The sequence below is a fragment of the Pseudoxanthomonas sp. 22568 genome, from assembly GCF_052044485.1.
Lineage (GTDB): Bacteria > Pseudomonadota > Gammaproteobacteria > Xanthomonadales > Xanthomonadaceae > Pseudoxanthomonas_A > Pseudoxanthomonas_A beigongshangi.
In genome coordinates, this window is record NZ_JBQENC010000005.1 from 54,527 (window position 1) to 167,409 (window position 112,883).

Annotated in this window: 104 protein-coding genes, 1 tRNA gene and 2 pseudogenes (2 of these 107 running past the window's edge); 50 read left to right on the forward strand and 57 right to left on the reverse strand. The window is 67.0% G+C overall.

Annotated elements, in window-relative coordinates:
* On the forward strand, positions 1-128 hold the 3' end of the coding sequence (locus ACTJI2_RS07790; protein ID WP_249889482.1) for a VOC family protein. The gene continues 223 nt to the left of window position 1, outside the view; the window shows 128 of its 351 coding nt (coding positions 224-351); the start codon falls outside the window, past its left edge; it ends in the stop codon at positions 126-128.
* Positions 129-220: 92 nt separating this feature from the next.
* On the opposite strand, the gene ACTJI2_RS07795 is transcribed toward ACTJI2_RS07790, so the two are convergent.
* Positions 221-517 carry a hypothetical protein gene (locus ACTJI2_RS07795; protein ID WP_440841645.1) on the reverse strand — a complete coding sequence of 99 codons (297 nt, stop codon included), beginning with the start codon at positions 515-517 and terminating at the stop codon, positions 221-223.
* Between the two features lie 96 nt (positions 518-613).
* A complete protein-coding gene (glmS, locus tag ACTJI2_RS07800) occupies positions 614-2,440 on the reverse strand; it encodes a glutamine--fructose-6-phosphate transaminase (isomerizing) (RefSeq protein WP_183640774.1) in 1,827 nt (608 codons plus the stop codon).
* A 192-nt stretch (positions 2,441-2,632) separates the two neighbouring features.
* Between glmS and ACTJI2_RS07805 the strand changes: the two genes are divergently transcribed.
* The 7 genes from ACTJI2_RS07805 to ACTJI2_RS07835 all read left to right on the forward strand — a co-directional run bounded on the left by ACTJI2_RS07805 (position 2,633) and on the right by ACTJI2_RS07835 (position 11,327).
* On the forward strand, positions 2,633-3,910 hold the full coding sequence (locus tag ACTJI2_RS07805; protein WP_183641403.1) for an efflux RND transporter periplasmic adaptor subunit: 1,278 nt from the start codon (positions 2,633-2,635) through the stop codon (positions 3,908-3,910).
* 97 nt (positions 3,911-4,007) lie between these two features.
* The gene (locus ACTJI2_RS07810; protein ID WP_225562498.1) at positions 4,008-4,736 is read left to right on the forward strand and encodes an ABC transporter ATP-binding protein; all 729 of its coding nucleotides are present in this window, start codon (positions 4,008-4,010) and stop codon (positions 4,734-4,736) included.
* A gap of 10 nt (positions 4,737-4,746) precedes the next feature.
* The gene (locus tag ACTJI2_RS07815; protein WP_183640773.1) at positions 4,747-6,048 is read left to right on the forward strand and encodes an ABC transporter permease; all 1,302 of its coding nucleotides are present in this window, start codon (positions 4,747-4,749) and stop codon (positions 6,046-6,048) included.
* 88 nt (positions 6,049-6,136) lie between these two features.
* Positions 6,137-7,363, forward strand: a complete 1,227-nt coding sequence (locus ACTJI2_RS07820) for an ABC transporter permease (RefSeq protein ID WP_440841647.1) — start codon at positions 6,137-6,139, stop codon at positions 7,361-7,363.
* Positions 7,364-7,429: 66 nt separating this feature from the next.
* Complete coding sequence (locus tag ACTJI2_RS07825; RefSeq protein ID WP_440841648.1) at positions 7,430-8,653, forward strand: ABC transporter permease; 1,224 nt, start codon at positions 7,430-7,432, stop codon at positions 8,651-8,653.
* Between the two features lie 2 nt (positions 8,654-8,655).
* Positions 8,656-9,993, forward strand: coding sequence for a sigma-54-dependent transcriptional regulator (locus ACTJI2_RS07830; protein WP_440841649.1), 1,338 nt, complete (start codon positions 8,656-8,658; stop codon positions 9,991-9,993).
* Positions 9,990-11,327, forward strand: coding sequence for a sensor histidine kinase (locus tag ACTJI2_RS07835; RefSeq protein ID WP_440841650.1), 1,338 nt, complete (start codon positions 9,990-9,992; stop codon positions 11,325-11,327). Before ACTJI2_RS07830 ends, ACTJI2_RS07835 begins: the two co-directional genes overlap by 4 nt.
* 180 nt (positions 11,328-11,507) lie before the next feature.
* Here ACTJI2_RS07835 and glmU read toward each other — a convergent pair whose 3' ends face one another.
* Positions 11,508-12,875, reverse strand: coding sequence for a bifunctional UDP-N-acetylglucosamine diphosphorylase/glucosamine-1-phosphate N-acetyltransferase GlmU (glmU, locus tag ACTJI2_RS07840; protein WP_440841652.1), 1,368 nt, complete (start codon positions 12,873-12,875; stop codon positions 11,508-11,510).
* Between the two features lie 84 nt (positions 12,876-12,959).
* On the opposite strand from glmU, the gene ACTJI2_RS07845 reads away from it, so the two are divergent.
* Genes ACTJI2_RS07845 through ACTJI2_RS07855 form a run of 3 tightly spaced genes read left to right on the forward strand, consistent with a single transcriptional unit; the run spans position 12,960 to position 16,348 of the window.
* Complete coding sequence (locus tag ACTJI2_RS07845; RefSeq protein WP_440841654.1) at positions 12,960-14,954, forward strand: hypothetical protein; 1,995 nt, start codon at positions 12,960-12,962, stop codon at positions 14,952-14,954.
* Complete coding sequence (locus ACTJI2_RS07850; protein WP_440841656.1) at positions 14,951-15,328, forward strand: GtrA family protein; 378 nt, start codon at positions 14,951-14,953, stop codon at positions 15,326-15,328. Before ACTJI2_RS07845 ends, ACTJI2_RS07850 begins: the two co-directional genes overlap by 4 nt.
* Positions 15,329-15,331: 3 nt before the next feature.
* Entirely contained in the window at positions 15,332-16,348 is a 1,017-nt protein-coding gene (locus tag ACTJI2_RS07855; protein WP_440841657.1) for a glycosyltransferase family 2 protein, read from the forward strand.
* Positions 16,349-16,390: 42 nt separating this feature from the next.
* Here ACTJI2_RS07855 and ACTJI2_RS07860 read toward each other — a convergent pair whose 3' ends face one another.
* The 9 genes from ACTJI2_RS07860 to ACTJI2_RS07900 all read right to left on the reverse strand — a co-directional run bounded on the left by ACTJI2_RS07860 (position 16,391) and on the right by ACTJI2_RS07900 (position 23,788).
* On the reverse strand, positions 16,391-16,813 hold the full coding sequence (locus ACTJI2_RS07860; protein WP_183640762.1) for a F0F1 ATP synthase subunit epsilon: 423 nt from the start codon (positions 16,811-16,813) through the stop codon (positions 16,391-16,393).
* A gap of 144 nt (positions 16,814-16,957) precedes the next feature.
* Positions 16,958-18,358 (reverse strand): F0F1 ATP synthase subunit beta, encoded by a 1,401-nt coding sequence (gene atpD / locus ACTJI2_RS07865; RefSeq protein ID WP_141454321.1) that lies wholly within the window; start codon positions 18,356-18,358, stop codon positions 16,958-16,960.
* A 151-nt stretch (positions 18,359-18,509) separates the two neighbouring features.
* Positions 18,510-19,373 (reverse strand): F0F1 ATP synthase subunit gamma, encoded by an 864-nt coding sequence (gene atpG / locus ACTJI2_RS07870; protein ID WP_141454322.1) that lies wholly within the window; start codon positions 19,371-19,373, stop codon positions 18,510-18,512.
* A gap of 109 nt (positions 19,374-19,482) precedes the next feature.
* A complete protein-coding gene (atpA, locus tag ACTJI2_RS07875; protein WP_141454323.1) occupies positions 19,483-21,030 on the reverse strand; it encodes a F0F1 ATP synthase subunit alpha in 1,548 nt (515 codons plus the stop codon).
* Positions 21,031-21,102: 72 nt separating this feature from the next.
* Positions 21,103-21,630, reverse strand: a complete 528-nt coding sequence (locus ACTJI2_RS07880; protein WP_183640760.1) for a F0F1 ATP synthase subunit delta — start codon at positions 21,628-21,630, stop codon at positions 21,103-21,105.
* Between the two features lie 15 nt (positions 21,631-21,645).
* Complete coding sequence (locus ACTJI2_RS07885; RefSeq protein WP_141454325.1) at positions 21,646-22,116, reverse strand: F0F1 ATP synthase subunit B; 471 nt, start codon at positions 22,114-22,116, stop codon at positions 21,646-21,648.
* Between the two features lie 110 nt (positions 22,117-22,226).
* Positions 22,227-22,529, reverse strand: coding sequence for a F0F1 ATP synthase subunit C (gene atpE / locus ACTJI2_RS07890; protein ID WP_141454326.1), 303 nt, complete (start codon positions 22,527-22,529; stop codon positions 22,227-22,229).
* 63 nt (positions 22,530-22,592) lie between these two features.
* Positions 22,593-23,390, reverse strand: a complete 798-nt coding sequence (gene atpB / locus ACTJI2_RS07895) for a F0F1 ATP synthase subunit A (RefSeq protein WP_440841660.1) — start codon at positions 23,388-23,390, stop codon at positions 22,593-22,595.
* Between the two features lie 29 nt (positions 23,391-23,419).
* Positions 23,420-23,788, reverse strand: a complete 369-nt coding sequence (locus ACTJI2_RS07900) for an ATP synthase subunit I (RefSeq protein ID WP_141454328.1) — start codon at positions 23,786-23,788, stop codon at positions 23,420-23,422.
* Between the two features lie 455 nt (positions 23,789-24,243).
* Between ACTJI2_RS07900 and ACTJI2_RS07905 the strand changes: the two genes are divergently transcribed.
* Both ACTJI2_RS07905 and ACTJI2_RS07910 read left to right on the forward strand, forming a co-directional pair.
* Entirely contained in the window at positions 24,244-25,047 is an 804-nt protein-coding gene (locus ACTJI2_RS07905; protein ID WP_440841662.1) for a hypothetical protein, read from the forward strand.
* Between the two features lie 103 nt (positions 25,048-25,150).
* On the forward strand, positions 25,151-25,354 hold the full coding sequence (locus tag ACTJI2_RS07910; RefSeq protein ID WP_440841664.1) for a DUF2061 domain-containing protein: 204 nt from the start codon (positions 25,151-25,153) through the stop codon (positions 25,352-25,354).
* Between the two features lie 72 nt (positions 25,355-25,426).
* Here the strand turns inward: ACTJI2_RS07910 and ACTJI2_RS07915 are convergent, their stop codons facing one another.
* The 13 genes from ACTJI2_RS07915 to ACTJI2_RS07975 form a co-directional block, all read right to left on the reverse strand.
* The gene (locus ACTJI2_RS07915) at positions 25,427-26,101 is read right to left on the reverse strand and encodes a DUF6624 domain-containing protein (protein WP_440841665.1); all 675 of its coding nucleotides are present in this window, start codon (positions 26,099-26,101) and stop codon (positions 25,427-25,429) included.
* A 179-nt stretch (positions 26,102-26,280) separates the two neighbouring features.
* Complete coding sequence (gene lpdA / locus ACTJI2_RS07920; RefSeq protein ID WP_440841666.1) at positions 26,281-28,419, reverse strand: dihydrolipoyl dehydrogenase; 2,139 nt, start codon at positions 28,417-28,419, stop codon at positions 26,281-26,283.
* 15 nt (positions 28,420-28,434) lie between these two features.
* Complete coding sequence (locus tag ACTJI2_RS07925; RefSeq protein WP_440841667.1) at positions 28,435-29,868, reverse strand: dihydrolipoyllysine-residue acetyltransferase; 1,434 nt, start codon at positions 29,866-29,868, stop codon at positions 28,435-28,437.
* A gap of 147 nt (positions 29,869-30,015) precedes the next feature.
* Positions 30,016-30,783, reverse strand: a complete 768-nt coding sequence (locus ACTJI2_RS07930; protein WP_440841668.1) for a DUF2884 family protein — start codon at positions 30,781-30,783, stop codon at positions 30,016-30,018.
* Positions 30,784-30,866: 83 nt separating this feature from the next.
* On the reverse strand, positions 30,867-31,439 hold the full coding sequence (locus ACTJI2_RS07935) for a DNA-deoxyinosine glycosylase (RefSeq protein ID WP_440841669.1): 573 nt from the start codon (positions 31,437-31,439) through the stop codon (positions 30,867-30,869).
* Positions 31,436-31,891 carry a DMT family transporter gene (locus ACTJI2_RS07940; protein WP_440841670.1) on the reverse strand — a complete coding sequence of 152 codons (456 nt, stop codon included), beginning with the start codon at positions 31,889-31,891 and terminating at the stop codon, positions 31,436-31,438. Before ACTJI2_RS07940 ends, ACTJI2_RS07935 begins: the two co-directional genes overlap by 4 nt.
* 91 nt (positions 31,892-31,982) lie before the next feature.
* Positions 31,983-33,080, reverse strand: coding sequence for an alpha/beta hydrolase (locus ACTJI2_RS07945; RefSeq protein WP_440841672.1), 1,098 nt, complete (start codon positions 33,078-33,080; stop codon positions 31,983-31,985).
* A complete protein-coding gene (locus tag ACTJI2_RS07950; RefSeq protein ID WP_440841673.1) occupies positions 33,080-35,191 on the reverse strand; it encodes a hypothetical protein in 2,112 nt (703 codons plus the stop codon). Before ACTJI2_RS07950 ends, ACTJI2_RS07945 begins: the two co-directional genes overlap by 1 nt.
* A gap of 4 nt (positions 35,192-35,195) precedes the next feature.
* The gene (locus tag ACTJI2_RS07955; RefSeq protein ID WP_440841674.1) at positions 35,196-36,449 is read right to left on the reverse strand and encodes an MFS transporter; all 1,254 of its coding nucleotides are present in this window, start codon (positions 36,447-36,449) and stop codon (positions 35,196-35,198) included.
* 161 nt (positions 36,450-36,610) lie between these two features.
* The gene (locus ACTJI2_RS07960) at positions 36,611-39,160 is read right to left on the reverse strand and encodes a TonB-dependent receptor (RefSeq protein WP_192199081.1); all 2,550 of its coding nucleotides are present in this window, start codon (positions 39,158-39,160) and stop codon (positions 36,611-36,613) included.
* A gap of 64 nt (positions 39,161-39,224) precedes the next feature.
* Entirely contained in the window at positions 39,225-42,239 is a 3,015-nt protein-coding gene (pgmB, locus tag ACTJI2_RS07965) for a beta-phosphoglucomutase (RefSeq protein ID WP_440841675.1), read from the reverse strand.
* Between the two features lie 253 nt (positions 42,240-42,492).
* Positions 42,493-43,452: a LacI family DNA-binding transcriptional regulator gene (locus ACTJI2_RS07970; protein ID WP_183640736.1), complete on the reverse strand. Its 960-nt coding sequence runs from the start codon at positions 43,450-43,452 to the stop codon at positions 42,493-42,495.
* 98 nt (positions 43,453-43,550) lie between these two features.
* Positions 43,551-44,000 carry a DUF1801 domain-containing protein gene (locus tag ACTJI2_RS07975; RefSeq protein ID WP_183640734.1) on the reverse strand — a complete coding sequence of 150 codons (450 nt, stop codon included), beginning with the start codon at positions 43,998-44,000 and terminating at the stop codon, positions 43,551-43,553.
* Between ACTJI2_RS07975 and ACTJI2_RS07980 the strand changes: the two genes are divergently transcribed.
* Complete coding sequence (locus ACTJI2_RS07980) at positions 43,999-44,271, forward strand: hypothetical protein (protein WP_440841677.1); 273 nt, start codon at positions 43,999-44,001, stop codon at positions 44,269-44,271. The genes ACTJI2_RS07975 and ACTJI2_RS07980 overlap by 2 nt on opposite strands.
* Entirely contained in the window at positions 44,268-44,900 is a 633-nt protein-coding gene (locus tag ACTJI2_RS07985; RefSeq protein ID WP_141454340.1) for an OmpW/AlkL family protein, read from the forward strand. The genes ACTJI2_RS07980 and ACTJI2_RS07985 overlap by 4 nt, the downstream gene beginning before the upstream one ends.
* 79 nt (positions 44,901-44,979) lie before the next feature.
* On the opposite strand, the gene ACTJI2_RS07990 is transcribed toward ACTJI2_RS07985, so the two are convergent.
* Positions 44,980-45,516 carry a DUF1453 domain-containing protein gene (locus ACTJI2_RS07990; RefSeq protein WP_440841678.1) on the reverse strand — a complete coding sequence of 179 codons (537 nt, stop codon included), beginning with the start codon at positions 45,514-45,516 and terminating at the stop codon, positions 44,980-44,982.
* Position 45,517: 1 nt separating this feature from the next.
* Positions 45,518-46,396: a DMT family transporter gene (locus tag ACTJI2_RS07995; protein ID WP_440841679.1), complete on the reverse strand. Its 879-nt coding sequence runs from the start codon at positions 46,394-46,396 to the stop codon at positions 45,518-45,520.
* A gap of 78 nt (positions 46,397-46,474) precedes the next feature.
* Between ACTJI2_RS07995 and ACTJI2_RS08000 the strand changes: the two genes are divergently transcribed.
* Positions 46,475-46,957, forward strand: a complete 483-nt coding sequence (locus tag ACTJI2_RS08000) for a YajQ family cyclic di-GMP-binding protein (protein WP_141454342.1) — start codon at positions 46,475-46,477, stop codon at positions 46,955-46,957.
* Positions 46,950-47,519, forward strand: a complete 570-nt coding sequence (locus tag ACTJI2_RS08005; RefSeq protein ID WP_440841680.1) for a DUF1415 domain-containing protein — start codon at positions 46,950-46,952, stop codon at positions 47,517-47,519. Before ACTJI2_RS08000 ends, ACTJI2_RS08005 begins: the two co-directional genes overlap by 8 nt.
* Positions 47,520-47,568: 49 nt before the next feature.
* Here the strand turns inward: ACTJI2_RS08005 and ACTJI2_RS08010 are convergent, their stop codons facing one another.
* From ACTJI2_RS08010 to ACTJI2_RS08020, 3 genes are all read right to left on the reverse strand, one after another.
* Positions 47,569-48,198: an REP-associated tyrosine transposase gene (locus ACTJI2_RS08010; protein ID WP_440841681.1), complete on the reverse strand. Its 630-nt coding sequence runs from the start codon at positions 48,196-48,198 to the stop codon at positions 47,569-47,571.
* Between the two features lie 110 nt (positions 48,199-48,308).
* On the reverse strand, positions 48,309-49,016 hold the full coding sequence (locus ACTJI2_RS08015; protein ID WP_440841682.1) for a pseudouridine synthase: 708 nt from the start codon (positions 49,014-49,016) through the stop codon (positions 48,309-48,311).
* The gene (locus ACTJI2_RS08020) at positions 49,013-50,062 is read right to left on the reverse strand and encodes a class I SAM-dependent methyltransferase (RefSeq protein WP_440841683.1); all 1,050 of its coding nucleotides are present in this window, start codon (positions 50,060-50,062) and stop codon (positions 49,013-49,015) included. The genes ACTJI2_RS08015 and ACTJI2_RS08020 overlap by 4 nt, the downstream gene beginning before the upstream one ends.
* Positions 50,063-50,877: 815 nt before the next feature.
* Between ACTJI2_RS08020 and ACTJI2_RS08025 the strand changes: the two genes are divergently transcribed.
* From ACTJI2_RS08025 to ACTJI2_RS08040, 4 genes are all read left to right on the forward strand, one after another.
* Positions 50,878-50,942: transfer RNA gene (locus tag ACTJI2_RS08025), tRNA-Ser, on the forward strand.
* Between the two features lie 376 nt (positions 50,943-51,318).
* On the forward strand, positions 51,319-52,440 hold the full coding sequence (locus ACTJI2_RS08030; protein ID WP_440841684.1) for a slipin family protein: 1,122 nt from the start codon (positions 51,319-51,321) through the stop codon (positions 52,438-52,440).
* A gap of 563 nt (positions 52,441-53,003) precedes the next feature.
* Positions 53,004-54,224 carry an RtcB family protein gene (locus ACTJI2_RS08035; RefSeq protein WP_440841685.1) on the forward strand — a complete coding sequence of 407 codons (1,221 nt, stop codon included), beginning with the start codon at positions 53,004-53,006 and terminating at the stop codon, positions 54,222-54,224.
* Positions 54,225-54,364: 140 nt separating this feature from the next.
* The gene (locus ACTJI2_RS08040; RefSeq protein WP_203321904.1) at positions 54,365-54,664 is read left to right on the forward strand and encodes a hypothetical protein; all 300 of its coding nucleotides are present in this window, start codon (positions 54,365-54,367) and stop codon (positions 54,662-54,664) included.
* A gap of 15 nt (positions 54,665-54,679) precedes the next feature.
* On the opposite strand, the gene ACTJI2_RS08045 is transcribed toward ACTJI2_RS08040, so the two are convergent.
* Positions 54,680-57,172, reverse strand: a complete 2,493-nt coding sequence (locus tag ACTJI2_RS08045) for an ABC transporter permease (RefSeq protein ID WP_440841686.1) — start codon at positions 57,170-57,172, stop codon at positions 54,680-54,682.
* The gene (locus tag ACTJI2_RS08050; RefSeq protein ID WP_440841687.1) at positions 57,169-57,849 is read right to left on the reverse strand and encodes an ABC transporter ATP-binding protein; all 681 of its coding nucleotides are present in this window, start codon (positions 57,847-57,849) and stop codon (positions 57,169-57,171) included. The genes ACTJI2_RS08045 and ACTJI2_RS08050 overlap by 4 nt, the downstream gene beginning before the upstream one ends.
* A 131-nt stretch (positions 57,850-57,980) precedes the next feature.
* Between ACTJI2_RS08050 and ACTJI2_RS08055 the strand changes: the two genes are divergently transcribed.
* Positions 57,981-58,604, forward strand: a complete 624-nt coding sequence (locus ACTJI2_RS08055; protein ID WP_440841688.1) for an arylesterase — start codon at positions 57,981-57,983, stop codon at positions 58,602-58,604.
* Between the two features lie 140 nt (positions 58,605-58,744).
* Positions 58,745-58,957, forward strand: a complete 213-nt coding sequence (locus tag ACTJI2_RS08060; RefSeq protein WP_183640708.1) for a hypothetical protein — start codon at positions 58,745-58,747, stop codon at positions 58,955-58,957.
* A gap of 71 nt (positions 58,958-59,028) precedes the next feature.
* On the opposite strand, the gene ACTJI2_RS08065 is transcribed toward ACTJI2_RS08060, so the two are convergent.
* From ACTJI2_RS08065 to ACTJI2_RS08075, 3 genes are all read right to left on the reverse strand, one after another.
* On the reverse strand, positions 59,029-59,685 hold the full coding sequence (locus ACTJI2_RS08065; protein ID WP_440841689.1) for a DsbA family oxidoreductase: 657 nt from the start codon (positions 59,683-59,685) through the stop codon (positions 59,029-59,031).
* A 72-nt stretch (positions 59,686-59,757) separates the two neighbouring features.
* The gene (locus ACTJI2_RS08070) at positions 59,758-60,792 is read right to left on the reverse strand and encodes an aldo/keto reductase (protein ID WP_192199072.1); all 1,035 of its coding nucleotides are present in this window, start codon (positions 60,790-60,792) and stop codon (positions 59,758-59,760) included.
* 117 nt (positions 60,793-60,909) lie between these two features.
* Complete coding sequence (locus ACTJI2_RS08075; protein ID WP_440841690.1) at positions 60,910-61,644, reverse strand: SDR family oxidoreductase; 735 nt, start codon at positions 61,642-61,644, stop codon at positions 60,910-60,912.
* Between the two features lie 171 nt (positions 61,645-61,815).
* On the opposite strand from ACTJI2_RS08075, the gene ACTJI2_RS08080 reads away from it, so the two are divergent.
* From ACTJI2_RS08080 to ACTJI2_RS08120, 9 genes are all read left to right on the forward strand, one after another.
* Positions 61,816-62,775: an AraC family transcriptional regulator gene (locus tag ACTJI2_RS08080; protein ID WP_218533357.1), complete on the forward strand. Its 960-nt coding sequence runs from the start codon at positions 61,816-61,818 to the stop codon at positions 62,773-62,775.
* Positions 62,776-62,911: 136 nt separating this feature from the next.
* Positions 62,912-63,469, forward strand: coding sequence for a DUF3016 domain-containing protein (locus ACTJI2_RS08085; RefSeq protein WP_183640696.1), 558 nt, complete (start codon positions 62,912-62,914; stop codon positions 63,467-63,469).
* A 175-nt stretch (positions 63,470-63,644) separates the two neighbouring features.
* Positions 63,645-64,112, forward strand: coding sequence for a peptide-methionine (R)-S-oxide reductase MsrB (gene msrB / locus ACTJI2_RS08090; RefSeq protein WP_183640694.1), 468 nt, complete (start codon positions 63,645-63,647; stop codon positions 64,110-64,112).
* Between the two features lie 89 nt (positions 64,113-64,201).
* Positions 64,202-65,245 (forward strand): CorA family divalent cation transporter, encoded by a 1,044-nt coding sequence (locus tag ACTJI2_RS08095; protein ID WP_183640692.1) that lies wholly within the window; start codon positions 64,202-64,204, stop codon positions 65,243-65,245.
* 86 nt (positions 65,246-65,331) lie between these two features.
* Positions 65,332-66,186, forward strand: coding sequence for a flagellar motor stator protein MotA (gene motA / locus ACTJI2_RS08100; protein WP_183640689.1), 855 nt, complete (start codon positions 65,332-65,334; stop codon positions 66,184-66,186).
* Between the two features lie 9 nt (positions 66,187-66,195).
* Complete coding sequence (motB, locus tag ACTJI2_RS08105; RefSeq protein WP_183640686.1) at positions 66,196-67,185, forward strand: flagellar motor protein MotB; 990 nt, start codon at positions 66,196-66,198, stop codon at positions 67,183-67,185.
* Between the two features lie 46 nt (positions 67,186-67,231).
* Positions 67,232-67,999 (forward strand): HipA family kinase, encoded by a 768-nt coding sequence (locus ACTJI2_RS08110; RefSeq protein WP_440841873.1) that lies wholly within the window; start codon positions 67,232-67,234, stop codon positions 67,997-67,999.
* Positions 67,986-68,375, forward strand: coding sequence for a DUF3037 domain-containing protein (locus ACTJI2_RS08115; RefSeq protein WP_440841692.1), 390 nt, complete (start codon positions 67,986-67,988; stop codon positions 68,373-68,375). Before ACTJI2_RS08110 ends, ACTJI2_RS08115 begins: the two co-directional genes overlap by 14 nt.
* A gap of 42 nt (positions 68,376-68,417) precedes the next feature.
* Positions 68,418-68,699, forward strand: a complete 282-nt coding sequence (locus ACTJI2_RS08120; protein WP_192199067.1) for a DUF4031 domain-containing protein — start codon at positions 68,418-68,420, stop codon at positions 68,697-68,699.
* Between the two features lie 17 nt (positions 68,700-68,716).
* Here ACTJI2_RS08120 and ACTJI2_RS08125 read toward each other — a convergent pair whose 3' ends face one another.
* Complete coding sequence (locus ACTJI2_RS08125) at positions 68,717-69,703, reverse strand: winged helix-turn-helix domain-containing protein (RefSeq protein WP_440841693.1); 987 nt, start codon at positions 69,701-69,703, stop codon at positions 68,717-68,719.
* 232 nt (positions 69,704-69,935) lie between these two features.
* Between ACTJI2_RS08125 and ACTJI2_RS08130 the strand changes: the two genes are divergently transcribed.
* Positions 69,936-71,111: an SGNH/GDSL hydrolase family protein gene (locus ACTJI2_RS08130; RefSeq protein WP_440841694.1), complete on the forward strand. Its 1,176-nt coding sequence runs from the start codon at positions 69,936-69,938 to the stop codon at positions 71,109-71,111.
* A gap of 27 nt (positions 71,112-71,138) precedes the next feature.
* On the opposite strand, the gene ACTJI2_RS08135 is transcribed toward ACTJI2_RS08130, so the two are convergent.
* Positions 71,139-71,603, reverse strand: a complete 465-nt coding sequence (locus ACTJI2_RS08135; RefSeq protein WP_440841695.1) for an Lrp/AsnC family transcriptional regulator — start codon at positions 71,601-71,603, stop codon at positions 71,139-71,141.
* 106 nt (positions 71,604-71,709) lie between these two features.
* On the opposite strand from ACTJI2_RS08135, the gene ACTJI2_RS08140 reads away from it, so the two are divergent.
* Both ACTJI2_RS08140 and ACTJI2_RS08145 read left to right on the forward strand, forming a co-directional pair.
* Entirely contained in the window at positions 71,710-72,321 is a 612-nt protein-coding gene (locus tag ACTJI2_RS08140) for a LysE family translocator (protein WP_440841697.1), read from the forward strand.
* A gap of 80 nt (positions 72,322-72,401) precedes the next feature.
* Positions 72,402-73,088 carry a hypothetical protein gene (locus ACTJI2_RS08145; protein ID WP_440841699.1) on the forward strand — a complete coding sequence of 229 codons (687 nt, stop codon included), beginning with the start codon at positions 72,402-72,404 and terminating at the stop codon, positions 73,086-73,088.
* A 17-nt stretch (positions 73,089-73,105) separates the two neighbouring features.
* Here ACTJI2_RS08145 and ACTJI2_RS08150 read toward each other — a convergent pair whose 3' ends face one another.
* The gene (locus ACTJI2_RS08150; protein WP_440841700.1) at positions 73,106-73,669 is read right to left on the reverse strand and encodes a DUF6630 family protein; all 564 of its coding nucleotides are present in this window, start codon (positions 73,667-73,669) and stop codon (positions 73,106-73,108) included.
* A 145-nt stretch (positions 73,670-73,814) separates the two neighbouring features.
* On the opposite strand from ACTJI2_RS08150, the gene ACTJI2_RS08155 reads away from it, so the two are divergent.
* A complete protein-coding gene (locus ACTJI2_RS08155; protein ID WP_183640663.1) occupies positions 73,815-74,060 on the forward strand; it encodes a DUF3297 family protein in 246 nt (81 codons plus the stop codon).
* A 90-nt stretch (positions 74,061-74,150) separates the two neighbouring features.
* Here ACTJI2_RS08155 and ACTJI2_RS08160 read toward each other — a convergent pair whose 3' ends face one another.
* The gene (locus ACTJI2_RS08160) at positions 74,151-74,588 is read right to left on the reverse strand and encodes a transposase (RefSeq protein WP_192199063.1); all 438 of its coding nucleotides are present in this window, start codon (positions 74,586-74,588) and stop codon (positions 74,151-74,153) included.
* A 342-nt stretch (positions 74,589-74,930) separates the two neighbouring features.
* Between ACTJI2_RS08160 and ACTJI2_RS08165 the strand changes: the two genes are divergently transcribed.
* From ACTJI2_RS08165 to ACTJI2_RS08185, 5 genes and pseudogenes are all read left to right on the forward strand, one after another.
* Entirely contained in the window at positions 74,931-75,566 is a 636-nt protein-coding gene (locus ACTJI2_RS08165; protein WP_183640658.1) for a response regulator transcription factor, read from the forward strand.
* A gap of 350 nt (positions 75,567-75,916) precedes the next feature.
* Positions 75,917-78,904 (forward strand): annotated as a pseudogene (locus tag ACTJI2_RS08170) (ATP-binding protein); the annotation flags it as partial.
* A 429-nt stretch (positions 78,905-79,333) separates the two neighbouring features.
* Positions 79,334-80,023 (forward strand): annotated as a pseudogene (locus tag ACTJI2_RS08175) (response regulator); the annotation flags it as partial.
* 258 nt (positions 80,024-80,281) lie between these two features.
* Positions 80,282-81,175, forward strand: a complete 894-nt coding sequence (locus ACTJI2_RS08180; protein ID WP_192199060.1) for an AraC family transcriptional regulator — start codon at positions 80,282-80,284, stop codon at positions 81,173-81,175.
* A gap of 88 nt (positions 81,176-81,263) precedes the next feature.
* The gene (locus tag ACTJI2_RS08185; RefSeq protein ID WP_440841701.1) at positions 81,264-84,113 is read left to right on the forward strand and encodes a TonB-dependent receptor plug domain-containing protein; all 2,850 of its coding nucleotides are present in this window, start codon (positions 81,264-81,266) and stop codon (positions 84,111-84,113) included.
* 54 nt (positions 84,114-84,167) lie between these two features.
* Here ACTJI2_RS08185 and ACTJI2_RS08190 read toward each other — a convergent pair whose 3' ends face one another.
* From ACTJI2_RS08190 to ACTJI2_RS08220, 7 genes are all read right to left on the reverse strand, one after another.
* The gene (locus ACTJI2_RS08190) at positions 84,168-85,430 is read right to left on the reverse strand and encodes an RNA polymerase sigma factor (RefSeq protein ID WP_192199058.1); all 1,263 of its coding nucleotides are present in this window, start codon (positions 85,428-85,430) and stop codon (positions 84,168-84,170) included.
* A 152-nt stretch (positions 85,431-85,582) separates the two neighbouring features.
* On the reverse strand, positions 85,583-85,960 hold the full coding sequence (locus tag ACTJI2_RS08195; RefSeq protein ID WP_183640644.1) for a YciI family protein: 378 nt from the start codon (positions 85,958-85,960) through the stop codon (positions 85,583-85,585).
* A 16-nt stretch (positions 85,961-85,976) separates the two neighbouring features.
* Complete coding sequence (locus tag ACTJI2_RS08200; protein ID WP_440841704.1) at positions 85,977-86,642, reverse strand: dihydrofolate reductase family protein; 666 nt, start codon at positions 86,640-86,642, stop codon at positions 85,977-85,979.
* 40 nt (positions 86,643-86,682) lie between these two features.
* Entirely contained in the window at positions 86,683-87,348 is a 666-nt protein-coding gene (locus ACTJI2_RS08205; RefSeq protein WP_183640638.1) for a dihydrofolate reductase family protein, read from the reverse strand.
* Entirely contained in the window at positions 87,345-87,776 is a 432-nt protein-coding gene (locus tag ACTJI2_RS08210; RefSeq protein WP_440841706.1) for a VOC family protein, read from the reverse strand. The genes ACTJI2_RS08205 and ACTJI2_RS08210 overlap by 4 nt, the downstream gene beginning before the upstream one ends.
* 53 nt (positions 87,777-87,829) lie before the next feature.
* On the reverse strand, positions 87,830-88,237 hold the full coding sequence (locus ACTJI2_RS08215; protein ID WP_440841708.1) for a VOC family protein: 408 nt from the start codon (positions 88,235-88,237) through the stop codon (positions 87,830-87,832).
* A gap of 51 nt (positions 88,238-88,288) precedes the next feature.
* A complete protein-coding gene (locus ACTJI2_RS08220; RefSeq protein WP_183640629.1) occupies positions 88,289-88,708 on the reverse strand; it encodes a YciI family protein in 420 nt (139 codons plus the stop codon).
* A gap of 247 nt (positions 88,709-88,955) precedes the next feature.
* On the opposite strand from ACTJI2_RS08220, the gene ACTJI2_RS08225 reads away from it, so the two are divergent.
* Complete coding sequence (locus ACTJI2_RS08225) at positions 88,956-89,333, forward strand: YciI family protein (RefSeq protein WP_440841710.1); 378 nt, start codon at positions 88,956-88,958, stop codon at positions 89,331-89,333.
* Positions 89,334-89,351: 18 nt separating this feature from the next.
* Here the strand turns inward: ACTJI2_RS08225 and ACTJI2_RS08230 are convergent, their stop codons facing one another.
* The gene (locus ACTJI2_RS08230) at positions 89,352-89,729 is read right to left on the reverse strand and encodes a hypothetical protein (protein ID WP_183640625.1); all 378 of its coding nucleotides are present in this window, start codon (positions 89,727-89,729) and stop codon (positions 89,352-89,354) included.
* A gap of 234 nt (positions 89,730-89,963) precedes the next feature.
* Here ACTJI2_RS08230 and ACTJI2_RS08235 point away from each other — a divergent pair, with 234 nt between their 5' ends.
* Positions 89,964-90,152: a helix-turn-helix domain-containing protein gene (locus ACTJI2_RS08235; protein ID WP_440841711.1), complete on the forward strand. Its 189-nt coding sequence runs from the start codon at positions 89,964-89,966 to the stop codon at positions 90,150-90,152.
* Positions 90,153-90,195: 43 nt separating this feature from the next.
* Here the strand turns inward: ACTJI2_RS08235 and ACTJI2_RS08240 are convergent, their stop codons facing one another.
* A complete protein-coding gene (locus tag ACTJI2_RS08240; protein ID WP_440841712.1) occupies positions 90,196-90,705 on the reverse strand; it encodes a DUF1697 domain-containing protein in 510 nt (169 codons plus the stop codon).
* 194 nt (positions 90,706-90,899) lie between these two features.
* On the opposite strand from ACTJI2_RS08240, the gene ACTJI2_RS08245 reads away from it, so the two are divergent.
* Positions 90,900-91,688, forward strand: coding sequence for a DUF2884 family protein (locus ACTJI2_RS08245; RefSeq protein ID WP_440841713.1), 789 nt, complete (start codon positions 90,900-90,902; stop codon positions 91,686-91,688).
* 58 nt (positions 91,689-91,746) lie between these two features.
* Here ACTJI2_RS08245 and ACTJI2_RS08250 read toward each other — a convergent pair whose 3' ends face one another.
* Positions 91,747-92,361, reverse strand: coding sequence for a DNA N-6-adenine-methyltransferase (locus ACTJI2_RS08250; RefSeq protein ID WP_440841715.1), 615 nt, complete (start codon positions 92,359-92,361; stop codon positions 91,747-91,749).
* 48 nt (positions 92,362-92,409) lie between these two features.
* Complete coding sequence (locus ACTJI2_RS08255) at positions 92,410-94,500, reverse strand: gluconolaconase (RefSeq protein ID WP_440841717.1); 2,091 nt, start codon at positions 94,498-94,500, stop codon at positions 92,410-92,412.
* Positions 94,501-94,619: 119 nt separating this feature from the next.
* Here ACTJI2_RS08255 and ACTJI2_RS08260 point away from each other — a divergent pair, with 119 nt between their 5' ends.
* Positions 94,620-95,267, forward strand: coding sequence for a DUF998 domain-containing protein (locus ACTJI2_RS08260; protein WP_440841719.1), 648 nt, complete (start codon positions 94,620-94,622; stop codon positions 95,265-95,267).
* 1 nt (position 95,268) lies between these two features.
* Here ACTJI2_RS08260 and ACTJI2_RS08265 read toward each other — a convergent pair whose 3' ends face one another.
* The 4 genes from ACTJI2_RS08265 to ACTJI2_RS08280 form a co-directional block, all read right to left on the reverse strand.
* A complete protein-coding gene (locus ACTJI2_RS08265; RefSeq protein ID WP_440841720.1) occupies positions 95,269-97,230 on the reverse strand; it encodes an alpha/beta hydrolase family protein in 1,962 nt (653 codons plus the stop codon).
* Between the two features lie 387 nt (positions 97,231-97,617).
* On the reverse strand, positions 97,618-98,547 hold the full coding sequence (locus tag ACTJI2_RS08270; RefSeq protein ID WP_440841874.1) for a polysaccharide deacetylase family protein: 930 nt from the start codon (positions 98,545-98,547) through the stop codon (positions 97,618-97,620).
* A 164-nt stretch (positions 98,548-98,711) separates the two neighbouring features.
* On the reverse strand, positions 98,712-99,554 hold the full coding sequence (locus ACTJI2_RS08275; RefSeq protein ID WP_440841721.1) for an arylamine N-acetyltransferase family protein: 843 nt from the start codon (positions 99,552-99,554) through the stop codon (positions 98,712-98,714).
* 136 nt (positions 99,555-99,690) lie between these two features.
* Positions 99,691-99,882 carry a hypothetical protein gene (locus ACTJI2_RS08280; protein ID WP_183640605.1) on the reverse strand — a complete coding sequence of 64 codons (192 nt, stop codon included), beginning with the start codon at positions 99,880-99,882 and terminating at the stop codon, positions 99,691-99,693.
* 226 nt (positions 99,883-100,108) lie between these two features.
* Between ACTJI2_RS08280 and ACTJI2_RS08285 the strand changes: the two genes are divergently transcribed.
* Positions 100,109-103,210, forward strand: a complete 3,102-nt coding sequence (locus tag ACTJI2_RS08285; RefSeq protein ID WP_440841723.1) for a discoidin domain-containing protein — start codon at positions 100,109-100,111, stop codon at positions 103,208-103,210.
* 147 nt (positions 103,211-103,357) lie between these two features.
* On the opposite strand, the gene ACTJI2_RS08290 is transcribed toward ACTJI2_RS08285, so the two are convergent.
* Entirely contained in the window at positions 103,358-104,554 is a 1,197-nt protein-coding gene (locus tag ACTJI2_RS08290; RefSeq protein ID WP_440841724.1) for a serine hydrolase domain-containing protein, read from the reverse strand.
* 232 nt (positions 104,555-104,786) lie between these two features.
* On the opposite strand from ACTJI2_RS08290, the gene ACTJI2_RS08295 reads away from it, so the two are divergent.
* Positions 104,787-105,893, forward strand: coding sequence for a DNA glycosylase AlkZ-like family protein (locus ACTJI2_RS08295; protein ID WP_440841726.1), 1,107 nt, complete (start codon positions 104,787-104,789; stop codon positions 105,891-105,893).
* A 102-nt stretch (positions 105,894-105,995) separates the two neighbouring features.
* Here the strand turns inward: ACTJI2_RS08295 and ACTJI2_RS08300 are convergent, their stop codons facing one another.
* A complete protein-coding gene (locus tag ACTJI2_RS08300; RefSeq protein WP_440841728.1) occupies positions 105,996-107,015 on the reverse strand; it encodes a hypothetical protein in 1,020 nt (339 codons plus the stop codon).
* A 350-nt stretch (positions 107,016-107,365) separates the two neighbouring features.
* Entirely contained in the window at positions 107,366-110,059 is a 2,694-nt protein-coding gene (gene aceE, locus ACTJI2_RS08305) for a pyruvate dehydrogenase (acetyl-transferring), homodimeric type (RefSeq protein ID WP_440841730.1), read from the reverse strand.
* A 234-nt stretch (positions 110,060-110,293) separates the two neighbouring features.
* Between aceE and ACTJI2_RS08310 the strand changes: the two genes are divergently transcribed.
* The 3 genes in view from ACTJI2_RS08310 to ACTJI2_RS08320 are tightly spaced (each overlapping or abutting the next) and all read left to right on the forward strand, a layout consistent with a single transcriptional unit that may run on beyond the window.
* Complete coding sequence (locus ACTJI2_RS08310) at positions 110,294-112,288, forward strand: SpoIIE family protein phosphatase (protein WP_440841731.1); 1,995 nt, start codon at positions 110,294-110,296, stop codon at positions 112,286-112,288.
* Positions 112,282-112,719 carry an ATP-binding protein gene (locus tag ACTJI2_RS08315; protein WP_440841732.1) on the forward strand — a complete coding sequence of 146 codons (438 nt, stop codon included), beginning with the start codon at positions 112,282-112,284 and terminating at the stop codon, positions 112,717-112,719. The genes ACTJI2_RS08310 and ACTJI2_RS08315 overlap by 7 nt, the downstream gene beginning before the upstream one ends.
* Positions 112,716-112,883: the 5' portion of an STAS domain-containing protein gene (locus ACTJI2_RS08320; RefSeq protein ID WP_192199044.1), read on the forward strand. Its footprint extends 216 nt past the window's final position; the window shows 168 of its 384 coding nt (coding positions 1-168); it begins with the start codon at positions 112,716-112,718; its stop codon lies beyond the right edge, outside the window. The genes ACTJI2_RS08315 and ACTJI2_RS08320 overlap by 4 nt, the downstream gene beginning before the upstream one ends.

Below are 112,883 nucleotides of genomic sequence, written 5' to 3' on the forward strand. Positions count from 1 at the left end.
CTTACCACCGCGAAGTGCGCCGGCGCGGCGTGGTGGTGCCTTCGATCAGCCATCCGTTCTACGGCATGAGCGAGTTCCGGATTGAGGATCCGGATGGCAACCGGTTGTGGATTGGGCAGAAGGGGTAAGAGCAGGAGAAGTCCTGGACCTGGGTACGCCGGTATAAAACGATTGCCAACGCGATCCCCCACCAATCCCAGTCAACGCTGACATAAGAGCGCTATTGGAAAGCCAGTAATCCTGACAGAATCAGTCCAGCGGCTAGCGAAGACCAGGCAACGATCTGCAGCCAATCCCCTCCACGCAAGATCGCCAGATCGTCGAATGTCAGTGTCAGCGCCCAAGGTTTGCCGGATCGTGCTCTGGCGCGGTCGATAATCCTGCCAGGGATCACAACGAATATCGTCATGCCCGCGAGACATAAGCCAACCCGCTCTGGTTGCCCCACGATCCATAAGACGACTCCGGCACCAAGCCAGAGTATGAGAAGAGGAAAAATCCTGAGCATCTTGGTCATAGCTTGCCCCCTCAACTGATATCTGTGAACGGCACAAAGATCGCGTTTTCTTCGTGACCAGTAAAACAAGGGCCGCTTTCGCGGCCCTTGTTTCAATCACTCCACCGTCACCGATTTCGCCAGGTTTCTCGGCTTGTCCACGTCCGTTCCTCGCGCCAGCGCGGTGTGGTATGCCAGCAACTGGACAGGGATGGTGTGCACCACCGGACTGAGCACGCCGGTGTGGCGCGGGGTGCGGATGACGTGCACGCCTTCGGATTCGGTGAAGTTGCTGTCCTGGTCGGCGAACACGAACAGTTCGCCGCCGCGCGCGCGGACTTCCTGCATGTTGGATTTGACCTTCTCCAGCAGGGTGTCGTTGGGGGCGATGACGACGACCGGCATGTCGGCGTCGACCAGCGCCAGCGGGCCGTGCTTGAGTTCGCCGGCCGGATACGCCTCGGCGTGGATGTAGGAGATTTCCTTGAGCTTGAGCGCGCCTTCCAGGGCGATGGGGTAATGCAGGCCGCGGCCGAGGAACAGCGCGTCGGACTTGGGCGCGAAGCGTTCGGCCCAGGCGGCGATCTGCGGTTCCAGGTTGAGCGCGTGCTGCACGCTGCCGGGCAGGTGGCGCAGCTGCTCCAGGTAGTCGGCTTCCTGTTCCGGAGTGACCTTGCCGTGCAGTTTGCCCAGCACCACGGTGAGCTGGAACAGCGCGGCCAGCTGGGTGGTGAAGGCCTTGGTGGAGGCCACGCCGATTTCCGCGCCGGCGCGGGTGTAGCAGACCAGTTCGCTGGCGCGCGGGATGGCGCTCTCGGGCACGTTGCAGATGGACAGGCTGTGCTGGTGGCCCAGCGACTTGGCGTACTTCAGCGCTTCCATCGTGTCCAGCGTTTCGCCGGACTGGGAGATGGTGACGATGAGGTGCTTCGGATTGGCGTAGGCGGCGCGGTAGCGGTACTCGCTGGCGATTTCCACGCTGCACGGCAGGCCGGCGATGGATTCGATCCAGTAGCGCGCGGTCATGCCGGCGTAGTAGCTGGTGCCGCAGGCGAGGATCTGCACGCCCTCGATGTCCTTGAGCACGGCCTCGGCGTTGGCGCCGAAGAGCGTGGGCAGGAAGCCGCCGTCGATGACCGCCTCGATGGTGTCGGCGATGGCGCGCGGCTGCTCGTGGATTTCCTTCTGCATGAAGTGGCGGTACGGGCCCAGTTCCAGCGAGGCCAGCGACACGTCGGAGACGTGCACGTCGCGCTCGATGGGCTGGTCGTTGCCGTCGAACACGCGCACGGCCTGGCGGGTGACTTCGGCGGTGTCGCCTTCTTCCAGGAAGATCACCCGGCGGGTGGCCTGGATGATCGCCGACACGTCCGAGGCGATGAAGTTCTCGCCCTCGCCCAGGCCGATCAGCAGCGGGCAGCCCATGCGGGCGCAGACCATGCGCTCGGGTTCCTTGCGGCTGACCACGGCCAGCGCATAGGCGCCGGTGAGTTCCTTGACCGTGCGCTGCAACGCGGTGAGCAGGTCATCGCCACCCTTGAGGTGGTGGTGCATCAGGTGGGCGATGACTTCGGTATCGGTCTGCGACTCGAATTCGTAGCCCAGCGCGCGCAGCTTCTCGCGCTGTTCCTCGTGGTTCTCGATGATGCCGTTGTGCACCAGCGCCACGCCGTGACTGATGTGCGGATGGGCGTTGGCCTCGGTGACCCCGCCGTGGGTGGCCCAGCGGGTATGGCCGATGCCCAGGCTGGCGTTGAAGCCCTCGGCGGCGGCGGCGTTCTCCATCTCCGACACCCGGCCGGTGCGGCGGACGCGGCGCACATCCTTCTGCTCGACCACGGCGATGCCGGCGGAGTCGTAGCCGCGGTATTCCAGCCGCTTCAGTCCTTCGATGAGTACCGGTACCACGTCGCGATCGGCGATCGCTCCCACAATCCCGCACATAGCGTTTTGTCCACCTGAGTCAAAGCGAGTCCCGATTGTAATGGGGGTGGACAGAACGGACAGTGTCCGCGCCGGTGTCCGCGGACACCCGGACACCGCTCCGACGCCCCTCCCCCCCTTTCAAATCAAACAGTTGCGATTGGCACGCATCCTGCTTTGACGGGGCGTCTTCCCAATAAACGCATGCCATCGATGATTCGGGACACCTCCGCGCAAGATCGCCCCCTGAGTGCCGGCCCCACCGCCACCGCCGCCGCGCCCTGGAAGCGCTGGCTGCTGCCGGCCGCCGGCGGCCTGGCCCTGCTGCTGGTCATCGGCTTCGCCGTGCGCGGCTGGGTGGGCGGCAGCCGGTCGTTCGATGGCGCGCGGGTGCGTATCGCCGAGGTCAAGCGCGGCGATCTGGTGCGCGACATCTCCGCCGACGGCCGCCTCATCGCCTCCAACAGTCCCACCCTGTACGCCATTGCCGGCGGCGTGGTGACCCTGAAGGTGGTGGCCGGCGACAAGGTCACCAAGGGCCAGGTGCTGGCCGAAATCGACAGCCCGGAACTGCGCAGCAAGCTGGCGCAGGAACAGGCGGCCCTGGCCGGCCTGGAAGCCGAAGCCAGCCGCGCCACCCTGGACGCGGCGGTGACCCGCGCCAACGCGCAGAAGGCGCTGGACCAGGCCGACATCGATCGCCAGGCCGCCCAGCGCGATCTGGAGCGCTACGAGCGCGGCTTCAACGGCGGCGCCGTACCGCAGATCGACGTGGCCAAGGCCAAGGACGATCTACGCAAGACCGAGATCGCCATGGATCACGCGCGCAAGGATGTGAACCTGCAGGGCCAGGGCGCCAGCCTGGATGCGCGCAACAAGCAGTTGATGGCCGAGCGCCAGCGTTCCATCGTGGCCGAGGTGCAGCGCCAGGTCGATGCGCTGACCCTGCGCTCGCCGTTCGATGGCCAGGTCGGTCAGGTGCAGGCGGTGCAGCGTTCCAACGTGGCGATCAACGCGCCGGTGATGAGCGTGGTGGACCTGTCCAAGTTCGAAGTGGAGATCAAGGTACCGGAAAGCTTCGCCCGCGATCTGGCGATCGGCATGCCGGCCCAGCTGACCAGCAACGGCCAGCCGTATCCGGGCGAGATCTCGGCGGTGTCGCCGGAAGTGGTGAACGGCGAAGTCAATGCGCGCATCCGCTTCAGCGACAAGCAGCCGCCGGGCCTGCGCCAGAGCCAGCGCCTGAGCGCGCGCATCCTGATGGACACCCGCCGCAACGTGCTGATGGTCGAGCGCGGTCCGTTCGTCGAACAGTCCGGCGGCCGCTACGCCTACGTGATGGACGGCAACTCGGCGGTGCGCCGCCCGGTGCAGATCGGCGTGAGCAGCCTGAGCGCGGTGGAGATCGTCAGCGGCCTGCAGCCGGGCGACAAGGTCGTGGTGTCCGGCAGCGACCAGTTCGGCGATGCCGAGCGGGTCTCGATCAACTGATTCATCGACTCACCGTCTTCCCGTTTTCGTACCCGCCATTCCGTATTTCCCGTATTCCCAGACTTCCATGCTACGCACACACCAGAAGGACTTCGCCATGCTCGAGATGCGTTCGGTTTCCAAGGTCTACCGCACTTCCCAGGTGGAGACGCACGCGCTGCGCTCCCTCGACCTGCATGTCCGCGAGGGCGAGTTCGTTGCGGTGACCGGGCCGTCGGGCTCGGGCAAGACCACCTTCCTCAACATCGCCGGTCTGCTGGAAACCTTCACCGGTGGCCAGTACACCCTGGACGGCCAGGACGTGAGCGGGTTGTCGGATGACGCGCGCAGCAAGCTGCGCAACCAGAAGATCGGCTTCATCTTCCAGAGCTTCAACCTGATTCCGGATCTGAACCTGTTCGACAACGTCGACGTGCCGCTGCGCTACCGCGGCATGAGCGCTTCCGAGCGCAAGCAGCGCATCGAGGACGCGCTGACCCGCGTCGGCCTGGGCTCGCGCATGAAGCACTACCCGTCCGAACTGTCCGGCGGCCAGCAGCAGCGCGCGGCGATCGCGCGTGCCCTGGCCGGCACGCCCAAGCTGCTGCTGGCGGACGAACCGACCGGCAACCTGGACTCGCAGATGGCCCGTGGGGTGATGGAGCTGCTGGAGGAGATCAACAGCCAGGGCACCACCATCATCATGGTGACCCACGATCCGGAGCTGGCCGCGCGCGCGCAGCGCAACGTGCACATCGTCGACGGCGCCGCCACCGACCTGACCACCGAGCCGCGCCTGATTTCCACGGTGGGCCTGGATGTCAATCTCGCTCCCGCCCAGGCCTGAGGAACTGACCATGTTCGGTTACTACTTCCAGCTTGCCCTGCGCAGCTTCAGGCGCAACAAGGTGCTGACCGCGCTGATGGTGCTGGCCATCGCGCTGGGCATCGGCGCCAGCATGACTACCCTGACCGTGTTCTACATCCTGTCCGGCGATCCGATGCCGGGCCGCAGCCACACCCTGTTCTACCCGCAGATGGATCCGCAAAGCATGGACGGCTACACCGCTGGCGAAGAGCCGGAGGAGCAGGTGACGCGTTTCGACGCCGAGGCGCTGCTGCGCGAGAAGAAGGGCGATCGCCAGGCGCTGATGACCGGCGGCGGCGTCAGCATCGAGCCGGAGAAACAGGGCCTGTCCCCGTTCGTGGTGGACGCGCGCTACACCTCGGCCGATTTCTTCCCGATGTTCGACGCACCGTTCGCGCAGGGAACGCCCTGGAGCGCACGCGAGGACGATACCCAGGCGCGCGTGGCGGTGATCTCCCAGAAACTCAACGAAAAGCTGTTCGACGGCGGCAACAGCGTGGGCAAGTCGATCCGCATCGACCAGAACGAGTTCCGCGTGATCGGCGTGCTGGAGGACTGGCGCCCCACCCCGCGCTTCTATGATCTGAACAGCGATCGCTACGGCGAGGTGGAGCAGGTGTTCCTGCCGTTCTCCACCGCGGTGAACATGAAGTTCGGCCGCAACGGCTCGATGAACTGCTGGGGCGACAGCCAGGGCGACGAGACCGGCGTCAATGCGCCCTGCACGTGGATGCAGTACTGGGTGCAGTTGGATACGCCGGAAAAGGTGGAAGCCTACCGCCAGTACCTGGTGAACTACTCCGACCAGCAGCGCCGCGCCGGCCGTTTCGAGCGGCCAACCAACGTGCGCCTGCGCAACGTGATGGAGTGGCTGGACTACAAGAAAGTCGTGCCCAGCGACGTGCGCCTGCAGACCTGGCTGGCATTCGGCTTCCTGCTGGTCTGCCTGATCAACACGGTGGGCCTGCTGCTGGCCAAGTTCATGCGCCGCTCCAGCGAAATCGGCGTGCGCCGCGCCCTGGGCGCCTCCAAGGGGGCGATCTTCACCCAGGCGCTGGTGGAGGCCGGCACCATCGGCCTGGCCGGCGGCGTGCTCGGACTGGGACTTGCCCTGCTGGGCCTGTGGGCGGTGCGCCAGCAGCCGGCCAGCTACGCCGAACTGGCGCACCTGGACCCGGTGATGCTGCTGACCACGTTCGGCCTGGCGATCCTGGCCAGCGTGCTGGCGGGCTTGCTGCCCGCCTGGCGTGCCTGCCAGGTGACCCCGGCCATCCAGCTCAAAACCCAATGATCCAGTCGCCGCTCCGGCCGATGGACGCGCGGTAGCTCTCTCTCCCGCACGCCTCGGCCGGAACGGCAACTCTCCCGGAGCACACCTCATGGATATCCGCCCCATCTTCACCGCGCTGCGCCGGCACAAGACCGCCGCCGCACTGATCGTCATCGAGGTCGCGCTGAGCTGCGCGATCATCTGCAACGCCCTGTTCCTGATCAACGGACGACTGGAGCGCATGGACCGCATCAGCGGCCTGGCCGAGAAGGAAATCGTGCGCGTCCAGCTGGCCGGCATCGGCCGCGACGAGAATGCCGAAGCACTCACCAAGGCCGATCTGGCGGCATTGCGCGCCCTGCCCGGCGTGAAGGCCGCTTCGGTGACCAACCAGGTGGCGTTCAACAACAGTTCCTGGAACAGCGGCGTCCGCCTGAACCAGCAGCAGACCCATCAGAATCTGAACGCCACCGTCTACATGGCGGACGATCAGTTCCTCGATACCCTCGGCCTGAACCTGGTGGCCGGGCGCAAGTTCAACAGCGATGAATTCCTCGAATGGGAAACGTTGAACAAGCCCGACACCCCCGGCACCATCCCGGCGGCGATCATCACCCGCAGCATGGCCAACGCGCTCTATCCGGATGGCAGCGCACTGGGCAAGACGTTCTACAGCTGGGGCGATGAACCCATCAAGATCATCGGTATCGTCGAACACCTGGTGCGGCCAAGCGAACAGGGCGGACCGACCGCGTACGAGTACTCGATGATGTTTCCGATCCGGGTGCCCTTCAACATGGGCGGCCATTTCCTGATCCGCACCGATCCCGAGCGCCGCGCCGAGGTGCTGAAGGCTGCGGTGGACGTGCTGCAGAAGAACAGCCCCAACCGGATCATCCTGGAGCAGGACACCATCGAGGAGATGCGGAACGACTTCTACCGGCAGGACCGCTCGATGGCCTGGCTGCTGGTGGCGGTGTGCGTGGCGCTGCTGATCGTGACCGCGCTGGGCATCGTCGGCCTGGCCAGCTTCTGGGTGCAGCAGCGTTCCAAGCAGATCGGCGTGCGCCGGGCGCTGGGCGCGACCCGCCGGCAGATCCTGCGCTACTTCCAGACCGAGAACTTCCTGCTGGCTTCACTGGGCATCGTCATCGGCATGGCGCTGGCCTACGGCATCAACCAGGTGCTGATGGGCAAGTACGAGCTGGCGCGTTTGCCGCTGTACTACCTGCCGGTGGGCGCGGTGCTGCTGTGGCTGCTGGGCCAGATTTCGGTGCTTGGCCCGGCCATGCGCGCGGCATCGGTGCCGCCGGCGGTGGCGACCCGCAGCGCTTGATCGGCCCGCCTGCCGCCCTCCGACTCCCCGCCCGATGGCGGGGAGTCTTCTTCCGCCGGGTGAACCATGGACCTTCGTTCCCTGTTTCGGATCCCGATCCTGCTGTGCCGGCACCGCGGCCTGGCCACGCTGCTGGTGCTGGAGGTCGCGGTTGGTTTCTTGCTGCTGTACCTCGCCTGGCAGGCACACTCGGCCTGGCAGCATGCGCGGACCGCACCCAGCGGAGTTTCCGAAGCCTCGTTGCTGGTCGTTCCGCCAATGGGCCGCGCGGCCACCGTCGTGGACGTGCCCGCGCTGATGCAGGCGCTGCGCGCCCTGCCCGGCGTCGAGGCCGCGGTCGCGACCAACCAGGTTCCGTACGCGCGCAACTCGTGGAACGCCGCCGTGGGCGACCGCCCGCCGGTCGGCCGTGATCGGATCGCCAGCATCTACATGGGCGGCGCGGACATGCCCCGCGCGCTTGGCCTGGACATCGCCGCCGGCCGCGACTTGCTCGCTTCGGAAGATCAGGTCATGACGCCAGACGCCGGCGACGGCAGCGCGCTGCCCGCGCTGGTCACCCGTTCGCTGGCCGAGGATCTGTATCCGGGCGGACCGGTGCTGGGCCGGCCGGTGAGTGGCCTGCAGCGACCGGCGCGGATTGTCGGCGTCGTCGACCGCGCGCCGCTGCCGCTGGGCAGTCGCGGTCACGCTTCGCCGGGCGCGGCGCTCTTCCTGCCGTTGCGTCCAGGCGATGCATCGTGGGCGCATCTGCTGATCCGCACCGCACCGGAACAACGCGACGCGGTGGCGCAGCGGGTCCATGCCTTGCTCGTCGCGAGCTTCCCCGAACGACCGGTCGCCATGCCGTTGCGGATGGACGAGATGCGCCTGGATACCCTGCACGCGGAGCGTCGCTGGATGTGGACGACACTCGCCTGCGCGGCCGGCTGGTGGCTGCTGACGCTGCTGAGCCTGGGCGTGGCCGGACAGTTGTGGGTGCAGCAGAGCACCCTGCGGATCAGCCTGCATCGGGCGGTCGGCGCGACCGCGCGGCAGATCCGGCTGGCCGTGCGCTGGGAGCATTTCCTGATCACCCTGGCGGGTATCGGCCTGGGCGCCATCGCCGCGCGCGCACTGTTCCACCGCCTGCCCGCGCCGTGGACGCTGGAGCCGGCCTCGCCACTGTGGCTGGCCGGTGCGGCACTGGTGATCGTGGCGGTGGCGCAACTCGCCGCGACCTGGCCCGCGCGCCGCGCCGCCGACGTCGCGCCGGAGCGCGTGACGCGCAAGCCCTGGGTTAGGCTATAGGCATGCCCATCATCCTCGTCATCGACGACAACCGCGCCGTCAGCACCGCGCTGGAAGTCCTGTTTTCCCTGCACGACATCACCACCCTGCACGCCGAATCGCCGGAGGCCGGCCTGGCCACGCTGCGACAGGAGCCGGTAGACCTGGTCATCCAGGACATGAATTTCTCCGCCGACACCACTTCCGGCGCGGAAGGCGAAGCGCTGTTCGCCGAAATCCGCGCGCAGCATCCGGATCTGCCGGTGATCCTGCTGACCGCATGGACCCACCTGGAAGCGGCGGTGAACCTGATCCGCGCCGGTGCGGTGGACTACATCGCCAAGCCCTGGGATGACCGCAAGCTGCTGGCGACGGTCAACAACCTGGTCGAGCTGTCCGAGGCGCGCAGCGAACTGGATCGCCGGCGCAGCCGCGAGCGCCAGAGCCGCGGGCAACTGGCCGCCCGCTACGATCTGCGCGGACTGGTGTTCGAGGATCCCGCCAGCGAGCGCATGATCGCGCTGGCCTGCCAGGTGGCGCGTTCGGATCTGCCGGTGCTGATCACCGGGCCCAACGGCAGCGGCAAGGAAAAGATCGCCGAGATCATCCAGGCCAATTCCAGCGTGAAGGCCGGACCGTTCGTGACCCTCAACTGCGGCGCGCTGCCTTCCGAATTGATCGAAGCCGAGCTGTTCGGTGCCGAGGCCGGTGCCTACACTGGCGCCAACAAGGCGCGCGAAGGCAAGTTCGAGGCCGCCGATGGCGGCACCCTGTTCCTCGATGAAATCGGCAACCTGCCGCTGGCCGGGCAGATGAAGCTGTTGCGGGTACTGGAGACCGGCCGCTTCGAGCGCCTGGGTTCCAACCGCGAGCGACGAGTGACGGTGCGGGTGATCAGCGCGACCAACGCCGACCTGCCGGCGATGATTCGCGAGGGCACGTTCCGCGAGGATCTGTACTACCGGCTCAACGCGATCGAACTGAACCTGCCGCCGCTGGCCGAACGGCCCGGCGACATCCTGCCGTTGGCCGAACACTTCCGCCCGGCCGACAAGCCGATCGGCGAATCGGCCCGCGCGGCACTGGTGCGACACGGCTGGCCGGGCAACGTGCGCGAACTGCGCAACGTGATGCAGCGCGCCGGCCTGCTGGCCCAGGGCGCGCGCATCGAAGCGGCGGATCTCAACCTGCCCCGTTCGGCGCCGGTGCGCAGCGTTCCGTCCGACGAACCGGACAAGGCGGCGCTTGAAAACGCGCTGTCGCGTGCCGGCGGTGTGATCGCGCAGGCCGCCGCCGAACTGGGCCTGAGCCGGCAGGCGCTGTACCGGCGCATGGACCGCTACGGCATCCCGCGCGAATGACCCGTCGCTCGCTCGCCGGTCGCCTGTTGCTGTGGCTGCTGCCTTCGATGGCGGTGGCGATCGGGCTGCCGCTGCTGCTGCACCGCTGGCTGGACGACGACCGGCTGGCGTTCCTGTTGTCGGCGCTGATCGTGCTGCCGCTGGTCATGCTGGCCGTGCGGCGAGCGCTGGCGCCGATGAATTCGCTGTTCCGTGCCTTGTCCGGCAGCGTGAACAGTTATCGCGACGGCGAGTACAACTTCGGCATCCATTGGGACAGCCCGGACGAACTCGGCGCGCTGGTGGCCTCCCACAGCGAACTGGGCGACGTGCTGCGCGAACAGCGCCAGAGCCTGGTGCAGCGCGAACTGCTGCTGGACACCATGGTGCAGAACACACCGGTGGCGATGCTGCTGCTGGCCACGGGCGGCGATGGCGTGCGCCGGGTCGTGTTCGCCAACGTCGCCGCGCGCAAGCTGTTGCATGGCGGCTGGAAACTGGAGGGGCAGAATTTCGACCTGCTGCTGGAAAGCGCGCCGGTGGAAATGCGCGAGGCATTGTCGCGCGGCGGCGACAGCCTGTTCGCGGTGGCCCAGGCCGACAGCGAGGAAGAGGAACAGGTCTACCACCTGGCGCGCCGCTACTTCCGCCTCAATGGCCGTCGCCACGAACTGCTGCTGCTGCGCCTGCTGACCAGCGAACTGCGCCGGCAGGAAGTGATGACCTGGAAGAAGGTCATCCGCGTGATCAGTCACGAACTCAACAATTCGCTGGCGCCCATCGCCTCGCTGGCCCACTCGGGCAGCGAGCTGATCCGACGCGGCCGCCATGACCGGCTGGAGGAGATCTTCGCGACCATCGAGGATCGCGCCCGCCATCTGGAAGGCTTCATCCGCGGCTACGCGCGTTTCGCCAAACTGCCGCAACCACAACTGCAGACAATCCATTGGAACACCTGGCTGGAAGGCCTGCGTCGGCAGATCACCTTCCAGCTGGAAATGCCCGCGGACGATCTGAGCAGCCGCATCGATCCGGCCCAGTTGGAACAGGCCCTGCTCAACCTGCTGAAAAATGCCCACGAATCGGGTTCCAGCGTGGACGGCGTTGCGATGAAGGTCACCCGCCTGCCGGACTGGATCCGCCTGGAAGTGATGGATCGCGGCAGCGGCATGAATGATGCCGTGCTGCAGAACGCGCTGGTGCCGTTCTACTCGACCAAGCGCAACGGCACCGGCCTGGGCCTGGCGCTGACCCGCGAAATCGTCGAGGCCCACGGCGGCCGCCTGTCCCTGCACAATCGCGAAGGCGGCGGCCTGTGCGTGGCGATCCAGCTGCCGGAAAATCCGAGTGCCTGACAACAGATTTGCCTTGTAGGAGCGACGTAAGTCGCGACCGCTTCGGCGCAGATCACCGCATGCCCACTGAGTGCCGTTTCCTGTCCCAGAGCCTGTTGCAGGTGTCTTTCGTTTCAAGAGGTCGCGACTTACGTCGCTCCTACAAGAAGGAATCGCATGCCGGGCATGCCCGGCTCCACCTCAGGATTTCTTCTTGGGGCGCTGCCAGCCGTCGATGCTGGCCTGACGACCTCGGGCCACGGTGAGCTGATCTGCCGGCGCGTTCTTGGTGATCACCGATCCCGCGCCGATGGTCGCATTGCGACCCAACGTCACCGGCGCCACCAGCGAGGAATTGGAACCGACGAACACGCCGTCCTCGATGGTGGTGGTGAACTTGTTGACGCCGTCATAATTGCAGGTGATGGTGCCCGCGCCGATGTTGACGCCGGCGCCGATGACGGCATCGCCGAGATAGGTGAGGTGGTTGGCCTTGCTGCCCAGGCCCAGGGTGATCTTCTTGGTCTCGACGAAGTTGCCGATGTGCACGCTGTCGGCCAGCACGGTGCCGGGACGCAGGCGCGCATACGGGCCAATCTGGGCCTTGTCGCCGCAGACCACGCCTTCCAGGTCGCAGTGGGCACGCACCACGGTGCCGGCGCCCAGCTTGACGTCCTTCAGGCGTGTGAACGCGCCGATGCGCACGCCATCACCCAGTTCGACTTCGCCTTCCAGGATCACGTCCACGTCGATTTCGACATCACGCCCCACCTTCACGGTACCTCGCTGATCGAAGCGCGACGGATCCAGCATGCGCGCACCCTGCGTGCACAGCGCGCGCGCGGCGCGCAACTGGTACGCGCGTTCCAACTGCGACAACTGCCAGGGATCGTTGGCGCCCTCGGCTTCGATCGGATCTGCCACCAGCACCATCTCGGCCGGGCTGAACTCGCCCGCGGCCGAAGCGAAGATGTCGGTCAGGTAGTACTCGCCCTGGACGTTGTGGTTGGACAGCGCCGACAGCCAGCGCCGCAGCGCGGTGGATTCGGCGGCGATGATGCCGGTGTTGATGGTGCGGATGCGCCGCTGTTCGTCGCTGGCGTCCTTGTGCTCGACGATGGCGGCGACCCGGCCCTCGGCATCGCGCACGATACGCCCGTAGCCGCTCGGATCCTCCGGTTCGGCCACCAGCACGGCGACCCGGCCGGGCGCGGCCAGCAGGCGTTGCAGGGTCTCGGCCTGGGTCAGCGGCACGTCGCCGTACAGCACCAGCACGCTGGCGGCATCCGGCACCTGCGGCATGGCCTGGGCCACCGCATGGCCGGTCCCCAATTGCTGGGCCTGGTGCGCCCATTGCAGATCCGGCTGATCGGCGAACGCCGCCTGCACCTGATCGCCGCCATGTCCATACACCACGTGGATGCCGGCCGGCGCCAGCGCCCGCGCCGCCTCAATGACATGGGCAAGCATCGGCCGCCCGGCAATCGGCTGCAGCACCTTCGGCAGCGCCGACTTCATGCGCTTGCCTTCGCCGGCGGCCAGGATGATGACGTGCAGAGGGTGACTCATCTAACTCTCCTTGCGGACACGCCGGGGTTTTCCGGACGTGCTGATAGCATAGGCGAACTATCGCCTTGTTCTGTATAGGGATGTATGCAAGCTGTCGTTCAACGGATGGAGCGCGTCCTGCTCTGGCTGGGTCCCGCGGTCGTGCTGGCGGGTCTGGTATTGCATCGTCTGTGGGAGCAATGGCCGTCCGGCCGGTTGGGTGACCTGCTGGTACTCGGGCTGGCGGCATGGGGATTCGCCTGGCTGATCGCACGTATCTGGCGTCGGCCACAGGCCACGGGCGCCGCCCTGTTCTGGTTGCTCCTGCTGCTGGTCTTCGCCGGCCCCATCCCGGTACTGGCAACCTGCCTTCTGGCGCTGGCGGCCATCGCGCTTGGCGGCTTCCTGTTTGCTCAGGGGCCACTGGCGTTGCAGGGTCTGCTGGGTGTTCTGTTGCTGGCGGGCGCGGCGGGCTGGCTGCTGCCTTGGCCGGTGCATCGGGGCTGGGTCTATCTGTTGCTGTGTGCCGTCCTGGTCGGATGGCGCTGGCGTTCACTGACACAAGCGCTAAGGGCGGCCGCGGCAAGTTGGAATGACTCGGTCGTGGCGACCCCGCGCCTCGCTGCGTTCTGTGTCATCGTGATCGGACTGGCCGCGGTCAGTTGCTGGCTGCCGAGCATGCAGTACGACGACCTGGCCTATCACCTGCGCTTGCCTTGGCAGTTGCAGGAACAGGGCTTCTACTCGCCGGCGCCGCAGTATCAGGTCTGGGCACTGGCGCCCTGGCTGTCCGACGTGGTGCAGTCGATGGCGCAATTGATGGCGCACGCCGAAGCGCGCGGCGCGGTCAATGCAGGGTGGTTGCTGGCGCTCGGATGCGGGTTGTGGCGACTGAGCCAGCATCTCGGCGGATCCGTGACCGCTCGCTGGCTGGCCGTCGCCACCGCCATGTGCCTGCCGCTGACGACGGCACTGGCCGGCGGCATGCAGACCGAACTGCCGTCCGCCGCCGCGCTGGTCTGGCTGTTTGCACTGGTAGCCGGGCCCCGCGACGGCAGTTTCCGCTTCTGGTTGACGCTTGCGGTGCTGGCGGGCGGACTGATGGCAATCAAGACGACCTCCGGCGCGATGGCGGCCATCCCCGTGTTGTGGGCACTGTTCCGCCATCCCTGGCCCTCCATACCGCGGATCCTCTTGGTCCTGCTCGTCGGTACGGCGATTGCCGGATCCAGCTATGCCTACGCTCAGATACAGGCCGGCAACCCGGTACTTCCGCTGTTCAATGCCTGGTTCAAGTCGCCGTACTACGCCCCCACGAACTTCTTCGATGCCCGCTGGCAGACCGGTTTTGGAGCAGATCTGTTCTGGAACATGAGCTTCGATACGGACCGATACGTCGAGGCCTATGACGGTGGCGGCGGTTTCCTGCTCATTGCACTCGCCGGCCCCTGGCTGCTCGCGCTGTTGCATCGGAATACCCGAATCGCCACGCTCGCCGCGACCGCGGTGCTGCTGTTGCCTTTGATTCCGCTTCAGTATCTTCGGTATGCCTATCCTGGCCTGGTCCTGTTATCCGCAATCCTTGCCACCACTGCCTTTCCGGTCGACGCACGCCGTGCGGCGTGGCTGCTGATAGGCCTTTGCGTGCTCCACCTGGCCTTCCAGGCAAACAGCCACTGGATGCTGCGCTACGGGGCGATCAAGCAGACCGTGAAGGCCGGTGGACGCGATACGGCATTGCTCGAGCGATATGCACCCGAACGGTTGTTGGCTGAGCGAATCCGGCACGTTGGCGGTCCAACCGGCAACGTGCTGGTACTCGATACATCGCAGGCATTCTTTGCCGAATTCGGCACCCGCGGACGCACGGTCAGCTGGTATTCGCCACCGCTGTCTGCCGCCGCCGCAAATGCCGCGCAGGATCCGACCGGCCGGGCCTGGGTGGAACTGCTGCGACGCGAGAACATCAGCGACGTGATCCTGAACGACGAGACGGTGACGCCCGCCCAAAGAGCTGCACTGCAAATCAGCGGTGCCACCCGGCGCGCCGTCTTCGAGAAACGTGAATGGTGGACGCTCCCGCCCGGGACCCGGCCATGACCCTGGCGCGGCAGACCCGGCTGTTCCTGCTGATGGGGTTCCTCCAATGGATCCTGGACTGGTTGGTCACGGTCGGGCTGAGCCATGCCGGCGTTACCCTGGAGATCGCCAACGTTTGCGGGCGAATCGCCGGCGCATTGTTCGGCTTCTGGTTGAACGGCACCATCACTTTCTCCGCGGAGCGCCCGCTGGGCCGCAGGCACCTGCTGCGATTCCTGATCGTGTGGGTCGCGCTGACCTTCGTCAGTACCTGGGCCGTCGGGCACGTTGGTCGCACCATCGGCCTGGAGATGGCCTGGCTGGCGAAGCCCGTCGTGGAAGCCACCCTGGCCGTCGCCAGCTTCTTCATCTCACGCTACTGGATCTATCGCTGAGCCATGACTCCTGACTGCCGCATCGCCGTCGTCATCCCCAGTTTCCTCGTCCGCGATCAGATATTGCAGGTCATCGCCGGAATCGGCCAGGAGGTCGGCTGGATCTACGTCGTGGATGACGCCTGTCCGGAACAGACCGGTGCCTGGGTGCGCGAGCGCTGCAGGGATCCGCGAGTCGTCGTCGTCACCCATGCGCACAACCAGGGCGTTGGCGGCGCCACCCTGACCGGCTATCGCCATGCCATCGCCAGCGGTGCCGACGCGGTGGTCAAGCTCGACGGGGACGGACAGATGGATCCCGCGCTGATCCTGCGCATCGCCGGCCCGCTGCTGGCGGGACAGGCCGACTATGCCAAGGGCAACCGCTTCCATCGGCTCGCCTTCACTCGCGGAATGCCATGGTTGCGCCTGGCGGGCAATGCGTTGCTTTCCTTCATGACCAAGCTTTCCAGTGGCTATTGGCAAATCACCGATCCCACCAACGGGTTCACCGCCATCCGCCGCGAACTCCTCGCGGAGCTTGAACTGGAACGCATTACCCGCCGCTATTTCTTCGAATCAGACCTGCTTTACCACCTCAACCAGCTCCGTGCGGTCGTGGTCGATGTGCCGATGCAGGCGCGCTACGAAGGCGAACCCAGCAGCCTGCGTCCATTGGGTGTGATCGGTCCGTTCTTGCGCGGCCATCTGCACAACACGATGCGGCGCGTCGGATACAGCTATCTGCTGCGGGGATTTTCGGTCGCGAGCATCGAGCTTGGCCTGGGGGCCCTGCTGTTGCTGGCAGGCACCGTGTTCGGCCTGTGGCAATGGATGGCATCCAGCGACAGTGGCGTGCCTGCCACCGCCGGTACCGTGATGCTGGCGGCGCTGCCGGTCATCGTCGGCGTGCAGATGCTGTTGTCGTGGCTCAATTTCGACGTCGCGGCCGAGCCGCGGCTGCCGGTGCACGCCTTGCTGGGCGACCGCCAGTCATCGCAAAGCGACAACGGGTCGACGGAAAAGAAAAACGCCGGCTGAGGCCGGCGTTCTCCAGTCACCGCAGGAAGCGGGTTCCGCGGTTCAGTGCTTCAGGTTCTTGCGCAGGCGCTCCAGCGCGCTCAGCTGGGCGATGCTCATGGCCAGCTGGGCCTGGGCTTCCTCGGCGCTCATCTTCGGATCCTTGTTGGCCAGGACGCGCTCGGCTTCTTCCTTGACCTTGCGGACCGAGGCTTCGTCGATGTCCTGCGCGCGGATCGCGGTGTCGGCCAGCACGGTGACGACCTGCGGCTGCACTTCCAGGATGCCGCCGGAGATGGCGAAGTCCAGATGCTCGCCGTTCGGCAGGGTCACCACCACCTTGCCCGGCTTCAGGCGGGTGATCAGCGGCGCGTGCTTGGGCGCGATGCCCAGTTCGCCGAGCTCGCCGGTGGCGACGACCAGGGTGGCTTCACCGTGGAAGATTTCCTGCTCGGCGCTGACGATGTCGCAACGGATGGTGCTCATGATTCCTCGCTGTCGCGGGGCGGGAATGGGGAATGGGGAATCGGGAATGGACAAGCCGATGGGCTCTCCTTCCTCTTTCTCATTCCGCGTATCACGCCTCTACGATTCTCGATTCCCTATTCTCGATTCCCGGAAGATGAGCGCTTACGCGCCCATCTTCTTGGCCTTCTCGACCGCTTCCTCGATGCTGCCGACCATGTAGAACGCCTGCTCCGGCAGGTGGTCGTACTCGCCGTCGACAATCGCCTTGAAGCCGCGGATGGTGTCCTTCAGGGCGACGTACTTGCCCGGCGAGCCGGTGAACACTTCGGCCACGTGGAACGGCTGGCTGAAGAAGCGCTCGATCTTGCGGGCGCGCGACACGGCCTGCTTGTCCTCTTCGGACAGTTCGTCCATGCCCAGGATCGCGATGATGTCCTTCAGTTCCTTGTACTTCTGCAAGGTGGCCTGGACGCGACGGGCGGTGTCGTAATGCTCGTGGCCGATCACGTTCGGGTCGAGCTGGCGGCTGGTGGAATCCAGCGGGTCCACGGCCGGGTAGATACCCAGCGAGGCGATGTTGCGCGACAGCACGACGGTGGCGTCCAGGTGGGCGAAGGTGGTCGCCGGCGACGGGTCGGTCAGGTCATCCGCGGGCACGTACACGGCCTGGATCGAGGTGATCGAACCGGTCTTGGTCGAGGTGATGCGTTCCTGCAGGACACCCATTTCCTCGGCCAGGGTCGGCTGGTAACCCACCGCCGACGGCATGCGGCCCAGCAGCGCCGACACTTCGGTGCCGGCCAGGGTGTAGCGGTAGATGTTGTCGACGAACAGCAGCACGTCCTTGCCCTTGCCCGAAGCGTCCTTCTCGTCGCGGAAGTACTCGGCCATGGTCAGGCCGGTCAGGGCGACGCGCAGGCGGTTGCCCGGCGGCTCGTTCATCTGGCCGTACACCATCGCCACCTTGTCGAGGACGTTGGAGTCCTTCATTTCGTGGTAGAAGTCGTTGCCCTCGCGGGTACGCTCGCCCACGCCGGCGAACACGGACAGACCGCTGTGCGCCTTGGCGATGTTGTTGATCAGTTCCATCATGTTGACGGTCTTGCCGACGCCGGCGCCGCCGAACAGGCCGACCTTGCCGCCCTTGGCGAACGGGCACATCAGGTCGATGACCTTGATGCCGGTTTCCAGCAGGTCGTTGGCCGAGGACTGGTCTTCGTACGACGGGGCCGCACGGTGGATTTCCCAGTGGTCGCTGGCCTGCACCGGACCGGCTTCGTCGATGGGCGTGCCGAGCACGTCCATGATGCGGCCCAGGGTGCCGTTGCCCACCGGCACCGAGATGGCGCGGCCGGTATTGACGGCGACCAGGTTGCGCTTCAGGCCGTCGGTCGAGCCGAGGGCGATGGTGCGCACGACGCCGTCGCCGAGCTGCTGCTGCACTTCCAGCGTGATGGCGGTGTTGTCGACCTTCAGCGCGTCGTACACCTTCGGCACTTCATTGCGCGGGAATTCGACGTCAACCACCGCACCGATGATCTGAACGATCTTGCCCTGACTCATTTTCGTTGCTCCGATTATTTAATTCGCTCGACCAGCCAAGCCGGTCTCTTCAGTGATTCGGGATTGGAGATTCGTGATTCGTGATTCGTGAAAGGCGCGCTGCGCTGCTCTTTCGAATCCCGATTCCCGATTCCCGAATCCCCGTTCCTACTTACACCGCCGCCGCGCCGCCGACGATTTCCGAGATTTCCTGGGTGATCGCCGCCTGGCGGGCCTTGTTGTAGACAAGGTTCAGGGTGCCGATCAGCTTGGTCGCGTTGTCGCTGGCGGCCTTCATGGCCACCATGCGCGCGGCGTGCTCGGATGCCAGGTTCTCCAGCACCGACTGGTACACCAGCGCCTCGATGTAGCGGGTGATCACGTGGTCCAGCACGGTCGCCGCATCGGGTTCGTAGATGTAGTCCCAATCGTGGTGGGCCACCTGCGTCTCCGCCGCCGGCAGCGGCAGCAGCTGATCGAACGAAGCGCGCTGCGTCATGGTGTTGACGAAGCCGTTGTACACCACGAACACGCGATCCAGCTTGCCTTCGGTGTAGGCATCCAGCATGACCTTGATGACGCCGATCAGCTGGTCCAGCTTGGGGCTGTCGCCGAGGTGGGACACGCTGCCGACCAGATTGACCTTGATCCGGCGGAAGAACACCGAGGCCTTCTGGCCGATGGTGACCACGTCAACTTCGGCACCCTTGTCCTGCCAGCCGCGCACTTCGCCCAGCATCTTGCGGAACAGGTTGTTGTTGAGGCCGCCGGCCAGGCCTCGATCCGACGAGATGACGATGTAGCCGACCCGCTTCACTTCCGGCCGCTCGACCATGAAGGGATGCTGGTAATCGGTGTTGGCCTGGGCCAGGTGGCCGATGACCTGCTTCATCGCCCGCGCGTACGGGCGCGAGGTCTTCATGCGGTCCTGCGCCTTCCGGATCTTGGAAGCCGAGACCATCTCGAGCGCGCGCGTCACCTTGCGGGTGTTCTGCACGCTCTTGATCTTGGTTTTGATTTCGCGTCCGCCTGCCATCTCTGCTCGCTCTGCTCGCGGGAATCGGGAATGGAGAATCGGGAATCGGCCAGGCCGCCCGCTTCTGCGCTCTTACGATTCCCTAATCCCGATTCCCGAATCCCGGCTCTTACCAGGTCCCGGTCTGCTTGAACTCGGAGATGCCCTTCTTGAAGGCGCCTTCGATATCGTCGTTCCAGTTGCCGGTCTTGTTGATGGTGTCGACCAGTTCGCCCTGGGTGTTGGTGAAGTGCGCATGCAGCGCCTCTTCGAACGCCAGGATCTTGTTGACCGGCACGTCGTCGATGTAACCCTCGTTGACGGCGTAGATCGACAGCGCCTGCAGCGCGATCGACATCGGCGCGTACTGCTTCTGCTTCATCAACTCGGTGACGCGCTGGCCGCGCTCCAGCTGCTTGCGGGTGGCTTCGTCCAGGTCCGAGGCGAACTGGGCGAACGCCGCCAGCTCGCGGTACTGCGCCAGCGAGATGCGGATGCCGCCGGACAGCTTCTTGATGATCTTGGTCTGGGCGGCACCACCGACGCGCGACACCGAGATACCGGCGTTGACGGCGGGACGGATACCGGCGTTGAACAGGTCGGTTTCCAGGAAGATCTGGCCGTCGGTGATCGAGATGACGTTGGTCGGCACGAACGCGGACACGTCGCCGGCCTGGGTCTCGATGATCGGCAGCGCGGTCAGCGAACCGGTCTTGCCCTTCACTTCACCGTTGGTGAACTTCTCGACGTACTCCTCGGACACGCGCGCGGCGCGCTCCAGCAGGCGGCTGTGCAGGTAGAACACGTCGCCCGGGTAGGCTTCGCGGCCCGGCGGGCGCTTCAGCAGCAGCGAGATCTGGCGGTAGGCCACGGCCTGCTTGGACAGATCGTCGTACACGATCAGGGCATCTTCGCCACGGTCCAGGAAGTACTCGCCCATGGTGCAGCCGGAGTAGGCGCTGATGTACTGCATCGCGGCCGACTCGGAAGCGGTGGCGGCGACGACGATGGTGTGCTCCAGCGCGCCGTTCTCTTCCAGCTTGCGCACGACGTTGGCGACGGACGAGGCCTTCTGGCCGATCGCCACGTACACGCACTTAATGCCGGTGCCCTTCTGGTTGATGATGGCGTCGATGGCCATCGCGGTCTTGCCGGTCTGGCGGTCGCCGATGATCAGCTCGCGCTGGCCGCGGCCGATCGGGATCATCGCGTCGACCGACTTGTAACCGGTCTGCACCGGCTGGTCGACCGACTTGCGCCAGATCACGCCCGGGGCGACGCGCTCCACCGGCGCGGTCAGCTTGGCGTCGATCGGGCCCTTGCCGTCGATCGGCTCGCCCAGCGCGTTGACCACGCGGCCGAGCAGTTCGCGGCCGACCGGCACTTCCAGGATGCGGCCGGTGGTCTTGGCGACGTCGCCTTCGCGCAGGTGTTCGTAGTCACCCAGCACCACGGCGCCCACGGAGTCGCGCTCCAGGTTCAGCGCCAGCGCGAAGGTGTTGTTCGGCAGTTCGATCATTTCGCCCTGCATCACGTCCGCCAGGCCGAAGATGCGCACGATGCCGTCGGACACGCTGGTGACGGTGCCTTCGTTGCGCGATTCCGCGGCCAGCTTGACCTTCTCGATGCGGTTCTTGATCAGATCGCTGATTTCAGAGGGGTTGAGCGTGGTAGCCATTTTGGTTTCCTGTAGGGTGGGCCTCGGCCCACCATCATGTTCGGTGGGCCGAGGCCCACCCTACGTTTCTTGTCAGTGCGTGAGCGCGGTCTGCAGGCGCGACAGCTTGCCCTTGAGCGAGCCGTCGATGACCACTTCGCCCGCGTCGATCACCGCGCCGCCGATCAGCGACTCATCGATGGCGGTTTCCACCACGACGTCGCGACCCAGGCGCTTCTTCAGCGCGACCTTGATCGCGTCCAGCTCGCCGGCCGGCAATGCCACCGCCGAGGTGACCTTGGCGCGGACGATGTGCTCGGCCTCGGCGCGCAGTTCCTCGAACAGCGCGGCGACTTCCGGCAGCTGCGGCAGGCGACGGGCTTCGGCCAGCAGCGACAGGAAGCGGGTGAACGACTCGCTGGCGCCTTCCGGAGCCAGCAGCGCGACCGCCTGGGCCTGCGGCAGTTCCGGGTTGGGCAGCAGCGCGGCGACCTGCGGATCGGCGGCGACGCGCGCGGCAAAGCCGAGCGCGTCGGACCACGCGACGAGGGCGCTTTCGTCACGCGCGGCCGCGAAGGCGGCACGGGCGTAGGGACGGGCGACGGTTAGGGCCTGGCTCATCGTTCAGCGATCCCGTCAGATTTCCGCGGCCAGTTCATCGAGCAGCGCCTTGTGGGCGTTGGCATCGATTTCGCGGCGCAGCAGCTTCTCGGCACCGGTCACGGCCAGCGTGGAGACCTGCTTGCGCAGTTCCTCGCGGGCGCGGGTCGCGGCGGCCTCGATCTCGGCTTCGGCCAGCGCCTTCTGGCGGTTGGCTTCGGCGATCGCCTCGTTCTTGGCGGCATCGACGATCTGGTTGGCACGGGCGTGCGCCTGATCGATGATTTCGTTCGCCTTGACGCGGGCTTCCTTCAGGGCCTCGTTGACCTTCTCTTCGGCCACCGCGAGTTCGCGCTGGCTGCGATCAGCGGCAGCCAGGCCTTCGGCGATCTTCTTTTGACGCTCTTCGATCGCGTTCAGCAGCGGCGGCCAGATCTTGGTCGCGATGATCCAGATCAAACCGGCAAACGCCAGCGCCTGGGCAAATAGGGTCAGACCGATGTTCATGGGTTTAGCTCTGCCAGTGGTGATGGGCGGGAAACACGCGGCCTCCCGGCCCTTCTATCTGCGTTGCGGGCGTCCGGGATGGCCGTCGCCCGCACTTCAGAAACCGCTGATCAGCCGCCGGCCAGCTTGGCCAGCTGCTCGGTGAACGCGGTGGCCAGCGGGTTGGCGAAGGCGAACAGCAGGCCCACGGCGACGCTGATGATGAACGCGGCGTCGATCAGGCCGGCGGTGATGAACATGCGGACCTGCAGGACCGGGATCAGTTCCGGCTGGCGCGCGGCCGATTCCAGGAACTTGCCGGCCATGATGGCCAGGCCCAGACCCGCGCCCAGAGCGGCCAGGCCGATCATGATGCCGATGGCGAGGACGGTGGAGGCCTGAACTTGAGCGAGGGTGGTCAGAACGGTTTCCATGGTTTTCTCCGGAACTAAATTGCTAAAGGGTGGAATGTTTAAGGTGCAAAGGGTGAAGCGAAATCAGTGGCTGTCTTCCGACAGGCTCAGGTACACGATCGACAGCATCATGAAAATGAAGGCCTGCAGCGGGATGACCAGCAGGTGGAACAGCATCCAGCCGAGGCCGAAGGCGCCGCCCGCGAGCGCGCCGACGATGCCGGCGCCGCCGAGCACCCAGATCAGCAGGAACACGATCTCGCCGCCGAACATGTTGCCGAACAGTCGCATGGCCAGCGAGATCGGCTTGCTCAGCCACTCGACGATGTTGAGGATGAGGTTGAACGGCATCATCCACTTGCCGAACGGCGCGGTCAGGAACTCCTTGGTGAACCCGATCGGGCCCTTGGAGCGCAGCGCGAAGAACAGCATCAGGAAGAACACGCTGATCGACATGCCGAGGGTCGCGTTGACGTCGGCGGTCGGGACCGGCTTCCAGTAGTGGACGCCCAGCTTTTCCAGCGGGAGCGCGATGAAGTCTGCCGGAATCATCTTCAGCAGGTTCATCATCAGGATCCAGAAGAACAGGGTGATCGCGATCGGGGTCACCAGCTTGCTGGTGCCGTGATAGGTGTCGCGCGCCTGCTTGTCGACGAACTCAAGCATGATTTCGACGAAGGCCTGCCACTTGCCCGGGACGCCCGGGGTCGCCTTGCGGGTGGCCAGCCAGAACATGAACACCATCAGCAGACCCATCAGCACCGAAGTGATGATGGTGTCCAGATGGATGGCCCAGAACCCGCCCTCCTGAACCTGGAACGTCAGGTTGTGGAGGTGGTGCTGGATGTAACCGGTGGGTGTCAGTGTTTCCTCGCCCGCCATGTGTCCTAGATCCTGCTAATAAGAATTTTTTATCGGAGCCTGGCCATCGCCAGCGCCTGTGCCGCCATCCCGGTCAGCGTGCCGGCCAGCAGGGCCAGAGGCGGAAGTTTCCACACCCCGATTCCCAGCAGCAGCACCACAACAACCGTGATCCACTTGATAACCATCCCGGCCAGCAACCGCACCATCGCGGTCCCCGCACCGGTCACCCCGGCGCCGAAGGCCAGCCGGGCGGCGAACCATCCCCCCGCCACCATCGCCAGTCCCCCGACCGCGGCCGCCAGCGCCTGGGATTTTCCCCAGAGCAGGAAGGCCATCGCGACCAGCAGCACGGCACCCAGCTGGAAAGCCGTTGCGCGCAATACCAGCCGCCGGCCCGCAGCGACGGAGTTCAGCACAGTAGGTCCTACGGGGTTTCGTGGCGGGGAACAAGGCCTGATAGCGCCTCGCCGAGCCGCAAAAGTATAGCAGGGGGCTATTTTCCGGGACAACCGCCGAAGGTCGTAAAGTTGCGTTCGCGGGCTGTCATGGGTGGCTTTCGTGACGGGAACCTGCCGGTAACCGTTTCCAGCCCGGATGAACGGCAGCCGCCTCGCCTCCCTGTTCATATTTTTATCGCATTTTTTGCGGAACTTTGACGAACTCCCTTGGTCAGTCCTGCTTGCAAGGTCTGCGAACCAACTTCCTCGTCCGATGCTCCGAGCAGACCTTTAGAAGCCCCGAGGCTCCTGGCCCGGGGCTTCGCTCTTTCCGGGACTGGCGTTTTCACGCGACGAGAACCGCGGTTTCACTTCATGTCCACGGTATGACGCCGAGGGTGGAAAGCCTGTTCATTGTTCCAGGAGAGACAGGCATGAGATTTCGGGCTTCCCTTCCCCTGATGCTGGTTTTCGGCGCCGCCGGCATTTCGGCGGCAAATGCGCAGGAACCGGACCGCTTCACCCTCCGGCTGGGCGCCATGGACGTCGACGCCGACGGCGTGCTCAGCGGACGAACCAATTTCCAGGGCCAGGATCTGCGCTTTTCCCAGGACTTCGACTTCGGCGGCAAGGAACTGGTCCCGCGCATCGACGGCGTGTTCCGGATGGGCCAGCGGCACCGGCTGATCTTCGACTACTTCGAGTACGACAAGGACCGCCGGGCGACGCTGGGAGAGGATCTGTCGTACGACGACGTCACCCTTCCCGCCAGCAGCTTCGCCAAGGGCAAGGCCAAGTTCCAGCTGGCCAGCCTGATGTACGACTACGCCGTGGTCGATACGCCGACCTTCAACCTCGGCCTGCAGATCGGTGCCGAATGGGCCAAGCTGGAAGGCCGCCTGTATGCCGAAGCCGGTGAAAACAGCTACGAAACCCGCAGTAGTGACGACGGCTACGCGCCGGTGGTCGGCCTGCGCCTGACCGCCACGCCCAACGAAAAGTGGCTGTTCAACCTGCAGGGCCAATATCTGGACGCGGGCTGGGGCGATTTCGGCGACTACGACGGCAGCATCACCCGCGCCAACGCGCTGGTCGAATACCGCTTCACGCCGCATTTCGGACTGTTCGCGGGCTATGACTGGTTCAAGCTGGACGTCGAACGCGCGGGCAGCGACGGGCTGCTGGGACTGGATCAGCGCTTCAAGGGTCCGATAGCCGGCGTGACCCTGGCGTTCTGAATTTATAGAGAATGTCTATCGAAAATGCTGAAAGGACTCATTGGACTTTGGCTGGCCCGACCTCATAATGAGAATCAATCTCATTTGAGCATCGAGGTCGACCATGACCAAGACATTCACCTTCGCCGCCCTGCATTTCTCGGTTGCCTTCCTGCTGGGCTGGGCATTCACCGGCAGTTGGCTGGTCGGCGGTGCGCTGGCCCTGGTCGAGCCGGCCTGCAATACGGTGGTATTCCATTTCCACGAGAAAGTGTGGAAGCGGATCGAGCGTCGCCGCGCGGAGCGCGCAGCGATCGTTCCCGCATGACCCCGTAGAGCGGAGCTTGCTCCGCTGCGGGATGTCTCGTCCCCGTGACGCTTCAGCCGAGCAAGCTCGGCTCTACGGCGGGGGCGGGAACATCTGGGTCGCCATGCAGATGTAGTCGGCCAGCGGCATGTCGCCCATCGCCGCGCGCCGCTGATCGACTTCCGACTCCGGCGCCTCGATCGGCTTGGGCACCCAGCGTCCGTCTTGCGCCAATAGCTGGCTACCATAGCGCTGCGGCTTGCCCTGCCCCGCCAGCACGCGGTCGGTCAGCAGGATGAACTGGTGGCGGGAGATTTCTCCGCTCTGCACGCGTGGCGTGATCGCCGACAGCATCTGCTCCTGGAACGCCGGATCGGCGTCGGCGTGCTGCACCAGCAGCCAGGCCGCATCGACGCCATCGCGCCCGACCAGTTCGGCGGTGGGGAATCCATGTTCGGCGACAATCTGTTTGAGCCGTGGCAGGTGCTCGGCGTCGACCTGCATCATCTGCCGGATATCCTCCTGCGACCAGTCGCCATTGCGGACGTCCTGATCGCGGGCCTGCATCCGCAGCAGTTCGATCCGCAGATCCGACAGGCGTGCCGCGGCGTCGGCGATATCCGGCGGCGACGGCTTGGGGTGCAGGCGGGCGAACGCCGCCGCGCCTGGGCATTTCGCGTAGGCGGCGGCTTCCCGCGGGTCGTCATCGGCCCTGGCGGGCAGCATCAGTGCCAGCAATACGGCTGCGGCCATCCCGTGGTACGTCATCGAATCATCCCTGTCCGTGCATGCGTGTTGTCGGCGATTCTAGCGGGAAGCACCTCTTCACCGGGAACGCTCAAGCCGAGCAAGCCCGGCTCTGCGGGCTGGTGTTCGGACTGTGCGGTGTTCAAAAAGAAACCGCCCAGGCAGGCGGTTTCCTTATCTGCATTGCGGAGACAGACCGCCTACTTCTTCTTCGGAATGTACAGGTCGGTGATGGTGCCTTCGTAGACTTCGGCCGCCATCGCCGCCGTCTCGCTGAGGGTCGGGTGCGGATGGATGGTACTGCCGATGTCGCCGGCTTCGGCGCCCATCTCGATCGCCAGCGCGATCTCGCTGATCAGATCGCCGGCATGCACGCCGACGATGCCGCCGCCGATGATGCGGTGGGTTTCCTCGTCGAAGATCAGCTTGGTGGAACCCTCGCCGCGGCCGATGCCGACCGCGCGCGCCGACGCCACCCACGGGAACTTGCCGATGCCGACCTTCAGGCCCTTGGCCTTGGCTTCGGTCTCGGTGACGCCGACCCAGGCGATTTCCGGATCGGTGTAGGCCACCGACGGAATCACCCGCGCCACCCACTCCTTCTTTTCGCCCGCGGCCACTTCCGCCGCCAGCTTGCCCTCATGGGTGGCCTTGTGCGCGAGCATGGGCTGGCCGACCAGATCGCCGATGGCGAAGATGTGCGGCACGTTGGTGCGCATCTGCGGGTCCACCGGGATGAAGCCGCGCTCGGTGACGGTCACGCCGGCCTTGTCGGCATCCAGCTTGCCACCGTTGGGCGAACGGCCCACCGCGACCAGCACGCGGTCCCAGCTCCCGGATTCCAGTTCCGGCTTCTGGCCTTCGGTGGCGCTCTCGAACGACACCGTGATGCCCTTCTTGGAGGCTTCCACCTTGGCGGCCTTGGTCTTCAGGTGCACGGCCACACCCTGCTTCTTCAGGCGATCGGCCAGCGGCTTGACCAGATCCTTGTCGGCGCCGGGCATCAGCTGGTCCATGAACTCGACCACGGTCACTTCGCTGCCCAGCGCGCGGTACACCGTCGCCATTTCCAGGCCGATGATGCCGCCGCCGACCACCAGCAGCTTCTTCGGCACTTCCTGCAGCGCCAGCGCGTCGGTGGAATCCATCACCCGCGGATCGTCCCACGGGAAGTTGGGCAGCTTCACCGCCTGCGAACCGGCGGCGATGATGCAGTTCTCGAAACGCAGCAGCTGGGTCTTGCCATCGCTGCCGGTGATTTCCAGTTCGTGCGGCGAGACGAACTTCGCCACGCCCTGCACGGTGCGCACCTTGCGCTGCTTGGCCATGCCGGCCAGGCCTTTGGTGAACTGGCCGACCACGCGGTTCTGCTTGAAGTCGCGCAGCTTGTCGAGATCGATCTTCGGCTTGGCGAACTCGATGCCGATATCGGCCGAATGCGCGGTCTCGTCGATCAATGCAGCGGCATGCAGCAGTGCCTTGGACGGGATGCAGCCGACGTTGAGGCAGACGCCGCCCAGCGAGTCGTAGCGCTCCACCAGCACGGTGTCGAGACCGACGTCGGCGGCGCGGAACGCGGCGGTGTAACCACCGGGACCGGAACCGATCACCACCATCCGGCATTCGATGTCCGCGGGCTTGCCGGTGCCCAGCGCCGGCTTCGGCGCGGCGGGTTCGGCCGGCGCGCGGTGCGAGGGCGTGACCGGCGGCTTGCTGGCCGGCGCGGCGGCCGCGCCGCTTTCCAGCACGGCCACCACGCTGCCTTCGGACAGGGTGTCGCCCAGCTTGACCTTCAGTTCCTTGATCACGCCGGCGGCCGGCGACGGCACTTCCATCGTCGCCTTGTCCGATTCCAGGGTGACCAGGCCCTGATCCTTCTTCACCGTGTCGCCCACGGCGACCAGGATTTCGATGACCGGCACGTCGTTGTAGCCGCCGATGTCCGGCACCTTGGCTTCCAGGGTGCCGCCCGCCGATGCCGCAGGCGCGGATGGCGCGGCAGGCGCCGGCGCGGACGCGGCCGGAACAGCGGGTGCGACCGCCTTGGCCGGCGCAGCCGGAGCGGCGGCGGGCGCGGACGGCGCCGCGGCGGCACCTTCGACTTCCAGCACCGCCACCACGCTGCCTTCGGACAGGGTGTCGCCCAGCTTGACCTTCAATTCCTTGATCACGCCGGCGGCCGAGGACGGCACTTCCATCGTGGCCTTGTCCGATTCCAGGGTGACCAGGCCCTGATCCTTCTTCACCGTGTCGCCCACGGCGACCAGGATCTCGATGACCGGCACATCGTCGTAACCGCCGATGTCGGGGACTTTTACTTCAACAGTCGTGTTTGCCATGGTTCCAGCCCCCGCTTACAGCAGCACGCGACGCAGGTCGCCCATCAGTTGCGCCAGGTACGCGGTGAAGCGCGCGGCGGAGGCACCGTCGATGACGCGGTGGTCGTAGCTCAGCGAAAGCGGCAGCAGCATGCGCGGCGCGAACTGCTTGCCATCCCACACCGGCTGGATGGAGGACTTGGACACGCCGAGGATGGCGACTTCCGGCGCGTTGACGATCGGAGTGAACGCGGTGCCACCGATGCCGCCCAGCGAGGAAATCGAGAAGCAGCCGCCGGACATGTCGGCCGGGCCGAGCTTGCCGTCGCGGGCCTTCTTGGCCAGTTCGCTGGTTTCGGCGGCCAGCTCGTTGACGCCCTTCTTGTCGACGTCGCGGATGACCGGCACGACCAGGCCGTTCGGGGTATCGGCGGCGAAGCCGATATGGAAGTACTTCTTCAGGGTGAGGTTCTCGCCGCTGGCGTCCAGCGAGGCGTTGAACTCGGGATACTTCTTCAGCGCGGCGACACTGGCCTTCATCAGGAACGCGAGCATGGTCAGCTTGATGCCGGCCTTCTCGTTTTCCTTGTTCAGCGCCACCCGCAGCGCTTCCAGCTCGGTGATGTCGGCGTGATCGTGTTGGGTGACGTGCGGAATCATCGCCCAGTTGCGCGCCAGGTTGGCGCCGGAAATCTTCTTGATGCGCGACAGCGGCTGGACTTCGACTTCGCCGAACTTGCTGAAGTCCACCTTCGGCCACGGCAGCAGATTGAGTCCGCCACCGGCCGCCGCGGGTGCGGCACCGGCCGCGGCCGGCACGCCGCCGGACAGGGCGGCCTTCACGTAGCGCTGCACGTCTTCCTTGCTGATGCGGCCGCCGCGTTCGCTGCCCTTGACCTGATCCAGGTCGACGCCGAGTTCGCGGGCGAACAGGCGCACCGTCGGGCTGGCATAGGCCACCTTGGACGGCAGCACGCGGTCGGCGTTGAACTCCACCGGCGGGGTGCGCGGCGGCACGGCTTCCGGATCGATGCCGGGCTTGTCTTCCAGCGCGCGCGGCGCGGCGGGCGCGGTCGGCGCGGCGGCTTCCTGCGCGATCTCGCGCTGGGTGAGCTTGTCCGGGGTCGGGGCGACCGCGACCGGCTCGACCCTCGCGCCGGTCTCGGCGGTCTTGACCGGCTCGGCCTTGGCCGGTTCGGCCTTCGGCGCGGCGGGAGCGGCGGCGCCCTCGGCCACCTCGATCAGGGCGACCACCGAGCCTTCGGCCAGTTCGTCGCCCAGCTTGACCTTCAGTTCCTTGACCACGCCGGCGAAGGCCGAGGGCACTTCCATGGTGGCCTTGTCGGACTCCAGGGTGACCAGGCCTTGATCCTTGGCGACGGTATCGCCAACGGCGACCAGCACTTCAATGACGGGAACGTCACTGTAGCCACCGATGTCGGGAACACGCGCTTCCTTGATTTCGGCCATGGGGGAACTCCAGCGATCACTTGCCAATAGGGGAACCCCTATTGTGGCCATCCCCGCCCGGTGCGCCAACCTCTGAGGGCAATTATTTTTGGGCCGGGACCGCTGGAATCGGCCGTCGCGGCTCGCGCGACGGCATGCACGCCTTGCTCAGTCGCCGGTGGTATGCCTTTGGTCGGGCTTTTCTTCCAATAGGTTCAGCGCCTGCCCGCCGGGGAGACGATACGCCAGCGCATTGTCGATGCGCTCCATGTCGCGCATCTGCGAGCACAGTTTCTCCGCGCGCACTTCCAGCGCCTTGGCGCGTGGCGCCACCCGCGCTTCCACTTCCTTGTCCAGTCCGTCCATGCGCTCCAGGCGATCGGCGTCGCCGGTCAGCGCGGCGGTGAGCGCGCCGCCGACGATGTCGCCGATCACGCTGGGCATGACCTCGCCAACCGCGCGTTCGATGCCCTTGTCCAGATCCTGGCTGTTGAAGCGGTTGGCGCTGATCGAACGGGCGATGCCCTGGTCGATGGCCTTGCGCGCCTTGTCCAGCGACTTGCGGGTGCGATCCGGATGATTGCTGATGCTGGCGGCGACTTCGCCCAGCGCAGTGAAGGCGATGTCGGCGGCGTCGCGGCCGATTTCGTGCGCCAGCGGCATGGCGGTGCGCGCGCCGCGCTCGAAGTCGATCAGGCGCTGGCGATCGTCGTCGTTGATCTGGACCCAGCGGTCATCGACGAACAGGCGCCCCTGGCGCATCACGATCGCCTTGGGCGTGCCGCTTTCGCGGGTGAAGATCACGCTGCGCTCGTTGACCGTCATGTCGTAGTCGCTTTCGATCTCGCAGCGGACATCCTTGGCCTGCGCGGACACGGCCAGCCCGGACAGCGCGGCCAGGCACAGCAGGGAAAGGCGCGGGGCGGAACGGATCATGGGCGGCCTCCGGAAGTTCGGTTTCCAACAGGATGCCAGCGCAACGGGCCACCCGCACATGCCGGACGGGGGCATGACCTTCGTCAGGGCCGCTCCGGAACAGGAGGGTCCGGGACGGAAGTGTCCGGAGCGGGAACGCGCAGGCAGGGCTTCAGGATTCCCCAGGATTTGGCCAGGCGTTCCACGCCGAAGGCCGCGTTGGCCGGACTGGTGGACGGTAGCGCGTGGAACACGAGCCGCGCGGCCAGCCCCGCCGGCAGGGTCGGCGCGACGTGGCGCTGGAACGCCTGCGCCGCCTTGCCGCCGTTGAAGGCCACCGCGCGCAGGGAGGGCCGTGCCTCCAGCCAGTCCGTCAGCGGGTTGGCGACCTCGCTGCCGCGGACGATGTCCGCGTCCAGGCTGCCACGGCGCTCGCAGGTTCCAATCACGTCCCACAGGCCGACGCCGGCGGCCTGCAGCGCGGCCAGCCGGAGCGGGTAGTCGAGCGCGGGATCGAAACCGCACAGCGCACCCATCAGCGGCCAGAACCGGTTGCGCGGATGGGCGTAGTAGCGCGCCGCCGCCAGCGATGCCGCACCCGGCATCGAACCCAGCACCAGTACCCGGCAATCCGGAGCCGCCTGCGGCGGCAGGCCGCGCAGGAGCGTCGCGCTCATCCGGCCGGCGTCTGCCAGGGCCGCACCACCAGCAGCGCGCCGGCGACGACCAGCAGCGCACCGATCACGCGGGTGCCGTCGATGGGCTGTCGCGCATGCAGCACGCCGAAATGATCCAGCACCAGCGAGCCCACCAGTTGTCCGAACACCACCAGACAAATCAGCGGCGCGGCGCCCATGCGCGGAATCAGCAGGGTCGCGGCGGCGACGTAGATCGCGCCGATGGCGCCGCCGGTCCACGCCCACCATGGCACCCGCGCCAGCGCCGCCGGGTCGAAGGTGGGCCGCGTGGCCAGCCACCACAGCGCCAGCACGCCGGTGCCAACCGCGAACGACATCAGCGCGGCGAACAGCGGGCCGAAGGTCTGCCGTCCCAGCGATGCGTTGATCAACGCCTGCAACGGCAACAGCATGCCGATGAACACCGCCAGGCCCATTCCGATTGCTTTCATGTCCATCTTCCCGGATTCGAAGGCGGACACGATACGGCAGGCGATGTGTTCAGGCGCACGACGCTGCGTGGCGCCGCTGGAACGATCGCCCTCAGCGCGGCTGGCGGCCCAGGCGGCGATCGAAGAAGCGCGCGATCAGGCCATAGGCTTCCTGCGACTCCGGCAGATCCGGATACACGAAGAAGGCATGCCACAGGCCATCGAACAGCACCAGTTCCGCATCCACGCCCGCGCCCAGCAGCCGGCGCTGCATCGTGCTCACCGCGCTGACCGCGAAGTCGCGCCCGCCGGCCAGGAACAGGGTGGGCGGAAACTTCGCGAGCAGCTCCGGCGACTGGCCGGGATAGGCGACCGGGTCGTCGGCCTGCGCGGTACGCAGGTACGGCAGGCTCGCGCCACCGTCCGATTGCAGTGGCGGCACGCCGACCGCCAGTTGCCCCAGGGTCGCCGAATCCCCGGCGAATAGCAGGCCGGTGCCGCAGAAGTTGCCGATCGCGCCGGGACGTGGCAGATCCCGCTTCAGGATCCGCGCGGTGGCCTGCGCGGTCAGCATGCCGCCGGCCGAACAGCCGTAGATGCCGATGTTCTCCGCGCGGTACTGCTTGAGCAGCTCGCGGTAGACGGCTTCCACGTCGTCCACCGCGGCCGGGTAGGGATGCTCGGGCGCCAGCCGATAATCCACCGTCACCACCCGGATGCCGGCGACCGCGGCAATCGGCACCGCTTCCACCAGCGCACCGCTGCCCGAGCCCCACATGAAGGCGCCGCCGTGCAGGTTGATCAGAACCCGCTGCGCGTTGTCGCCCTGCGCGCCTGCCTGCGGATCCACCACGTGCACCGGCACGCCGCCGATGCGGGTGGCTTCCACCTTGGCCGGATAGCGGCGCTCGGCTTCGGCCAGGCGGTCGTCGTTGTAGCGCTGGTAGAAGCGCCGCTGATCGGCGATGTCGGCCGGATTCGGCCCCTTGCCTTCGCGGGTTTCGGCCAGCATCCGCTCGAACTGCGCACGCGCCTCGGCGCTGGCGAACCGGCTGTAGGGCAGCGACGTGGCCGGCATCGCCACGGTTTCCGGCGCGGCCGGCTTGTCCTGTGCGATCGCCGCCAACGGCGCCGACAGCGCCGACAAGCCCAGGGCGAGACGCAACATCGCGTGGCGCCGGTGCGCGGTGAAAAGCAGGTTCTTCGTCATCATTTTTCCTTTCCGGATTCGGCCGCGGGCGCCGCGTCAGGCGGCGGCAGGGCAAGGAACACCGTGCTCCAAAGTTGCGCGGCGTTGGATTCGTCCTCGTGCGCGCCCTGCGCGCCAAACGGCTCGACCTGATAGCGGCCGTCGCGGTACGACCACGACCACAGCTCGGAGGTGCGCACCGCATCGGCGGCGCGGATCGCCCGCCACAGCCGGGCCTGCGCATCGCCCAGTACGGCGCGTGCCTCGGCCGGCAAATCGTCCCGCGCCAGTTGCCGTCGCAGGCCGGCCGCCAGCACCGCCTGCTGCCAGGCCCACACCACCGTGCCGTGGTAGGCGGCGCTGCCCAGGTGTGGCCAGACCTCGCGTTCGGCATAGGCGGGGTTGGCGACCAGCAGGCCCACGTCGGTCATCAGGCCGGCCGGGAAAGGGCGCATCAGGTTGCCGACATCGCGCGCCAGGGATTGCGCATCGGGTTGCCCGAACAGCAGGCGGAAGCCTTCATCCGAATGCAGCACCGGCACCGGCCTGCCCTGCGCATCCAGCGCGAGCGCCGCGAACGCCAGCTCGCCGTCACCCAGCGCATCGAGCGCCGCGCGACCCGGCACGCCGGCCTCGGTGGCGTAGGCACGGATCTGTTCCGCCGCGCGCGCGTTCGGCAACCGCACCGTGAACAGTTCCGCCGCGCGTCGTTCCCAGATATCGGCGCGTCCCGCGGCGGCGCGCAGCTGCGTGCGCTGTTCCGCACTGGTGTAGCCGTCCAGCAGGCCGCTGTCGAGGAATCCGCTCATCGCGCGCAATGCCGCCGGCATCCATACCGCGTTGACGTCGTAGGGATAGCGGCCGCGTCCCAGCCCCTCATTGCTGTCGCGCCACTGTCCCACCGGCTTGTCCGGCTTGAGCGCGATCAGGTTTCGATACGCGGGCTCCTCCGCGAACGCGCGGCTCTGCTCCGCCACGAACAACAGGTTGCGCACCAGCGTTTCGCCGTTGCGACCCTGTTCGCCCCGGCGGGCGAGGAAATCACGGGCGCGCGCCTGGCCGCGCGCATCCTCCAGCAGCCAAGCCGCGGCCACCGGCGGCAGCATATAGTCGTCGTCGATCATCGTGTAGTCGTAGATCGGCGCGGCGGACGGCGTGCCCTGTTCCTTGCGATGGCGCAGCACCGCGAACTCGCCGATGTCCTCCTCGTGGGCGACTTCGCCATTGGGCGCCAGGCGCGCCAGCACCGCGCCGATGCCGGCCTCCACCGCCTCCGGTTGCAGCACCGGCATCAGCAGGCGCACCGACATCAGGGTGTCGCGGCCGAAATAGGTGTCGAAGCGCCAGGAGCCGGCCAGGAATTTCTCGTGGTAGCTCAGGAATCGCAGCGCCTGGCGGCTGCGCAGGTCGGCCGTCGCGCGTTCGTTGAGCAGGCCGGCGGCGCTGAACGGAACCAGCGGGGTTTCCCCGGTCGAGGCGTGGATGCGCAGCCGCAGCGGTTCACCGGCGCGGTTCGCGCGCAATACGATTTTCCCGTCCTCGCGCTCGAAGCGGCCGTTCCCGGCCTCCAACGCGATGGCGTAGCCCGGCGCGCCATCCAGGCGATTGCGTTTCCAGCGGACCGCATCGGCGGAGACTTCGGGCTGCGCGGCGGTCTCCGCCGGATAGGCCTGGCCCAGCTGGTAGTCGCGCAGCACGCGCACGCTGCCGAGCACCGCATCCTTCACCACCAGCCGGGGCGCATCGACGCTGGCCTCGGCCACGATGCCGTTCCAGGCGTGCCCATTGTCGCGGTGGCGCTCGCCCTTGACCTGCCCCAGTGTCCACCGCACCGGCGTGGCCGCCTCCTCGAACCAGACGCCCACGCCGCTGTTGCCCGCCGGAAACGCCACCAGCACGCGCGGCCGGTTGCCGGAGCTGAGCAGCAGGTGCGCGGCGATGTCGCCCTCCTGGTGGAACGCGTTTTCGATCCGTCCTTCGGTGATGCGGAACTGCAGCGGCGCGTCGACCGGCGCGCGATCGTAGGCCAGCGCCTGGCCCATCGCCGGCAGCGCCAGCAGGCCGGCAAGAAGCAGCCGGGCACAGGCATTTTTCAGGAGCAAGGGCATCTTGCGGGAAGCGGCGAGGGACATCGGTTCAAGATCCTCCCGCCGGCACGGCCGGCGTGCCGGCGGGCGCGTGCGCGGCGCGGTTGAGCAGGGTCAGCGACAGCAGCAGCACCGCCATCGGCAGCAGCAGCAGGTAGAAGGCGCGCGAGCCGTCGAAATGGGCGAACAGCTGCCCGGTGATGAAGGATCCGGTGGTGCCGCCCAACGCGGAGAACACCACGATCAGGCCGGTCATCGCCGCATGCCGCGCTTTCGGCAGCGCGCTCAGCACGACCGAATTGATGGTCGGATAGATCGGCGCCATGAACAGGCCGATCAGCGGGAACACATAGGCGGCCACTGGCGCGTCCCACCAGCTCGCATCGGTGCGCGGCTGCACGTTGGCCGCCAGCGGCAGCGCCAGCAGCACCAGCGCCGCCATCGCCAGCACGCAGGTGGCCAGCAACCAGAACCAGGGCAACCGCCGCAGCAGGATGCCGCCGCCCAGACGGCCCAGCGCCAGCGAGCCGGCGAAGATACCGGCCGCCTGTACGCTGAGGGCGGTGGGCAGGTGCAGGATTTCGCGGTTGAAGGTCGGCAGCCAGGTGTTGATGGCCTGTTCCATCAGCACGTACAGGAAAGCCGAGACCAGGAACACGATCACCAGCGGGCGCGCCAGCAGACGGAACATGTCGGCGAAGGATTCGCCGACCGCATGGCCGTCGCGCGCCTGCGATTCATCCATCGACGAACCGGCCAGCAACAGGATCACCGCCACGCACAGCCCGGCGATCACCCAGTAGACGTCGAGCCATACCGGATCGCCCGGCGTGTCGGGATTGATGAAGGCGGCGAACAGCCAGGCGCTGCCGAGGATGCCGACCATGAACCAGCCTTCCACGGTGCTGGTCAGTCCGGCATGCGCGCGCTCGCTGTCGGTCAGCAGGCCGATGCTGGAGTAGACCGAAACCTTCACCAGCGCGAACGACACGCCGACCGTCACGTACAGCAGCTTGGTGGCCCAGAACGACTGCAACAGCGGCATGCCGGCGCAGGCCAGCGCCACCAGCCCCAGGCCGAGCATCATCGCCCGCCGGTAACCCAGCCGCGGCAAGGTCGAGGCGACCAGGAACGAGGCGATCGCGATCGGCAGATCCTTGAACGCTTCCAGCGTGCTCGCCGACGCCTTGCTTACCCCGAATCCCTGGATGACCTGCAGGATCACCGCGCCGACCGAGTTCAGCAGCATCGCGAAGATCATGTAGGTCAGGATCAACCCGAGGACCATGCGGGTTCGATTCATTGCTTGCTCCGGGCCATGCCGCCAGGCGGCCGCCGCACTGTGTCATCGCCGGGGCGACAAGGGAACCCGCCGCGCGCGATCGTGCGGCCGCGCGCGACGGGTGAAAGAAATCCGGGGACGCCTCCCGGGAGAGGAGGTTCAGGCGGCGTCCCCGGCGTGGCTCACCAGCTGTACTTGGCCTGGAAGTTGACCTCGCGGCCCTCCAGCGGACGCGCCAGCAACACGCCACCGGCGGTGGTCGCCGAACCGAAGATGCGCGAATTGCTTTCGGTCAGTCCCAACTCGTTGGTCATGTTGGTGCCGCGCAGATTGAACTGCCAGTTCTCGCCCACGTTGGAAGTGACGCCGAAATCCAGCGTGTGGTACGAGCCCAGTTCCTGCAGGCCCGACTGGTCCTGGGTGTGATCACCCACGTAGGTGTAGGTCACGTACGGGGTGATGTCGCCCCAGCCCAGCTCGAAGCGGTAGCTCGGGGTGAACATGGCGCGGAACTTCGGCTGGCGCTGCAGTTGCTGCCCTTCGATCGGCGCGCAGTTGTCCTCGCCGTTGATGTCGGTATACGGCAGGCACGCGTCATAGTCGGTGTACTCGCCGTCCAGGTAGTTCGCCACCAACTGCAAGCGCAGGTTCTCGATCGGGGTCAGCGCGCCGATGAAGTTGACACCGTGCGACTCGGAGCCATAGATGCGCGGGCTGCCGACCGGCGTGCCCAGGCCATCGGTGGGCTGGTACTGCAGGCCGCTGAACACGCGCCGATAGGCGCTGATATCCGCATACAGCAACGGCGACTGGTACTTGAAGCCGATTTCGTAGTTGCGGATCTTCTGCATCGGCGGGTAGTTGTCGTTGGTGGTGCCGCGGATGCCGTTGTCGAAGTCCAGGAAGTGGCCACCGGTGTTGACGCGGCCATACATGGACATGTTGTTGGTGAACGAATAGTTGGCACCCGCCGTCCACGACGGATGGGTCTTCTCGTAACGGTTGCGGGCATAGGTGCCGTTGCACAGCTCGACGTTGTTGTCGTAGATGGTGTTCGGATCGCCGTCCAGGCCACCGGTTCCCGCATTCACCGGACTGCGATTGCAGACATTGCTCTTGGCATCCTGGTTCTCGAGGCGGCCGGACAGATCGAACAGCCACTTGCCGACCCGCCAGGAATCAGACAGGTACAGCGCCACGTTGGTGGCCTTGCCGTTCTGGGCGATGTGGAAGCCGCTGAAGTCGGCGAAGCCCTGCGGATTGGTGCGGTAGAAGGTCTCGCCGCCATCCACGTAGCTCACCACGATCGGGCGCGCATTCGGCTCGTTGGCCATCAGCATCTGGTTGCCCAGCGACCACTTGTCATCCATGGTGTAGTGGTTGACGTACAGGCCCACCGTCAGGGTATTGCCCTCGAACAGCTCCTTGCTCAGGCGGAAGTCGTTGCTGAAGCTCTTCAGGTGCTTGTGGATATGCCACCAGCCCTGCTGGATCACGCTCTGGGTGAGCGGCACCGCGCCGCCGTTGATGTAGTTCGCGGTGGCCACCGATCCGGCCGGAAGCTCAAAGCCGCCCGGCGTGCCGTCGGTGAACAGCATGTCCTGCAACGAAACCGGATTGTTGCCCGAGAACAGCGCATTGGTATCCATGTCGCCTTCGTTGAACAGAAAGCGATCGCTGATCGACCAGCCGTTGTCGAAGGAGTAGTCGAAGTTGCCGCCGAACATGAACAGCTTGGCGCCGCGGCCGTCGGCCAGATCGGCGTTCTTGCCGCCACCGGGATAGGTCGGCAGCCACACGTGCTGCATGTACTTGCTGTAGTAGGTGTCCTTCAGCGGATCGAAACCCGGATAGGCGCTGAAGTTGTCGGTACCGCGCTGGATCAGCGGAATCGGGGTGATGAACTGGTTCTTGTCGTTGAGGTAGCGGGTGTACAGGGTCAGCCGGCCGGCATCGAAGTCGTGCGAGAGGGTGGCGGTCAGCTGGCCGCCCTTGTCCGCCTTGAACTGCGGATCGCGCACGCCGTCGGATTCGCGCCAGAAACCGCCGATGCTGCCGTACCAGCCTTCAGCCACCTTGAAGCCATAGAAGCCGTCGAGCCGCCACAGGCCTTCGTTGCCGTAGGTGAGGCCGACGCTGCCGGATGGTTCCTCGGTGCCGGTCTTCAGGAAGAAGTTGGCGCTGGCGCCCATCTGGCCGTCGGCGAACACCACCGACGGGCCGCCCTGCAGGATTTCCACCGATTCGATGGTGTCGTCCAGGCGGAACATCGACGTGGTCTCGAAGAACGACAGGGTCGGCATGCCGTACAGCGGCGAACCCATCAACAGCGTGGAGAAATACGGCGCGTCGCCGCCGCCGGGAAAGCCGGCGATCTCGATGTTGGCACCGGTCTGGCCGCCGGTGGATTCGGGCCACATGCCGGGCGAAATCTTCAGCAGGTCAGCGGTGCTCTTGGGATTGGCCTGTTTGATCTGCTCCGCGTTGGCGGTGACGATGTTGAAGCTGGCTTCCAGCTTCCTCACGCCGCCAGCGGTGGCCGTACCGGAGACCACCACCGTGTCCAGCGTGGTGGCCTGGCTTTGGCCCTGCTCGGCAGGTGCCTGTTGCGGTTGTTGTTGCGGCGTCTGCTGCGCGGGCGTGCCGGCATCCTGTGCCAGCACGGCGGATGGAGCCAGTGCGGCGGCGATCGCTACGGACAGGGCGTAGCGGATCAGGTTGGTCTGTTGCATGTGTTCCCTCCACTTTTTCAACAGGTTGAGATAATCCGCCGCGGCTTCTGACGGCCGCGTGCGGTCACGAAGAAACGAAGTCCCTCACACGGAACGCGGCGATGTCCGGCAATACCGCGTCGGCCTGCGGCAGGCTGTCCGCGCTGCCGATGCCGATGGCGGCCATGCCGGCGGCGTGGATGGCCTCGATACCGGCCACCGCGTCCTCCACGCCGATGCACTGGGCTGGCGGGACGCCGAGCGCGGCGGCCACGTCCAGGAAAATTTCCGGATCCGGTTTGGCGCGACGGATGCGCCCGGAGTCGGCGATGTAGTCGAAGCGATCCGCGATGCCCAGCTTGTCCAGCAGCAGCGGCGCGTTGCGGCTGGCCGAGGCCAGTCCGATCTTCAGTCCCGCCGCGCGCGCTTCATCCAGCACCCGGATCACGCCGTCGAACAGATCGCTCGGGCCGAACCGCTGGATGGCCTGCACGTAGTAGCCATTCTTGCGGTCGGCCAGCGCGCGCCGCTCCCCGTCGTCGTAGGTCCGCGATGCGCGTTCCAGGATGATCGCCAGCGATGCCATCCGATCCACGCCCTTCAGGCGCTCGTTGACCTGGCGGTCGAACGGCACGCCGATTTCGTCGGCCAGCCGCTGCCAGGCTTCGTAGTGGGTGTGCGCGGTATCGGTCAGCACGCCGTCCAGATCGAAGATCAGCGCGCGCGCCTGGCGCGGGAAGGTCGCCCGCACCGCTTCCAGCGGTCGCGCCAGCGGCTGCAGCTCGGCGGTACCCGGCGACAGCAGCAGCGGCTCGCCCGCGTGGAGGATGGCCAGCTCATCGCCCTCTTCCAGGCGGTAGCGCACGCCGTCGGCGGCCACGTCCACCCGCAGCACGCAGCCACGCCAGCGCAGGTTGAAGCCGTAGCCCTGCCACGCTTCCGGCAGGGTCGGCGCGAATGACAGCCGGCCGTCCTCCACCCTCATCCCGGCGAAGCCTTCGGTCAGGCCCAGCCAGCTGCCCGCCAGCGCCGCCATGTGAACGCCGTGATCGGTGTTGCGATGCAGGTCGTCCAGATCCACGCGCAGGCTGGCGTCGAAATAGCGCCAGGCCTTGTCCGCGTGGCCGACTTCGTTTGCGAGGACGCCGAACACCGGCGCCGACAGGGTCGAGTCATGGGTGGTAACCGCTTCGTAGTAATCGAAGCTGCGGCGCTTGCGACGCGGATCGAGTCCCTGGCCCGCCAGCACCAGCCCCATCACCACGTCGGCCTGCTTGCAGATCTGGTGGCGGTACAGGGTGAGCGGGTGGTAGTCCAGCAACAGCGGGCGGTGTTCGCCGCTCGCCGGCGGGAACGGCCAGCGCGGCTTGTCGAGGAACTCGTCGTCCTGCGCGTAGACGCCCTGCGCCTCGTCATAGGGCAGGTACATCGCGTCGGCGGCGCGGGCCCACGACTCGACTTCGATTGCTTCCAGCGCGAGCCGGGCGGCGAGTTCCGCCAGCACTTCAGGCCGTTCCTGGCGCAGGCGGTGCCACGCGGCCACCGCGCGGCGCAGGTGCTGCTGGGCCATGCGGTTGGTGTAGAAATTGTTGTTGACCAAGGTGGTGTATTCGTCCGGCCCGGTCACTTCGTGGATGCAGAACGCGCCGCCCTGGCGTGGATTGAAATGCCCGACCTGCGGCCAGATCCGCGCGGTCTCGAACAGCATCTCCGCGCCCGCTTCGGCAAGGAAGTCCACATCGTCGCTGGCGTCCAGGTACAGGCCGATGCCGTAGGCCACCGCCGCGTTGATGTGGTATGCGGCCGAACCGCTGGGATAGTGCGCCGAGCATTCGCCGCCATCGATGGTGCGCCAGGGATACAGCGCGCCCGTCGGGTGGTTCATCTCGCGGGCATGCGCCCGCGCCGCGTCCAGGGTGCGGAACCGGTAGCGCAGCATCGCGCGAGCGACGTCCGGCGCGGTGAACGCCATCACCGGCAGCACGAAGGCCTCGGTATCCCAGAAGCAATGGCCTTCGTAGCCCTCGCCGGTCAGTCCCTTGGCGGCGGTGCCATCCACGCCGTTGCGGCCGGCCGATTGCAGCAGGTGGAACAGGTTGAAGCGCAGCGCCTGCTCGGCGCCGGCATCGCCGTTCACCGACAGCCCCGCCCGCTGCCAGAAGCCGGCCAGCGTGGCCGCCTGCGGCGCGGCAAACCCATCGAATCCGGTATCGACCGCGCGTTGAAGCAGTCGCGCCAGTTCGTTCGCACGCTGCGCCATGTCGCCGTCGTGGACGTAGGCGACGAACTTCTCCACGCCGACCTCGTCGCCGGGCACCAGTCGGCCGTCGAAGCGCTGTTCGACCCGTCCGGCCGTCGCCTGCGGCGGCTGCGCGAGCAGGCCCGCGCCGACGCGATGATGCTGTCCGCAGCTGAGTTCGAACCCGCGATGCGGCGCGCGTTGCGCGATCCAGGCCATCCCGTCCGCGCTGCCGCCGCCGATCGCCAGCAGCCCTTCGCCGCCGCCGGCGCCGATGCGTGGATCATCTCCTTGGGCGACCGCCTGCCGACCGCTTTCGATCGAGGACACCAGCGCGATTGGTCCGCCGTAGTCGACCGAACGCACCCGGAAACGGATCGCCAGCAGCGCATGCTCGGCGAACGGAACCACCCGTTCGGCATGGATTTCCAGCGTGTGCCCCCCTGCCGTGCGGATGCGCAGGCGACGGCGCAATTGTCCCTGGCGCAGGTCCAGTTCGCGTTCGAACGCCAGCCATTCGGCCTGCGCGAGGTCGACGACTTCCTCGCCCAGCAGGATCCGGATGCGCTTGCCCTCGGCGACCGGAACCCGGGTATCGGTGTTGCGGGCGAATCCGGCCAGGCGCTCGTGGTAGTGGATGGCGTTCTGTTCGAACGCCGCCGCCAGGAAACTGCCGTCACTGGCGCTCTCCTGTTCCTCGAAACCACCGCGCACGCCCAGGCCGCCATTGGCCAGCGCGAACAGGGTTTCGTCGCGGGCGCGGCGGCGCGGATCGAACGCCGTCTGGCGCAGACGCCAGGGATCGTCCGCCATGGCCATGCCGGCGGTGTCCACCGGCGCCCTGTCCTGCCACTCGCCCACGTGCGCTTCCTCCATTCGCCCTGCCGTCCAGGGACCGTGCGGAGGCACGCTAGGGATTCGTTGTTATCGATGTCAAGTTATCGATAACAAATGCAGGGAGCGGCGGGCCCATGGCGGCCGCGCAGCCGTCCAGGCCACATGAAAATTCCGTTTCAGGACAGTGGCTTAGCCTTCCGCCAGATGACGTCGGCACGGGCGGAGCCGCACCATCGCGCCTCCCCTGTACACGTTGCGCCGCAGCAGATTTTTGCGCTCAGGTGGCGCGGACCACCAGATGGGTGGGCAGCGTCTCCGAGCTGGCCGGGTCGCCGTCGATCAGCCCACGAATCTTGCGGGCGAGCAGGACGCCGGCGTCGACGAAGTTCTGGTGCACCGAACTCAGCGGCGGGACGTAGGTGGCCCCCAGGGGAGTGTCGTCGTAGCCGATGACCGAAACGTCCTCGGGTACCCGCCGGCCGCGCTCGATCAACGCGCGGATGGCGCCGATCGCGAGCAGGTCGCTGGCGGCGAACAGCGCATCGATCTGCGGATGCTTCTCCAGCAGCGCATGCACCGCCTCCGCACCGGCATTGACGGTGAAGCTGGCGACCGATGGGGTCAGCGGCACGATGCCGTACTTGCCCAGGGTGCCGGCAAAGCCTTCCAGGCGCTCGGCGAACTCACCGTGCGCGGGGTCGCCCAGGAACACCGGCCGGCTGCGGCCCAGCGCGATGAACCGCTCCGCCGCCAACGCGCCGCCACGCCGGTTGTCGCTGCCGACCACCACCTGCGATTCGTGCCGGCTGACGGCGCCCCACACCACCATCGGCCTGCCCCAGCGCTGCACTTCGTGCATGGCGTCCTCGTTGGCGCCCTGGCCAAGCAGGATCACGCCATCGGCGGCCTGCACGTTGGGCAGCGCGCCGCCCTGCAGCGAGGTCAACAGTACGCTGTAGCCGGTGGTGGTCAGCTCCTGGGTGATGCCGCCCAGCAGGTCCAGCGGATACGGCCCGGACATCTGCCGCTCCAGGGTCGGCTTCATTTCCACCACCACCGCCACCGTCATGCTGCGGCGCAGGCGCAGGTTGCGCGCGCTGACATTGAAGGAATAACCGTACTGGCGGGCGATCTCGCGGATGCGCTCGCGGGTTTCCGCGTTCACCAGCGGACTCTCGCGCAGCGCGCGCGACACCGTGATGGCGGAAACCCCCGCGACCTTCGCCAAATCCGCCATGGTCGGATTTTCACCGGAGGCCGGCGACAGGGGCGCGGCCCCGCGCGACGCGACGCGGGAGCGTGGGGAGGACTTGGACGGACGCCGGCTCATGCGGATCAGTGTCGCATGCGCCCGGCCTCGTGGCGCGCGATATGGGTCTCGACCGGCGTGGCCGCGACAATCCGGACCACTTCCGGCAACAGCAGATCTTCCAGCCGCTTGAATCGCAGGCAGCTCTTGCCCATGTCCAGCCTCTTGCCGGCATTCGCGTAGGCCTGCCGCAATTCCGCTTCCACCGGCGAATCGGCATAGACGCACATCAGGTACAGCGCGTAGTGGTTTTTCTGCGCGGCCAGCGCCACGAAAGAAAGCGGCTGGCGATTGTAGGTCTCCGGATAGCGGGAAAGCGGAACCTCCCAGCTGATCATTCCCCAGTTCATCCGCTCCTCGTAGCCCGGCGGCAGATGAAGATTGATCGCATCGCGCACGCTCGCGATTACGTCACGTCGCTCCGCCGGCAGTCCGGCCAGGTACGCCTCGACGGTGGCGGCATCGCTGCGGGGCATGACGCATCTCCTGATGGCGCGAGCGACCTTAACCCAATCCGTGTGTCGCGCCAACGCGTCCGTCCTCGACCTTGAAAACGAATTTGCGCCGAACAGTCTGCTGAACAGTTCCGCGTCGTGTCGACAAACGAAAAATGAACGTTCGCTGGATATCGCTGTTGTTGTAAAAGATTCATTTCGCGGACTTGTCTCCATTCATGCGTGGGTCGTTACGGTGCGCACGCCCCAAAAGCATCGGGCCAGAAAAACAGAAAAAGGAGATCCCCCATGAACAAGTTCCGCACCCTCACCCTCGCCGCTTCGCTGCTGGCGTTCGCCCCGGCCGTCTTCGCGCAGGACAGCACCGCGTCCTCCGATCACAAGCGCTTCGCCGTCGTCGGCGGCTACGCCGTGCAGAAGGTCGATTCCAAGCCGGTGGACAACTCCAGCCTGGATCTGGACGGCGGTTCCGCCGCCACCCTGAGCGCCAGCTGGTACGTCACCCCGGCGATCGCTGTCGAACTGTGGGGCGCCGCCGACAAGTTCGAGCAGCGCGTGCGCGGTGACCAGGGCAAGCTGGGCAACATCGATTCGCAGCCCTACGCCCTGAGCGCCCAGTACCACTTCCGCAACAGCGATGCGCCGATCCGTCCGTTCGTGGGTCTGGGTTACTACCAGGCCAACTACAGCGGCGGCTACAACATCACCGACGGCGCGGGCCAGCACTTCGGCCTGGAAGACACCAAGGGCGCCATCGGCACCGTGGGCGTCGACTTCAACATCAGCCCGTCGTGGTTCGCCCGTGCGGATGCCCGCTACATGCATGGCGACAGCGAGATCACCGGCAACGGCGAGCGCATCGGCCAGAAGGCGGATCTGAATCCGTGGACCGTCGGCATCGGCATCGGCGCGCGTTTCTAAGCGCCAGCCCCGGTCACCGACCGGCATTGCACCTGGAACAGCGAAGGGCCCCGTCATCGGGGCCCTTCGTTTTTATGACTCAACGGCGCAAGCGCCGCAGTCGCCGATGCAGGCCCCAGGTGCTCGCAAGCGCATAGCCCAACAGCAAACCCGCCAATCCGGTCAGGCCCGCATGCAGATCACCGGCCAGCACCTGATCACGCGACCATGCCAGGCCCTGCTGGAAGATCTGGACCAGCCCCAGCAGGATCCGTCCGGCCACCAGCAGGGTCAACAGCAAGACCAGCCAGGGATTGGGCGTATGAAACAGGCCCGCCTCGCGCCATTCGAAGCGACTCGTGGCGACGCCCAGCGTACCCAGCCCGATGCCAGCCCCCAACCCCAGCGCGGCCTGCGACAACTGATGCGGCCACCAGATCTGGAAGACGGCGCTGAGCAGCAGGAACACGACAAGCCCCACCCACAACAGCCCCAGATTCAAACGCACCTGCCACGGCCAGACGCGCCGGGTTGCTTTGCCGCGGTGGTAGCGCTGCCACAACGACCAGGGAAACAGGATCAGCCACAGTGCGAGCAGCAGCATCAGTCCCAGCGGCAGGAGCAGCAGCCAGGGCACCTCAGGGATGCTCCGCCTCGGCATGCGCGGGCTCGCGGCGCAGCAGATAGAAACCGCTGGCGACGATGATCCCGGCGCCGATCCAGGTGACGCCGTCCGGCAACACGCCCCACAGCGCCACGTCCAGCACCACGCCCCAGATCAGCGCGGTGTACTCCAGCGGCGCGATCAGCGAGGCTTCGCCGCGCCGAAATGCCTCGGTCAACGCGACCTGCGCCAGCGAACCGGCGACTCCGATGCCGGCGATGATCCACCCGTCCGCCGCCTGCAGTGGCTTCCATCCGGGCCAGGCCAGCGCGAGCGCCGCGACCGACAGCAGGGCCATGAACCAGACCACCATCGACTGGGTGCTGTCCCGCTGCGCCAACAGGCGCACGGTGATCGCGCCGGCGGCGTAGCAGATCGCCGCCACCAGCACGGCCAGCCCGCCGGCGGTCATCATGCCTTCGCCGGTGGGACGCAGGATGACCAGCACGCCCAGCAGGCCGACCGCGATCGCAAGCCAGCGCCCCAGGCCAACCCGCTCCCTCAGCAGCGGCCCGGCCATCGCGGTCACCAGCAGCGGCGCGACGAACGTGATGGCATAGGCCGTGGACAGCGGCATGCCGCGCAGGCCATAGACGAAACCGGCCATCATCGCCACGCCGAGCGCACCGCGCAGCAGGTGCAGCGGCCAGTGGATGCGCAGCAGGCTGCCGGGCGGGACGGTCAACAGCGCCCACGCCAGCACGAACGGCAGCGACGACAACCCGCGCAACGCGGCCACCTGCAGCGGCGGATAGTTCGCCGACAGCAGCTTCAGCCCGGCATCCATCAGGGCGAACAGGAGCACGGCCAGCAGCATCAGGACGATGGCGGCGGAATGGGGATGTCGGCGCATGCCGCATTATGGCGTCACGGGAGCGCGCCCGCCCATGGATTAGAATGGCCAACCCCCGAATCCATGTTTCCGCCCGCCATGCCCTCCTTCGACGTCGTTTCCGAAGTCAACCAGCACGAACTCACCAACGCGGTCGACCAGGCCAACCGCGAGCTTTCCAACCGCTTCGACTTCAAGGGCGTGGATGCGAAGTTCCTGCTGGAAGAGAACACCATCACCCAGACCGCGCCCAGCGATTTCCAAGTCAAGCAGATGACCGACATCCTGCGCGCGCGCCTGATCGCCCGCAGCATCGACACCCGCTGCCTGGAGTTCGGCGACGTCGAGACCAACCTGGCGCAGGCCAAGCAGAAGGTCACCGTCAAGCAGGGAATCGAACAGAAGCTGGCCAAGAAGATCGCCGCGACCATCAAGGAAGCCAAGATCAAGGTCGAAACCCAGATCAACGGCGACAAGCTGCGGGTCACCGGCAAGAAGCGCGACGATCTGCAGGACGTCATTGCCCTGCTCAAGAAGACCGAACTCGAGCTGCCGTTGCAGTTCGAGAACTTCCGTGACTGATTCCGTGCTGCCCGGCGCCGGCGACGCCGCGCCGGATCCCGTCGCTGCGACCCGCCGCTGGATCGAGCGCGCGGTCATCGGCCTGAACCTGTGCCCGTTCGCCAAGGCGGTCTACGTCAAGGAACAGGTACGTTTCGTGCTGAGCGACGCCACCACGCCGGAAGCCCTGCTGGAACAACTGGCCGAGGAACTGGTGCTGCTTCGCGACACCGATCCCGCGCAGATCGACACTACCCTGATCATCCATCCGGAAGTCCTGACCGACTTCCTGGACTACAACGACTTCCTCGACAACGCCGACGCGGCGGTCGAGGCTTTGGACCTGCAAGGCGTCCTGCAGGTTGCCAGCTTCCATCCCGACTACCAGTTCGCCGGCGCCGCGCCCGACGACATCAGCCACTACACCAACCGCTCGCCCTATCCCACCCTGCACCTGCTGCGCGAGGACAGCGTGGAGCGCGCGGTCGCCGCCTTCCCCGATCCCGACGTGATCGTCGAACGCAACATCCAGACCCTGGACCGCCTGGGTCACGAAGGCTGGCGCAAGCTGCTCGCGGATTGACCAACTCGTCGCTCCATTTGTAGGAGCGACGTGAGTCGCGACCAAGATCTCAAAGCCAGATCGCGTTCCAGTAAGGATAGTCACCAATCCGCGTCACCAGGCCAGCCCTGAGCGGATTGGCGATTAGATAGCGTGCCGCAGCGCGCAGGTTCTCGTCCGCACGGAGGGCGCGGTCATGGAAACCCTTTGCCCACACGGGAACGCCATCGGACCGATAACGACGCAGTGCCTTGGCCGTGTTGGTCTTCAGACGCTGAACGACAATGGAGATATCGTCCAGATCACCCAGTTCCACCAACCCGTGCCAGTGATCGGGCATCAGTACCCAGGCCAGCAGTCTGGAACGGTACCAGAGCCGACCGTCTTCCGAAGCCCGTGCAACAATGGCCGCATTGCCTGCATCGTCGAACAGCCGTTCGCGGTTGGAGGTGACGAAGGTGATCAGGTAGATCTGGCCGGCCAGTGAGTGCCTGCCTCTGCGCAGTGCACGATGTCCGGCTGGATGGGTGAATCCGGTTGCTTCCATTCCCGTCGCGCCCCCGCCTGTTTGACGGGAATCCGGAATGTCCGCGGAATTTTTCATCGTTGCGGACGGTTTTCGGTCGCGACTTACGTCGCTCCTACATGGGGCTTTTTTTCTGGGTTCCACGCCGAGTAGCCATCCTTGGCTGATGCTCATCCTTGGGCTTTCAGCATCGGGGATCGCAGCCACGGGCGAAATCAGACAACCGCGCGTTCCGATGTCGGAAGTTTCCTTGAGGTCGCGACCTACGTCGCTCCCACAACGACCTATCCGGCGTTCGCAAAAAGCGTTGCGAGATCCGCACCGTCCAGTGCACGCCACTGGCCTGCCGGCAGGTCGTGTAGGGCCAGTCCGCCGATGCGGCTGCGATGCAGGGTTTCGACGTGGTTGCCGACGGCGGCGAACATGCGGCGGACCTGGTGGTAGCGGCCCTCGGTCAGGCTCAGGCGGGCGTGTCGCGGATCGATCACTTCGAGCGCGGCCGGTGCCAGCGGCGTGGTTTCGGATTCAAGCATCAGTTCGCCGCTGGCGAACAGGGCCGCCTCGTCGCCGCGCAGGTCGTGGGCCAGCGTGGCCTCGTAGACTTTCGGGAGGTTCGATTTCGGCGAGATGATCCGGTGCAGCAGGGCGCCATCGTCGGTCATCAGCAACAGGCCGGACGTGTCGCGATCCAGCCGCCCCACCGAGGACAGCACCGGCGAACGCAGGCGGAAGCGCGGCGGCAGCAGGTCGTAAATCAGGCGACCGGCGTCCTTGGTCGAACAGGTGTAGCCCACTGGCTTGTGCAGCATCAGTGCCAGGCCCGGCGGGGGATCCAGTGGTTCGCCATCGACGCGGATGTTGTCATGGTCGACCGGATCGTCGGCATACAGCACCTCGCCCGCGCCATCGGTGACGCGGCCTTCGCGGAACATCAGCGCGACCTGCTTGCGGCTGCCGTAGCCGAGATTGGCGATGTGCTTGACGATCTTCATGCGCGGCCCGCCTTCACCGCCTCGATCACCTTGAAGCCTCCCCGTTCGGCGACCGTGCGAACCTGCGCGAAGCCGCTGCCCAGCGCCGACTCGTACGGCAGGTGGCGATTGGCGACCAGCCACAACCGCCCACGCGGCTTCAGCGCGCCTGCCGCCACTTCGATGAAACGCCGGCCGATGTCGGGACGGTCGCCCCGACCCTGCGCATGGAAGGGCGGATTCATGACGATGAAGTCGTACTGTCCGGACACGCCCGCGGTCACATCGTGCCAATGGAACGACAACGCGGCGGAAGCGTCCCGCAGATTCTCGCGGGCCAGCGCCAACGCGCGCGCTTCTGCCTCGTACAGATCCAGGGCGGTGACACCCGGACAGCGCCTCTGCACCTCCGACGAAAGATAGCCGTAACCCGCGCCCAGATCCGCGCCGTGTCCGGCAAGGTCCGTCGGCAGGTGTTCCACAAGCAGCGCGGAGGCGGCATCGATGCGGTCCCAGGCGAACACGCCGGGGCGACTGACGAATCGTCCTCCCAGGATCGGACGCGGCGCGTCCAGCCGCAGCCATTCGGCCACCAATGCTTCATCGCGCGCGGGCGCATGCGTCCAGAACACCCGGCAGTGATACTTGCTGAGCATGCCGGACAGCGGTGCGATGCGCTTGAGATCACCCTCGCCCGCCTTGGCGCCTTCATCGTTCGGCATGCTCGCCACGATCACGCCGCTGGGCGCGGCCAGCGAAAACGCCTTCGCGAACAGCGCTCGCGCCTCCTCGCGCTGGCGCGGCGGCAACACCAGCACCAAGGCATAGCCTCCCACGGGCGCGCGGGACGATGTTTCCTCGACCACCTCCAGCCCCGCACGCATCAAACCGTCGGCGGCGGGCTTGAAACCCTGTTCGCAGACAAGCGCGTCCAGCGGAAATTGCCGCAGGGCCCAGCCGTCGCGCGCGCGCAGGAACAATACAGGCCCTTCCGGCCAGCGGAGATCGCCCTGCTGGAAGGGCAACAGCAGCGCGTCGAGCGCGGGATCGGAATGGGCGTGGGACACGTAGGCGTCATCAAGTCGAAACGAACGCGGCGATTCTACCCGCGCCCAAGGTCATCGCCGGCCTGCCCGCGGGCGTGGTCGATCACGCCGACGGTCGACCGGAAGAAAATCGAAGTTAAAAAAGTGTTGCATCTTCAAAACAACCGGCGTATCGTGCGCGGCCTTCGCCCTCGTGGCTGTTTTTTCATCGAACCGATTTCCATGACCCGCCTTCCCGCCAACACGAACCTGTTTGCCCTGTGGCCCTGCCACGGCGCGGACGCGTGCGTCCTGTTGCGTGGCGTCGAAGGCGCGCGGTACCTGGATCACTAATCACGGCTGACTCCCTGGGAGATCGGCCACCCCGATCTCCCGAGGCACGCGAACGCCCTCGGGTCGCAAGTCCCGGGGGCGTTTTGTTTTTGGCGTTCGCGGAGGATGCGCATGCATCGAGCAGGTTTCGTTCCATTCGACAGGGAAACCCCTGGTTTCCGCCCTGGAGCATCCGGGTAGCGCGCTTGCGCGCCCGAGGCAGGGGCGCGGCTGCAACCGGCGCATGTGCGCTGCGTGGTGATGCTCCGACGCGAGCGGCGTTCGGATGGAACAACGAAATGGGCGCCATGCGCCCGCACGGATTGCCGGTTGGCGACAGCCGGCAATGCGGAACATCTTCGAACACGTCTCAGCGGTACGGGTTTGTGTCCCGTCCGGTGCGCGCGGCGCTGCCGTGGCGTATGCCGAAACGTGGGAACGGGTGTTCCACTTGACGATGGCCGAGGGGTCAGGCACCGGCGGAAACGCCGACTACACCGGTTCGATTCCGGGACGTCACCACTGGATAGCTCAGTATGGTTAGAGCATCGGTTTGATACCGAGAGTCGCGGGTTCGATTCCCGCTCCAACACATGACCTGTCACGTCATGACATCGGGACGCAAGTCCCTTCCAGGAAACGCCCGGTGCGGCGTGCCGAACCATGCAAGGGAATGCGTGGAGACGCACGACGCAGCGGGGCTGGTGCCGGAACCGAGCCCTGGCGGCGGACGTTCCCCATCGATGGCTGACGGCAGGATGCCGGCCGCGCATCGGTGACGGAATCTCCGCCGGCAGCGCCGGACTCCCGCTCCGGTCGCGTCCACGGGCGTTTCCGCCTTTTTCAGATGGCGCCGCATCGCACGGCGTCGTCAACACTTCGGCACGGCAACCGTTCCCCCGTGCGGAAACAGCCATCCGGGAACGGACCACCAGAGCCAACAACCACATAAGGAGACATGTGCCATGTTCTGGACCAAGAAGGTCGTGATCGGTGACGGCGAGCGCGGCCTGGTGTATCGCAACCGTCAGCTCGAGCGTGTGCTCGAGCCGGGCGTCCACAAGTTCTTCGACCCACGCGGCGAGTTGGGCATCACCGTGCACGCCATCGCGCGGCCGGAGTACGCCGGCAACGATGCCGACGTGCTGATCGCGCGCATGGACATGCTGGCGCCGTACTTCACCCTGGCCGACATCGGCGAGCAGGAAGTCGGCCTGGTGTCGAAGAACGGCAAGCTGGAAGACGTCATCCTGCCGGGCGGCCGCAAGCTGTACTGGAAGGGCCTGGTGCGGGTGGACGTGCGCAAAGTCGCGCTGGACGGCCTGCCGGAAGTCGATGCCGCCGTGGCCCGTCGTCTGCGCCAGCTCGGCGCATTGTCGAAGGTGGCCGTGGTCGCCGACGTGCCGGCCGAGTTCACCGGCCTGGTGTTCATCGACGGCAAGCTGTCGAAGACGCTGGCGCCGGGCGCCTACGCCTTCTGGAATTTCCAGAAGAACGTGGTCGTGGACATCGTCGACTTGCGCGTGCAGGCGGTCGAGGTCTCGGGCCAGGAACTGCTGACCCGCGACAAGGTGTCCCTGCGCGTGAACCTGGCCGCGAGCACCCGCGTCGTCGACGTGGTGGCCGCGCGCACCAAGGTGGCGAAGATCGGCGATCACGTCTACCGCGAACTGCAGTACGGCCTGCGCAAGGCGGTTTCCGCCAAGACGCTGGACGAACTGCTGGGCGACAAGGCGTCGCTGGACGCCGACATCTTCGCCCACGTGCGCGGCCAGATGGCCGGGCTTGGCATCGAGGTGCTCGGCGTGGGCGTCAAGGACGTGATCCTGCCGGGCGAGATGAAGGACATCCTCAACAGCGTGGTCCAGGCCGAGAAGTCGGCCCAGGCCAACGTGATCCGCCGCCGCGAGGAGGCGAACGCGACCCGTTCGCTGCTCAACACGGCCAAGCTGATCGAGGACAGCCCGGTGTTGATGCGCCTCAAGGAACTCGAGGCGTTGGAGAAGATCACGGAGAAGATCGACAAGCTGACCGTGTTCGGCGGCCTGGATGGCGTCATGAAGCAGCTGGTCAGTTTGAAGCAGTAGCAGCACGGCCCCCTCCCCTCGCAAGCGGGGAGGGTGCTCTCACCATTCGACTCCTTCTCCAAGTATGGGAAAAGAAGGGCAACGCCGGCTCCCTCCCCCGCTTGCGGGGGAGGGTTGGGGTGGGGGAAAGCCGGAGCAGGTGATGTCGGTTGAGCGGGGCGAGCATCGAGCGTTGTGATGCCTGCTCAATGGATGCTTACTGTCTTCGTTCGCCCCCATCCCAACCTTCCCCCGCACGCGGGGGAAGGGGCTTTCACCTTGCAGCTCCTTTTCCGCGCACGGGTAAGGAGCCGCAAACACAAGCTCCCTTCCCCGTTCACGGGGGAGGGCCGGGGTGGGGGCATACCGGAGTCAGTGATCTCCCGGTTCGCCAGGCAAGCATCGAACGTTGCCAGACCTGACAAGCCGGAGCGCACGCCGCTTCGCTTGCCCCCATCCCAACCTTCCCCCGCACGCGGGGGAAGGGGCTTTTTCACAGCATCGCTCCTTTTCCGTATACGGAGAGAAGGGCCAGTCCCTTCCCCTTCACGGGTAAGGGCGTTTCATTCTTCAAGGAAGAGATCATGAACACTTCAAACTTCGAATTACTGCATGCCGAGGGCAGCGCCACGCCGATCAAGGGCTGGGTGCGCGGCGTGCCGCTGGAAGCCGAGGCGCATGCGCAATTGCGCAACATCGCATCCATCCCGTTCGTCGGGCCCTGGGTGGCGGTGATGCCGGACGTGCACCTGGGCAAGGGCGCGACCGTGGGTTCGGTCATCCCGACCCGCGGGGCAATCATCCCGACGGCGGTCGGCGTGGACATCGGCTGCGGCATGGCCGCGGTGCGGACCACGCTGCGCGCCAGCGATCTGCCCGACAGCCTGGCGCAGTTGCGCAATTCCATCGAGCGCAGCGTGCCGGTTGGCAACGGGCGTGGCGGCGAACACCATCGCCTGCCGGACAGCATCGCCAGCCGTGTGGTGGAATCAGGCCTGGCCCAGCGCCTGGACGTGATCAAGCAGAAGCACCGCAGGATCCGCACCGACAAGCTCGACAACCAATTGGGCACGCTGGGTGGCGGCAACCACTTCATCGAAATCTGCCTCGACGAGGCCGGTGCGGTGTGGGTGATGCTGCACAGCGGCTCGCGTGGCACCGGCAACCTCATCGGCACCTACTTCATCGAACGTGCCCGTGAGGCGCTGGCGCACCGCGTACTCGGCTTCCATCTGCCGGACAAGGATCTGGCCTTCTTCATGCAAGGCGAGCCGCTGTTCGACGACTACGTGGAAGCGGTGTCGTGGGCGCAGGACTACGCGCGCCACAACCGCGAGGCGATGATGGCGCGGGTGCTGGCGGAAATGCGTCACCGCCTGCCGAAGTTCCAGTTGGAGAAGCTGGCGGTGAACTGCCACCACAACTACGTGCAGAAGGAAACACACGGCGGACAGGAACTGCTGGTGACCCGAAAGGGCGCCGTCAGCGCGCGTGAAGGCGAGCTGGGCATCATCCCGGGCAGCATGGGCACGCGCAGCTACATCGTGCGTGGCAAAGGCAACACGGACAGTTTCCACAGCTGCAGCCATGGTGCCGGTCGTGTCATGAGCCGTACCGCCGCGCGTCAGCGGATCACGCTGGCGCAACACCGCGAGGCGACCGCGCACGTCGAGTGCCGTAAGGACGATGGCGTCATCGACGAATCGCCGGCCGCCTACAAGTCCATCGACGCGGTGATGGCCGCGCAGACCGATCTGGTCGAGGTGGTCCACACCTTGCGCCAGGTGGTCTGCATCAAGGGGTGAGCCGCGGCTCGCCCCTTTTTTTTCGGCTGTCAGGCCGGGTCTTCGCGGGCTCTTCGCATTCTCGGAACATTGGCTTGATCGGCGCCGAACGTTCCGCCTGCCATGCTCGGCATTCCCCCCAGCACAGCGAGGTGAAGGCCATGCGAGCCATGTTCGTCGGCGGTGTCATCGACAACAAGGAAATGGACCTGGACGAGGGGCGTCCGCCGGTCCACTACCCGGAAAACACCGGCGCGGGCCAGCCGCGCTACCGGCTGCAGTACGTTGGCGAGCGCGACGACGGCAGCATCGGTTTCGCGGTCTATGGCGCGCCGGACCTGGCCGATGAGGAGATCGCCCGGATCATCGAGGAACGCGCCTATGCGCGCCGGTTCGACGCGCAGCCGATCAAGCCGCCGGAACTCTCGGGCGTAGATCACGACGGCGGCACCGTCCACTAGCGCCGCGCAGCCGCATCAGTTCTGCAGTTCGCGCAGGGTGACCGAGGGCGGCGCGTCGAGCACGCGCCGCGTGGCGAACATGCCGGCCGCCAACGCGGCCAGCAGGCCGATGCCGCCCCCCACCGCGGCCAGTTGCCAGTTGGTGCGCCAGGGCAGTTCGAACACCTGGCTGGCGATGACGCCGGCCAGCACCGAGGCCGCGATGGCCGCGACCAGCCCCGACAGCAGGCCGATGGCGGCGAATTCGGATGCCTGCGCCAGCCTCAGCTGGCGGCGGCTGCCACCGAGCACCCGCATCACCCCACCTTCCAGCAGGCGCTCGTCCTGGCTGGCGCTGATCGCCGCCAGCAGTACCAGCACGCCCGCGGCCAACGAGAACCAGAACACCACCTGCACCACCGTCGAGACCTGGTCGGCGGTGCTGCGGACCTGCTTGAGCACCGCATCGACATCGATCACCGACAGGTTCGGGAATGCCGTGACCAGATCGCGGGTGAAGCGCGTCTGCGCCGGCGGCACGCTGACCGCGGTGATGTAGCTGGCCGAGTAGCCATCCAGCGAACGCGGCGACGCGAGCACGAAGAAATTGGGCCGGAAGCTCTCCCAGTCCACGCTGCGCAGGCTGGTGATGCGCCCTTCGAAGCTTTGACCGGCGATGTCGAAGGTGACCCTGTCGCCAATCTTCCAGCCCAGCGATTCGGCGAAGTCCTCCTCCACCGACAGTTCGGGCGAAGCCGGCACGCCGGTCCAGAACTTGCCGGCCGTCACCACGTTGTCGTCGCGCAAGCGATCGGCCACCGACAGGTTGAACTCGCGGTCGGCACGCCGGCGGGTGCGCTCATCGGCTTCGGCATAGTCGTCGCCGCTCGCGGGTTTGCCGTTGAGCTCAATCAGCCTGCCCCGGATCATCGGGTACAGCGTGGTCTCACCCAGTCCCTGCGCGCGCAGGAAATCCCGCACCGGCGCGACCTGATCCTGCTGCACGTTGATGATGAAACGGTTGGGCGCATCCGCCGCCAGCGCCATCTGCCAGCGATCCAGCAGGTCAGTGCGCACGAAGGTCAGCAGCAGCAGCGCCATCAGGCCCAGGCCAAGCGCGGAGATCTGGGCGATGCTGGTACCCGCGCGCCGGCTGACGTTGGCCAGGCCGTACCGCAGGCTGCCGCGCAGGCGTCCGCGTACCCGCCGCACGATCAGGATCAGCGCCCACGCCAACACCGCGAGAACCGCCAGCGTGGCAAGGATGCCGATCAGCATCGCGGTGCCCAGCGTGGCCGAACCGGCCTTCCACCACAGCAGCGCGCCCAGTCCGATGAAACCGGCCAGCGCCACCAGCCACGCGCTGGGTTCGGTCGGATCCAGATCCCGGCGCAGCACCCGCAGCGCCGGCACCCGACGCAGCGCCAGCACCGGCGGCGCGCCAAAGGCCAGCAGCACGATCAGCCCGACGCCGTAGCCCTGCCAGGCCGGCAGCAGGCCCGCCGGCGGTATCGATATCTCCAGCGTGCGCTCCAGCCAACCGCCGATCGCCCATTGCAGGCCGAAAGCGATCGCCACGCCGACTGTGCAGGCAATCAGTCCCAGCAGCAGCAATTCGCCCACGTGCACGCCGACCAGCGTGCGCTGGCTGGCACCGAGGCAGCGCATCACCGCGGTGCCGGACAGATGGCGCTCGCTGTGGCGGCGCGCGGCCATCGCCACCGCGACCGCGGCCAGCACCACCGACACCAGCGCGGCCAGGCCGAGGAAACGGCCGGCGCGGTCCAGCGCGGAACGGATTTCAGGTCGCGCGTCCTGGATGGTTTCCAGCCGTTGCCCGCGCGCCAGCTGCGTGCGCGCGGCGGCGGTGAAGCGTTCGACGCCGCCGGCATCGCCCGCGACCACCAGCCGGTAACGGAGACGGCTGCCTTCCTGCACCAGTCCGGTCGCCGGAACGTCGGCGATGTTGAGGAACACCCGTGGCGCGACGTTGAAATAATCGAGCGCGGCGTCCGGTTCCTGCACCACGCGGGCGGCCAGCCGCAGCTGGATGTTGCCGATGCCGATGAGATCGCCTTCGCGGGCACCGAGCGTGTCTGCTCCCGCCTGGGTCATCCACAAGGTGCCGGGCGCGGGGATGCCGCGCGCATCGTGCTCGCCCTGCGCGTCGATGATGCGGAAACTGCCGCGCAGCGGGAAGCCTTCGCCAAGCGCGCGCAGCTCGCCCAGCTTCAGGTCCTCGCCGGCACGGATCATGCTCTGGAATTCCAGAGTCTCGGTCTGCCGCAGGCCCGCGCCACTCGCGGCGCTGCGCAGTTCCTCGCTGATCGGCGCGTCACCGCGCACCACCGCGTCGCCACCCAGCAACCGGTTGGCCTCGATGGCCAACGCGCGTTCGGCGCGATCGGTGACGAAGCCCACCGCGGTCACCGCCACCACCGCCAGCACCAGCGCGGCGAACAGGATGCGGATATCGCCCGCGACCAGATCCCGGCGCAGTTGGCGCCAGGCCATCTTCAGCGTTCTCATGCGGCGCTGTCCGCGATCAAGCGACCGCTGTCCAGCCGCAGGTGGCGGCCACAGCGCGCGGCGAGATGTTCGTCATGGGTGACCAGCACCAACGTGGTGCCGGCTTCCGCATTCAGTGCGAACAGCAGTTCGATGATCGCCTGCCCGGTGTGGGTATCGAGGTTGCCGGTGGGTTCGTCGGCGAACAGCAGCGATGGCCGGGTGACGAACGCGCGCGCCAGCGCCACGCGCTGCTGCTCGCCACCGGAGAGCTGGCGCGGGTAGTGGCCCAGGCGCTGGCCCAACCCCACCTTCTCCAGAATCTGTCGCGCCGACGCCTCGACGTCGGCATCGCCGCGCAGTTCCAGTGGCAGCATCACGTTTTCCAGCGCGGTCAGCGAAGGCAGCAACTGGAAACTCTGGAACACGAAGCCGACCTTCTCGCCGCGCACCCGCGCGCGACCGTCCTCGTCCAGCGACGACAGCGGTTCGCCTTCCAGCGTCACCGTGCCGCCCGAGGGCGTATCCAGGCCCGCCAGCAGCGACAGCAGCGTGCTCTTGCCCGACCCCGAAGCGCCGACGATCGCGACCGTGGCACCGCGCGGAACGCGGAAACCCACGTCCTCGAGGATGGTCAGATCGCCGCCTGGCAATCCCACGCGCTTGCCCAGGCCGCTTACCTGAAGCGCGTCTGTCACGGGAGTACGGGGTGCGGTGGAATCGGCCATGATCATCTCTATGCTGATGCCCCTCCATCATTGGGAGCACGGATTAAATGTTCTTTAAGAACATCCGGTATGGGGCCGCCCGGACCCGCCTGCAATGTGCCATGAGTACCACCCTGCTGCTATTGGCGTCGCTGCTGGCGCTGCCGCTGGCCGCGCAGGCGCCGACCGCCGCCGCGCCACGCACCGTCCTGGTGATGGGCGATTCGCTTTCCGCCGCCTATGGCCTGTCCGCCGCGCAGGGCTGGGTCGCGCTCACCGCCGAACAGGTCAAGCGCACCCGGCCGGGCTGGCGGGTGGTCAACGCCAGCATCAGCGGCGAAACCACCGCCGGTGGCGCCTCGCGCATCGCCGCCGAACTGCAGCGCCATCACCCGGCCATCGTGGTGATCGAACTGGGTGCCAATGACGGCCTGCGCGGCCTGTCGCTGGCGCAGACCCGCGCCAACCTGGACAGGATGATCCAGGCGGCGCGCAAATCCGGCGCGCGGGTGATGCTGATCGGGATGCGCATCCCGCCCAACTACGGCCCCGACTACACGCGCGGTTTCGAAGCCAACTTCAAGGCGCTGGCGGACCAGTACAAGCTGCCGCTGCTGCCGTTCCTGCTGGAACCCGTCGCCCGCGACCGCGCCAACTTCCAGGCCGACAACCTGCATCCGGTGGCGGCGGCGCAGCCGAAGATCCGCGACCACGTCTGGACGGTGCTGGCCCCCCTGCTGAAGTGACGGTCCCGGGGCCGGCCGGCGGGGCGGGGTAGGTTTTTTCCTACAGCACGTAGCGGAATCCGCTGAATGTGCAACGCCTCGCCTCCGGGCAGGCTATGCAACCGCGCAGGACGCGCGTCTGCTGGTTTCCGGAGGTTCCAATGCCCCGTCTTCTGTTCACCATCGCCGCCGCCAACGACGGCTGGCAGCTCTATGAGGGCGAGCATGGCCGTTCCCGGTTCCAGACCCTGAACGACGCCCGCGACAGCGCCCGGCTGCTGGCCGCGACCTTGTACGAGCATCACGGCATCCCGACCGCGGTGGTGATGGACATGGCCGGCCGCGAGGCCGTGGTCGTGTCCCGCCACGGCTGAGTCCGCCTGCCGGGTGCGGGAAGCGGACCCTCTCCCGCGTCCCGCGCCCGGCAGGCGCTTGCCATCCCGCTTCAACCGGCGATGCCGGACAGCTGCCGCAGCGCCTGTTCAAACACTTCCACCGGCTGGCCACCCTGGATCAGGTGGCGGTCGTTGAAGACCACCGAGGGCACGGCGTTGATGCCGTGTTCCTGGTAGAGCCGCTCGCGCGCCCGCACCGCCTCGGCGTACTCGTCCGAGGCCAGGATGGCCCGCGCACGCGCGCCGTCCAGGCCGACAGATTCGGCCAGCGGCACCAGCACGTCCGGCGAGGACACATCCTGGCCTTCGCTGAAATACGCGCGCAGCAGCGCGTGCTTGAGCGCGCGCTGCTTGTCCGGATGCTCCTGCTCGGCCCAGTGCAGCAGGCGGTGGGCGTCGAAGGTGTTGACGATGCGGCGGCGGCGATCCATGTCGAAGGTGAAGCCCAGCGAGGCGCCGCGCTGGCGAATGGCCTCGCTGTTGCTGCGCGCCTGCTCGGCGCTCATGCCGTACTTGCGGGTCAGGTGCTCGACGACGTCTTCGCCGCCGGCCTGCATCTGCGGATTGAGCTCGAACGGCTGGAAGTGCAGTTCCACCTGCAGATCACCGCCCACCCGGGCGATGGCCTGTTCCAGCGACTGCAACCCGATCGCGCACCACGGACACACCACGTCGGAAACGAAATCGATCTTGACCGGCTGGCTCATGCGAATCTCTCCTGGCAAACGACGGTCGCTGGCGCGGGGTTGCGCCAGCGGCAATGGGACGAATGGACCGGATCAGACCGGGGTCGGATTGCGGTACTTGAAGCCGGCCTGGTGCCAGTACGGATATGGCTTGGTCACGGCGCTGGCCGCGTCCAGGCGCGCGACCTGCTCGGCGCTCAGGTTCCAGCCGACCGCGCCCAGGTTCTGCTTCAGCTGATCCTCGTTGCGCGCCCCCACCACGATGGTGGAAACGGTCGGGCGTTGCAGCAGCCAGTTCAGGGCGATCTGCGGCAAGGTCTTGCCGGTCTCGGCGGCGATTTCGTCCAGCGCGTCGATCACCCGGAACAGGTGCTCCTGATCCACCGGCGGACCGGAATCGATGCTGGTCTGCGATTGCAGGCGACTGGTTTCCGGCAGCGGCTGCCCGCGACGGATCTTGCCGGTCAGGCGGCCCCAACCCAGCGGACTCCAGACCACCGCGCCCACGCCCTGGTCGGCGGCCAGCGGCATCAGTTCCCATTCGTAGTCGCGTCCGACCAGCGAGTAGTACGCCTGGTGGGCGACATAGCGCGACCAGCCGTAGCGATCGGCCACCGCCAGCGATTTCATCAGATGCCAGCCGGAGAAGTTGGACACGCCGAGATAGCGGATCTTGCCGGCCCGCACCAGATCGTCGAGCGTGGACAGCACTTCCTCGACCGGCGTGCGCGCATCGAAACCGTGCAACTGGAACAGGTCGATGTAGTCGGTGCCCAGTCGCTTGAGCGCGGCATCGATGGCATTGATCAGGTGGTAGCGGGATGACCCGACGCTGTTCTCGCCTTCGTCGAAACGGAAGGTCGCCTTGGTGGAGAGGATCAGCGAATCGCGCGGCCGGCCCTTGATGGCTTCGCCGAGAATCGATTCGGCCGCGCCCTTGGAATAGACGTCGGCGCTGTCGAACATGTTCAGTCCGGCGTCCAGGCAGACGTCGATCAGCCGGCGCGCCTCGGCGACATCGGTCTGGCCCCACGAACTGAACAGTGCGCCCTGGCCCCCGAAGGTGCCGGTGCCGAAACTGAGGACGGGCACGCGGAAGCCGGATGCGCCCAGGTAGCGATATTCCATGGCGGAAAACTCATGCGGGGGAGGGCCCGCCATTTCACTCCTCCGCGCCGGAGCGGGCAAGCCGCGGGATGGAAAGCTTTGTTGCCTTCCATCCCGCGGAACCGGAGCAGGTGCCCGTCAGTAGGCGCTGGCGGTCGGGCGCACGATCACTTCGCTGACGTCCACATCATCGGGTTGCTCGACGGCATAGGCGATCGCCCGCGCGATGGCCTCGGCCGGAATCGCGATCTTGCGGAACTCGTCCATGCCGGCCTTGGACGCCGGATCGGTGATGGTGTCGGCCAGTTCGCTGGTCGTCACGCCCGGGGAAATCACCGTGACCCGCAGATCCTGGTGTTCCTGGCGCAGGCCTTCGGAGATCGCCAGCACCGCGTACTTGGTGGCGCAATAGACCGCTGCGGTCGGATACACCGCATGGCCACCGATGGACGACACGTTGACGAACTGGCCGCCGCCCTGCGCTTTCATGACCGGCAGGCCGGCGGCGATGCCGTGCAGCACACCACGGATGTTGACGTCGATCATGCGATTCCATTCATCGACCTTCAGCGCTTCCAGCGGCGACAGCGGCATCACGCCGGCGTTGTTGATGATCACGTCCACCCGGCCGAATTCGGCGCGGGCATGCTCGACGAACGCGCGCGTGTCTTCCAGATCGGTGACGTCCAGCTTGCGGTAAACGGCCTGGCCGCCCGCGCGGGTGATGCCGGCGACCAATTGCTCCAGGCGTTCGGTGCGGCGCGCGCCGAGGACCACGCGGGCGCCACGGCGCGCCAGTTCACGCGCGGTGGCCTCGCCGATGCCGCTGCTGGCACCGGTGATGGCGATGACTTTTCCTTCGATTCCGGACATGGGGGATGGCCTTCTCGCGATGGCCGGCGCGGGATGCGCCGGCGGGAGGCGCAGTCTGGTGCCGCCACCGCTTTCGCCGATATCCGGTTCCTCCGTCATTCTTGCCTGATCCTGCCGCGGGCCCCGCCGGGCCGTATCGGCCCTCCCGGACCGGGCGTAGACTCCATCGCCATGGAAACCTCCCCCGTTTCTGCAAACCCCGCTTCGCCTTCCGGCCTGCCGCCGGCGTCCAGTGCCGACGCCCGGATCGAGGAAGGGCGCGCCGCCCTGGCCGCGGCGATTGAACGATTCGCCAGCGAAGACGGCATCCATGCCACCGCCATCGACAACCTGCGCTTTTCCCGGCTCAGCGCGCCCAGCGCGCCGATGGGCGGACTGCAGGAACCCGCGCTGTGCCTGATCGCGCAGGGCAGCAAGCGGACTCTGCTGGGCGAAGAGGTCTACCACTACGACGCCTCCCGCTACCTGCTGGCCTCGGTGGATCTGCCGATCACCGGACAGGTCATCCAGGCCACGCCCGAGCAGCCCTACCTGTGCTTCGTGCTGAAGCTTCCGCCCGCCGACATCGCCGCGCTGGTGACCCAGGCCGAGGAAGTGTCCGCGCCGCTACCGCCGCCTTCGCGCGGCATCGCGGTCAGCCAGTGCGATCCGGAACTGCTGGACGCCGCGCTGCGGCTGGTGCGATTGCTGGAAACCCCGCGCGACATTCCGCTGCTGGCGCCGCTGATCCAGCGCGAGATTCACTACCGCCTGCTGCGCAGCGAACAGGGCGGCATGTTGCGCCATATCGGCGTGGCCGAAAGCCAGGGCCATCGGGTGGCGCGGGCGATCGGCTGGCTGCGCCAGAATTTCCATCAGCCGCTGCGCATCGATCACATCGCCCGGCAGGTGCACATGAGCCCCTCGGCGCTGCACCACCACTTCAAGGCGGTGACCGCGATGAGTCCGCTGCAGTACCAGAAGCAGTTGCGATTGCAGGAAGCCCGCCGCCTGCTGCTCACCGAGGTGGTGGACGCGGCGACCGCGGGGCATCGGGTCGGTTACGAAAGTCCGTCGCAGTTCAGCCGGGAGTACAGCCGCATGTTCGGCGCCCCGCCCCTGCGCGACGTGGAGCGGCTGCGCACGAGTTGAAGACCGGTGTGGATCGGCTGCCGTTCAAAGACATGAACTTCGGGTGACGGGCGCGCCGGAAAAGCCCGCCGACGCGTTGCCGCCCCCGAGGGGCCGGCGCAGAATCTGAGTCCCCTGATACTTTCGGAGACCGGTCATGAAACGCGTATCCCTCCTGTCCGCCCTGGTGCTGGGACTGGCGCTGAGTGGACCGCTGCTGGCCAAGTCCAGGACGGTCACCGACCCCAATACCCCGCGCGAACTGCCGACCGCCAACGCCGTCAGCGTCGAGTGGACCGACCCCGGCCAGTTCACCGACATCCGCTACAGCGGCAACCGCTGGGAAGCGGTGCAGGGCAACTGGGTGGTGGATCTGGCCACCTACCTGCAGAAGCAGGCCGGCAAGCGCCTGGCGCCGGGCCAGCAGATGCACATCACCATCACCGACATCCGCCGCGCCGGCAGCTACGAGCCGGGCCGCGGGTTCAACATGGATCGCATCCGCATCATCAAGGACATCTATCCGCCGCGGGTGACGTTGAACTTCGAATTGAAGGACGCCAATGGCCAGGTGCTGGCCCAGGGCGAGCGCAAGCTGGTCGACAGCGCCTTCATGATGAGCGGCGGCAACGTGATGGACACGGACCCGCTGCGCTACGAGAAGCGCATGCTCGACGACTGGCTGTATCGCGAGTTCCGTCGCGACGACGCCTGAATCGCGCGTTGTCCCGGAGGCACCGGATGAAAGGGAAAGGCGGCCCATGGCCGCCTTTCTTCGTTTCCGCGCCTGCGGCGGCTTCATTCCTGCGGGCGTTCGGCGTCGCCCGCCCGCACTTGTGGTCCGCCCGGCCGCCACCATATAGGACTGCGGACGAACCCCGGAGCCTTCCATGAGCGCCTTCGATCTCACGCCTCCCACCGATGCCCAGCGCCGGCAACTCACCGACGGCCTCAGCGACGATGAACGCCGGGTCCTGCTCCAGCATGGCACCGAAGCACCGTTCTGCGGCGTGTTCCTGGACAACAAGCGCGAAGGCACCTACACCTGCCGCTTCTGCGGGCTGCCGTTGTTCCGTTCCAGCGCGAAGTTCGATTCCGGCACCGGCTGGCCGAGTTTCTTCGCGCCGTTCGACGAGCAGCATGTCGGCCGGATCCGCGACAACAGCTACGGCATGGTACGCACCGAAATCGTCTGTACCCGTTGCGGCAGCCACCTCGGCCACGTCTTCCCGGACGGCCCGCCACCGACCCACGAGCGCCATTGCCTGAATTCGGTGTCGCTGGACTTCACCGGCGACGGTGAACCGTTGCCGGACCGGTTGCAGCGCGGCGCGCCGGAAGGCCAGCCGCTGTCCTGACCGCGCCACGGCGCTGTCACAAAACCGGCACACGGCGCATGTAACCTGCCGGTCACGAAACTGTCGTCTGCCGTGAAGGCGGCATCGCCATGCTGGTCCGTTCCGACGCCGACGTCCTGTTTGACGGGTTCCCCGGCCTGCTGTGGGCCGTGCGCTTCGATGCCGAGGGGCGCGCCACGCCGATGGAGGCCGGTGACCCGATGGAACCGGGCGAACACCATGGCTGGCGCTGGCTGCATTTCAACCAGAGCGACGCCCGCAGCGCGCAGTCCATCGCCCGGCTGGCGCTGTCCGAGGATGCCCGCGAAGCGCTGCTGTCCCACGATACCCACGTGATCCTGCAACGCCAGGAGGACGGCGCCTATGGCGTGTTCGTCGATTGGGAACACCAGCGTGCCGGCGGGACCGCGCCGCGCGCGCCCGGCCATCACGACGGCCTGGGCTGGCTGCATTTCGCCATCGGTGGTGGTGACGGCCTGCTGGTCACCGCCCGCCGGCAGCCGTTGCGATCGGTCGAGACGGTCCGGCGGCAACTTTGCGCGGGTGAACGCTGCAGCCATCCGGCCCGCGTGCTGGAAGCCATCGCCGAGCATTTCGCCGACTCGGTGGAACGCGCCACCGATGATCTTTCCGACTCGCTGGATCGCATCGAGGACCGCGTGCTGGCCGACGCCATCGGCGACGAACGGCGCGACCTGGCCTCGCTGCGGCACCAGAGCGTGCGCCTGCACCGGCCGCTGACCGCCATGCGCCGGGTACTCAAGCAGTTCGAGCAACGGCACGCCCCGGACGAGGACGAGGACGAACTGTTGCCGGTGGCGTCGCGGCTCGGCCAGCGCTTCGACGATCTGGACGGCGACGTGTCGACCCTGCAGGAGCGCGCCCGCCTGCTCCAGGACGAGGTCGCCGCCAAGCTCGCCGAGCGCACCAACACGCACCTCTACGTGTTGTCGATGATCACCGCGCTGCTGCTGCCGCCCAGCCTGGTCGTGGGCGTGTTCGGCATGAACCTGCATGGCCTGCCTTTCGCCGATCACCGGGCGGGCGCCTCCGCCGCGCTGGTGCTGGGGCTGCTGTCCAGCCTGGCGGTCTACCTGATCCTGCGCCGCCTGGGCGTCTCGCGCTCGACCTGAGCCGCCCGTCCGCGGCCTCCCCGCGGCCACTCAAGAAACCCGGATCGGGGCCGACATTCCTTCGTACCCCACGCCGCGCCCCGTCCATGTTGATCATCGTAGGAATCCTGGTCGTCATCGCCAGCGTGCTCGGCGGCTTCGTCGCCTCGCACGGCAAGCTCGCCGCCCTGTGGCAGCCGTTCGAACTGGTGATCATCGGCGGCGCGGCGCTGGGCGCGTTCCTGATGAGCAATCCGCCGAAGGTGGTGAAGGCCACCTTCGCCAGCATTCCCGCGGTGTTCAAGGGGGTCAAGTACAAGTCGTCCGATTACCTGGACGTGCTGACCCTGATGTACGAACTGCTGAACAAGGCGCGCCGCGAAGGCTTCATCTCGCTGGAATCGCACGTCGACAATCCGGGCTCCAGCGATCTGTTCAACAAGTATCCCAAGGTGCTGGCCGATCACCACCTGATGGACTTCATCACCGACTGCCTGCGCCTGATGGTCGGCAGCAACATCGAGCCGCACGAGCTGGAACCGCTGCTGGAACTGGAACTGGAGAAGCACCATCACGAGATGATGGCGCCGGCCCATGCGCTGGCGAAGGTCGCCGACGCATTGCCGGGTTTCGGCATCGTCGCCGCGGTGCTGGGCATCGTCATCACCATGGGTTCGATCGGCGGCGACATCGCCGAGGTGGGCGCGCACGTGGCCGGCGCCCTGGTCGGCACCTTTCTGGGCATCCTGCTGGCCTATGGCTTCGTCGGCCCGCTGGCCGCGGCGCTGGAAGCGCGCGCCGAGCAGGACAGCCGCATCTACGAAAGCGTGAAGACCGCCCTGCTGGCCTGCCTGCGCGGCTACAACCCCAAGGTGGCACTGGAGTTCGCGCGCAAGACGCTGCCGTCGGCGGTGCGTCCGCAGTTCGCCGAATTCGAGACCCATCTCAAGGGCGCCAAGTAGGCACGCGCCATGGCCGAGAAATCCACGGTCATTGTGGTTCGCCGGGTCCGCAAGATTCAGGGCGGCGGCCATCACGGCGGCTCCTGGAAGGTCGCCTACGCCGACTTCGTCACCGCGATGATGGCGTTCTTCCTGGTCATGTGGCTGGTCGGCGCGACCACCAACAAGGACCGCGCGGCGATCTCCGAGTACTTCCGCAACCCGAGCCCGCTCAGCGGCAAGAGCTTCTCGCCCGCGCCCGGTCCCAACGGGCCCGGCGGCGCCAGTACCTCGATGATCAAGCTGGGCGGCACGATGGACATCCCGCGCGGCAGTGGCGACGACCCCTTCAGCAAACCGGATCCGGACGGCCGCACGCCGGCCTCGCGCGAAGCCAGCGCGCAGGACCAGGCACGCGAACATGCGCAGGATCAGCAGCGGCTGGAAGCGTTGATGCAAGCGCTGGAGGAGGCGATCAGCCGCAGCCAGGCGCTGGAGCCGTTCAAGGATCAGTTGCTGATCGATCTGACCCCCGAGGGCTTGCGCATCCAGATCGTCGATCAGCAGAACCGGCCCATGTTCGATCTGGGCAGTTCCTCGCTCAAGCCGTACACGACCGACATCCTCCACGAGCTGGCCGGCTTCATCAATCGCGTACCCAACCACATCAGCCTGACCGGCCACACCGATGTCACCGCGTATGCCCGGGCCGGCTATACCAACTGGGAGCTGAGCGCCGACCGCGCCAACGCGGCGCGGCGGGCGCTGGTCGAAGCCGGCATGCAGGAGGACAAGGTGACCCGCGTGGTCGGCTTGTCGTCCTCCGTGCTGTTCGACAAGCAGGATCCGCAGAACCCGATCAACCGTCGCATCAGCATCGTCATCATGACCCGCGCGGCCGAGGCCGAAGCGCTGGACGGCAGCGGCATGGCACTGGGCAAGGTACTGGCCGACGCGGACACCCAGGTGCCGGCCTTGCCGGCCGCACCCGCCCTGCCCGCGCGCGGCGGGCATCCCTGACGGGCTTCGCCGTACCCGCGCGGGAGGCTATCCTTGCGCGATGACACTGCGCACCGTTTCCGCCACCCGCTACGTGACGCCCCTGCGCGAAGGCGGCTCGATGCCGGCCATCGTCGAGGCGGACGACGACGGCATGTATGTCCTCAAGTTCCGCGGCGCCGGCCAGGGGCCGCGCGCGCTGGTGGCGGAACTGATTTCCGGCGAAATCGCCCGCGCACTGCAATTGCCGGTGCCGGAAATCGTGCTGGTCGAACTGGACGCGGAGCTGGCGCGCACCGAGGGCGATCCGGAGATCCAGGATCTGATCAAGGCCAGTGCCGGGCTCAACCTGGCGCTGGACTACCTGCCGGGCTCGGCCAATTTCGATCCCGTGGCCGAGCAGCCGGACCCGGCGCTGGCGTCGGACATCGTCTGGTTCGATGCCTTCATCAGCAACGTGGATCGCACCGTGCGCAATCCCAACCTGCTGATCTGGCATCGCCGGCTGACCCTCATCGATCACGGCGCCTCACTCTATTTCCATCACGGCTGGGACGGTGATACCAGTGGCGCCGGTCGGCCGTTCCCGCTGATCCGGGATCATGTCCTGCTGCCCTGGGTCAGCGATCTGGAAGCCGCCGACGCGCGGCTCAGCGCGCGGCTGTCGCCAGAACGGCTGGCCGACATCGTCGCACTGGTACCGGACACGTGGCTGCAGGGTGGCGACGCCTTCGGTCCGCCCGACCAGCAGCGTGCTGCCTATACCCACTATCTGCAGCAGCGCCTGGCACTGCCGCATGCGTTCGCGCAGGAGGCCCAGCGTGCGCGCGACTGACAGCTACGACTACGCCGTCATCCGGGTGGTGCCGCGTGTGGAGCGCGAGGAGTTCATCAACGTCGGCGTGATCGTGTCCTGCGAGAAGACCGGCTTCCTGCAGGCGCGCATCGAGCTGGACGAAGCCCGCGTGCTGGCCCTGGATCCGCGCATCGATCTGGATTCCCTGCAACGCCACCTGGCCGCGATTCCGCGCATCTGCGAAGGCGGCGCCCAGGCCGGCCCCATCGGCCTGCTGCCCAAGCGCGCGCGATTCCACTGGTTGACCGCCAAACGCAGTGCCATCATCCAGACCTCGCCGGTGCACATGGGCAAGTGCGGCGACATGGAGGCGGTCATGGAACACCTGCTTGACCGCATGGTACGGATCAAGTGAGTCATCCGGAGCCGTTGCGATGATCCCTCCGGCAGCCGATCAATGAGCGTATACGTGGATGATGCGGTGCACCTCTGGCGCGGCCAGCGCTGGGCGCACCTGATGGCGGACACGCTGGAGGAACTGCATGCGATGGCGCAACGGCTGGGCATCCCGCGTCGCGCGTTCCAGAACAAGACCAGCGGCGCCCACTACGACGTGACCGCGGAATTGCGCGAGGACGCCATCCGGCTCGGCGCGATCGCCATCTCGCGGCACGTGGACCGAACGCTGGTCAAGGCGGTGATCGCGCGCGCCAGGGAACAGGGCCGCGGCGGCGACTGAGACGCGCTGGCGTCGCCTCAACGGCCGGCGGGCGAATCCGTCGCCCGCGGTGCCAGCCGCTCCAGCGCCGAAGTCACCTCTCCGGCGATCTGATCCTGCATCGCCAGCTTGTCCTCGTGCGGGCGATCGTAGGTATCCGACCACACCACGAACCCGTCGTCGGCACGCAGCAGGCGCACGGATACACGCAGGGTTCGCTCCGACTTGCGCACGCTGCCGTCCAGCAAATAGGACACCCCGAGTGAACGCGCGATCTCGGGGACCGGCACCTGCTTGTCCTTGAACTGGAACGACGCGGTCGGCGCCGACACTTTCAATCCGGGCACCTTGCTCAGGCGGACGATCAGTTCCTCGGTCATGCCGTCGGCGAACGGTTCCTCGTTCATCGCATCGGTCAAATCCAGGAATGGCAGCACGGCCAGTGTCTGCAAGCGCGTCGGTGCGAGCACGGACAGTGATGCGATCGACGGCGTCTCCGTATTGACGGGTCGGGTCAGCTGGTAAGCCGCCACGGCGGACGCCGCCAGCAGCATGACCACCAGCCACAAGCCGATGCGCACGGGAACGCGGGACGGCCGATGTTCGCGGCCTTCCCGTCCCTCGTCGATGGTGATCCGGTCAGATCCGGATGGCGAACCGTCCACGCCGGGTGATTCCGCGACCGGACCGAGCGGCGTGGTCGCGGAAACGTCGGCGATCAGGCGGTAGCCCAGCCGCGGCACCGTGGCGATGTAGCGCGGCTGACGCGGGTCGTCGCCCAGCTGGCGGCGCAGCGAGGTGATGGCCTGATACACCGAATCCTGGCTGACGATGACGTCGGGCCAGCCCCGGGCCAGCAGTGCGTCAATGCTCACCACCTCGCCCGGCCGTTCCGCCAGGCGCAGCAGCAGCGCCAGCGCGCGCGGTTCCAACTGGATGCGCCCGCCATCACGCGTGGCCACGCCGGAAATCGTATCCAGTTGCCAGTCGCCCAGGCGCAACGTGGTTCGCGCGATCGTGTGCAAGTGTTCTTCCATCCGTTTCAGAACTTTTCAGCGCGTTTCAGGCCCGCCTTCAGGACTTCGGGCCGGCGGGACCGGCATCGTACCGCGCACCGGTCGCTGCCAGACAGGGCCGGCTGCTTCCAATCCAACCCGGGAAACCCGCATGCCCTTCGCGTCGAGATCCTTTGCTCTTCCCCTGGCCTGCCTGCTGCTTGCGCTGGCATCGCCGGTCCCCGTCCAGGCACAGCCTCCCATGCGCGACGACGACCATCACTGGGTCGCCAGTTGGAGTGCGGCGCCGGTGGGGGCGGGAGAGGCGTTGCCGCCCGTGACGATACGCCAGGTGGTTCGCACCAGCCTGGGCGGAGCGGCGGTCCGCGTGCGCTTGTCCAACCTGTTCGGCAGCCAGCCACTCACGATCGGTCCGGTCCGGCTGGCCCGGCATGCGGACGGTGTCGCCATCCAAGCCGACAGCGATGGATCGGTGACATTCGCCGGCCTGCCGCAGGTGACGCTCCCGCCGGGAGGTTCGGTCCTGAGTGACGCGGTGGATCTGCCGGTGACGGCGTTGGAGATGCTCGCCATCAGTCTTTACCTGCCTCAGGGCGCAGCCGCACCCACCGTCCACCAGGTCGGCAACCAGACGGTGTACCTGGCGCGGGGCGATCTCACCTCGCGGTCGCGGTTCGAACCGGAAGGCGAACCCGACGATACCCGCTACCTGCTGACCGATCTGGAAGTCGCCGCGCCAGCGGGCGCGCGCGCCTTCGTCGTGCTGGGCGACTCGATCACCGATGGCGTGGGCTCCAGCGAAAACGCCAATGCCCGCTGGCCCGATCGGCTCGCGCAACGGTTGCAACGTGATCCGGCGCTGGCGTCCATCGCCGTGGTGAACGCCGGCATCGCCGGCAATCGCATTCTCAACGACGGCGTGGCGCCCTATCGCGGGCCGAGTTCGCTGTCGCGCCTGCAACGCGATGTGCTGGACAAGCCGGGCGTGCGCTGGATGCTGCTGTTGCAGGGTGGCAACGACATCTCCGCCTCGGACCGGCTCGAAGCGCCGGATCAGAAGGTCAGCGCCACGCAGATCATCGAGGGCATGCAACAGATCATCGCCCGCGCCCGTGCGCGCGATATCAAAGTCTGGGGCGCGACCCTGCTGCCGCGCGGCGGCACCACCTTCCCCGCACCGCCCAGCGCGGAGGCGATCGCCAAGCGCGAAGCCGTCAATGCCTGGATCCGCGAATCGGGCGCGTTCGACCTTGTGGTGGATTTCGATCGAGTAATGCGCGATCCCGCGCAGCCTGATCGCCTGCTGCCCGCCTACGACAGCGGCGACCACCTGCATCCCAACGATGCCGGCTACCAGGCGATGGCGGACGCCATTGACCTCGTGCGCCTGGGGCCCTCCGGAACGGTGGCCCGATGACGGCCAGGAATCACGCGGCCGTGGACGTCAGATTGGCAGGGCGTGGCTGCGCTTCACGACCTGGCTGGGCAGATCCGTCTTGACGTTCTGGATGCCGTTGGCGCGTGTGAGGTGGCGGGTCTGGAAGCGGCGATAGTCGTCCAGGTCCTCCACCACCACCCGCAGCATGGCGTCGCATTCGCCCAGCATGATGTAGCACTCCATCACCTGCGGCAGCCGCTCCATCGCGGCGATGAAACGGTCGATGGTGTCCGCGTCCTGCGCGGTCAGCCACACCCGCGTGAACAGGGTCTGCGGGTAACCCACCGCGGCGGGATTGACCACCGCCACGTAGCGTTCGATGACGCCGGCCTGCTCCAGCAGCCGTACCCGGCGCAGGCACGGCGAGGGCGAGAGGCCGACAACCTGTGCCAGTTCGGTGTTCTGCATGCGCCCGTCCCCCTGCAGCGCGCGCAGGATGCGGCGATCCAGCTCGTCCAGCTTGAAAGGCATATGTACCTCCATTTTTCGAATCTATTGGCACTAAATGCCAATCTAGCCGAAATTTCTGGAATATTCGCAACCCTGTGGCAAGCCACTGTCCCTAGCATGATCGGCCATGGACACGACCACCCTGCTGCTCTTCTCGGCCACCGTGCTGCCGCTGATCGCCACTCCCGGCCCGGACATGCTGTTCATCGTCGCCCAGACCCTGGGCGGCGGCGCCGGTGCCGGATTGCGCGCAACGACCGGGGTCTGCACCGGATACCTGGTGCATTCGATGCTCGCGGCACTCGGGCTGGCGGCCCTGATCGCCGCGTCGCCGCCGCTGTTCGCGATGCTTCGCTGGGCGGGCGTCGCCTACCTGGCCTGGCTGGCCTGGCGCCTGCTGCGGTCGGCGACGCGACCGGGTGGTTTGCAGGTCGGCGGCGACGGGCACAGGGCGGAATTCCGCCGCGGTTTCCTGACCGCCGCACTCAATCCGAAAGGCATGCTGATCTACTTCGCGATCCTGCCGCAGTTCATCTCGAGCACCACTCCGGCGGCGCCGCAGGCCATTGCGCTGTCGGCCATCTTCATCGGCCTGTGCGCGGCGTTCTATTCCCTGCTCGCCCTGGCCATGGCGTCCGGCGGCTGGCGCAATGGTCTCGACGAACGTCGCCGCCGCTGGATCGAAGGCGTGTCCGGCGGGCTCATCGCGGTGGCGGCGGGAAAGCTGGCCATCGGCTGATCATCGTCCGGAGTGCGGCACGCATCCGGCCTGCTATCGTTCCACCCGCCGCGAACGCGGCGGATACCGGAGGTCATCGCATGCGTGGTCTGGACTTCAGTTCGTGGCAGACATTGCTGTCGACGCTGCTCGGCCTGGCGGTAATCACCTTGATCGGCGTCGGTATCCGCCTGTTGGTCATGCAGACCATCCAGCAACGGCGGGAACGCGAGAATCGCCAGATCAACGAACGGCTGCGCACGCTCATCGCCGCCTACAAGACCCTGGGAGGTTCCTTCACCGGCCATCTGGCCGTGGACCCGACGCACCTGCGGGATCTTCGGATCCGGCAGGCCCAGGGCGGTGACGACGAGGCCGGCACCGGTTCGGATCGTTCGCGGAGGATTCGCGACGCGGTCGAGGCCGCGCTGTCCGACATCGTCCTGCTGGGCACCGACGAACAGGTGCGGCTGGCCGCCCGCGCCGCCACCGACATGGTGGAAGGCCGGCCGATACGCACCGATGAACTGGTGATGTCGCTGCGCGATTTCATCCGCCAAGCCCTTGATCTGGATCCGATACCGCCCGGCCTGGCCATTCCTCCCCAGGGCCCGGCGCGTCCCGGTGGCGGCGGTGGCAAGGCCAGCAAGAACGAGGGCGCGCGCGACGACCCACGCCAGGGTGGCGGCAAGACGGGTAACGCCGGAGCCGGAGCGGGTGGCGCCGGCGCGGGAATGGGCCTGGGTGCCGGCATGGCGCTGGGAGATGAAGCCGAATCCCGGCGCTGATCGTGGTCGTCAGCCGGTCAGAACGCGTCGCTGCCGGGGCGCAGTTCGATACCCAGGGCCACGCACAGCTGCTGCATGCCCTCGTCGTCCCGGCTGAGCGCGATCCAGCCCGCATACGCATCGCCGTCGGTGTTCCAGTTCCAGAGCGTGTAGCCATGTTCGCGCAGGCGGTCATAGGCCACCGCCATCAGGCCCGGCACGTCCACGCCATCGAGGAAGTCTTCGTCGCCGGGATCGCCGCCCCAGTCGATGTCGATGTTCCAGCGCGCAGCCAGTTCATTCACGCTGTCGATCAGCGACTCGCTGTCCTTCCAGTCGACATAGAAACCCGACGTCCAGTCGATCGCGTCCTTCAGCGCCCACAGCATCCGGCCATCGTCGTCGCTGTCGGCCTCGGCCATGCGCTCGCGCCAGGCCGCGAACTGGCGCAGCGCGGTCTCCTCGTCACCCGGGTTGATCAGTACCAGCAGGTTCCAGATCAGGGCTTCCTGATCGCCCAGATCGATGTCCTCGTCCTCGTCGTCACCGGAGCGGGAGAACGCATCGTCGGCGTCGAAGTCGTCTTCGTCGGGTCGGGTCATGGGAAATGTCCTGGATATCCGCGGGATTCCTGCCTCGCCTCCACCATGGGGTTCGTCACCGAGGACGCGGGCCGCGGCAGGAACTTGGGAGGCGGCCCCCGGACGTTTATCCTATGCGCCTTCCGCGACACATGAAACCACCACCATGAGCACCGAAACGCCCCCCGACCGCCTGGCCTCCGACCCGCGCAGCCCCTTCCACGATGCGGAAATGATCGACCGCGGCGTGGGCATCCGCTTCAATGGTGTCGAACGCGACAACGTCGAGGAATACTGCGTCAGCGAAGGATGGATCCGGGTGCCGGTGGGCAAGTCCAAGGATCGCCGCGGCAATCCGATGACGTTGAAGATCAAGGGCGAAGTGGTCGCCTACTTCCGCGAACAGCATTGAGTTCACGGCGGGCGCCCGCGCCCGCCATGCATCATCGGATTGTGCTCGGGTGGAACAGGCGTTCCACCCGATCACCCGCGACCTGTCGAATCAGGCAGCCTGATGGTTGGCGTACCGCTGCTTGCGTTGCAGCGAGGCACGATGGGTCGCGACCATCCGGGCCAGGCCCTGCCGCCGGGCGTCGCTTTCCGGCAGGCAGGCCAGCACCGGGTCCCATTGTCCCGCCTTGACCCAGCGCGAGAAGCGCACGTAGACGCTGTGGTTGGCGCCGTATTCGATGGGCAGGCAACGCCAGTAGGCATCGTTGCTTCCCGCCATCCACAGCACCGCCTCGACGAAACAGCGGGCACTGGATTTGTGGCCGCGCGCGCGCGCACCGAGTCTTCCCCCGAGATTGACCACGATGTGCGCCCACTCGTCATCGCTCAACTGGGGTTCAAGCACCGCCGACAGGGAACAGGACGCATCCTGCGTCTGCGTCAGGCGGCTGATCGTGGCGTCGAGACTTTCCTGATTTTCAGTCAGCATGTTCTGGCTACCGTCTGGGACATGGAAGCGGCGGACTCCGTGCCCACTGCAGACATCGTCTTGGCCCCTTGTCTGCATATCCGTCGGCAACCGCGGATCCACCGTTTTGGCAGTGTTCTTCCCGTCACAGGCCATCGAACATCGGAATCGTCTGAAAAATTCCGGAATGGCACGGATTCGCCGGTGCGCAAGCGATAATTCCGCCGTAAAGCGCACGTTCCGCAGACGTAGTCACAAAATATGCGATGGCGGTGGCTTGCGAATCCGATAGGTTCGCGGAATGGCAAAGCCCCGATATAGAATGTGACTGCTTTCAGCCCAGAATCCGGGAGACCACGGCACATGACATTGAAGATCGTGCTCGCCGACGATCACCCGATCATCGTTGCCGCTGTCCGTCAGCTGCTCGAACGCTCGGGCCACGAGATCGTCGCGGTTGCCGGTTCCAGCGGTTCGCTGATGGAGATCCTCGCCCAGCATCCCTGCGACCTGGTGATTACCGATTTCAGCATGCCCAACGAGGACGAAGCCGACGGCTTGTCCCTGATCGGACTGCTGCAGCGCCGCCTGCCCGAGATGCCGCTGATCGTGCTGACCATGGTCACCAACCCGGCCGTCCTGCAATCGATCCTGGATATCGGCGTGCGTGGCCTGATCAACAAGACCGACGCCATGACCGAACTGGCCACGGCCGTGCAGACGGTCATGCGTGGGCAGATCTACGTCAGCAAGGCCAGCCAGCGCCTGCTGATCCAGGCCGGCAACGGCAAGTCCGCGCAAGCGGTTCCGCTTTCGCCGCGCGAGACCGAGGTCATCCGCCTGTTCGCATCGGGCAAGTCGGTGACCGAGATCGCCCGCCAGCTCAACCGGAGCGTCAAGACCATCAGCACGCAGAAGCAGGAGGCGATGGCCAAGCTGGGGTTGAAGAACGACTTCGACATCTACGCCTACGCGCGCGAGAAGGGCATGCTCTCCTGACGGACGACCGTGTCTCCGTACAAAAACGCTGTCTGAGAGATGAAGCACGCCCGCGGGCGTCGCGACATTAGGAATAATCCGATTCGAAGGCCAGGGCACCACTCCTAGGCTGACGCGCATCGCTTTTGCGCGTGCCTGTCATGTCCTTCCGTGTTTCCTCCCGCCTGCGTGCGTGCCTGTCCGGCATGCTGGCATTGGCCGGGTCCCTCTGCCTGTCACTGATCGTGGTCGCCCATGCGGCCGCGCATACGACGCTGGCGTTGGACCAGGAGGAAATCGCCTGGCGTCGCGCCCATCCGGTGTTGCGCGTGGGCGTATTCGCGGGCGATCACATGCCGCTGGAAGCCTGGATGGGAGGCCAGCCGGAAGGATTGGGCATCGACTACGTCCGCCTGCTTGCATCGCGCGCCGGCTTGCAGGTCGCCTTCCATCCATTCACCGACTGGGAGGCCGTCGCGTCGCGCTCCGCCAGGCGGGTACCGCCTTTCGATCTGCTGCTCGCGCTGCCCCATACCCGTGGCGACGAGGGCCACGTCCGCCTGCTGCGGACCTACCTGAGCGCCGCTCCCGTGCTGGTCACTCGTCGCAATGACACGCGCACGCGCGATCAACGGGATCTGGAGCGGGCGCGGATTCTCATCGAGCGCCGCTTCCAGGACACCATCGTGCGCCTGCAGGGCGCCTATCCGCACGCGGTGCTGCAGTACTGCGATACCGGCCTGCAATGCCTGGACAGCCTGGCCCGTGGCGAAGCCGACGCCTACATCGGCGTCACCGCGGCCCGCACCCGGGCGCTGCTGGCCGGTCGCCGGGCCGATGATCTCAACCTGACCGGATCGGCGGGCCTGCCGGCCCTGGCGTTCTCGCCCGCGGTGCGGGTCGATGCGGCTCCCCTGGCCTCGTTGCTGGACAAGGCCGCCGCCAGCATCGACGAAGCGGAACTGGCCCGGCTGCGCGATCGCTGGGGCTTTGGCGATTCCGCCGAAGACGGCGCCGCGGCCAACGCCTCGCTGAGCGCCGGGGAACTGGAACGCCTGCGCGCGCTGCCGACGCTGCGGGTGGGATTCGAGGTGGATAGGTACCCGTACAGCTTCATGGACGGTGAAGGCCGCTTCGATGGATTGGCCGCTGACTATCTCGCCCATCTGGGCGAACAGCTGGGCCTGCGCCTGCAGCCGATTCCGGCACGCGACTGGGATCACCTGCAACAGATGATCAAGTCCGGCGAGATCGATCTGGTCGCGGCCGGCACGCCAGACGATTTCCATCATGACGATGTCGCATTCAGCCGGCCATACGAGTACTTCCCGGAAGTGATCGTGGCGTCCACGCATGGTCCGGCCATCGCCGGCGCACGCGACCTCGACGGGCGGGTGGTCGCGGTCCGCGACGAAGCCGGATTGATAGGCAGGCTGCAGAGCCAGTTGCAGCGGACCACGTTCCGTCCGGTTGCCAGCAACGAGGCGGGCCTGGCGATGGTGTCCGAGCGACAGGCCGATGCCTACATCGGCACCCTGCCCGCGATTGATTCGCTGATACGCGATCACTATGCCGCGGATCTGCGGGTGGTGGGACCGGCGGAACTCGACCAGGAGCTCGCATTCGGCGCACGCGGCGACCTGCAGGCGCTGCTGCCGCTGTTCGATCGCGTGCTGGCCAACATGGCACCCGCGCAGAAGCGCGCCATCCGCGCACGCTGGCTCAGCAGTTCCTATCACTACGGGGTGCCGTGGGGCTGGGTCGCGGGCGGCATCGCCATGGCCCTGGTCATCATCGGCGCGGTCATGCTGGCGTACGCCCGACTGCACCGCCTGACCCGCGCCCGGGTGTGCGCGGAGCAAGCGTTGGAAGCACAGCTGTCATTCCAGCGCGCATTGCTGGAAACCATTCCCTATCCCATCTTCGCCAGGGACGCGCATGGACGGTACCTGGCGGTCAACCAGGCCTACGAGGCGATGTTCCGATGCGGGCGGGATTCACTGCTGGGGCGCCGGCTCGACGACGCGCGGCCGGACCCGGGCGCGGATCTGGCCGGCATGCGGATTGCCGATCGCGCGCTGCCCGGACGCGAAGCCTCGGAACACGGCGAGCTGCGGCTGCCGGAGACGGAGGCCGGCGCGGCGCCGCGCGACGTGATCCTGTGGTCGCACGCATTCCTCTACGACGCCGACGAACCCGCCGGGCGGCTGGCGACCCTCGTGGATGTCAGCGAGATCCGTGCCGCGCAGGCACGCGCGCGCTCTTCCGAGCAGCGCCTGTCCGACATCACCGATGCCATTCCGGCGACGGTCTTCCAGTTCCGGCTCTCGCCGCGGGGCGAGCGGCGTTTCATCTATGCGGCCGGCAATGTGCAGGACCTGCTGGGCCTCTCGGCGGAACAACTGGTCGCCGACGAACGCCAGCTCTACGACCGCCTGCATCCGGATGATCGCGAACACCTCAAGGCGGCCTTGCGGGAGACCGCGCGCACCCTGCGTGCCCTGCCCACGCTGGATCTCCGGCTGAGGTTCGGGGATCGCTGGCATTGGGTGCGAACCGAGGCGGGACAACCGCGCAGACTGCCCGACGGAACCCTGGAATGGAGCGGGTACTGGATTGACATCGACGCCGCGCATGCGCAGGAACAGGCGCTGCACGACGCCAAGGCGCGCGCCGAATCGGCCGCGGCGACCAAGGCGGCGTTCCTGGCCTCGATGAGCCATGAAATCCGCACGCCGATGGCAGGCGTGCTGGGCCTGATTGAACTGCTGGCACGCACGACGATGAACCGCGAGCAGGCGCACATGCTTCGCCTGGCCGACGACTCGGCCAAGGCGATGCTACAGATCCTCGACGATATCCTCGACTATTCGCGGATCGAGGCCGGCAGGCTGGCGATCGCCCGCCAGCCTTTCGATCCGCGCGCGCTGGTCGACAGCGTCGCCGGCCTGTTCACCGCGCGCGCCAGGGAAAAGCACGTCCGCCTGCACGTGATCCAGGAAAACCGGGTGGCCGGCGCGCTGCTGGGCGATGCCACGCGGATCCGGCAGGTGCTCAGCAACCTGGTCAGCAACGCCATCAAGTTCACCGACGATGGCCATGTCGCGCTGAGGCTGTCGGTCGTCGGGGAAACCGATGGATACCAGCGCATCCGCTTCACCATCACCGATACCGGCATCGGAATCGGGAAAGACGATCTCGCCCAGTTGTTCCATCCCTTCGTGCAGGCGGAAGGGTCGGAAGCACGCCGGTTCGGTGGCACCGGACTGGGCCTGGCGATCAGCCGCCGCATCGCCTCCCTGATGGACGGCGATTTGCGCCTGGCCAGCGAACCCGGCATCGGGACGGAAGCGGTGTTCGAACTGAGCCTGCCGGTCAGCGAGCCGCTCCGGCCGGTGGCGGCGTTCGCGGGCAAACGCGCCTGGTTGCGCAGCCGCGACCCGTGGCGAAACGAAGGCCTGTTTCATTCGCTGTCGGCACTGGGTTTCGACGTGCTGAGCGGCGAAGGCACCGACCTTCCGGCGTCCGTCGGTTTCGATCTGGCGGTCGTCGATGCCTGTGCCGTCGGTCCGGCCGGTTGCGCACCGGAAACGCCCTGCGTCCGCGTCGACCTGCAGGCGCCCCTCGCCGCAGGACCGGGGCGCGCCTGCATCGCGCTGCCGGGCGATCCGCTGCTGCATCACGCCGTGGCCGAGGCTTGCCGGGAAGCCCTCGGCGAACAGCCGGCCCGTGAACCGACGCCCGCGCTCCCGCCAGCATTTCCGGTGAACCGGCATGTCCTGGTTGCGGAGGATCATCCGGTCAACCGGGCGCTGATCGCGCGCCAGCTGGATCGCCTCGGCTACACGCATACCGTGGTGGAGGATGGCGAACGCGCGCTGGCGGTCCTCGCGGCAGGTGGCATCGATCTGCTGATCACCGATTGCCACATGCCGGGCCTGGACGGGCTGGCGCTGACGCGCAGGATCCGCGCCGCCGAGCCGTCCGGCCGCCACCTGCCCGTCATCGCGCTTTCGGCCAGCGCGCTGCCCGAGCAGGCCAGGCGTTGCCTGGAGGCCGGCGCGGACGATTTCCTCGCCAAGCCGGTGCGACTGGATCAATTGGCGGGCAAGCTGGCGCACCACCTGCGCCCGTCGCCCGCCTCCCAGTCCGTGCTCGAACCACAGCCCGCACCGCAGGACGTGCTTCCGGACGGCGACGATGGCGATCTGATTCCCGACCTGGTCGCGGCGTGCCGCGAGGACCTTGCGCGGCTGGATCGCTTGCCGGCCTCGGCACTGGTCGCCCGGCGCGAGCTGCTGCACCGCATGGAAGGCGCGCTGGCGCTGGTGGCACCGGTTCCGGAAGGCGATGTATTCGCGGCGGACGCCCGCGCGATCGGCCAACGCGAACAGGAGATACGCGAGCGGGTGGCGTTCCTCGAGGCATCGCTCCTGCAAGACCACCATCACGCCAGCGCCCTGCCCCATCCGCCCTGAAAAAACCCCGGTCCATCCAAAGATCGGAGCGCCAGACGTCGCATGCATCCGGTCCGGGCAATCGTTCCGGCCACGCACTTTTCACGGCTTCCTCCAGCGGCTGAGCCAAAGCACCCGTTCGCTTTGCATTTCTTGCGGTCCTGACGAGGGTCTCGGAGCTTTCCGATTCCAGCGCTCCGCCACGCCGGCCAATCTGCCGATCCGTCCGGAGTCCGCCGGACGCAATCACCGCGCCTTTCGGCGTGCCGGACCGGAGGCATGAACAAGATGGAAGCAACGATGCTGTGGGCCGATCGTGGCCGGACCCTGCGCTGCGGAGAAACCACCACTCCGCATGCACCGCCGCGCTGTCTCGCCGTTTCCCGCCAGGGCAATCTCGGCCTGCAGGCGCGCCGGTTCTCGTTGTGGGTACAGGTGCGGGGCGAAGCCTGGATAGAGTCCGCCGAAGGACGGTTCCGGCTGAGGCCGGGCCAGTGGATCGCCCTGGACCGGGAGTCGCGCCCCACCGTCCAGGCCAGTTCGACCGGGCTGTGCCTGGGCATGTCGTTCGAGGCGGGCGGATCGCCCTCGCGGCGGCCGGCGGATGATTCGCGGGTATATCCGGGTCGCGGACGATTGAATCGCCGCGAACGCGTGGTCTTCCTGCGTTTGTGGCGGCGTGCCTGCCCACGTGCGCTGATGGGGGCCGGCAGCCACGGCGATACCCGGCCACTGCTGGCGTTCATGGCCGAAGTACAGCGCGACCTCCAGCGCTTCGCGCAACGCTGCCCCGGCAGGACCCGCGGCCACCGCCACCAGGTGTTCGTGCGCTTGCAACGCGCCCGCCTGTACCTGAAGGGACATCACCACCGGCGCATCCCCATGCGCGAGCTCGCCCGCCTGGTCAATTTCTCGCACAGCTATTTTTCGCGCACCTACACCTTCGTCTACGAGGAGCAGCCGCAGGTGACGGCATCGCGGATCCGCCTCGCCCATGCCGCGGATCTTCTGATCAGCACGGGCGCACCCATCGGCGAAATCGCCCAGGCGTCCGGATTCGAGAACAACTGCAGCTTCTCGCGCGCCTTCCGCGCGCACTTCGGCATCTCCGCCACCGACTATCGCCGTCACGGCGATCAGCAGGAAGGCAATTCGAGCAAAGCCACTGCGTAAAGCTAGCAACGTCTCCGCTCACATCCGCCGGTAACGTTAAGAAGGCGTTTTTTTAGCCTTATTTAGCGTTCCCAGGAGAGCATTCGAAATGAAGTACAAGAAGTCCACGTCGGCCCTGCGGCTCGGCGTTCTGCAGGCGTCCGTGCTGCTGGCCCTGTCCCCCGCCGCCTTCGCGCAATCGTCCGACCAGGTCTCGACACTCGACAAGGTCGAGGTGACCGGATCGCGTATCCGTGGCGTGCAGATGGAAACGCGTCAACCTGTGCTGACGCTCAGTCGCCAGGATATCGAGAAGCAGGGCTTCACGTCTGTCGCCGACGTCCTGCAGAACCTTACCTCCGCGGGTTCCCCATCGATATCGCGCGCCAACGCGCTTTCTGCGGGTGAAGCCGTCGGTGGAAGCTATATCGACATCCGTCATCTCGGTACCACGCGAACGCTGATCCTGGTCAATGGAAAGCGGCTTGGCGCCACCACGGGAGGGTCTCAGGATCTCAGCCAGATTCCGATGGCGGCCATCGAGCGTATCGATGTGCTCAAGGATGGCGCTTCAGCGATCTACGGATCCGATGCCATTGCGGGCGTGGTCAATGTCATCACGCGCAAACAGACTGAAGGCCTGGAAGTGAATGCCTATTGGGGCCAGGATAGCGCCGGCGATAGCCGAACCAATCAGTATTCCTTCAGCCTCGGCACCCAGGGCGAACGCAGTGGAACCACCCTCTCGGTGGAATACCATCAGCAGAAGCCCGTATCGGCGGGAGATCGCTGGTTCAGCAAATGGGGGAGCGCCGGCCCGGACTACAAGGGTGATGGCTGGAGTCCGATCAGCCAGAACGGCTCGTTCTGCGATCCGTGCTCGCCTGCGGCTGCCGCAAAGTGGTGGACGTTGAAGGATGGCGGCGATCCGACGAATCGTGCCGACTATCGGTTGCACACCGCTTCGGACAACGCAAACGCCAACCAGCAGATGTACCTCCAGACGGGCGTCGAACGCCGTTCGGTGTTCGCCAGCGCGTACTACGACATCAACGACCGCGTGACCTTCAACGTGGACGCGCTCTACAACCATCGGACCGCCGATCAGCAGATCGCCGGCTATCCCTATCAATCCGCCGCCTTTGGAACACCTCTCAGCCGCGACAGCGCGTTCAACCCGACGCCCGGCCAGGACGTCACCTTCCGCCGCCGCCTCTGGGAAGTCCCCCGCACGACCAGGAGCGAACTGGAAACCTACCGCTTCGCGGGCAGCCTCGACGGTAATTTCGAAATGGGTGGCCGCCAATGGAACTGGGACATCGGCGCGCTCTGGAACCGCAACACGCTGACCAAGACGGGGCATGGCGACGCCAGCCTGATCGCTACCCGGCAGGCGCTCGGTCCGTCATTCATCAACGGTGATGGCGTCGCGCAATGCGGCTCCGCCAACAGCCCCATCCCGTTGACCGCCTGCCGCCCCTGGAATCCCCTCCTCCCTCACGGCGTGGATGGCCAAGGATCGCTGGCCAACGCGGACCTGCAACGTTTCCTGCTGCCGCACTACACCGACACCGGCCTGACCCGCACCACCAGCTATACCGCCAACCTCGCGGGCGGCCTGTTCGACCTGCCTGCGGGCGAGGTGGGCCTGGCGATCGGCGTGGAACATCGCAAGGAAGAAGGGCGCTTCGCCCCCGATGCGTTCTCCCAGTCGGGTGAGAGCACAGGCCTGGGCGGATCCACCACGGAAGGTTCCTACAAACTGGATGAGGTCTATCTGGAGCTGAATGTTCCGATCCTTGCGGACCTGCCGGGCGCCAAGGAGCTGACGTTCAACGCCGCGGGGCGTTACTCCGACTACAGCAATTTTGGCGACACCACCAACGCCAAGTACGGGTTCACGTGGCGTCCACTGGACGAGCTCTTGGTTCGCGGCACGTTCGCCGAAGGCTTCCGGGCTCCCTCCATCAGCAATCTTTATGGCGGTTTCTCCACCAGCTTCGAGCGCTACACCGATCCCTGCGGCACCAAGGCCACCGACACCGTGAATGGCAACGCCGCCTGCAATGCCGCCGGGGTCCCCGTGGGCTATGTCCAGTTGGGACAGGGCCTGATTCCCTGCACCAGCTACCCCTGCCAGACGCCGGACCAGTTCATCCGGATGCCGAACGCGCAGCTGCGCCCGGAAACCTCCCGCAGCAAGACCGTTGGTGTGGTGTGGAGTCCGCGCTGGGTGCAAGGCCTGGATATCTCGCTGGACTGGTACAACTACTCGCTCAAGGACATGATCATCTCCGACAGCGTTGATCGCATTCTTCGGGATTGCTATGTCCTCGGAAATGCATCCCGCTGCTCCTCCGTTCAGCGCGATCCGAGCGACGGCCATATCACCGGAATGACGTACGGACTCATCAACCTGGGCCGCATGGAGACGGAAGGCTACGACCTGGGCGTCAAGTACCGGCTTCCCGAGTTTGCCGCAGGACAGTTCAGCATCGACTGGCAGTCTTCCTACGTCAGCAAGTACGACGAGCAGAAGCAGAACCGCCACGGAGTCGACATCATGAGCGGTTCGGTTGGCATCCCCGGCATCTTCCGGCTTCGTTCCAACCTGGGTGTCGATTGGCAGAAGAACGAGTTCGGCATTTCGTGGACCGCGCGCTATTACTCCGGCATGCGGGAAAGTTGTGTCCCCAACCGGCCGTGCACCGATCCCGGCCGCTATGCCGACGGCGAGAAAAGTGCCGCCCGCCGCGTTGGCGCCAACACGTTCCACGACATCCAGGCGCGCGTAAACCTGCCGTGGGAAGCGACGGTTTCTCTGGGTGCGGACAACATGTTCAACCACCGCGGACCGTTGCTGTTCTCCAACTCGAATGCCCGCAGCAGCGACTTCCCGTACTACGGCGACTTCGACATCGGCAGGTTCATCTACATGAAGTACCAGCAGCGGTTCTGATCCGCCGCCAAGATGAAGTGCCCTCAACCTCTCCCGTCCGCGGGAGAGGTTTTTTCATGCATCCAGGCACGCCGCCGCACGCGCCAGCATCAGGTCGCGTTCGCGGGCGTTGCGGGTCAGGGCGGCGGCACGTTCGAAGGCTTCGCGTGCTTCGCCGCGGCGACCCAGTTGTTCGAGCAGGTCACCGCGGACCGCGGGCAGCTGCGGGTATTCGCGCAGCAGCGGTTCCTCGCCCAGTGCATCCACCAGCAGCAAGGCCGCGGCCGCGCCCTCGGCGCGGCTCAGGGCCACGGCGCGATTGAGTTCCACCACCGGCGACGGCATCACCGCCGCCAGCTGCGCGTAGAGGGCGGCAATGCGGGGCCAATCGGTCTGATCGGCGCGCACGGCGCGGGCGTGGCAGGCGGCGATCGAGGCCTGGAGGGTATAGGGCAGCTGCGCGCCACCCAGTTTCACCGAGCGCTCCAGCGCCTGCAGGCCGCGCTGGATCTGCAGGCGATCCCAGCGCGCGCGATCCTGTTCCAGCAATAGAATCGGCGTGCCGTCGGGCGCGGTGCGCGCGCGGGCCCGCGAGGCCTGCAGTTCCATCAGGGCGAGCAGGCCGTGCACTTCCGGTTCGTTCGGCACCAGTCCGGCCAGCACGCGACCCTGGCGCAGGGCCTCCTCGCACAGCGCCGGGCGCATCCAGTCATCGCCGGCGGTGGCGGAGTAGCCTTCGTTGAAAATCAGGTAGACGACTTCCAGCACCGAATCCAGGCGCTCGGCCAGTTCGCTCCGGCGCGGCACCTCGAACGGCACCTGCTTCTGCGCCAGGGTGCGCTTGGCGCGCACGATGCGCTGGGCGATGGTCGGCTCCGCCTGCAGGAATGCGCGCGCGATTTCATCGGTGGACAGGCCGCCCAGCAGGCGCAGGGTCAGCGCCGTCCGCGCCTCGGTGGAGAGCACCGGGTGACAGGCGATGAACACCAGGCGCAGCAGATCGTCGCCGATGTCGTCTTCCAGCCGGTCGCTGTCGTCAGGACCGGGCATGTCCTGCCCATCCAGCTCGTAGGCCAGTTCGTCGTGCTTGCGCGCGTGCAGTTGGTGCTGGCGCAGGCGATCGATGGCGCGATGCTTGGCCGCGGTCATCAGCCAGGCGGCGGGATTGTCGGGCACGCCCGACGCCGGCCAGCGTTCCAACGCGGACACCAGCACGTCCTGTGCCATCTCCTCGGCCAGGCCGACGTCGCCCAGCATGCGGGTCAGGCGGGCAATCAGGCGCGGGGATTCCATTCGCCAGAGCGCGTCGAGGGTGCGGTGCAGATCGTGGGGGGCCATGGCCGGCGATCTGACCACCGCCCGGCGCACCGTGCAAGCTGAATGGCGGACGCCTCATCGGCACACCCCTTTTGTCCAGGTCCGCGGGCGGTTCGCCTTCCCTGGGCGCGGCCGTCCGGAAGCCGCCCTGCCGGCCGTGTCGGCCGTTTTTGCTAGCAGCCGTCCAGTTCGAAGTAATGCAGCGGCCGGATCTCGATGCCCCATCCCCAGGCCTCGCCCTCGTCCAGCCGCGTGGTGGGGTGCAGCATCGCGATGCGCACGGCATGGTCGATGTCGTCGGCCTCGATGAGGAACGCGCTGCCGACGCGTGCCTCGCCCGGCGCGAACGGTCCCTCGGCCACCCGCACCGCGTCCCCGACCCGGCGCAGGCTGTGGATTTCCCGACCCAGCCCGGCGTCCAGGATGACCTGCCCGCTGCCATACAGCTCCTCCAGATGCGGCTCGCATTGCCGCATCGCCTGTTCGACCTGTTCGCGCGGGCAGGCGTCCATCCGTTCCGGATCGAAGTAGCCCAGGCACAGATACTTCATCGCGTCCGCCCTCCGCTCAGCGCACCGGACCGCGCGCGCCGTCCGGGCGTTCGAACTTCAGGTGCACGACCGTCGGCGTGGCCAGCGTGCGCACCAGCGCCAGGCCGTGCAGATCGTCGCCGATCCGTTCGAACAGGCGTTCGCCGCCGCCCAACAGCACCGGCACCAGATGCAGCTCCATTTCATCGACCAAGCCCGCCGACAGGTACTGGCGTGCCGCCTGCGCACCTCCGGCCAGGGCGACATCGCGGCCATCGGCGGCGCGGCGCGCCTGTTCGAGAGCGGCATGGATGCCCTCGGTGACGAAGTGGAAGCGCGTGTCGCCCAGCGCCAGCGGTGGCCGCGGATGGCGGGTCAGCACGAATACCGGATGGTGGAAGGGCGGGTCATCTCCCCACCAGCCATTCCAGGGCGTGCGCTCGTTCCATCCGCCCGGATGTCCGCCGAACATGTTGCGCCCCATGATCGTGGCGCCGATGCCGGCCATCGATTCCTCCATGACCGTGGTGCTGGCGTTGACGTCGCCACCTTCCATGCCGTGCGCCCGGCGCCATGACGCCAGCGCGGTTGCCCAGTGATGCAGGCGTTCGCCGCCGATGCCCAGCGGGTTCTGCACGCTCTGTTGCGGACCGGCGACATGGCCGTCCAGCGAGATCGAAATACGGAAACGCAGCCGCGACATGAGTTGCTCCTGGGATGTGCCGGTCCGGAATGTTCCTCGCTCAGTCCTCGCCGGCGGCAATCTTCCGCTGGCGCTCGAGCTCTTCCGCCGAGGGTTGCTCCAGGCCGAAGTAGCCATACTCCGGCCGGCCCTCCATGCGATAGCACTGGCGGATCACGCCGGTATCGAAGGCTTGGTGCGATTGCAGACGCAGCGATGCCGGCACCGCGCCGTCGGCGAACAGCCGCTTGCCCTCGCCCAGCACCACCGGGAACCACCACAGCTGCAGTTCGTCGATCAGATCCTCGCGCAGCAGCGTCTGCACCAGCCCACCGCTGCCGTGCACCTGCAGTTCGGCGCCGCGCTGCCGCTTCAGCCGGCGGATATCCGCCGCCACGTCGGCTTCCAGCCGCTCGCTGCCCTGCCATGCCAACGTATCCAGCGTGCGCGTGGCGACGTATTTGGGGATGCGGTTGAAGCGCGCGGCCACCGGGTCCTCGTCGCCGACATGCGGCCAGTGGGCGGCGAATATCTCGTAAGTGCGCCGGCCCAGCAGCAGGGCATCGAGATTCGCCATGCCGCCGTTGATCAGGGTGAGCATCGCCTCGTCGAAATAGGGCGCGGCCCACCCACCATGCCGGAAGCCGCCGCTGCGGTCCTCGTCCGGACCGCCCGGCGCCTGCACCACGCCATCCAGGCTCAGGAAGGCGGTCACCACCAGTTTCATGACACCTGCTCCGTTTCCTGTTCCTGCTCCTGCATCGCGGCCATGTCCATGTAGACGACTTCCCACAGGTAGCCGTCCGGATCCTCGAAGCAGCGCTGGTACATGAAGCCATGATCCTGCGGCTCGCGCGGCTGGCGACCACCCGACGCGATGGCCGCGTCGGCCAGCTTGTCCACACCGGCGCGGTCGTCCGCGGACAGGCACAGGATGGCCTGGGCATGCGTGCCCGGGTCGGCCAGCGCCTTGTCGGTGAAGCCCTGGAAGAATTCCCGGGTCAGCAGCATCACGTAGATGGTGTCGCTGATGACCAGGCAGGCGCCCTGCTCGTTGGTGAACTGCGGGTTGAAGTGGTAGCCGAGGCCCTCGTAGAACGCTTTCGAGCGGGCCATGTCGGATACGGCGATGTTGACGAAGATTTGCGTGGGCATCGGAATTTTCCTGGTTGTATGGCGTATGGATTTCGGGAGGAAATTGCAGGGGCTCAGGTGCAGTTGATCATCCAGCGCACGCCATGCCGATCGGCGAGGCTGCCATAGCGCCGCGCCCAGAACGTCTGCTGCAGCGGCATCTCGACCACCTGCGCGCCTTCGGACAGCGCGGCGTACAGCGATTCGGCCTGTTCCGGATCATCCAGATCGATCACCACGTAGGCGCCGGTGACGCCCTGGTAGGGATGATCGGGCGTGGCGTCGGTTCCCATCAGGCTGAACGCGCCGACGTCGACGCGGCCATGCAGGATCCGCTCCTTGAGCGCGGCGGGCAGGTCGCCGCAACCGGGGGTTTCGCCGAAGCTCTGCATCGCGGCCACCTGGCCGCCCAGCAATCCGGCATACCAGGTCAGGGCCTGGCGGCAGTCGCCATCGAAACTGAGATAGTGCTTGAGACGCATGGGAGGATTCCTTTTCTTGTCAGGGATGTTGCGGGAGGATGCGGGTACGCGTTACTTCTCGCCGGCGATGCGCGCGGCCAGGCGTTCTTCCTGCTCACGCAATTCCGGCGTGAGCGCTTCGCCGAAGTCGTCGAGTTCGAAGATCGGACGGATTTCGACCTCGGCGCCGCCGTCGAAGGGCGCGCGCTTGAGCCACTCGATGGCTTCTTCCAGCGAACGCACCTGCCAGATCCAGAAGCCGGCAACCAATTCCTTGGTCTCGGCAAACGGACCGTCGATGACGGTGCGCTGCTTGCCATCGAAGCGCACGCGCGCGGCATGCGAGGTCGGGCGCAGTCCCTCGCCGGCCAGCATGACCCCGGCGTTGACGAGTTCCTCGTTGAAACGGCCCATTTCTTCCAGTTGCTGCTGGGTGGGCATCACGCCGGCTTCGGTATCGGCATCGGCTTTCACGAACACAATCACTTTCATGTCGTACTCCTTCGGAGGGAATGGGAAGGGCGGCGTCCGGAGGCCGGAGCATCGCTGCTTACTGGGTACGACGGGCGTGAAGGGCCGGGATCGACAGCCCCCTCAAAAAATTTTTCCGGGGGCGGGCACTCCGGGCAGCGCCGGTCTCGACCGCTGCGACGGTTGGGCCGGAGGATGCCCGCCCCGCCCGGATGCGGCATCATGCGCGCTCCGGCGGCGGCACCCGTCCCCCTCACTGGAGCAAGACATGCAGTACCTGTTGCTGGTCTATACCGATGACGCCCTGCTGGAGACCCTGCCTCCGGGCGAATACGACCAACTGATGCGCGGCTGCCTGAGCCACGCCGACGAACTGAAGCAGGCCGGCACCCTGATTGCCAGCCAGCAGCTGGAGCCGGGCCGCACCGCGCGTTCGCTGCGCATCCGCAACGGCCAGCCGGCCATCACCGACGGCCCGTTCGCGGAGACCAAGGAAGTGTTGGCCGGCTTCAATCTGATCGAAGCCGACAACCTGGACGAGGCGGTGCGGATCGCCCATGAGTTTCCGTGGTCGCGCTTCGGCTGCATCGAAGTGCGGCCGGTGCACGACATGGGGCTGGAACGGCAGCGGGTCGGCCTGGGCTGAGTTCCGCCATCGCGCGGCTTACAGCTGCGCGCTGATCCGCGCCTTCACGCCGGGATGGTCGCGGTAATACGCCGCGTTGTCGGCCAGATCACGCCAGCGGCGATGGTCGGCCAGGGTCCGGCCGATCTGCTGGGCCACCCGCTGCAGCAGCGCCGGCTCGGGCGGGTGCTCGCCTTCCAGCGCGCCCTCCATCAGGTGGAGCATCAGCTGCGCCCGATCCAGGCAGGTTTCGGCCTCGCGGGAGGCATTGCCGTGCAGGGCCTCCAGCCGCGCCGGCGGGAAGCGGGTGATGCCGACGTCGGCCAGGACCGGTTCGTGCGCCCCCTGCAGCAGGTGCAGCAATTGCGACAGTGAGTTTTCGTTGGACGCGACGCTCTCCGCGGGTATCGCGTCCACGCTTTCCTGGTGAGCGGTTTCACTTCTTGAATACGGATGCACGGGCAACCTCCTTGTGCGTTCAGTCGATGTGATCCCGTGCCCGTCCAGCGGCTTTCCCGTTGACGAAAAACGAGATTCAAACACGGTAGATGAATGCTCTGTAGATTGTCAAACGGTAGCGGGTGAGTCTGAGACATGGCCAAGCCGTCGTCCCCGCCGCGCTCCGCGACTACCGCGCGCGAACGCATTTCCGTGAACCTGAAGAAACTGCGCAAGGCGCGCAATCTGAGCCAGGAAGAACTGGCTGAACTCGGCGAATTCCATCGCACCTACGTGTCACAGTTGGAGCGCTGCGTCACCAACATCTCCATCGACGGCCTGGAACGGCTGGCGAACGCGCTGTCGGTGGACATCCGGGAACTGCTCAAGCCGATCGACTGATCCGCGCCGCCGGCCGCCCATCGGTTCGGCCAACGACGACGCCCTACTCCGCCGCCATCCCGATCAGCTTGGCGACCGTGTTGAGGTTGCGCGCGGTACCGGCCCGCGCGGCGGGAATGACCAGGCGGGAGTCGGCCATGCCGTCGCCGTAGTGCACGTAGATCTCGCGTTCGCCCAATGCGATCTGTTCGTCGCGCCGATGCCGCAGTGTGGCCAGCGTATCGGCCGGCGGCGGTTCATCCAGGAAGATCACCACCACCCGGTTGGGCGCCGCCGTGGTGAACGGCTGCGCCTCCAGCGCGCGCACGAGTTCCGCATGCTGGCGCAGCACCACGCCGACCGGCTTGCCGGCGTAGGCGGCCAGGCGTTCCTCCAGTGCGGCCTTCACCCCCGCGGCCCGCTTGGGGCTGCGGAACACCACGTTGCCGCTGGCGATGTAGGTGCGCACGTCGCGGAAACCGGCGTCCTCGCACATGGCGCGCAGTTCGGCCATCGGCAGTTTGCCGGTACCACCGACATTCACGGCGCGCAGCAGGGCGATATAGGTTTCCATCGCGCCAGCATACGCGCTCCCATCACGCGGCGGCGCGGGCGGAGTTTCCCGCGTGTCTCACCGGGGACGGCGTGGCCGGGGCTGGCTCCGCTTCACATGGAGGACGGGGTGACGGTGGTCGCCATGACTTTTCCCACGGGTCGCGCCGGCGCGCATCCGCGAAGCTTGCGCCATCGTTCCACCCGGATACCGCCATGCGCCCGTTGCCGCTCATCCTGTCCGTCCTCGCGCTGCTGCCGCTGGCGGCCCACGCCGGGGAGCCGGTGCGGCCCAAGGTCGATTCCCGCCAATGCGGCATCAGCACGCCGTACAACGTGCTGGTCGATACCGGCGGCGTGTGGCTGTACCGTGACGAGGGTTCGCCGCGCGAGGTGTTCTTCCACGACGGCGAACTGAGCGTGGACCGCAAGGTGCGCACGATCAGCGATGCCGACGCGCAGCGCCTGCGCCAGCTGGAATACCAGGCTTACCGGCTGATGCCGGAAGTGGCCGGGCTGGCCCGCGATTCGGTCGAGGTGACCTTCGATGCGCTGTCCGGCGTGGTCGAGGCGATGACCGGCAGCAAGCGCAAGGCGCGCAAGGTGGACGATTTCCGCAGCGAGGCGATCGGCCATGTCGATCGCACCCTGGGTCGCGGTCGCTGGGATCAGGAAGTCTTCGACGAGAAGTTCGAGGAGAACATCGAGAACGCGGCCGAATCGATGGCCTCGATGATCGGGCGCAGCGCATTGTGGAGCGTGTTCACCGGCCGCGCCGGGCAGTTGGAAGCGCGCGCGGACAAGATGGATCGGGAGCTGGAGCAGATGCTGGAAGTGCGCACGAAAGCCATTGAGGTGCGCGCGGACGGTCTGTGCGCGCAGGTCCGCGCCATCGACGCTGTGCAGGCGGCGCTGGAATACCGCCACGAGGGCCAGCCGCTGCGCCTGCTGGAAATCTCGGGCGATGACGGAGAGAACAAGGCGGCCGTGGCCGCGCGTCCCTGAGCGACGCCATGCGGCCTGCCGGCCGCGTCCGCCGTTTTCAGGGCGGACAGCAGGAAAATCAGGCCGGCCCGGTTTCGCCCACCGGGTGCACCACGAAGCCGTGCTTGCTGAAGATGCGGGCGAACTTGTCCGCGTTGCGGCCGAAATAGAAGAACGCCTGCCCGCGCGTGTTGCCGGAGATGTGCTTGCGGTCCGCGTTCCAGAAACTGATGCGGTGGTGGGTGAAGCAGATGCGCGTGCAGCGCGCGACCAGCACGTTGAACCAGCGGGTGTCGGTGGCGTTGTTGACCAGCACCACGCCCTCGCCGAACTGGCCGGCTTCCAGCTGATCGACAAAACGGTTGACGGCGCGCGCGCACAGCCCCGCCGAGTAGGGCGGGTTCATGAACACCCGTCCGCGCCGGCCGACGTTCCAATCTTCGTCGAACGCGGAACGCTCGGCGGTGAGAATCCGGCGCGCGCCGACGATCTCGTTGGCGGTTTCCGAGGTGAAGGGGTCCAGATCGATGCCCCCCATCACCGCGCGCACCGAGTCCAGGTACTCCGGCGGGGTGAACCAGGAATCGGCGTCGCGTGCCTTGGCGGTCGGCACCCGGCCGATGTAGCCGAGCCGGTGGGCGCTGGCGGTGGACACCGGGAGCGCGACGATGTTGGTGCGGGGCGTCTTGGGCATGGTCGGGCATTCTATGCGCGCACGAGCCGGCTGTGCGCAGACATCGGTCTAGCGCAGCAGGATCCGCAGATCGCGGTTGGCGGCGGCGGCGTTGCCGCTGTAGTCCAGCGCGGTGATCCGGATCAGGTACTCGCCGGCGGGCAGTTCCGTGGGTTGCCACGCTCCGGCTTCCACCACGCCATCGCGGATCCGGTTGGTCACCACGTACTGGAAGCGGGTGACCGCGCTGCCGTGCACGGTGATGCCGCTGTCCGGCGCGTAGGCGAGCATCACCGCGTCCGGATCCGGCGGCATGCGGTTGAACTCGATGTTCATGCGCGGCGCCTCGTGGCCGGGCAGGGGCCTGCCTTCGGCGTCCAGCAGCTGATAGCCCAGCGCGTACAGCCCCAGCCGACGGCGCGGCAGGTTGCGATCGACCTGATCCCAGGCTTCGGCCACGATCTGCACGCCGGACAGTTCGCGCGGCACGATCAGCCGGCCGCCTTCCTTCTCCTCCAGCGGCTGGCCCAGGGTATCGAGCAGGTGGATGCCGTCGATGCGCGGTGGCTGGTGATCGGCATAACCGGTGAAACCCAGTGCGATCGCGTTGCGCTCGTAACCGCTGGCGCCGACGCTCAGGTGCACATGCGCCATCGGATTGATGGTGCCCAGCACGTCGCCGGCATGGAAGCGGGTGCCGCGCCGGACCCGGATGCGTTCGGGCTGGCCGGCTTCGTCCATCAGCAACTGGAAGCGCGGATCGGTCACCTCCCCGCGCGCGCTCCGGCCCACCCGCATGTGGATGTAGGCCAGCATGTCCAGCCCCATTCCTTCGCCCTGCCCGCCATATCCCCACGCGGCGTAGGGGCTGCTGACCTTGCCGTCGGCGATCGCCAGCACCGGCTGGCCGATGTCGCCGCGGATGTCCAGCCCGCTGTGCAGGTGGTCGCGGTTTTCCTTGCGGAAATTGCCGCGCACTTCGCCCAGCGTGCCGACCACTTCGTGCCAGCCGTCCTGCGGATGCAGCGGCCAGCGTCCCTGCGTGTCCGGCAGCGGCGCGTGCGGAGCGGGACCGGCGACCGGGGGCGGCGGCGTGGCGGTACGCGGCACGATGCGGTGTACGCGGTAGCCAGTGGCATCGGTGGCGTGCAGCACGCCGCGCCCATCCAGCGCCAGACCAGCCGGGCGCGAGAGACGCTCCTGCTGCGCCAGGCCGGTGATCACGCGGACATGGCCGTCGGTGGCGATCTGGAGGATGCGGCCGCCGCTCATTTCCGACACATACAACACGCCGTCGCGGGTGATCGCCAGCGCCAGCGGACGGCCGATGCCGGTGGATCCATCCGGCCACCAGGTCCTGGCGGTGCCGACCACGCCATCGGCGGTGACATGGCGGATTGCGTTGTTGCGCAGATCGGCCACCCACAACACCCCCTGCCGATCGATCGCCAGCGCGGTGGGCGTGTCGAAACGCGCCGCCGCTCCCACGCCGTCGACGAAGCCGGGATACCCCCCACCGGCCAGCGTGGTGACCTGGCCGTCAGGCGAGATCACCCGGATGCGGTCGTTGTAGGTGTCGGCGACGTACACCCGTCCCCGCGCATCCACCGCCACGCCGGTCGGTCCGTCGAACCTCGCCTGCTCGGCCGCGCCGTCGCGATGGCCGGCGGTGCCGTCGCCGGCCAGCGTGCTGACGATGCCCTGCGGCGTGATCCGGCGGATGGCGTGGTTGCCGGTGTCGGCGACATACAGATTGCCGGCGCGATCCAGCGCCAGTCCGGACGGCGTGTGGAACGCCGCCGCGGTGCCCGCGCCGTCGCGGAATCCCTCCCCCGAACCGGCCAGGGTCGCCACCTGCCCGTCGCGGCCGATCCGGCGGATGCGGTTGTTGTCACCGCCATCGGCCACATAGACGGTGCCGTCGCCCGCCATCGCGATTCCGTAGGGATCGGCGAAGCGCGCGGCGGCCGGCGGGCCGTCGCGATCACCCCGGATGCCGTCACCGGCAATCAATTCGAGCTGCGCGGCCCAGCCCAGCGGCGTCGGTGCAGGTCCGACGCGCGGCTTCACCGCGGGTGCGAAGGGATCGAAGAAGAACGTGGCTGCCAGGGCCAGGGCAGTCAGGCCAATGACCAGACCCAACCAGGTTTTGCGCGTCATGCCGGTACGGGCTCCTGTCGAACGGCGCGGCAGCCATCGTGGCGCGGCGGTCGTGGCGATGGTCACATTCTTGCATGCGCCGACGCCCTCGTCCGCCGGGATCGCTAACATCACGGTCCATGTCTTCCGACCCCGTCCACGACGTCGCCCTCCCTGTCACCGCACCCACCTGGCCGCGCCGGCTCGCCACCGCGACACAGGTGGCGTGCCTCGTGTTCCTGGCGACGGCATCGCTGCTGCAATTCCTGCGTCCGGATCTGGACTGGCTACGCACGCCGCTGAGTTTCTATCTGGTCGGTCCACACGGTCCGCTGCTGCAGGCGGCATACCTGTTGCTGGCATCGGGATTGATTGGACTGGGCGTGTCGGCGTACCGCAGCGGCGCGGCGCAGGCCCGCAGCGCGGCGCCGTTGCTGCTGTTCGTGGTGGCCGGCGTCGCGCTGGCGGTCACGGCGTTGGCGCAAACGCCTTTTCCCGGACGTCCATTGACCTTGCAGGGCCTGGTGCACGGACTCGCGGCGCAGACCGCGTTCCTGTGCGTCACCGTGGCGATGCTGTTGCAGGCCTGGCGCTGGCGTGCCGATCCGGGCTTCCGGCACCGCTTCGCGCCCTCGTTCTGGCTGGCGGTGCTGTGTTTCCTCGCGCTGTGGACACACGTGCTGGTCCGCGATCTGCCGAGGGGCGCCAGCCAGAAGGCCGTCATCGCGCTGATCGGCCTGTGGCTGGTGCTGGCAGCCGGCTGGGTGGGTCGCGACCGGCGCGGATGATTCAGCGCGCGGTCTTGCCGCCCAGGTGGCGCGAGAGGAAGGCCAGCAGGCGCGTGTAGTACTCACGCCGGTGCTCTTCGGTATAGAAACCGTGGCCTTCGGTCTTGTAGTACAGGGTTTCCACCGGCACGCCGGCCTGCTTCAACGCTTTCTCCATGCGCTCGGAATGCGCGAGCGGCGCGCGCTCGTCGCGCCCGCCGGCGGCGAGGAACACCGGTGCCTTGATGCGCGCGGCCAGGGTGGTGGGCGAGCGCTCGGCCAGGCCTTCGGGCGGCCCCATCCACTCGCCCGCCCAGGTCTTGCCCGAACGGCTGCGGTTGGATTGGCGCCTGTGCATCAGGCGCAGGTCGTACACGCCGACGTAGCCGACCGCGCAGCGGTACAGGTCCGGTTCCCGGGCCGCGCCCATCAACGCCGCGTAGCCGCCATAGCTGCCGCCGTAGATGCAGATGCGCGCGGGATCGGCGATGCGCTGTTCGATCGCCCAACGGGTGGCGTCGGTGAGATCGTCCTGCATCCGGCCACCCCACTCGCGCGCACCGGCCTGCACGTGCGCGCGTCCGTAGTTGCCGGAACCGCGATAGTTGACCCGCAGGACCGCATAACCGGCCTCGGCGAGCATCTGTGCCTCGCTGTCGAATCCCCATTCGTCGAAGATGCCGAACGGGCCACCATGCGGAAGCAGCACCATCGGCGCCTGCGCCGCGGCGTTGCGCGGCAGGGTGAGGTAGCCATGCAACGGCAGGCCGTCCCGCGCCTTCATCTGCACCAGGCGGGTGGGCAGGACCACCGCGGGATCAAACCATTCGCGGGTGGAGAACACCCGGTCCGCCTTCTTCTCGACGGTGTCGAACAGGAAGTAGTCGCCGTGGTTGCGGTCGCTCCACACGAACAGCAGCGCCAGCCGGCCATCCGCGGTGATCGAAGTCATGTGGACGCCATGCCCCGGGAACGCGCGTTCCAGCGCGCGGTAGAACCGCGCGGTCTTGCCCTTTTCGTCGAAGAAGGCGTTGCGGACGCCCTCATGCACATAGGACACGCCAATCGGGGTTCGTCCATCGACGTCGTAGAGCGTGCGGAAGGGGTCCACGACGCGGTCGCGCAACAGCTCGGTATAGGTGCCGTCGGCCGGATTCCAGGCGACAACCGCGTCCGGGCCGTTCTTCTGCTCCACCTGCAGATAGGCGGTGCGGCCGTCGGCCGAGAATCCGAGCGGGAACTCGCGGTGCCCGGTCTCGTTCTCGTCGTTGATCAGGCGCCATTCGGCCCGATCCCCGTCGCGATAGTAGAGCCGGCTGGCGTTGTCCACGTCGGCGCCGTGCGCGAAGCGGACCACGCCCGCCCGGTCGGTGGTGAAATCCGCCCGCCGCACCGGCGCGGTCGCCACCGTGATTCGTCGTCGCGTGTAGATGTCGAGCCGGTCGATCGAGATGTAGGGATCGGTTGTCAGCGGCATCGCGGCAACCAGCACGTTGCGCTCGTCATCCGGCAGGGTGTCGGTGAGAAAGACCGCGCGCGGCGGGCCGGGCGTGTCCGTACGGCTGCCGATCTCGCCGGTACCGAACGGACTGGCCAGCAGGCGCGCGCCGCTGCCGTCGGCATTCACCGCATGCAGTTGGCCAAGCACCGACGGCTGGTCGCGCGAGCCCAGCCTTTCGGCCATCGATACGACCACGCGTTCGTTGTTGGCCCACCAGAAATCATCCACCACCGAATCGCGATCGCCACCAATCTTGGCGGTAACCGCGCGATCCGAGCGCCGGAGGATCGCCAGCACGGTGCGATCCTCGAGCGGCACGGTGACCGCGTAGTAGTCCCCGCTGGGGGAGATCTTGATCCGTTCGAACTGATCCGGCCGCAGATACGGCGCCAGATCCACGTTGGTGCCCGCATCGCTCCCCTGCGCCCACGCCGCCATCGGCACCAGGCACAACAACAACCCACCCCAAGTCCGCTTGCGCATTCCGATTCCGAATCCCTGGCAGTCCCCCGCATGCCCCGTGCATGCGCCTCCCCGGGGCGAATCGTCGCAGTTGGCACGCTTTCCGTCCACGGTCGGGCCGGGTCAACAACTGACGTGACGCGGCGTCGGCGTCACCTCCACTGCTGACCGCCGCTTGTCGCATGTCCTTGAAAAGGCGGAATTTCCTGCAATGGCACGAAGCCTGCGTATTTCCAGGCGTGGGGATGGAGAGGTGCGGGACGCAGGGAGGAGCAAGGCTGGTGCGATCCCGTTGGGGAACGGGGGCGTGATGTCCGGCGGAGGCCGGATGACAGGGGGCCAGCCTGATCGGAGCACGGCCGTACAGGGGCGGCCGTGGCTCCGCGCGAATTCCGGTCGAAGGCGTGCCTATTCGCCGTCCACGCCCGCCAGATCCATCACCCACTTGGGCACCGCAGGCTCGCCGGCGTAGAAGGTCTTCGGTTTCTTTTCGGCCATCGCCCAGCGGTGCAGCCAGCTCGGGCCGAAGCGTCCGTCATAGCCTTCCTCGCCGCGCCGGTAGGCGGGATCGCGCAGGGCTTGTTCCAGCGTCACGAAGGTGTAGCCGCGACGACGGGCGCCGTCGATCAGTCCGGCGAACGCGACCGCGTTGAGTTCGTTGGCATGCATCAACCAGACCTGCGGCAATGCATAGCCCAGCAATGCCTGCGACTGCTGTTCGTAGTAGTCGAGCTTGTTGAGCATGTAGGGCACGTAGCCCTTGCGCAGGCGTTCGAGTGTGGCGTCGCGATCGGTGCTGGCGGTTCGCGCCACCACGTTGGCGTAGGCAAAGGCCCAGACCCATTCGCCGTTGTCGACCGTGACCGGGGCGACGCGATAACCATGCGTGCCAAGGAACGCCGTCAACGCGGCGCGGCCGGCCGGCGTGCGGCCCGCGCGCAGGTAGGGATGGCGGAACCAGCGCGGCACCTTGCCCTGTTCGGCCAGCAGCGGGCGCAGCACGCGTTCGCCCTTGAGGATGTTCTCCTCGAACGCGGGCAAACCGACTTCGTGCAGATCCACGTGATCGAAGGTGTGGTTGCCCAGTTCATGGCCGGCGTCGCGCCAGTCGCGCAGCATCCGCAGGCGTTCGGGCTGCATCACGCCGCCCACTTCCAGCTTGCCCTCGTTGACGAAACCCACGACCGGCACGTCGGCCTTGCGCAGTTGCGCCATCAATCGCGCATGCCATTCCGGCAAATCCGCCACCGGCCTTTCGCCCAGGCGCTGCCAGGGCAGGTCATCGATGGTGACGGCGATGCGGCGATCCGGGGCGGTCGCCGTGGTGGACTCCCGCATGGCCGCTGGTTCGGCGGCGCGTGCCGCGCAGGACAACGCGCAGGACAACAGGACGAACATGGCACAGCACAGGTGGATCGCGCGCATCGGCACCGCCCGGAAAGAAGGATGGCGCCGAGCTTATCCCGTGCCAGGTCATCGCCGCCTGTGCCGGCGGCCGATGTTCATGCCGCGGCCACCGCCGGCGCCAGCAGCCGTTCGATCTTCGCATGCAGATCGGGATGCGCCGGCACGCGCAGGCCGAACTCGCGATGCAGCACCTGGATCACCGCATCCGCATCGGCCAGTGCATGGCGCTCGCTGGCGGCCCCCATCCGGTGGATCGCGAAGCTGCCCCCCTTGAGGGCCTTGCGCCAGCCCGGGCCGGTGCGCGCCACCCGCAGTTGATCGCGGAACGTCGAATCCGGATGGGTGGACACGTACCAGTTGCCCACCACGAAATCGATGTCGGCCTGTCGCTGCAGGTCGAATGCGTACAGCGGCCGCCACTCCCCGGCCACCCGCGCGCGCAGGGTGTACTGGCCTTCGCCGGATTCCAGCCGATAGACCTCGTGCGGCGTGGACTGCGCCTCGGTGCTTTCCAGTTGCAGCGGCGCGGTGGGCACCATGCCGCCGAAGCCGACATCGGTGATCCACGACTCGCCATCGATTTCCACCAGCACCAGCATGTGGGTGCGCGCGGGAACGATGTCGGCCGCGCCGTCCATCAGCACCCGCCCGGTCAGTCCGCGCGCCTCGAAGCCGAGCCGTTGCAGCAGGGCCAGGAACAGGCGGTTGAGCTCGAAACAGTAGCCGCCGCGACCTTCGAACAGCAGTTTGCGTTCCAGTGCCGGCAGGTCCAGCGGCACCGGCAGGCGCAGCAGGGTCGAAAGCGTCTCGAAGGGAAACTCGGCGGTGTGCCGCTGCTGCAATTCGCGCAAGGTCTCCAGCGTGGGCGGCGGCGCGGCGGCATAACCGAGCCGTTGCAGGTAGGGATAGGCGTGCTGCAGGGTCGGGATCATGGGCATGGCGGGATCGGGGGGAGTGCCACTGTGCGCCCTCAAGCCCGCTTGAGGTCAAGGCCGCCCGGCGACCGCGCCCATCCGCGGTCGCCCGTCCGCCCGGTCGCCGCGCGAGCGGGCGTTTCAGGCTGCCGCACCCACGCTATCGCGCCTGTCGGAACCGCCAGCCGTAATTGTTGCCCGGCAGGACCGGCAGGGTGTTGCGATAGGCGCGCATGCGTTCCTCATTGGTCGGGGCCGTTGGAACCGCGTGGCGCGCGGGATGCTGCAGCGAAAGGAACGCCAGCGGCCCCAGGGTGGCCCGCATGGCGCGGATGAAGTCCGAATCGTTCATGGCGCACCTGCCTCTGTCGTGGCGATGGCGCACCTGGTGCGGACGGGGAAGGAACCGCCCGCAGGCCGGTGCTTCGATCGGAACAACGCGGCGGCCCGTGGGGAACGGCCAGCGGCACCGGCGACCGGGCGATGCCGCACCGCAACTCGCATGTAAACGTTTACATCACTAGTATCCGGGCATCCGCGGGGTCCCGCGGCCTCCCCGCCACGCTCGAGGGCTCGCGATGTCCGGTTCCACCGTTGTCCGCCGCACCCGCCTCACCCTTCGCCACGGACTGGCCCTGACCGCCCTGCTCGGGCTTCCGCTGGCGCAGGCCCAGCAGCCCCTGCCGCCGCGCGCCGAATGGAAGGCCAGCAGTTCCTCCACGACCAATCCGGCCATGGCCCCGGCGATGGGCGTCGACGGCAATCCCAAGACGTACTGGGGCGGGCCGTTCTCGGCTGGCCACTGGTTTCAGGTGGATCTGGGCCGCACCACGCCGGTGGGCGGCGTGCTCATCCGGTGGGAAGGCGGCTTCGCCACCCACTACCTGATCCGCTACTCCAACGATGGCCAGCAATGGCAGGACGCGGTGCGGGTGACCGGCGGCAAGGGCGGCATCGAGTACGTGATGTTCCCGAGTGTGCAGGCGCGCTATCTGCGGCTGGTGGCACCGGATCGCACGGCCGACTGGGGGGTCTCGGTGGGAGAGTTCGAGCCGGTGGCGCACGCGCCACGCCTGCGGGGCGTCATGGGCGATGGCGATACCGACGCGCTGTGGATCGGCGGCGCGGCGCGCGTGCTGGACAAGCGCAATCCGCTGGAAATCGAACTGCCGCGCCCGCTGGCGCTGGCAGGCCTGGAAGTCACCTGGAAAACCCCGCCCGGCCGCGCGCGGCTGGAGGCGCGCGGCACCGACGGGCGCTGGACGCGGTTGGCCGAGGATCCGAATGTCGAAGGCACTTCTTCCTTTCTCGCCGCACCGGAGGTCCACGAGGCCACCGCGCTGCGGTTGGTGACCGAAGGCGGCGACGGCGCGATCGTGGATCGCCTGCAGTTGCTCGGCCCCAAGCGGCTGATGACGCCGATGCGGCGCTACGAGATCGCCGCCACGCGCCGTCATGGCGAGTTGTTCCCGTCGTCGCTGAAACAGCAGCAGGTGTACTGGACCACGGTCGGCATTCCGGCCGGCCTGCAGAAATCGGTGTTCGACGAGTACGGCAACCTGGAAGCGTTCAAGGGCGCGCCGCTGGTGCAGCCGGTCTGGCGCGATCGCGGCGGTCGCGCCGCGGCGGCGTTCAACGCGGATTTGCGCCACAGCCTGCGCGAGGGCTGGATGCCGATGCCGGCGGTGGAATGGTCGCCGCAGCCGGGGCTGTCGCTGCGCAGCGAGGCCATCGCGATCGAACAGGACGGCGCGCCGGTCACCCTGGTCCGGTATCGCCTGCGCAACACCGGTGATCAGCCGGTGGACGGGCAACTCTCGCTGCTGACGCGGCCGATGCAGATCAGTCCGCCATGGCAGAACGGCGGCTTGTCTCCCTTGCATGCCATCGCGGTGGAAGACGATGCGGTGCGGGTGAACGGGCGACGGCTGTTCCAGTCGTTGACGCCGCCCTCGGGCGCGGGCGTATCCGCATTCGGCGCCCATGGAGAAGGCGAGATCACCCACCACGCCGCGAATGGCAATGTGCCCGCGCAGCGCAGCGTGGAGGACCCGGATGGCCTGGCCGCGGCGATCCTGCAATATCCGGTGAAGCTGCGGCCCGGCGAGCACCGCGACGTGGTCATCGCGTTCGCGCTGGGCAACACGCGCCTCGACACCCAGGCCCGGCAATGGCCCGACGCGCCCACGCTGGATCGGGCGGCGTTGACCGCCGGCGGCGATCCAGGCGTCGCCTTCGACACGCTGGCCGACACGCTCGCGCAGCAATGGCAATCGCGCCTGGGCCGGATCGGCCTGAGCCTGCCGGACGCCTCGCTGGTGGACATGCTGCGCGCGCAGGCCGCCTACATGCTGATCAACCAGAGCGGCCACGCGATGCAGCCGGGCCCGCGCAACTACAACCGTTCCTTCATCCGCGACGGCGCCGCCACCGCGGCGATCCTGCTGCGCATGGGCATGGGCAGGACCGCCCGCGACTACCTGCAGTGGTATGCGGGCCATGCGGTGCATCCGAACGGGCTGGTCTCACCGATCCTCAACGACGACGGTTCGGTGAACACCGGCTTCGGATCGGATCTGGAGCACGACAGCCAGGGCCAGTTCGTCTGGCTGGTCGCGGAAATCGCGCGGCTGGACGGCGGCGCGGCCAGCGTCCACGACTACCAGGATGAAGTGAAGCGCGCGCTGCGCTTCCTGCAGGAACTGCGCGAACGCACGATGGTGCCCGGTTACCTGGCCGACCGCGAGGCGCCGGAACGCTTCCACGGCATCATCGCGCCCTCGATCAGCCACGAAGGCTATCCGGTGCCGACCCACAGCTACTGGGACGACTACTGGGCGCTGAAGGGCTGGCACGACGGGGCGTGGCTGGCCGAGCAATGGGGCGACCGGGAAACGGCGGCATGGGCGCGCGAACAGTACGCCGCGCTGCGCGATTCGATGTCGGCGTCGATGCGCGCGACGATGAAATGGAAAGGCATCGACTACATTCCGGCTTCCGCCGATCTGGGCGACAGCGATCCCACCAGCGTCTCGATCGGCCTGGATCCGACCGGCCAGCAGGACCTGATGCCGGCCGATGCGCTGGCGCGTACCTTCGCCCGCTACCTGGCCGACGTGCGCAAGCGCACGCCCGATGCGCTGTACGCCTACACACCGTACGAAATGCGCAACGTGCTGACCTACGTACACCTGGGACAACCGGCCGAAGCCAACGAACTGCTGCAGGATCTGGTGCGCCATCGCCGTCCCGCCGAGTGGCAGGTGATCGCGGAGGTCGTCTATTCGGATCTGCGCCACGCGATCTACCTGGGCGACATGCCGCACACCTGGATTGGTTCGGAATACGCGCGTTCGATTTTCGGCATGCTGATGTACGAGGCCGACGATCACCTGTCGCTGCTGCCGGGTACGCCTCCGGAGTGGGTCGCGGGCGAAGGCCTGTCGGTCGATGGCCTGCCCACGGCCCATGGCACGCTGAAGATGCGCGCGCGCCGCGAAGGCGGACAGTTGCGTGTTTCGCTGGGCGAGGGACTGCCCGCCGACCTGCCCGTCATGGTCAACTGGCCCGGCCGCTCCGCGCCGAAGCAGGTCACCGTAGATGGCCGCCGCGTTCGCGATTTCGACGCCAACGGCGTGCGCCTCGCGCGTCCCTTCAAGGAATTGATCGCGCAATGGTAGCGCCGGGCTTGCCCGGCTGCTGTTGCGCGCCAATCCGGATGCTCCGGGTAGCGGAGCAAGCTCCGCTCTACGGGGTGTAGAGCCGGGCTTGCCCGGCTGTCGTTTCGCGCTAGACCGGACGTCCAAGGCAGCGGAGCAAGCTCCGCTCTACGGGGTGGCGAGGCGTTCCTCGATGGCCGAGAACGCCGAACGTCCACCGGTACGCGCTTCGGGAACGCCGGTGACGAAGTAGGCCACGCCCGTGCCGGTCACCGGATCGACCCAGAGGCCGGACAGCAGGCCATAGGCCGAGCCGGAATGGCCGAAGCGTTCGATGCCATCGCCGAACGGATCGTCGTGGCATCCCTCGCGCGGCGTCGCCAAGGTCTGCACCGCCAATCCGTAGCGACAGAAGAAGCCGCGTCCGCCCTGCCCGCTTTCGTCCTCTTCCGACGTCAGGCCGGTACCGGGTGAATAACGCCACTGCGGTTCCACCAGGGTACGCACCGATTCCGGACGCAACAGGCGGACCCCGTCCACCTCGCCTTCGGACAGCAGCAGGCGGCCGATTTTCGCCAGCCCGTTCGCCGAGATCCGCAGGCCTCCCTGCGGCGAGAACAAGGCGCCGTTGTCGCCGGCCCGCCATCGCGCCAGATCGCAGCTGCCATCAGCGGCAAGGACCACCGGGCATTCCGGCCGGTGCCCGCGATTGTCGTCACGTACCGGCTGGCGGCCCTCGTCATACAGCACCACGGCGCGTGCGGCGGTCGCGTCACTGCAACTGGCCCAGTTGAAGCATCCATCGATATCCAGCGGCTGCAGCACCAGGCGCTGCATCAGTCTGTCGAAACGCTCGCCCGTGGCCTTTTCCATCACCGACGCGACCAACGGAAAATCCAGGTTGGCGTAGCGGAAAAACGTGCCCGGCGCGTGTACCGGATCCCAGGCGCGCGGATCGGCCAATACATCCTGCAACAAGCCGCCCAACGGCACCTGGTAGTAGCCCGCCGCGTCGGTCAGGCCGGCGCGGTGCGAGAGCAGCAGGCGCAGGGTGATCGGTGTATCGGGGAAAGCCGGGTTGCGCAGCTGCCATCCCAGCCAGCGCGACACGTCGGCATCGAGATCCAGTTGGCCGGCCTCGACCAACCGCATCACTCCGATGGCGGTGACCAGCTTGGATATCGAGGCGATGCGCACCGGATCCGCTGCCGTCACCGCGCGGTTCGCGGCGATGTCGGCCAACCCGCGCGCATTGGTGGCGGTGATGCCTTCGCGATCGAAGGCCACGCGGACGGTGGCGATGGGCTCGTTGGCATGCAACGGCATCGCGGCAAGCAACACCCCAAGCAGAAACCCGGTACGCACCATCATGCTCTCCTGTGAAATCGGGCGGCCCATGCGAGCGGGCCATGCAACGCCTGCCGCGCCATGGGTTGAAGCCTACTGCATCGCCTTCCGGCAGACGACCGCCACGGCGGTGAACCGGAACACCACGTGGTGGATGGCGCGCCGTTGACGCGGCGCGTCATCGCCAGCACTCGATGCCGTGCGGCGAGTCGCGAACGAAGGCGACGGGCGTCGTGTTCTAATCCACACCATGCCCCCCTCGCCCACCCTCGACGATCTGCGCCGCCATGCGGTGGCGCGCACGCTGTTCACGCCGACCACGCTGCTGACCGCCATCCGCCGCCTGGGCTTCGTGCAGGCCGATCCGATCCGCGCCCCCGCGCGGGCGCAGGACCTGACCCTGCGCCATCGGGTGAAGGACTACCGCGCGGGCGATCTCGAGCGCCGCTACACGCGACTGCCGGTCGAGGAGGATTGCCTGGTCAACTACGGATTCCTGCCGCGCGAGCATCTGGCACTGATGCATCCCCGGGTGTCGTCACGTCCCTGGGACGCGCAGACGCGCCGCAAGGCGGCCGACGTACTGGCGTTCGTGCGCGAACGTGGCGCCGTGCATCCACGCGAGGTCGAACAGGCGTTCGCGCATGGCCGGGTGACCAACTACTGGGGCGGCACCAGCAACGCCAGCACCCATCTGCTCGATGGCATGCACTACCGCGGCATGCTGCGCGTGCAGCGTCGCGACAGCGGCACCCGCATCTATGCCACCGCCGAGCATCCGGTCGCCGACGACAGCGAAGCGGCGCGCGTCCAACGCGCCACCGCGCTGCTCGATCTGGTCGTGCGCAAGTACGCGCCCTTGCCTTCGGCCAGCCTGACCTATCTGGCACGGCTGCTGGGCTACGGCGCCCCGCATCTGGCCGCGCAGATCCAGATCGCGCTGCGGCAGGCGCGCGCGCAACTGGCCAGCGGCACGTTCGACGGCACCACCTGGTACTGGCCGGGCGATGAGAATCCGCGCTCGCGGCGTTTCCAGGCGGACGAGCGGGTGCGCCTGCTGGCCCCGTTCGATCCGGTTGCCTGGGATCGCCGCCGCTTCGAATTGTTGTGGGGCTGGACGTACAAGTTCGAAGCCTATACGCCGGCGGCCAAGCGTCGTTTCGGTTACTACGCGCTGCCGCTGCTGTGGCGCGATCGGATGGTCGGTTGGGCCAACGTCGCCGCGAAGGATGGCCGCTTGCAGCCAAGCTTCGGCTATGCCGATCGTTCTCCGGCGAAAGACCCGGCCTTCCGTCGCGCCCTCGAGGATGAACTGGACGACATGACCCGGTTTCTTGCCGGGCATGCCTCCGCCTGATCGCCAAAGGGTGTGCCATCGCCGGGAACGGTGGCGCGGACTGCCGATGCCAGCCTGACCGCGCAGGCGCCACGATTGTCCGTGCAACGCCGGGGCGCCGAACTACTTCAGGCATGCACCCAACTGGTTCTCCGCGTACCACAGCGCGCGCCGCGCCTGGTCGTAGGCCGCGTCGCCACGGCGCGGCAGCATCTGCCGGGCCATGATCGGGTCCGCACCATGGGCCAGTGCGTACTCGACCTGTTCCAGTTCGGTCAGGTGGGTACGGGCGGTAGCCAGCAGTTTCTGCACTTTCGCCGCCTCGCACGAAGCGGCGCGTTTCTGCAACGCTTCCAATGCGGTGCGGATGCGACGGCTGGCTTCGCCCGACAGGCCCGGCACCTTCTCGTGCGCGATGGGCGCCGCCTTGTAGGCATTGCCGGTTTCCGCGCGTCCCAGGTCCGAGGCCTGCTCGTAGGCCTGCGGTTTGAAACCCACCTCCGGCGGCGGCCGCGCCCGTACCGTCTGCCGCTCTTCGCCGAAGATCTTCTTGCCGATCGCCGCCAGGCCATCGCCGAGTTTGCGCGCGGCCTGCTGGCCGAGGGTGCCGTCGCTGGCCCAGGTACCACCGAACGGACTGTCGGGATCGGTTTCGATGGGATTGGGCGGATACAGCAGATCCCGCGCGCGCTTGAGTTCGCGTTCGTTGGGCAGGCCCGGCGGATTGGCCGGAGGCTCGTTCTTCGCCATCGGATCGATGCGTGCCTGTGGCGGCAGCCTGGCCCGGCCCGTGTCGCGGTCGTACAGGCGATCGACGACCCGGTTTTCCTTGGGAGCGGGTGGCGCGGTACGCCTAGCTTCCGGCCGCACCACGCTCGCCGGCTCAGCCGTGCGGGGCGACGCGACTGTGTCCGATGATGGCGTCGTGGCGGCATCGGGCGATCGGCGAACATCGGCCGGAGGAGGCGTGACGGGCGACCAGCGCGGCCGTTCCAGATAGACCACCCGCAGCGAATCATCGTCGCGCGCGGTGGGCAACATGGGTCCTCGCAGCAGCAGCTTGCCAATCAGCAGCAGGATGGCGGCAGCGGTGGCCGCGGCGATGACGCGTGAGGCGGATTCATCGGGATAAGTGAATCTCACGCGATCTGCTGCCTTCGGAGCGATGGTGGTCATCCGCTTCAACGCGCGGACAGGATGCCGGTTGACCGATGTTGCCTGTGCAAGTTCCCACCATTTGAAGTCCCATGCCGGAACCGGCGCGTCGGCGTTTTACTGATGTTCATGCGTTCACGTCGGCACGATGTTTGTTTTTCGTTTTGCACCCGGCGAATGCCGTACGGCCTGGACGGCATGCGGGAACGATGAAGCCTCCCTGCGAAAGCACGGCGCTGCATCCCGTCCTGTGAAAGCGCACCCGGGATTCATGGATGGCGTGAAAAAGAAAAAAGGCGGCCCGTGGGCCGCCTTTTTCATGAAGCCGCTCCGCCGGTTCAGACGCCGATCGGGTTGGCCTTCTCCACATCGATCTTGTACTGCTTGATCGCGCGGGCGACGTCCTTGCCGGTCATCTTGCCTTCCTTCGCCAGCGCCGCGATCGCGGCATGGGCGATGTAGTAGCGGTCGACCTCGAAGAAGCGGCGCAGGTTGGCGCGGGTGTCGCTGCGGCCGAAGCCGTCGGTGCCCAGCACGGTGTACTGCGTCGGCACGAAGGCGCGGATCTGGTCGGCATAGCCGCGCACGTAGTCGGTGGCGGCGATGGCCGGGCCCTGGCGACCTTCCAGTTGCTCGGTCACGTAGGCCTTGCGCGGCGCCTTGGCTTCCGGATTCAGGCGATTCCAGCGCTCGACGTCGAAACCGTCGCGACGCAGCTCGTTGAAGCTCGGGCAGGACCAGATGTCGGCGGTGACGCCGAAATCCTTGTCCAGCAGTTCCGCCGCCGCGATCGCCTCGCGCAGGATGGTGCCGCTGCCGAGCAGTTGCACGCGCAGCTCGCCCTTCTTCGGCTTGCCCGCGTCCTTCAACAGGTACATGCCCTTGATGATGCCGTCGGCCGCGCCTTCCGGCATGTCCGGGTGGGCGTAGTTCTCGTTCATCAGGGTGATGTAGTAGTACTCGTCGACCTGCTCCTGCATCATCCGCTGCACGCCGTGCTGCAGGATCACCGCGACTTCGTAGCCGAAGGTCGGGTCGTAGCTGCGGCAGTTCGGAATCGCGCCGGCCAGCAGGTGGCTGTGGCCGTCCTCGTGCTGCAGGCCTTCACCGTTCAGGGTGGTGCGGCCGGCGGTGCCGCCGAGCAGGAAGCCGCGGGTGCGCATGTCCGCCGCCTGCCAGGCGAGATCGCCCACGCGCTGGAAGCCGAACATCGAGTAGTAGATGTAGAACGGCAGCATCGGCACGTTGCTGACCGAGTAGCTGGTGCCGGCCGCCATCCACGACGCGATCGCGCCCGGCTCGCTGATGCCCTGCTGCAGCACCTGGCCGCTCTGATCCTCGCGGTAGTACATCAGCTGGTCGGCGTCGACCGGCTTGTACTTCTGGCCGAACGGCGCGTAGATGCCGATCTGGCGGAACATGCCCTCCATGCCGAAGGTACGCGCCTCGTCGGCCACGATCGGCACGATGCGCGGGCCGATCTGCTTGTCGCGCAGGGTGATGTTCAGCGCCTGCACGAACGCCATGGTGGTGGAGATCTCGCGCTCGCCGGTGGACTTGAGCAGGCGCTCGTAGGTCTCCAGCTTGGGCGCCTCGAACGACTCGGCGGCCTTGCGGCGGCGCTGCGGCAGGTACCCGCCCAGCGCGGCGCGACGTTCCTTGAGGTACTGCACTTCCGGCGAATCCTCGCCCGGATGGTAGAACGGGATCTGCGAGGCTTCCTCAAGCTGCTTGTCGGTGATCGGAATGTTGAAGCGATCCCGGAAGGTGCGGATGGCGTCGTCGTCCAGCTTCTTGGTCTGGTGGGTCGGGTTGAGCGATTCGCCGGCCGAACCCATGCCGTAACCCTTGACCGTCTTGGCCAGGATCACGGTCGGCATGCCCTGGGTGTTCACCGCCTCGTGGAACGCGGCGTAGACCTTGTGCGGATCGTGGCCGCCGCGGTTCAGGCGCCAGATGTCGTCGTCGGAGAGATTGGCGACCATCGCCGCGGTCTCCGGATACTTGCCGAAGAAATTCGCGCGCGTGTACGCGCCGCCGAAAGCCTTGCAGTTCTGGTATTCGCCGTCGACGGTTTCCATCATCAGCTTCTTCAGCACGCCGTCGGTGTCGCGCGCCAGGAGCGGATCCCAGTAGCTGCCCCACAGCAGCTTGATCACGTTCCAGCCGCCGCCGCGGAACACGCCTTCCAGCTCCTGGATGATCTTGCCGTTGCCGCGCACCGGGCCGTCCAGGCGCTGCAGGTTGCAGTTGACCACGAAGATCAGGTTGTCCAGGCCCTCGCGGCCGGCCAGCGCGATCGCGCCCAGGGTTTCCGGCTCGTCCGACTCGCCGTCGCCGATGAAGCACCACACCTTGCGATCGGACTTCTCGATCAGGCCGCGGTGCTCCAGGTACTTCATGAACTGCGCTTGGTAGATCGCCGCCAGCGGACCCAGGCCCATCGACACGGTCGGGGTCTGCCAGAAGTCCGGCATCAGCCAGGGATGCGGATACGAGGAAATGCCCTGGCCGTCGACTTCCATGCGGAAGTTGTCCAGCTGCGCTTCGTCGATGCGGCCTTCCAGGAAGGCGCGCGCGTAGATGCCGGGCGAGCTGTGACCCTGGATGAACAGTAGGTCGCCCGGATGCTTGTCGCTGGGCGCGCGCCAGAAGTGATTGAAGCCCACGTCATAAAGGGTGGCGCCGGAAGCGAAGCTGGCGATGTGGCCGCCGAGGTCGCCGGGCTTGCGGTTGGCGCGCACCACGGTGGCCATTGCGTTCCACCGGATGATCGAGCGGATGCGCCATTCCAGCGCGGCGTCGCCGGGCGACTTGGCCTCGTTCTGCGGCGCGATGGTGTTGACGTACTCGGTGGTGGGCGAGAACGGCAGGTAGGCGCCCGCGCGGCGCGTGACTTCGACCATGCCTTCCAGCAGCTGATGTGCACGCAGGGCGCCGTTCTTCTCGATCACCGCCTGCATCGAATCGATCCATTCGCGGGTTTCCAACGGATCCGGATCGCTCTGCAGCATCTCGTTCAACCAGTTCATTACCACTCCCAATCTGTCGCGCGGGACCGCGCGGACGTTGTCGTTTTCAGGACTTTGAAGTGTAGCGCACCGCCCCTGTCCCGATCTGGCTACGCGGGCGTATGGATTCGTGATTTTTTCGTTGTCCTGGCCGGTTTGACCACACCAAAATGAGACCTCTGGCGCTGCGCGCCGGGTGCCCGGGCGACGTATCATCCGCGCGGGGGGACACATCGCAGGGATTCGGGGTGCCGCATGAAGGGAAGTCGGCAGGACGGGGCTTTGTCGCCGGAGCGAACCGGCGTGGTGCATTGGCGCCGGAGCCTGCGCACCCGCATCGCGCTGTGGTCGGGCGTCATCAACGTCGCCGTGCTCCTGCTGCTGGCGGTCGGCATCGCCTGGTTCGCGCGCCGGCTGATCATCGAAGATGCGCGCCGCGACACCATCGCCAGCACCCAGGAGGCCGCGGACCGGCTGGACACCGCCCTGCGCGCGGTCGTCATCACCACCAGCGGATTGTCCGACCTGCTGGCCAATTCCAACCTGGATCCGGCCGAACTCACCACCACCCTGCGGGCGATGGTGCGCGCCACGCCCGGCAGCGTCGGCGGCCTGCTGGTGGTCGAGCCGGAACAGCCCGGCCAGGCCGGATTCGCGCGTTACATCAGCGCCAACGGCCGGGATCGCGATTTCATCGCCGACGGCTACGACTACCGCGCGCAGGGCTGGTACCGGCGGACCGTGTCCGCGCCCGGCGGCTGGTGGTCCGAACCCTACCTCAACCGCACCGCGGGCGACGTCTGGATGGTCACCTACAACCGTCCGCTGCGTCCGCAGGGCCGTGGCGTGACGACCCGCGGCATGGTCAGCCTGGACATCCCGCTGTCCGAGCTGACCGGCAACTTCGAGAGCCTGGCCAACCTGCCCGGCTGGCGGGTCTCGCTGGTCGCGCCGGCCGGCACCCTGGCCGCGAATCCCGATGTCGGGGTGGAAGACAACCTCACCCTGGAACAACACATCCGTCGCGCCGGACGCCCGGACCTGCAACCGGCCGCCGACGCCGTGCGCCTGCACCAGCCACTGCAGTTGATGCATACCGATGCCCGGACCGGCGAGAAGCGCTTCACCGTGGTCGAGCCGATTGGCCAGAGCGGATGGAGCCTGCTGGTGGCGCAGTCCTATGCGCTGATCATGGCGCGCCTGGATCAGGCGCTGGGCTGGCTGCTGGCCGGCGGCGCGGTACTGGCGTTGTTGTGCATGCTGCTGGTCAGGCGACTGGCCAGCCGCATCAGCCAGCCGGTCGAACAATTGACGGCCTCGGCCGCGTACCTGGCCGAGGGCCATTACGACAGGCCGGTGCCCTATACCCGCCGCCAGGACGAAGTCGGCCTGATGGCGCGCACGCTGGAACACGCGCGCACCTCCATCCAGCGGCAGCTGGCGGAAATCGAGGAGATGGGCGCGGCCCGGCAGAAGCTGGAGAGCGAACTGGCGATCGCGCGCGACATCCAGTTGGCCATGCTGCCGCCCGGACGCGTCATCGATCGCGATGATCGCCATCTGGAAGTATTCGCGCTCCTGGAGCCGGCCAAGGCGGTCGGCGGCGATTTCTACAGCTTCATCGAAGGCGGCGACGGCCGGCTGTGGTTCGCGATTGGCGACGTCTCCGACAAGGGCGTGCCGGCGGCGCTGTTCATGGCACGCACGGTCACCGTGCTGGAAGTCGCCGCGCGCGCCGGCGACTCGCCGTCCTCGGTCCTCGCGGAAGCCTCCCACCGGCTGGTCGAGGGCAACGACACGTGCATGTTCGCCACGGTGCTGTTTGGTTGCGTGGACCCACGCAGTGGCCAGTGCGTGCTGGCCAGCGCGGGCCACGACGCCCCGCTGCTGCTGCACGCCGACGGCGCCTGCGAAACGGTGCCGGTCGCCTCCGGCCCGCCGCTGGGCTTCGAGATCAGCCAGGAGTTCCCGCTGTGGCGGGGCCGGCTGCCGGCGGGCGCCACCCTGCTGGCCTACACCGATGGCGTCACCGAGGCCTTCGATCCCGCGCAGCGGGCATTCGGCCTGGAGCGCCTGATCGACGGGCTGCGCCCGGACGAGAGCGCGCGGATGCAGTGCGAGGACGTGATCGCGCGGGTGCATGGTTTCGCCCATCCGGCGCCGCAGTCGGACGACATCACGGTGCTGGCCATGCGCCTGCGCCAGGATCACCGGATTCAACCACGCGTGGAGGAGGCAGCCACATGCTGATACGCCTGATCGTGCCGGGCGAGTACGCCCGGGTGGAAGATCTCAACGCCTCGCTGGAGGCCGTGCTCAACCGCCACGGCATGGCCCGGGCCATCCGCGACGACGTAAGGCTGATCGTCGAGGAACTGGCCAGCAATGCCATCGACTACGGCGGCGAACCGGCCACCGGCGCCGCACAGCACGAGCTGTCGGTGGATATCAGCATCGAGGACGGATTGCTGCACCTGGAGTTCCGCGACACCGGCGCGCCGTTCGATCCGCTCAGCGCGCCGGAACCCGACATCGACGCCGACATCCGCGATCGCGCCATCGGCGGCCTCGGCGTCTACCTGATCCGGCAACTGGCGCACCGGATCACCTATCAGCGCATCGACGCCTGCAATGTCCTGCGCGTCAGCCTGCGCATTCCCCAACCGGAGAGCGAACCATGAGCCTCGAAATCACCCTGCTGCCGCCCGGACAGGGCAGCCAGCGCGTCGTGGTGGCCGGCCGCCTGGACACCCATACCTACGAGGATCTGGACGAAGCGCTGGCGCCGTTGATGACGACGCAATTGCATTCGCTGGTACTGGATCTGTCGCAACTGGAATACATC

Bases quoted from the DNA above. Each gene is read 5' to 3' on its own strand.
- glmS (WP_183640774.1), bottom strand. From the start codon at position 2,440: ATGTGCGGGATTGTGGGAGCGATCGCCGATCGCGACGTGGTACCGGTA.
- ACTJI2_RS08160 (WP_192199063.1), bottom strand. From the start codon at position 74,588: ATGCTGACTGAAAATCAGGAAAGTCTCGACGCCACGATCAGCCGCCTG.
- ACTJI2_RS07880 (WP_183640760.1), bottom strand. From the start codon at position 21,630: ATGAGCCAGGCCCTAACCGTCGCCCGTCCCTACGCCCGTGCCGCCTTC.
- ACTJI2_RS07855 (WP_440841657.1), top strand. From the start codon at position 15,332: ATGACTCCTGACTGCCGCATCGCCGTCGTCATCCCCAGTTTCCTCGTC.
- ACTJI2_RS07915 (WP_440841665.1), bottom strand. From the start codon at position 26,101: ATGACGTACCACGGGATGGCCGCAGCCGTATTGCTGGCACTGATGCTG.
- ACTJI2_RS08210 (WP_440841706.1), bottom strand. From the start codon at position 87,776: ATGCCCACGCAAATCTTCGTCAACATCGCCGTATCCGACATGGCCCGC.
- ACTJI2_RS07940 (WP_440841670.1), bottom strand. From the start codon at position 31,891: ATGAAAGCAATCGGAATGGGCCTGGCGGTGTTCATCGGCATGCTGTTG.
- ACTJI2_RS08240 (WP_440841712.1), bottom strand. From the start codon at position 90,705: ATGGAAACCTATATCGCCCTGCTGCGCGCCGTGAATGTCGGTGGTACC.
- ACTJI2_RS08215 (WP_440841708.1), bottom strand. From the start codon at position 88,237: ATGCGTCTCAAGCACTATCTCAGTTTCGATGGCGACTGCCGCCAGGCC.
- ACTJI2_RS07815 (WP_183640773.1), top strand. From the start codon at position 4,747: ATGTTCGGTTACTACTTCCAGCTTGCCCTGCGCAGCTTCAGGCGCAAC.
- motB (WP_183640686.1), top strand. From the start codon at position 66,196: ATGGCCGAGAAATCCACGGTCATTGTGGTTCGCCGGGTCCGCAAGATT.
- ACTJI2_RS07825 (WP_440841648.1), top strand. From the start codon at position 7,430: ATGGACCTTCGTTCCCTGTTTCGGATCCCGATCCTGCTGTGCCGGCAC.
- ACTJI2_RS08055 (WP_440841688.1), top strand. From the start codon at position 57,981: ATGAGTACCACCCTGCTGCTATTGGCGTCGCTGCTGGCGCTGCCGCTG.
- ACTJI2_RS07885 (WP_141454325.1), bottom strand. From the start codon at position 22,116: ATGAACATCGGTCTGACCCTATTTGCCCAGGCGCTGGCGTTTGCCGGT.
- ACTJI2_RS07860 (WP_183640762.1), bottom strand. From the start codon at position 16,813: ATGAGCACCATCCGTTGCGACATCGTCAGCGCCGAGCAGGAAATCTTC.
- ACTJI2_RS08200 (WP_440841704.1), bottom strand. From the start codon at position 86,642: ATGTCGCGGCTGCGTTTCCGTATTTCGATCTCGCTGGACGGCCATGTC.
- ACTJI2_RS08285 (WP_440841723.1), top strand. From the start codon at position 100,109: ATGTCCGGTTCCACCGTTGTCCGCCGCACCCGCCTCACCCTTCGCCAC.
- msrB (WP_183640694.1), top strand. From the start codon at position 63,645: ATGAGCGCCTTCGATCTCACGCCTCCCACCGATGCCCAGCGCCGGCAA.
- ACTJI2_RS07960 (WP_192199081.1), bottom strand. From the start codon at position 39,160: ATGCAACAGACCAACCTGATCCGCTACGCCCTGTCCGTAGCGATCGCC.
- ACTJI2_RS07845 (WP_440841654.1), top strand. From the start codon at position 12,960: ATGCAAGCTGTCGTTCAACGGATGGAGCGCGTCCTGCTCTGGCTGGGT.
- ACTJI2_RS08185 (WP_440841701.1), top strand. From the start codon at position 81,264: ATGAAGTACAAGAAGTCCACGTCGGCCCTGCGGCTCGGCGTTCTGCAG.
- ACTJI2_RS07910 (WP_440841664.1), top strand. From the start codon at position 25,151: ATGACCAAGACATTCACCTTCGCCGCCCTGCATTTCTCGGTTGCCTTC.
- ACTJI2_RS07795 (WP_440841645.1), bottom strand. From the start codon at position 517: ATGACCAAGATGCTCAGGATTTTTCCTCTTCTCATACTCTGGCTTGGT.
- ACTJI2_RS07810 (WP_225562498.1), top strand. From the start codon at position 4,008: ATGCTCGAGATGCGTTCGGTTTCCAAGGTCTACCGCACTTCCCAGGTG.
- ACTJI2_RS08150 (WP_440841700.1), bottom strand. From the start codon at position 73,669: ATGACCCGACCCGACGAAGACGACTTCGACGCCGACGATGCGTTCTCC.
- ACTJI2_RS08075 (WP_440841690.1), bottom strand. From the start codon at position 61,644: ATGTCCGGAATCGAAGGAAAAGTCATCGCCATCACCGGTGCCAGCAGC.
- ACTJI2_RS08135 (WP_440841695.1), bottom strand. From the start codon at position 71,603: ATGCCTTTCAAGCTGGACGAGCTGGATCGCCGCATCCTGCGCGCGCTG.
- ACTJI2_RS07980 (WP_440841677.1), top strand. From the start codon at position 43,999: ATGACGCATCTCCTGATGGCGCGAGCGACCTTAACCCAATCCGTGTGT.
- ACTJI2_RS08060 (WP_183640708.1), top strand. From the start codon at position 58,745: ATGCCCCGTCTTCTGTTCACCATCGCCGCCGCCAACGACGGCTGGCAG.
- ACTJI2_RS08035 (WP_440841685.1), top strand. From the start codon at position 53,004: ATGAACACTTCAAACTTCGAATTACTGCATGCCGAGGGCAGCGCCACG.
- ACTJI2_RS08190 (WP_192199058.1), bottom strand. From the start codon at position 85,430: ATGGCCCCCCACGATCTGCACCGCACCCTCGACGCGCTCTGGCGAATG.
- ACTJI2_RS07930 (WP_440841668.1), bottom strand. From the start codon at position 30,783: ATGATCCGTTCCGCCCCGCGCCTTTCCCTGCTGTGCCTGGCCGCGCTG.
- ACTJI2_RS08315 (WP_440841732.1), top strand. From the start codon at position 112,282: ATGCTGATACGCCTGATCGTGCCGGGCGAGTACGCCCGGGTGGAAGAT.
- ACTJI2_RS08045 (WP_440841686.1), bottom strand. From the start codon at position 57,172: ATGAGAACGCTGAAGATGGCCTGGCGCCAACTGCGCCGGGATCTGGTC.
- motA (WP_183640689.1), top strand. From the start codon at position 65,332: ATGTTGATCATCGTAGGAATCCTGGTCGTCATCGCCAGCGTGCTCGGC.
- atpG (WP_141454322.1), bottom strand. From the start codon at position 19,373: ATGGCAGGCGGACGCGAAATCAAAACCAAGATCAAGAGCGTGCAGAAC.
- ACTJI2_RS07850 (WP_440841656.1), top strand. From the start codon at position 14,951: ATGACCCTGGCGCGGCAGACCCGGCTGTTCCTGCTGATGGGGTTCCTC.
- ACTJI2_RS08250 (WP_440841715.1), bottom strand. From the start codon at position 92,361: ATGCCCAAGACGCCCCGCACCAACATCGTCGCGCTCCCGGTGTCCACC.
- lpdA (WP_440841666.1), bottom strand. From the start codon at position 28,419: ATGGCAAACACGACTGTTGAAGTAAAAGTCCCCGACATCGGCGGTTAC.
- ACTJI2_RS08205 (WP_183640638.1), bottom strand. From the start codon at position 87,348: ATGAAACTGGTGGTGACCGCCTTCCTGAGCCTGGATGGCGTGGTGCAG.
- ACTJI2_RS08280 (WP_183640605.1), bottom strand. From the start codon at position 99,882: ATGAACGATTCGGACTTCATCCGCGCCATGCGGGCCACCCTGGGGCCG.
- ACTJI2_RS07955 (WP_440841674.1), bottom strand. From the start codon at position 36,449: ATGAATCGAACCCGCATGGTCCTCGGGTTGATCCTGACCTACATGATC.
- ACTJI2_RS08275 (WP_440841721.1), bottom strand. From the start codon at position 99,554: ATGCCCATGATCCCGACCCTGCAGCACGCCTATCCCTACCTGCAACGG.
- ACTJI2_RS07820 (WP_440841647.1), top strand. From the start codon at position 6,137: ATGGATATCCGCCCCATCTTCACCGCGCTGCGCCGGCACAAGACCGCC.
- atpA (WP_141454323.1), bottom strand. From the start codon at position 21,030: ATGGCTACCACGCTCAACCCCTCTGAAATCAGCGATCTGATCAAGAAC.
- ACTJI2_RS07985 (WP_141454340.1), top strand. From the start codon at position 44,268: ATGAACAAGTTCCGCACCCTCACCCTCGCCGCTTCGCTGCTGGCGTTC.
- atpB (WP_440841660.1), bottom strand. From the start codon at position 23,390: ATGGCGGGCGAGGAAACACTGACACCCACCGGTTACATCCAGCACCAC.
- ACTJI2_RS08225 (WP_440841710.1), top strand. From the start codon at position 88,956: ATGCAGTACCTGTTGCTGGTCTATACCGATGACGCCCTGCTGGAGACC.
- ACTJI2_RS08310 (WP_440841731.1), top strand. From the start codon at position 110,294: ATGAAGGGAAGTCGGCAGGACGGGGCTTTGTCGCCGGAGCGAACCGGC.
- ACTJI2_RS08095 (WP_183640692.1), top strand. From the start codon at position 64,202: ATGCTGGTCCGTTCCGACGCCGACGTCCTGTTTGACGGGTTCCCCGGC.
- ACTJI2_RS08065 (WP_440841689.1), bottom strand. From the start codon at position 59,685: ATGAGCCAGCCGGTCAAGATCGATTTCGTTTCCGACGTGGTGTGTCCG.
- atpD (WP_141454321.1), bottom strand. From the start codon at position 18,358: ATGAGTCAGGGCAAGATCGTTCAGATCATCGGTGCGGTGGTTGACGTC.
- aceE (WP_440841730.1), bottom strand. From the start codon at position 110,059: ATGAACTGGTTGAACGAGATGCTGCAGAGCGATCCGGATCCGTTGGAA.
- ACTJI2_RS07975 (WP_183640734.1), bottom strand. From the start codon at position 44,000: ATGCCCCGCAGCGATGCCGCCACCGTCGAGGCGTACCTGGCCGGACTG.
- ACTJI2_RS08255 (WP_440841717.1), bottom strand. From the start codon at position 94,500: ATGACGCGCAAAACCTGGTTGGGTCTGGTCATTGGCCTGACTGCCCTG.
- ACTJI2_RS08000 (WP_141454342.1), top strand. From the start codon at position 46,475: ATGCCCTCCTTCGACGTCGTTTCCGAAGTCAACCAGCACGAACTCACC.
- ACTJI2_RS07835 (WP_440841650.1), top strand. From the start codon at position 9,990: ATGACCCGTCGCTCGCTCGCCGGTCGCCTGTTGCTGTGGCTGCTGCCT.
- ACTJI2_RS08080 (WP_218533357.1), top strand. From the start codon at position 61,816: ATGGAAACCTCCCCCGTTTCTGCAAACCCCGCTTCGCCTTCCGGCCTG.
- ACTJI2_RS07945 (WP_440841672.1), bottom strand. From the start codon at position 33,080: ATGACGAAGAACCTGCTTTTCACCGCGCACCGGCGCCACGCGATGTTG.
- ACTJI2_RS08015 (WP_440841682.1), bottom strand. From the start codon at position 49,016: ATGAAGATCGTCAAGCACATCGCCAATCTCGGCTACGGCAGCCGCAAG.
- ACTJI2_RS08165 (WP_183640658.1), top strand. From the start codon at position 74,931: ATGACATTGAAGATCGTGCTCGCCGACGATCACCCGATCATCGTTGCC.
- ACTJI2_RS08155 (WP_183640663.1), top strand. From the start codon at position 73,815: ATGAGCACCGAAACGCCCCCCGACCGCCTGGCCTCCGACCCGCGCAGC.
- ACTJI2_RS08180 (WP_192199060.1), top strand. From the start codon at position 80,282: ATGAACAAGATGGAAGCAACGATGCTGTGGGCCGATCGTGGCCGGACC.
- ACTJI2_RS08270 (WP_440841874.1), bottom strand. From the start codon at position 98,547: ATGCGGGAGTCCACCACGGCGACCGCCCCGGATCGCCGCATCGCCGTC.
- ACTJI2_RS08130 (WP_440841694.1), top strand. From the start codon at position 69,936: ATGCGCGACGACGACCATCACTGGGTCGCCAGTTGGAGTGCGGCGCCG.
- ACTJI2_RS07925 (WP_440841667.1), bottom strand. From the start codon at position 29,868: ATGGCCGAAATCAAGGAAGCGCGTGTTCCCGACATCGGTGGCTACAGT.
- ACTJI2_RS07830 (WP_440841649.1), top strand. From the start codon at position 8,656: ATGCCCATCATCCTCGTCATCGACGACAACCGCGCCGTCAGCACCGCG.
- ACTJI2_RS08265 (WP_440841720.1), bottom strand. From the start codon at position 97,230: ATGCGCAAGCGGACTTGGGGTGGGTTGTTGTTGTGCCTGGTGCCGATG.
- ACTJI2_RS08030 (WP_440841684.1), top strand. From the start codon at position 51,319: ATGTTCTGGACCAAGAAGGTCGTGATCGGTGACGGCGAGCGCGGCCTG.
- ACTJI2_RS08295 (WP_440841726.1), top strand. From the start codon at position 104,787: ATGCCCCCCTCGCCCACCCTCGACGATCTGCGCCGCCATGCGGTGGCG.
- atpE (WP_141454326.1), bottom strand. From the start codon at position 22,529: ATGGAAACCGTTCTGACCACCCTCGCTCAAGTTCAGGCCTCCACCGTC.
- ACTJI2_RS08010 (WP_440841681.1), bottom strand. From the start codon at position 48,198: ATGAGCATCAGCCAAGGATGGCTACTCGGCGTGGAACCCAGAAAAAAA.
- ACTJI2_RS08040 (WP_203321904.1), top strand. From the start codon at position 54,365: ATGCGAGCCATGTTCGTCGGCGGTGTCATCGACAACAAGGAAATGGAC.
- ACTJI2_RS08120 (WP_192199067.1), top strand. From the start codon at position 68,418: ATGAGCGTATACGTGGATGATGCGGTGCACCTCTGGCGCGGCCAGCGC.
- ACTJI2_RS08245 (WP_440841713.1), top strand. From the start codon at position 90,900: ATGCGCCCGTTGCCGCTCATCCTGTCCGTCCTCGCGCTGCTGCCGCTG.
- ACTJI2_RS07995 (WP_440841679.1), bottom strand. From the start codon at position 46,396: ATGCGCCGACATCCCCATTCCGCCGCCATCGTCCTGATGCTGCTGGCC.
- ACTJI2_RS07970 (WP_183640736.1), bottom strand. From the start codon at position 43,452: ATGGCGGATTTGGCGAAGGTCGCGGGGGTTTCCGCCATCACGGTGTCG.
- ACTJI2_RS08195 (WP_183640644.1), bottom strand. From the start codon at position 85,960: ATGAAGTATCTGTGCCTGGGCTACTTCGATCCGGAACGGATGGACGCC.
- ACTJI2_RS08220 (WP_183640629.1), bottom strand. From the start codon at position 88,708: ATGAAAGTGATTGTGTTCGTGAAAGCCGATGCCGATACCGAAGCCGGC.
- ACTJI2_RS07935 (WP_440841669.1), bottom strand. From the start codon at position 31,439: ATGAGCGCGACGCTCCTGCGCGGCCTGCCGCCGCAGGCGGCTCCGGAT.
- ACTJI2_RS07905 (WP_440841662.1), top strand. From the start codon at position 24,244: ATGAGATTTCGGGCTTCCCTTCCCCTGATGCTGGTTTTCGGCGCCGCC.
- ACTJI2_RS08140 (WP_440841697.1), top strand. From the start codon at position 71,710: ATGGACACGACCACCCTGCTGCTCTTCTCGGCCACCGTGCTGCCGCTG.
- ACTJI2_RS08085 (WP_183640696.1), top strand. From the start codon at position 62,912: ATGAAACGCGTATCCCTCCTGTCCGCCCTGGTGCTGGGACTGGCGCTG.
- ACTJI2_RS08260 (WP_440841719.1), top strand. From the start codon at position 94,620: ATGTCTTCCGACCCCGTCCACGACGTCGCCCTCCCTGTCACCGCACCC.
- ACTJI2_RS07950 (WP_440841673.1), bottom strand. From the start codon at position 35,191: ATGTCCCTCGCCGCTTCCCGCAAGATGCCCTTGCTCCTGAAAAATGCC.
- ACTJI2_RS07805 (WP_183641403.1), top strand. From the start codon at position 2,633: ATGATTCGGGACACCTCCGCGCAAGATCGCCCCCTGAGTGCCGGCCCC.
- glmU (WP_440841652.1), bottom strand. From the start codon at position 12,875: ATGAGTCACCCTCTGCACGTCATCATCCTGGCCGCCGGCGAAGGCAAG.
- ACTJI2_RS08145 (WP_440841699.1), top strand. From the start codon at position 72,402: ATGCGTGGTCTGGACTTCAGTTCGTGGCAGACATTGCTGTCGACGCTG.
- ACTJI2_RS08070 (WP_192199072.1), bottom strand. From the start codon at position 60,792: ATGGAATATCGCTACCTGGGCGCATCCGGCTTCCGCGTGCCCGTCCTC.